The sequence below is a fragment of the Phenylobacterium sp. genome, from assembly GCF_041691455.1.
Taxonomy (GTDB): domain Bacteria; phylum Pseudomonadota; class Alphaproteobacteria; order Caulobacterales; family Caulobacteraceae; genus Phenylobacterium.
On sequence record NZ_JBEPUO010000001.1, the window covers coordinates 490,355 to 595,996 of the forward strand.

General features: G+C 69.8%; 121 protein-coding genes and 2 pseudogenes (1 of these 123 running past the window's edge). 61 read left to right on the top strand and 62 right to left on the bottom strand.

The annotated features are described in order from the left end of the window. On the bottom strand, window positions 1-92 hold the beginning of the coding sequence (locus ACESMY_RS02590; RefSeq protein WP_372781857.1) for an ActR/PrrA/RegA family redox response regulator transcription factor. 466 nt of this gene lie to the left of the window's left edge; 92 of the gene's 558 nt are visible here — the first part of the coding sequence; its start codon is at window positions 90-92; its stop codon lies beyond the left edge, outside the window. A gap of 81 nt (window positions 93-173) precedes the next feature. Next, entirely contained in the window at window positions 174-1,586 is a 1,413-nt protein-coding gene (locus ACESMY_RS02595) for an ActS/PrrB/RegB family redox-sensitive histidine kinase (protein ID WP_372781859.1), read from the bottom strand. A 62-nt stretch (window positions 1,587-1,648) separates the two neighbouring features. Here ACESMY_RS02595 and ACESMY_RS02600 point away from each other — a divergent pair, with 62 nt between their 5' ends. The 3 genes from ACESMY_RS02600 to ACESMY_RS02610 all read left to right on the top strand — a co-directional run bounded on the left by ACESMY_RS02600 (window position 1,649) and on the right by ACESMY_RS02610 (window position 4,411). Continuing rightward, window positions 1,649-2,260: an SCO family protein gene (locus ACESMY_RS02600; RefSeq protein WP_372781861.1), complete on the top strand. Its 612-nt coding sequence runs from the start codon at window positions 1,649-1,651 to the stop codon at window positions 2,258-2,260. Window positions 2,261-2,363: 103 nt separating this feature from the next. Continuing rightward, entirely contained in the window at window positions 2,364-3,662 is a 1,299-nt protein-coding gene (locus ACESMY_RS02605; RefSeq protein WP_372781863.1) for a polyhydroxyalkanoate depolymerase, read from the top strand. Between the two features lie 11 nt (window positions 3,663-3,673). After that, window positions 3,674-4,411 carry a M48 family metallopeptidase gene (locus tag ACESMY_RS02610; RefSeq protein WP_372781865.1) on the top strand — a complete coding sequence of 246 codons (738 nt, stop codon included), beginning with the start codon at window positions 3,674-3,676 and terminating at the stop codon, window positions 4,409-4,411. Between the two features lie 4 nt (window positions 4,412-4,415). Here the strand turns inward: ACESMY_RS02610 and ACESMY_RS02615 are convergent, their stop codons facing one another. Together ACESMY_RS02615 and ACESMY_RS02620 are read right to left on the bottom strand one after the other, a co-directional pair. Next, a complete protein-coding gene (locus ACESMY_RS02615; RefSeq protein ID WP_372781867.1) occupies window positions 4,416-4,814 on the bottom strand; it encodes a VOC family protein in 399 nt (132 codons plus the stop codon). A 2-nt stretch (window positions 4,815-4,816) separates the two neighbouring features. Next, entirely contained in the window at window positions 4,817-6,802 is a 1,986-nt protein-coding gene (locus tag ACESMY_RS02620; protein WP_372781869.1) for a transglycosylase domain-containing protein, read from the bottom strand. 216 nt (window positions 6,803-7,018) lie between these two features. Here ACESMY_RS02620 and ACESMY_RS02625 point away from each other — a divergent pair, with 216 nt between their 5' ends. Continuing rightward, window positions 7,019-7,636 (top strand): thioredoxin domain-containing protein, encoded by a 618-nt coding sequence (locus tag ACESMY_RS02625; RefSeq protein ID WP_372781871.1) that lies wholly within the window; start codon window positions 7,019-7,021, stop codon window positions 7,634-7,636. Here the strand turns inward: ACESMY_RS02625 and ACESMY_RS02630 are convergent. After that, window positions 7,617-9,695: an ATP-binding protein gene (locus tag ACESMY_RS02630; RefSeq protein ID WP_372781873.1), complete on the bottom strand. Its 2,079-nt coding sequence runs from the start codon at window positions 9,693-9,695 to the stop codon at window positions 7,617-7,619. The genes ACESMY_RS02625 and ACESMY_RS02630 overlap by 20 nt on opposite strands. Window positions 9,696-10,067: 372 nt before the next feature. Here ACESMY_RS02630 and ACESMY_RS02635 point away from each other — a divergent pair, with 372 nt between their 5' ends. The 8 genes from ACESMY_RS02635 to ACESMY_RS02670 all read left to right on the top strand — a co-directional run bounded on the left by ACESMY_RS02635 (window position 10,068) and on the right by ACESMY_RS02670 (window position 16,655). Next, on the top strand, window positions 10,068-10,412 hold the full coding sequence (locus tag ACESMY_RS02635) for a hypothetical protein (RefSeq protein WP_372781875.1): 345 nt from the start codon (window positions 10,068-10,070) through the stop codon (window positions 10,410-10,412). A 317-nt stretch (window positions 10,413-10,729) separates the two neighbouring features. Further along, window positions 10,730-11,284 carry a F0F1 ATP synthase subunit delta gene (locus ACESMY_RS02640; protein WP_372781877.1) on the top strand — a complete coding sequence of 185 codons (555 nt, stop codon included), beginning with the start codon at window positions 10,730-10,732 and terminating at the stop codon, window positions 11,282-11,284. Window positions 11,285-11,289: 5 nt separating this feature from the next. Beyond that, window positions 11,290-12,822 carry a F0F1 ATP synthase subunit alpha gene (gene atpA, locus ACESMY_RS02645; protein WP_372781879.1) on the top strand — a complete coding sequence of 511 codons (1,533 nt, stop codon included), beginning with the start codon at window positions 11,290-11,292 and terminating at the stop codon, window positions 12,820-12,822. A gap of 29 nt (window positions 12,823-12,851) precedes the next feature. Next, window positions 12,852-13,718, top strand: a complete 867-nt coding sequence (locus tag ACESMY_RS02650) for a F0F1 ATP synthase subunit gamma (RefSeq protein ID WP_372781881.1) — start codon at window positions 12,852-12,854, stop codon at window positions 13,716-13,718. A gap of 19 nt (window positions 13,719-13,737) precedes the next feature. Further along, on the top strand, window positions 13,738-15,261 hold the full coding sequence (atpD, locus tag ACESMY_RS02655) for a F0F1 ATP synthase subunit beta (protein WP_372781883.1): 1,524 nt from the start codon (window positions 13,738-13,740) through the stop codon (window positions 15,259-15,261). Beyond that, complete coding sequence (locus ACESMY_RS02660; RefSeq protein ID WP_372781885.1) at window positions 15,261-15,524, top strand: ATP synthase F1 subunit epsilon; 264 nt, start codon at window positions 15,261-15,263, stop codon at window positions 15,522-15,524. The genes atpD and ACESMY_RS02660 overlap by 1 nt, the downstream gene beginning before the upstream one ends. Before the next feature lie 88 nt (window positions 15,525-15,612). After that, a complete protein-coding gene (locus tag ACESMY_RS02665) occupies window positions 15,613-16,410 on the top strand; it encodes a hypothetical protein (RefSeq protein WP_372781887.1) in 798 nt (265 codons plus the stop codon). Beyond that, window positions 16,407-16,655 (top strand): hypothetical protein, encoded by a 249-nt coding sequence (locus ACESMY_RS02670; protein ID WP_372781889.1) that lies wholly within the window; start codon window positions 16,407-16,409, stop codon window positions 16,653-16,655. The genes ACESMY_RS02665 and ACESMY_RS02670 overlap by 4 nt, the downstream gene beginning before the upstream one ends. Here the strand turns inward: ACESMY_RS02670 and ACESMY_RS02675 are convergent. From ACESMY_RS02675 to ACESMY_RS02705, 7 genes are all read right to left on the bottom strand, one after another. Continuing rightward, the gene (locus ACESMY_RS02675; RefSeq protein WP_372781891.1) at window positions 16,639-17,400 is read right to left on the bottom strand and encodes an alpha/beta hydrolase; all 762 of its coding nucleotides are present in this window, start codon (window positions 17,398-17,400) and stop codon (window positions 16,639-16,641) included. The genes ACESMY_RS02670 and ACESMY_RS02675 overlap by 17 nt on opposite strands. Continuing rightward, complete coding sequence (locus ACESMY_RS02680) at window positions 17,401-17,904, bottom strand: RNA pyrophosphohydrolase (RefSeq protein ID WP_372781893.1); 504 nt, start codon at window positions 17,902-17,904, stop codon at window positions 17,401-17,403. A gap of 17 nt (window positions 17,905-17,921) precedes the next feature. Then, window positions 17,922-19,052, bottom strand: coding sequence for a divergent polysaccharide deacetylase family protein (locus ACESMY_RS02685; RefSeq protein ID WP_372781895.1), 1,131 nt, complete (start codon window positions 19,050-19,052; stop codon window positions 17,922-17,924). Window positions 19,053-19,188: 136 nt separating this feature from the next. After that, window positions 19,189-20,574 carry a S41 family peptidase gene (locus tag ACESMY_RS02690; RefSeq protein WP_372781897.1) on the bottom strand — a complete coding sequence of 462 codons (1,386 nt, stop codon included), beginning with the start codon at window positions 20,572-20,574 and terminating at the stop codon, window positions 19,189-19,191. A 71-nt stretch (window positions 20,575-20,645) separates the two neighbouring features. Further along, window positions 20,646-21,536: a murein hydrolase activator EnvC gene (locus ACESMY_RS02695; protein ID WP_372781899.1), complete on the bottom strand. Its 891-nt coding sequence runs from the start codon at window positions 21,534-21,536 to the stop codon at window positions 20,646-20,648. Continuing rightward, window positions 21,536-22,000, bottom strand: a complete 465-nt coding sequence (rlmH, locus tag ACESMY_RS02700; RefSeq protein ID WP_372781901.1) for a 23S rRNA (pseudouridine(1915)-N(3))-methyltransferase RlmH — start codon at window positions 21,998-22,000, stop codon at window positions 21,536-21,538. Before rlmH ends, ACESMY_RS02695 begins: the two co-directional genes overlap by 1 nt. 34 nt (window positions 22,001-22,034) lie before the next feature. Continuing rightward, window positions 22,035-22,589 carry a surface-adhesin E family protein gene (locus ACESMY_RS02705; protein ID WP_372781903.1) on the bottom strand — a complete coding sequence of 185 codons (555 nt, stop codon included), beginning with the start codon at window positions 22,587-22,589 and terminating at the stop codon, window positions 22,035-22,037. Window positions 22,590-22,762: 173 nt separating this feature from the next. Between ACESMY_RS02705 and ACESMY_RS02710 the strand changes: the two genes are divergently transcribed. Next, a complete protein-coding gene (locus tag ACESMY_RS02710; RefSeq protein WP_372781905.1) occupies window positions 22,763-22,906 on the top strand; it encodes a hypothetical protein in 144 nt (47 codons plus the stop codon). A gap of 51 nt (window positions 22,907-22,957) precedes the next feature. On the opposite strand, the gene ACESMY_RS02715 is transcribed toward ACESMY_RS02710, so the two are convergent. Together ACESMY_RS02715 and ACESMY_RS02720 are read right to left on the bottom strand one after the other, a co-directional pair. After that, window positions 22,958-23,263: a putative quinol monooxygenase gene (locus ACESMY_RS02715; RefSeq protein ID WP_372781907.1), complete on the bottom strand. Its 306-nt coding sequence runs from the start codon at window positions 23,261-23,263 to the stop codon at window positions 22,958-22,960. A gap of 5 nt (window positions 23,264-23,268) precedes the next feature. Next, window positions 23,269-24,672 (bottom strand): M20/M25/M40 family metallo-hydrolase, encoded by a 1,404-nt coding sequence (locus tag ACESMY_RS02720; protein ID WP_372781909.1) that lies wholly within the window; start codon window positions 24,670-24,672, stop codon window positions 23,269-23,271. Window positions 24,673-24,848: 176 nt separating this feature from the next. On the opposite strand from ACESMY_RS02720, the gene ACESMY_RS02725 reads away from it, so the two are divergent. After that, window positions 24,849-25,319: a hypothetical protein gene (locus ACESMY_RS02725; protein WP_372781911.1), complete on the top strand. Its 471-nt coding sequence runs from the start codon at window positions 24,849-24,851 to the stop codon at window positions 25,317-25,319. Window positions 25,320-25,323: 4 nt separating this feature from the next. On the opposite strand, the gene ACESMY_RS02730 is transcribed toward ACESMY_RS02725, so the two are convergent. Continuing rightward, entirely contained in the window at window positions 25,324-26,139 is an 816-nt protein-coding gene (locus tag ACESMY_RS02730) for a hypothetical protein (RefSeq protein ID WP_372781912.1), read from the bottom strand. Window positions 26,140-26,318: 179 nt separating this feature from the next. Between ACESMY_RS02730 and ACESMY_RS02735 the strand changes: the two genes are divergently transcribed. Continuing rightward, window positions 26,319-28,523 (top strand): ATP-binding protein, encoded by a 2,205-nt coding sequence (locus tag ACESMY_RS02735; RefSeq protein ID WP_372781914.1) that lies wholly within the window; start codon window positions 26,319-26,321, stop codon window positions 28,521-28,523. A 4-nt stretch (window positions 28,524-28,527) separates the two neighbouring features. On the opposite strand, the gene ACESMY_RS02740 is transcribed toward ACESMY_RS02735, so the two are convergent. From ACESMY_RS02740 to ACESMY_RS02750, 3 genes are all read right to left on the bottom strand, one after another. Then, window positions 28,528-29,736, bottom strand: coding sequence for a DUF2252 family protein (locus tag ACESMY_RS02740; RefSeq protein WP_372781916.1), 1,209 nt, complete (start codon window positions 29,734-29,736; stop codon window positions 28,528-28,530). Window positions 29,737-29,780: 44 nt separating this feature from the next. Next, complete coding sequence (locus ACESMY_RS02745) at window positions 29,781-30,902, bottom strand: hypothetical protein (RefSeq protein WP_372781918.1); 1,122 nt, start codon at window positions 30,900-30,902, stop codon at window positions 29,781-29,783. A gap of 133 nt (window positions 30,903-31,035) precedes the next feature. Beyond that, a complete protein-coding gene (locus ACESMY_RS02750; RefSeq protein WP_372781920.1) occupies window positions 31,036-31,698 on the bottom strand; it encodes a hypothetical protein in 663 nt (220 codons plus the stop codon). A gap of 158 nt (window positions 31,699-31,856) precedes the next feature. Here ACESMY_RS02750 and ACESMY_RS02755 point away from each other — a divergent pair, with 158 nt between their 5' ends. Beyond that, window positions 31,857-32,894 carry an HWE histidine kinase domain-containing protein gene (locus tag ACESMY_RS02755; RefSeq protein ID WP_372781922.1) on the top strand — a complete coding sequence of 346 codons (1,038 nt, stop codon included), beginning with the start codon at window positions 31,857-31,859 and terminating at the stop codon, window positions 32,892-32,894. Window positions 32,895-32,905: 11 nt separating this feature from the next. Here the strand turns inward: ACESMY_RS02755 and ACESMY_RS02760 are convergent, their stop codons facing one another. Both ACESMY_RS02760 and ACESMY_RS02765 read right to left on the bottom strand, forming a co-directional pair. After that, entirely contained in the window at window positions 32,906-33,145 is a 240-nt protein-coding gene (locus tag ACESMY_RS02760) for a hypothetical protein (protein WP_372781924.1), read from the bottom strand. Between the two features lie 72 nt (window positions 33,146-33,217). Then, window positions 33,218-33,598: a hypothetical protein gene (locus ACESMY_RS02765; RefSeq protein ID WP_372781925.1), complete on the bottom strand. Its 381-nt coding sequence runs from the start codon at window positions 33,596-33,598 to the stop codon at window positions 33,218-33,220. Between the two features lie 113 nt (window positions 33,599-33,711). On the opposite strand from ACESMY_RS02765, the gene ACESMY_RS02770 reads away from it, so the two are divergent. Next, a complete protein-coding gene (locus ACESMY_RS02770) occupies window positions 33,712-34,050 on the top strand; it encodes a hypothetical protein (RefSeq protein WP_372781927.1) in 339 nt (112 codons plus the stop codon). Here ACESMY_RS02770 and ACESMY_RS02775 read toward each other — a convergent pair. Beyond that, a complete protein-coding gene (locus ACESMY_RS02775) occupies window positions 34,047-34,799 on the bottom strand; it encodes a hypothetical protein (protein ID WP_372781929.1) in 753 nt (250 codons plus the stop codon). The two genes, ACESMY_RS02770 and ACESMY_RS02775, sit on opposite strands and share 4 nt — an antisense overlap. 179 nt (window positions 34,800-34,978) lie before the next feature. On the opposite strand from ACESMY_RS02775, the gene ACESMY_RS02780 reads away from it, so the two are divergent. The 6 genes and pseudogenes from ACESMY_RS02780 to proB all read left to right on the top strand — a co-directional run bounded on the left by ACESMY_RS02780 (window position 34,979) and on the right by proB (window position 39,667). Then, on the top strand, window positions 34,979-35,347 hold the full coding sequence (locus tag ACESMY_RS02780) for a YccF domain-containing protein (RefSeq protein WP_372781931.1): 369 nt from the start codon (window positions 34,979-34,981) through the stop codon (window positions 35,345-35,347). 182 nt (window positions 35,348-35,529) lie between these two features. Then, a pseudogene (rplU, locus tag ACESMY_RS02785) lies at window positions 35,530-36,087 on the top strand (50S ribosomal protein L21); the annotation flags it as partial. A gap of 254 nt (window positions 36,088-36,341) precedes the next feature. Beyond that, a complete protein-coding gene (rpmA, locus tag ACESMY_RS02790) occupies window positions 36,342-36,632 on the top strand; it encodes a 50S ribosomal protein L27 (RefSeq protein WP_372781933.1) in 291 nt (96 codons plus the stop codon). A 127-nt stretch (window positions 36,633-36,759) separates the two neighbouring features. Beyond that, entirely contained in the window at window positions 36,760-37,290 is a 531-nt protein-coding gene (locus tag ACESMY_RS02795) for a GNAT family N-acetyltransferase (protein WP_372781935.1), read from the top strand. 179 nt (window positions 37,291-37,469) lie between these two features. Continuing rightward, window positions 37,470-38,525, top strand: a complete 1,056-nt coding sequence (gene obgE / locus ACESMY_RS02800; protein WP_372781937.1) for a GTPase ObgE — start codon at window positions 37,470-37,472, stop codon at window positions 38,523-38,525. Further along, on the top strand, window positions 38,522-39,667 hold the full coding sequence (gene proB / locus ACESMY_RS02805; RefSeq protein WP_372781939.1) for a glutamate 5-kinase: 1,146 nt from the start codon (window positions 38,522-38,524) through the stop codon (window positions 39,665-39,667). Before obgE ends, proB begins: the two co-directional genes overlap by 4 nt. 7 nt (window positions 39,668-39,674) lie before the next feature. On the opposite strand, the gene ACESMY_RS02810 is transcribed toward proB, so the two are convergent. After that, window positions 39,675-40,274 carry an NTP transferase domain-containing protein gene (locus tag ACESMY_RS02810; protein ID WP_372781941.1) on the bottom strand — a complete coding sequence of 200 codons (600 nt, stop codon included), beginning with the start codon at window positions 40,272-40,274 and terminating at the stop codon, window positions 39,675-39,677. A gap of 29 nt (window positions 40,275-40,303) precedes the next feature. Here ACESMY_RS02810 and moaA point away from each other — a divergent pair, with 29 nt between their 5' ends. The 6 genes from moaA to glp are packed head-to-tail and all read left to right on the top strand — an operon-like array spanning window position 40,304 to window position 44,235. After that, window positions 40,304-41,344: a GTP 3',8-cyclase MoaA gene (gene moaA / locus ACESMY_RS02815; protein WP_372781943.1), complete on the top strand. Its 1,041-nt coding sequence runs from the start codon at window positions 40,304-40,306 to the stop codon at window positions 41,342-41,344. Window positions 41,345-41,347: 3 nt separating this feature from the next. Further along, window positions 41,348-41,587: a MoaD/ThiS family protein gene (locus ACESMY_RS02820; protein WP_372781945.1), complete on the top strand. Its 240-nt coding sequence runs from the start codon at window positions 41,348-41,350 to the stop codon at window positions 41,585-41,587. After that, the gene (locus tag ACESMY_RS02825; RefSeq protein WP_372781947.1) at window positions 41,584-42,039 is read left to right on the top strand and encodes a molybdenum cofactor biosynthesis protein MoaE; all 456 of its coding nucleotides are present in this window, start codon (window positions 41,584-41,586) and stop codon (window positions 42,037-42,039) included. Before ACESMY_RS02820 ends, ACESMY_RS02825 begins: the two co-directional genes overlap by 4 nt. Next, window positions 42,036-42,584, top strand: a complete 549-nt coding sequence (gene moaB / locus ACESMY_RS02830; protein WP_372781949.1) for a molybdenum cofactor biosynthesis protein B — start codon at window positions 42,036-42,038, stop codon at window positions 42,582-42,584. Before ACESMY_RS02825 ends, moaB begins: the two co-directional genes overlap by 4 nt. Further along, complete coding sequence (moaC, locus tag ACESMY_RS02835; protein ID WP_372781951.1) at window positions 42,581-43,048, top strand: cyclic pyranopterin monophosphate synthase MoaC; 468 nt, start codon at window positions 42,581-42,583, stop codon at window positions 43,046-43,048. The genes moaB and moaC overlap by 4 nt, the downstream gene beginning before the upstream one ends. Continuing rightward, window positions 43,045-44,235: a gephyrin-like molybdotransferase Glp gene (glp, locus tag ACESMY_RS02840; RefSeq protein WP_372781953.1), complete on the top strand. Its 1,191-nt coding sequence runs from the start codon at window positions 43,045-43,047 to the stop codon at window positions 44,233-44,235. The genes moaC and glp overlap by 4 nt, the downstream gene beginning before the upstream one ends. Before the next feature lie 23 nt (window positions 44,236-44,258). Here glp and ACESMY_RS02845 read toward each other — a convergent pair. Then, window positions 44,259-45,128 (bottom strand): annotated as a pseudogene (locus tag ACESMY_RS02845) (XdhC family protein); the annotation flags it as partial. Between the two features lie 138 nt (window positions 45,129-45,266). On the opposite strand from ACESMY_RS02845, the gene ACESMY_RS02850 reads away from it, so the two are divergent. Then, a complete protein-coding gene (locus tag ACESMY_RS02850; RefSeq protein ID WP_372781955.1) occupies window positions 45,267-46,142 on the top strand; it encodes a bifunctional regulator KidO in 876 nt (291 codons plus the stop codon). A 2-nt stretch (window positions 46,143-46,144) separates the two neighbouring features. Here ACESMY_RS02850 and ACESMY_RS02855 read toward each other — a convergent pair whose 3' ends face one another. Beyond that, window positions 46,145-47,356 carry a M24 family metallopeptidase gene (locus tag ACESMY_RS02855; RefSeq protein WP_372781957.1) on the bottom strand — a complete coding sequence of 404 codons (1,212 nt, stop codon included), beginning with the start codon at window positions 47,354-47,356 and terminating at the stop codon, window positions 46,145-46,147. A 54-nt stretch (window positions 47,357-47,410) separates the two neighbouring features. On the opposite strand from ACESMY_RS02855, the gene ACESMY_RS02860 reads away from it, so the two are divergent. Both ACESMY_RS02860 and ACESMY_RS02865 read left to right on the top strand, forming a co-directional pair. Beyond that, window positions 47,411-48,319, top strand: coding sequence for an aminotransferase class IV (locus ACESMY_RS02860; protein ID WP_372781959.1), 909 nt, complete (start codon window positions 47,411-47,413; stop codon window positions 48,317-48,319). After that, window positions 48,316-49,050, top strand: a complete 735-nt coding sequence (locus ACESMY_RS02865; RefSeq protein WP_372781961.1) for a hypothetical protein — start codon at window positions 48,316-48,318, stop codon at window positions 49,048-49,050. The genes ACESMY_RS02860 and ACESMY_RS02865 overlap by 4 nt, the downstream gene beginning before the upstream one ends. A 54-nt stretch (window positions 49,051-49,104) precedes the next feature. Here the strand turns inward: ACESMY_RS02865 and ACESMY_RS02870 are convergent, their stop codons facing one another. The 3 genes from ACESMY_RS02870 to ald form a co-directional block, all read right to left on the bottom strand. Next, window positions 49,105-49,800, bottom strand: coding sequence for a PEPxxWA-CTERM sorting domain-containing protein (locus ACESMY_RS02870; RefSeq protein ID WP_372781963.1), 696 nt, complete (start codon window positions 49,798-49,800; stop codon window positions 49,105-49,107). Window positions 49,801-50,005: 205 nt separating this feature from the next. Then, the gene (locus ACESMY_RS02875) at window positions 50,006-50,893 is read right to left on the bottom strand and encodes a dienelactone hydrolase family protein (RefSeq protein WP_372781965.1); all 888 of its coding nucleotides are present in this window, start codon (window positions 50,891-50,893) and stop codon (window positions 50,006-50,008) included. An 83-nt stretch (window positions 50,894-50,976) separates the two neighbouring features. Next, window positions 50,977-52,089 carry an alanine dehydrogenase gene (ald, locus tag ACESMY_RS02880; protein ID WP_372781967.1) on the bottom strand — a complete coding sequence of 371 codons (1,113 nt, stop codon included), beginning with the start codon at window positions 52,087-52,089 and terminating at the stop codon, window positions 50,977-50,979. 145 nt (window positions 52,090-52,234) lie between these two features. Between ald and ACESMY_RS02885 the strand changes: the two genes are divergently transcribed. Then, a complete protein-coding gene (locus tag ACESMY_RS02885; RefSeq protein WP_372781969.1) occupies window positions 52,235-52,891 on the top strand; it encodes a lysoplasmalogenase family protein in 657 nt (218 codons plus the stop codon). A 37-nt stretch (window positions 52,892-52,928) separates the two neighbouring features. Here ACESMY_RS02885 and ACESMY_RS02890 read toward each other — a convergent pair whose 3' ends face one another. Continuing rightward, window positions 52,929-53,084: a hypothetical protein gene (locus ACESMY_RS02890; protein ID WP_372781971.1), complete on the bottom strand. Its 156-nt coding sequence runs from the start codon at window positions 53,082-53,084 to the stop codon at window positions 52,929-52,931. 38 nt (window positions 53,085-53,122) lie between these two features. Between ACESMY_RS02890 and ACESMY_RS02895 the strand changes: the two genes are divergently transcribed. Then, window positions 53,123-53,782: a LytTR family DNA-binding domain-containing protein gene (locus ACESMY_RS02895; RefSeq protein ID WP_372781973.1), complete on the top strand. Its 660-nt coding sequence runs from the start codon at window positions 53,123-53,125 to the stop codon at window positions 53,780-53,782. Between the two features lie 453 nt (window positions 53,783-54,235). Here ACESMY_RS02895 and mtgA read toward each other — a convergent pair whose 3' ends face one another. Further along, entirely contained in the window at window positions 54,236-54,961 is a 726-nt protein-coding gene (gene mtgA / locus ACESMY_RS02900) for a monofunctional biosynthetic peptidoglycan transglycosylase (RefSeq protein ID WP_372781975.1), read from the bottom strand. An 80-nt stretch (window positions 54,962-55,041) separates the two neighbouring features. Between mtgA and ACESMY_RS02905 the strand changes: the two genes are divergently transcribed. The 5 genes from ACESMY_RS02905 (at window position 55,042) to ACESMY_RS02925 (ending at window position 60,980) form a co-directional block, all read left to right on the top strand. Next, window positions 55,042-55,704, top strand: a complete 663-nt coding sequence (locus tag ACESMY_RS02905; protein WP_372781977.1) for a nitroreductase — start codon at window positions 55,042-55,044, stop codon at window positions 55,702-55,704. A gap of 152 nt (window positions 55,705-55,856) precedes the next feature. Further along, on the top strand, window positions 55,857-57,533 hold the full coding sequence (locus ACESMY_RS02910; protein WP_372782296.1) for an ATP-binding protein: 1,677 nt from the start codon (window positions 55,857-55,859) through the stop codon (window positions 57,531-57,533). A gap of 177 nt (window positions 57,534-57,710) precedes the next feature. Next, window positions 57,711-58,787 (top strand): sensor histidine kinase, encoded by a 1,077-nt coding sequence (locus ACESMY_RS02915; protein ID WP_372781979.1) that lies wholly within the window; start codon window positions 57,711-57,713, stop codon window positions 58,785-58,787. Between the two features lie 230 nt (window positions 58,788-59,017). Further along, a complete protein-coding gene (locus tag ACESMY_RS02920) occupies window positions 59,018-59,896 on the top strand; it encodes a sulfotransferase domain-containing protein (RefSeq protein WP_372781981.1) in 879 nt (292 codons plus the stop codon). A 61-nt stretch (window positions 59,897-59,957) separates the two neighbouring features. Continuing rightward, window positions 59,958-60,980, top strand: a complete 1,023-nt coding sequence (locus tag ACESMY_RS02925; protein WP_372781983.1) for a hypothetical protein — start codon at window positions 59,958-59,960, stop codon at window positions 60,978-60,980. A gap of 138 nt (window positions 60,981-61,118) precedes the next feature. Here the strand turns inward: ACESMY_RS02925 and ACESMY_RS02930 are convergent, their stop codons facing one another. From ACESMY_RS02930 to ACESMY_RS02945, 4 genes are all read right to left on the bottom strand, one after another. Next, on the bottom strand, window positions 61,119-62,024 hold the full coding sequence (locus ACESMY_RS02930; RefSeq protein WP_372781985.1) for a hypothetical protein: 906 nt from the start codon (window positions 62,022-62,024) through the stop codon (window positions 61,119-61,121). Between the two features lie 115 nt (window positions 62,025-62,139). Then, window positions 62,140-62,970 (bottom strand): enoyl-CoA hydratase/isomerase family protein, encoded by an 831-nt coding sequence (locus tag ACESMY_RS02935; protein WP_372781987.1) that lies wholly within the window; start codon window positions 62,968-62,970, stop codon window positions 62,140-62,142. A gap of 77 nt (window positions 62,971-63,047) precedes the next feature. Next, complete coding sequence (locus ACESMY_RS02940) at window positions 63,048-63,485, bottom strand: DUF2214 family protein (protein WP_372781989.1); 438 nt, start codon at window positions 63,483-63,485, stop codon at window positions 63,048-63,050. Window positions 63,486-63,554: 69 nt separating this feature from the next. Further along, window positions 63,555-64,535, bottom strand: coding sequence for a WD40 repeat domain-containing protein (locus tag ACESMY_RS02945; RefSeq protein ID WP_372781991.1), 981 nt, complete (start codon window positions 64,533-64,535; stop codon window positions 63,555-63,557). A gap of 111 nt (window positions 64,536-64,646) precedes the next feature. On the opposite strand from ACESMY_RS02945, the gene ACESMY_RS02950 reads away from it, so the two are divergent. Beyond that, window positions 64,647-65,090 carry a biopolymer transporter ExbD gene (locus ACESMY_RS02950; RefSeq protein WP_372781993.1) on the top strand — a complete coding sequence of 148 codons (444 nt, stop codon included), beginning with the start codon at window positions 64,647-64,649 and terminating at the stop codon, window positions 65,088-65,090. Between the two features lie 107 nt (window positions 65,091-65,197). Continuing rightward, a complete protein-coding gene (locus tag ACESMY_RS02955; protein ID WP_372781995.1) occupies window positions 65,198-65,473 on the top strand; it encodes a hypothetical protein in 276 nt (91 codons plus the stop codon). Here the strand turns inward: ACESMY_RS02955 and ACESMY_RS02960 are convergent. Beyond that, window positions 65,470-66,546, bottom strand: coding sequence for a GTP-binding protein (locus ACESMY_RS02960; protein WP_372781997.1), 1,077 nt, complete (start codon window positions 66,544-66,546; stop codon window positions 65,470-65,472). The two genes, ACESMY_RS02955 and ACESMY_RS02960, sit on opposite strands and share 4 nt — an antisense overlap. Window positions 66,547-66,628: 82 nt before the next feature. Between ACESMY_RS02960 and ACESMY_RS02965 the strand changes: the two genes are divergently transcribed. After that, window positions 66,629-67,810: a serine hydrolase gene (locus ACESMY_RS02965; RefSeq protein ID WP_372781999.1), complete on the top strand. Its 1,182-nt coding sequence runs from the start codon at window positions 66,629-66,631 to the stop codon at window positions 67,808-67,810. Between the two features lie 96 nt (window positions 67,811-67,906). Continuing rightward, entirely contained in the window at window positions 67,907-68,362 is a 456-nt protein-coding gene (locus tag ACESMY_RS02970; RefSeq protein WP_372782001.1) for a nuclear transport factor 2 family protein, read from the top strand. On the opposite strand, the gene ACESMY_RS02975 is transcribed toward ACESMY_RS02970, so the two are convergent. Then, on the bottom strand, window positions 68,359-68,757 hold the full coding sequence (locus tag ACESMY_RS02975; protein ID WP_372782003.1) for a hypothetical protein: 399 nt from the start codon (window positions 68,755-68,757) through the stop codon (window positions 68,359-68,361). The two genes, ACESMY_RS02970 and ACESMY_RS02975, sit on opposite strands and share 4 nt — an antisense overlap. Window positions 68,758-68,886: 129 nt before the next feature. Here ACESMY_RS02975 and ACESMY_RS02980 point away from each other — a divergent pair, with 129 nt between their 5' ends. Beyond that, the gene (locus tag ACESMY_RS02980) at window positions 68,887-69,117 is read left to right on the top strand and encodes a hypothetical protein (RefSeq protein WP_372782005.1); all 231 of its coding nucleotides are present in this window, start codon (window positions 68,887-68,889) and stop codon (window positions 69,115-69,117) included. A gap of 2 nt (window positions 69,118-69,119) precedes the next feature. Here ACESMY_RS02980 and ACESMY_RS02985 read toward each other — a convergent pair whose 3' ends face one another. The 4 genes from ACESMY_RS02985 to ACESMY_RS03000 form a co-directional block, all read right to left on the bottom strand. Then, on the bottom strand, window positions 69,120-69,332 hold the full coding sequence (locus ACESMY_RS02985) for a hypothetical protein (protein WP_372782007.1): 213 nt from the start codon (window positions 69,330-69,332) through the stop codon (window positions 69,120-69,122). Between the two features lie 61 nt (window positions 69,333-69,393). Then, window positions 69,394-69,831 carry a ribosome silencing factor gene (gene rsfS, locus ACESMY_RS02990; RefSeq protein ID WP_372782298.1) on the bottom strand — a complete coding sequence of 146 codons (438 nt, stop codon included), beginning with the start codon at window positions 69,829-69,831 and terminating at the stop codon, window positions 69,394-69,396. 49 nt (window positions 69,832-69,880) lie between these two features. Continuing rightward, the gene (locus ACESMY_RS02995) at window positions 69,881-70,540 is read right to left on the bottom strand and encodes a nicotinate-nucleotide adenylyltransferase (protein ID WP_372782009.1); all 660 of its coding nucleotides are present in this window, start codon (window positions 70,538-70,540) and stop codon (window positions 69,881-69,883) included. After that, window positions 70,506-71,780 (bottom strand): glutamate-5-semialdehyde dehydrogenase, encoded by a 1,275-nt coding sequence (locus tag ACESMY_RS03000; RefSeq protein WP_372782011.1) that lies wholly within the window; start codon window positions 71,778-71,780, stop codon window positions 70,506-70,508. The genes ACESMY_RS02995 and ACESMY_RS03000 overlap by 35 nt, the downstream gene beginning before the upstream one ends. A 155-nt stretch (window positions 71,781-71,935) precedes the next feature. Between ACESMY_RS03000 and ACESMY_RS03005 the strand changes: the two genes are divergently transcribed. Both ACESMY_RS03005 and ACESMY_RS03010 read left to right on the top strand, forming a co-directional pair. Next, window positions 71,936-72,820, top strand: coding sequence for a bifunctional precorrin-2 dehydrogenase/sirohydrochlorin ferrochelatase (locus ACESMY_RS03005; protein ID WP_372782013.1), 885 nt, complete (start codon window positions 71,936-71,938; stop codon window positions 72,818-72,820). A gap of 52 nt (window positions 72,821-72,872) precedes the next feature. Then, window positions 72,873-73,883, top strand: a complete 1,011-nt coding sequence (locus ACESMY_RS03010) for a phosphotransferase (protein WP_372782015.1) — start codon at window positions 72,873-72,875, stop codon at window positions 73,881-73,883. On the opposite strand, the gene ACESMY_RS03015 is transcribed toward ACESMY_RS03010, so the two are convergent. The 7 genes from ACESMY_RS03015 to ACESMY_RS03045 form a co-directional block, all read right to left on the bottom strand. After that, window positions 73,880-75,556, bottom strand: coding sequence for an MFS transporter (locus ACESMY_RS03015; protein ID WP_372782017.1), 1,677 nt, complete (start codon window positions 75,554-75,556; stop codon window positions 73,880-73,882). The two genes, ACESMY_RS03010 and ACESMY_RS03015, sit on opposite strands and share 4 nt — an antisense overlap. Window positions 75,557-75,807: 251 nt before the next feature. Further along, complete coding sequence (locus ACESMY_RS03020) at window positions 75,808-76,734, bottom strand: cytochrome c (RefSeq protein ID WP_372782019.1); 927 nt, start codon at window positions 76,732-76,734, stop codon at window positions 75,808-75,810. Window positions 76,735-76,772: 38 nt separating this feature from the next. Next, window positions 76,773-77,228: a cytochrome c gene (locus tag ACESMY_RS03025; RefSeq protein WP_372782021.1), complete on the bottom strand. Its 456-nt coding sequence runs from the start codon at window positions 77,226-77,228 to the stop codon at window positions 76,773-76,775. A gap of 140 nt (window positions 77,229-77,368) precedes the next feature. After that, on the bottom strand, window positions 77,369-77,785 hold the full coding sequence (locus ACESMY_RS03030; protein WP_372782023.1) for a cytochrome c family protein: 417 nt from the start codon (window positions 77,783-77,785) through the stop codon (window positions 77,369-77,371). Window positions 77,786-77,874: 89 nt separating this feature from the next. Next, complete coding sequence (locus ACESMY_RS03035) at window positions 77,875-80,178, bottom strand: PAS domain S-box protein (protein WP_372782025.1); 2,304 nt, start codon at window positions 80,176-80,178, stop codon at window positions 77,875-77,877. A gap of 139 nt (window positions 80,179-80,317) precedes the next feature. Then, window positions 80,318-81,508 (bottom strand): acyl-CoA dehydrogenase, encoded by a 1,191-nt coding sequence (locus ACESMY_RS03040; protein ID WP_372782027.1) that lies wholly within the window; start codon window positions 81,506-81,508, stop codon window positions 80,318-80,320. A 61-nt stretch (window positions 81,509-81,569) separates the two neighbouring features. Continuing rightward, window positions 81,570-82,394, bottom strand: coding sequence for an enoyl-CoA hydratase/isomerase family protein (locus tag ACESMY_RS03045; RefSeq protein WP_372782029.1), 825 nt, complete (start codon window positions 82,392-82,394; stop codon window positions 81,570-81,572). Between the two features lie 229 nt (window positions 82,395-82,623). Here ACESMY_RS03045 and ACESMY_RS03050 point away from each other — a divergent pair, with 229 nt between their 5' ends. Next, on the top strand, window positions 82,624-85,104 hold the full coding sequence (locus ACESMY_RS03050; RefSeq protein WP_372782031.1) for a TonB-dependent receptor: 2,481 nt from the start codon (window positions 82,624-82,626) through the stop codon (window positions 85,102-85,104). A 32-nt stretch (window positions 85,105-85,136) separates the two neighbouring features. Further along, on the top strand, window positions 85,137-85,814 hold the full coding sequence (locus ACESMY_RS03055; RefSeq protein ID WP_372782033.1) for a Fe2+-dependent dioxygenase: 678 nt from the start codon (window positions 85,137-85,139) through the stop codon (window positions 85,812-85,814). Here ACESMY_RS03055 and ACESMY_RS03060 read toward each other — a convergent pair. Further along, window positions 85,792-86,295, bottom strand: coding sequence for a DoxX family membrane protein (locus ACESMY_RS03060; protein WP_372782035.1), 504 nt, complete (start codon window positions 86,293-86,295; stop codon window positions 85,792-85,794). The two genes, ACESMY_RS03055 and ACESMY_RS03060, sit on opposite strands and share 23 nt — an antisense overlap. A gap of 29 nt (window positions 86,296-86,324) precedes the next feature. Next, entirely contained in the window at window positions 86,325-87,491 is a 1,167-nt protein-coding gene (locus tag ACESMY_RS03065) for a PepSY-associated TM helix domain-containing protein (RefSeq protein ID WP_372782037.1), read from the bottom strand. Between the two features lie 98 nt (window positions 87,492-87,589). Here ACESMY_RS03065 and ACESMY_RS03070 point away from each other — a divergent pair, with 98 nt between their 5' ends. Together ACESMY_RS03070 and ACESMY_RS03075 are read left to right on the top strand one after the other, a co-directional pair. Continuing rightward, entirely contained in the window at window positions 87,590-87,778 is a 189-nt protein-coding gene (locus tag ACESMY_RS03070) for a hypothetical protein (RefSeq protein WP_372782039.1), read from the top strand. Window positions 87,779-87,898: 120 nt separating this feature from the next. Beyond that, the gene (locus tag ACESMY_RS03075) at window positions 87,899-88,912 is read left to right on the top strand and encodes an acyltransferase family protein (protein WP_372782041.1); all 1,014 of its coding nucleotides are present in this window, start codon (window positions 87,899-87,901) and stop codon (window positions 88,910-88,912) included. Window positions 88,913-88,934: 22 nt separating this feature from the next. On the opposite strand, the gene cysQ is transcribed toward ACESMY_RS03075, so the two are convergent. Then, window positions 88,935-89,693, bottom strand: coding sequence for a 3'(2'),5'-bisphosphate nucleotidase CysQ (gene cysQ, locus ACESMY_RS03080; protein ID WP_372782043.1), 759 nt, complete (start codon window positions 89,691-89,693; stop codon window positions 88,935-88,937). 81 nt (window positions 89,694-89,774) lie between these two features. On the opposite strand from cysQ, the gene chpT reads away from it, so the two are divergent. Then, window positions 89,775-90,443 (top strand): histidine phosphotransferase ChpT, encoded by a 669-nt coding sequence (gene chpT / locus ACESMY_RS03085; protein ID WP_372782045.1) that lies wholly within the window; start codon window positions 89,775-89,777, stop codon window positions 90,441-90,443. A 12-nt stretch (window positions 90,444-90,455) separates the two neighbouring features. Here the strand turns inward: chpT and ACESMY_RS03090 are convergent, their stop codons facing one another. After that, entirely contained in the window at window positions 90,456-90,950 is a 495-nt protein-coding gene (locus ACESMY_RS03090) for a hypothetical protein (RefSeq protein WP_372782047.1), read from the bottom strand. Window positions 90,951-91,075: 125 nt separating this feature from the next. Between ACESMY_RS03090 and ACESMY_RS03095 the strand changes: the two genes are divergently transcribed. Beyond that, on the top strand, window positions 91,076-91,441 hold the full coding sequence (locus ACESMY_RS03095; protein ID WP_372782300.1) for a PleD family two-component system response regulator: 366 nt from the start codon (window positions 91,076-91,078) through the stop codon (window positions 91,439-91,441). Beyond that, entirely contained in the window at window positions 91,438-92,241 is an 804-nt protein-coding gene (locus ACESMY_RS03100; protein WP_372782049.1) for a protein-glutamate O-methyltransferase CheR, read from the top strand. The genes ACESMY_RS03095 and ACESMY_RS03100 overlap by 4 nt, the downstream gene beginning before the upstream one ends. Window positions 92,242-92,304: 63 nt before the next feature. Here ACESMY_RS03100 and ACESMY_RS03105 read toward each other — a convergent pair whose 3' ends face one another. From ACESMY_RS03105 to ACESMY_RS03120, 4 genes are read right to left on the bottom strand one after another with little or no spacing between them, the layout of a single operon-like run. Further along, the gene (locus ACESMY_RS03105; RefSeq protein WP_372782051.1) at window positions 92,305-92,442 is read right to left on the bottom strand and encodes an entericidin A/B family lipoprotein; all 138 of its coding nucleotides are present in this window, start codon (window positions 92,440-92,442) and stop codon (window positions 92,305-92,307) included. Between the two features lie 41 nt (window positions 92,443-92,483). Further along, entirely contained in the window at window positions 92,484-94,211 is a 1,728-nt protein-coding gene (locus ACESMY_RS03110; RefSeq protein WP_372782053.1) for a sensor histidine kinase, read from the bottom strand. Window positions 94,212-94,247: 36 nt separating this feature from the next. After that, window positions 94,248-94,853 (bottom strand): sigma-70 family RNA polymerase sigma factor, encoded by a 606-nt coding sequence (locus ACESMY_RS03115; RefSeq protein WP_372782055.1) that lies wholly within the window; start codon window positions 94,851-94,853, stop codon window positions 94,248-94,250. Then, entirely contained in the window at window positions 94,853-95,044 is a 192-nt protein-coding gene (locus tag ACESMY_RS03120) for a NepR family anti-sigma factor (RefSeq protein WP_372782057.1), read from the bottom strand. Before ACESMY_RS03120 ends, ACESMY_RS03115 begins: the two co-directional genes overlap by 1 nt. A gap of 242 nt (window positions 95,045-95,286) precedes the next feature. Between ACESMY_RS03120 and ACESMY_RS03125 the strand changes: the two genes are divergently transcribed. Together ACESMY_RS03125 and ACESMY_RS03130 are read left to right on the top strand one after the other, a co-directional pair. Then, window positions 95,287-96,090: a response regulator gene (locus ACESMY_RS03125; protein WP_372782059.1), complete on the top strand. Its 804-nt coding sequence runs from the start codon at window positions 95,287-95,289 to the stop codon at window positions 96,088-96,090. Between the two features lie 82 nt (window positions 96,091-96,172). Then, window positions 96,173-96,346: a DUF1328 domain-containing protein gene (locus ACESMY_RS03130; protein WP_372782061.1), complete on the top strand. Its 174-nt coding sequence runs from the start codon at window positions 96,173-96,175 to the stop codon at window positions 96,344-96,346. 74 nt (window positions 96,347-96,420) lie between these two features. Here ACESMY_RS03130 and ACESMY_RS03135 read toward each other — a convergent pair whose 3' ends face one another. The 4 genes from ACESMY_RS03135 to ACESMY_RS03150 form a co-directional block, all read right to left on the bottom strand. Then, on the bottom strand, window positions 96,421-96,693 hold the full coding sequence (locus ACESMY_RS03135) for a hypothetical protein (RefSeq protein ID WP_372782063.1): 273 nt from the start codon (window positions 96,691-96,693) through the stop codon (window positions 96,421-96,423). A 9-nt stretch (window positions 96,694-96,702) separates the two neighbouring features. Then, window positions 96,703-96,912 carry a hypothetical protein gene (locus ACESMY_RS03140; RefSeq protein ID WP_372782065.1) on the bottom strand — a complete coding sequence of 70 codons (210 nt, stop codon included), beginning with the start codon at window positions 96,910-96,912 and terminating at the stop codon, window positions 96,703-96,705. A 413-nt stretch (window positions 96,913-97,325) separates the two neighbouring features. Next, window positions 97,326-97,775, bottom strand: coding sequence for an OmpA family protein (locus ACESMY_RS03145; protein WP_372782067.1), 450 nt, complete (start codon window positions 97,773-97,775; stop codon window positions 97,326-97,328). Window positions 97,776-97,859: 84 nt separating this feature from the next. Next, the gene (locus tag ACESMY_RS03150) at window positions 97,860-98,201 is read right to left on the bottom strand and encodes a YMGG-like glycine zipper-containing protein (protein ID WP_372782302.1); all 342 of its coding nucleotides are present in this window, start codon (window positions 98,199-98,201) and stop codon (window positions 97,860-97,862) included. Window positions 98,202-98,402: 201 nt separating this feature from the next. On the opposite strand from ACESMY_RS03150, the gene ACESMY_RS03155 reads away from it, so the two are divergent. From ACESMY_RS03155 to ACESMY_RS03165, 3 genes are read left to right on the top strand one after another with little or no spacing between them, the layout of a single operon-like run. Beyond that, window positions 98,403-98,735, top strand: coding sequence for a hypothetical protein (locus ACESMY_RS03155; protein WP_372782069.1), 333 nt, complete (start codon window positions 98,403-98,405; stop codon window positions 98,733-98,735). Between the two features lie 19 nt (window positions 98,736-98,754). After that, window positions 98,755-99,621 carry a diacylglycerol kinase family protein gene (locus tag ACESMY_RS03160; protein ID WP_372782304.1) on the top strand — a complete coding sequence of 289 codons (867 nt, stop codon included), beginning with the start codon at window positions 98,755-98,757 and terminating at the stop codon, window positions 99,619-99,621. Between the two features lie 3 nt (window positions 99,622-99,624). Beyond that, entirely contained in the window at window positions 99,625-100,407 is a 783-nt protein-coding gene (locus ACESMY_RS03165; protein ID WP_372782071.1) for a metallophosphoesterase, read from the top strand. Between the two features lie 3 nt (window positions 100,408-100,410). On the opposite strand, the gene ACESMY_RS03170 is transcribed toward ACESMY_RS03165, so the two are convergent. The 3 genes from ACESMY_RS03170 to ACESMY_RS03180 form a co-directional block, all read right to left on the bottom strand. Next, window positions 100,411-100,587 (bottom strand): DUF1328 domain-containing protein, encoded by a 177-nt coding sequence (locus ACESMY_RS03170; RefSeq protein ID WP_372782073.1) that lies wholly within the window; start codon window positions 100,585-100,587, stop codon window positions 100,411-100,413. A 75-nt stretch (window positions 100,588-100,662) separates the two neighbouring features. After that, the gene (locus tag ACESMY_RS03175; RefSeq protein WP_372782075.1) at window positions 100,663-101,055 is read right to left on the bottom strand and encodes a hypothetical protein; all 393 of its coding nucleotides are present in this window, start codon (window positions 101,053-101,055) and stop codon (window positions 100,663-100,665) included. Further along, window positions 101,052-101,378 (bottom strand): hypothetical protein, encoded by a 327-nt coding sequence (locus ACESMY_RS03180; protein WP_372782077.1) that lies wholly within the window; start codon window positions 101,376-101,378, stop codon window positions 101,052-101,054. The genes ACESMY_RS03175 and ACESMY_RS03180 overlap by 4 nt, the downstream gene beginning before the upstream one ends. Before the next feature lie 179 nt (window positions 101,379-101,557). On the opposite strand from ACESMY_RS03180, the gene ACESMY_RS03185 reads away from it, so the two are divergent. Then, a complete protein-coding gene (locus ACESMY_RS03185; RefSeq protein ID WP_372782079.1) occupies window positions 101,558-102,985 on the top strand; it encodes an HWE histidine kinase domain-containing protein in 1,428 nt (475 codons plus the stop codon). Between the two features lie 249 nt (window positions 102,986-103,234). Beyond that, the gene (locus ACESMY_RS03190; RefSeq protein WP_372782081.1) at window positions 103,235-104,221 is read left to right on the top strand and encodes a prolyl oligopeptidase family serine peptidase; all 987 of its coding nucleotides are present in this window, start codon (window positions 103,235-103,237) and stop codon (window positions 104,219-104,221) included. Between the two features lie 22 nt (window positions 104,222-104,243). Here ACESMY_RS03190 and ACESMY_RS03195 read toward each other — a convergent pair whose 3' ends face one another. Next, entirely contained in the window at window positions 104,244-104,552 is a 309-nt protein-coding gene (locus ACESMY_RS03195; RefSeq protein ID WP_372782083.1) for a hypothetical protein, read from the bottom strand. A 119-nt stretch (window positions 104,553-104,671) separates the two neighbouring features. Between ACESMY_RS03195 and ACESMY_RS03200 the strand changes: the two genes are divergently transcribed. Further along, window positions 104,672-105,319 carry a hypothetical protein gene (locus ACESMY_RS03200; RefSeq protein ID WP_372782085.1) on the top strand — a complete coding sequence of 216 codons (648 nt, stop codon included), beginning with the start codon at window positions 104,672-104,674 and terminating at the stop codon, window positions 105,317-105,319. Window positions 105,320-105,642 lie beyond the last annotated feature (323 nt).

The window sequence follows — 105,642 nt, forward strand, 5'->3', positions numbered from 1 at the left end:
CGCCCGAGGCGCGTGCGCAGCGGTGCGTCATCGTCGAGCACCAGCAACGATTTATCGGTCAGGGCGGCGACGTCGGCGGAAAGGTCGGTCATGCAGCGATCCCCGGAGGGCTCCCTAAACTCTGACGTGTGCGGCATCCTGTCGCACGTCCTCACAGGTCGGCAAGCTGGAACTCACAAAACCTTGGCCTCGATTTTCGCGCGCGGCCAGCGGGCCGCAACGACGGCGCCGCGCGGTCTGCCGTTCTGAAACGTCACGACCGCCCCTGTTCGTTCCAACAGCGTCTTGGCGATGAAGAACCCCAGGCCCATGCCGATGTGGCCGGTGCGCGAACCTTCAGCCCCCGGACGGGTGGTCACATAGGGCTCGCCGAGCTTGGCCAGCACCTCCGGCGCGAAGCCCTTGCCGTCGTCGCGGACCTCCATGGAAATCGTCTCGGCGTCAAAGCGCGCTGAGACCAGGATCTCGGAGGCCGCGAAGTCCACGGCGTTCTCCACGAACGACGAGAAGGCATGGGTGATTTCCGGCATCCGCCGGATGTACGGGGTCTTCATCCCCTTTGCGCCGGTGACGATCGCCTCGACGCGGACGCCCTTCACCGCGGCGTGCGGCTCGATCACCTCCTGCACCAGCTGGCGCAGGGACAGCCGCTCATGGACCTCGTCGGAGGCCGCGTCTGGGGTTTCGGTGAGCCGGCGCAGGATATCGCGGCAGCGCTCGGCCTGGGACACCAGGAGCTCGGCGTCCTCCTTCACCGCTGCGGTGGGCGCTTCGCGGGCGAGCTCCTTGGCGACGATAGAGATGGTGGCGAGCGGGGTGCCGAGCTCGTGGGCGGCGGCGGCGGCGAGCGCGCCCAGGGCCGAGAGCCGCTGTTCGCGCGCCAGCACCGCCTCGGTGACGTCCAGCGCCAGCGCCATGCGCGCCGACTCCACGGCGGCCTGCCGCACATAGCCGGCGGTGAGTGCGATGCCGGCGATATTGGCCAGCGCCGCGCCGATCCGGATGGTCGGCGGGACCGCGAAGATCGCGCCGGGCGGCTGCGGCAGAGGCAGGGCGACGAAGGCCAGCGCGACGGAGATCAGCGCCGCGATCGCGCACAGCACCACGACGGGGCGGAGCGGCAGGGTGGCCGCGGCGAGGGTCACCGGCGCGATCAGCATCAGGACGAAGGGGTTCGACGCCCCGCCGGTGAGGAACAGCAGCGCGCTCATCTGCAGGATGTCGATGGCGAGCTGGATCGTGGCCTCGCGATCGCCGAATATCCGCTGGCCGGGCGAGGCGACGCCGGTCAGGAGGTTCAGCCAGGCGCCGGCGCCGACCACCGCGAAGCACAGCGGGTAGGGCACGTCGAACCCCAGGCCCATGACCAGCAGCAGCAGGGCGACCTCGCCCACCACCACCAGCCAGCGCAGGGTGACCAGGGTCCGCACCCGCAGGCGCCCGCGGTGCACCGCGCCCTCGGACCAGTCGTCGCCGCCGCCGGCCTCGCCGCGCGCGGAGGGAGCCGCGCCTTGCGCGTCGGCGGCCCCAGTCCTATCGAGACGGGGCTGTGTCGCAGGCGCGGTGGGCGTCCTCAGTCTGGCCATGACGTTTGCAGGATCGCTCGCCTGCCGCGCCGTGACGAGCCCCAAAGCGAGAGGAACGCCTTATGAGCCGGACCGTATGGATCATCCTGGCTATCCTGGCCCTGGCCTTCGCCGCCGTCACCGGCCTGGCGGTCCGCCACGGCATACTGGGAACGCAGAGCCAGACCGCCGCCATCGGCGGGCCGTTCCAGCTGGTCGACCAGACCGGCCGCAAGGTCGACGCCGACCTGCTGAAGCGCAAATGGAGCGCGGTCTTTTTCGGCTTCACCTATTGCCCGGAGGCCTGCCCGACCACGCTCCTGGCGCTCGGCCAGGCCGAGAAGCTGCTGGGCCCCAAGGCCGACGACTTCCAGACAGTGTTCATCTCGGTCGATCCGGGGCGGGATACGCCCCAGGTGATGGCCAACTACCTGTCCAACAGCGCCTTTCCGCGCCGCAGCATCGGCCTGACCGGCACGCCGCAGCAGGTCGCCGGGGCCGCGGGGGCCTATCACGTCTTCTACCAGAAGGCCGGCGACGGCCCGGACTACCAGATCAACCACTCGACCATTACCTATCTGATGAGCCCCACAGGCAGTTTTGTCTGCGTCATCCCCTATGGCGACACCCCCAAGGCGATGACGGAGAAGATCGAGGCGGCCATGGCGCGCGGCCCGCACGCGCAGTCCTGCTGACAGCCGCCTCTCGCCTTCGCCTCGCGGGCGACAGGCGTTGAAAGAGGGCTATGGACCCGGTTAACGGTTCAGGTGTTATGTTGCGGCGCACAAAGGACGGGGCATGCTGTACTCCCTCTATGAAGCCGGTTTCTACGCCTCGACGCCCTTGCGGGCCGCCGCCAGGCTGACGCGCGACTTCTGGTCCTCGCCGCTCAATCCGGCGCGCGACAGCGACCTTGGGCGCAGGCTCTACGCCAACGCCGACCTGTTCGCGAACCTCACGCGCCGCTACGGCAAGCCGGCCTGGGGGATCGACACGGTCGAGATCGACGGCCAGGTGGTGCGGGTCCGCCTCGAAGAAGTCTGGTCGAGCCCCTGGTGCAAGCTCACCCACTTCGCCCGCGACATGGCCGACATGCGCCGCGCCGGGCGCCGCACCCGCGAACCGGCGGTGCTGATCGCCGCCCCGCTGTCCGGCCACTACGCCACCCTGCTGCGCGGCACGGTCGAGGCCTTCCTGCAGGACCACGAAGTCTACATCACCGAGTGGACCAACGCCCGCGACGTGCCGGTGATGGAGGGCCGCTTCGACTTCCACGACTACATCGACCACATCCGCCAGATGCTGCAGGTGCTGGGCCCCCGGCCGCACGTGGTGGCGGTCTGCCAGCCGGGTCCGCCGGTTCTGGCCGCCGCGGCGCTGATGGCCGAGGACGGCGACGAGAGCCGGCCGGGCTCCATGACCTTCATGGGCTCGCCGATCGACGCGCGGCTGTCGCCGACGGTCACCAACAAGCTGGCCGAGGAACGCCCCTTCACCTGGTTCCAGTCGCACATGATCGACACCGTGCCGCCGCCCTATCCGGGCATGGGCCGGCGCGTCTATCCGGGCTTCGTCCAGCTCGCGAGCTTCATGTCGATGAACGCCGAGAAGCACCAGGAGGCGCACCAGCGCTACCTGCGCCAGCTGATGGACGGCGATGGCGACGGCGCCGAGCGGCACCTGGAATTCTACGACGAGTACCTGTCCGTGCTCGACCTGACCGAGGAGTTCTATCTCCAGACGGTCGATGTGGTCTTCCAGCGCTACCTGCTGCCCAAGGGCGAGCTCGAGCACCGCGGCCGGCTGGTGCGGCCCGACCTGATCACCGACATCGCGCTGCTCACTGTCGAGGGCGAGAACGACGACATCTCCGGCATCGGCCAGACCCAGGCCGCGCACGCGCTCTGTTCGGGCCTGCCGGAGTCCCTGAAGCAGGACTACGTCCAGCCCCGCGTCGGCCACTACGGCGTCTTCAACGGCGCGCGGTTCCGCGACGAGATCTATCCGCGGGTGCGCAGCACGATCTGGGAGACCGAACTGGCGCTCGCGCGGACTGCGGCGAACAGCGCCCTCCCCAAGCGGACCAAAGCCGCTTAGCTTCACCGTTAATGAGTCTCTTCGGCCGCGTCCCTGCCGACGGCGACCGGCTGGAAGTCGCCGGTGCGGCCGTCACCCTGCGGGTCAATCGCCGCGCGCGCCGCGTATCGCTCCGCCTCGACCGCACCCGCCGCGAGATCGTCGCCACCGCGCCGACGCCGCGCCGCCTGTCCGAGGCCGCGGCCTTCGCCCGCGAGCGCGCCGTCTGGATCGCCGAGCGGATGGCCGAGCTGCCCGACGCGACCCCGGTGCATCCCGGCATGACCATTCAGGTGTTCGGCGAGCCGGTGCGCCTGGAGGCCGGCAGCGGCCGGGCCCGGTGGACCCCGGCCTCCGGCGGCGAACCGGCGCGCATCGCGGCCATGGGTGAAGGCGAGGGCTACGCCCGGGCCGTGATCCTGATGCTGAAGAAGCGGGCGCTGGCCGTGCTCACCGAACGCAGCGAGACCTACGCCGCCATGCTGGGCGTCGCCCCGCCGCAGGTGGCGGTGGCCGACGCCAAAGGGCGCTGGGGGTCCTGCCGGCCGGGCCTGCGCGGCGGGCCGGCCTCGATCCGCTATTCCTGGCGCCTGGCGCTCGCGCCCTTCGCGGTCGCCGACTATGTGGCGGCCCACGAGTGCGCCCACCTCCTGGAGCTCAACCACAGCCCACGGTTCTGGGCTCATGTCCGCGCCCTGGTGGGCGAGGCCAAGCCCCACCGCGCCTGGCTCCGCGCCGAGGGCGCAAGGCTCCACGCCTTCGGACGGTAGGGCGTCAGAGCGGCCAGGCGGCGTTCTGCAGGACGATGCGAAAGCCGTCCGGATCTTCGAAGGTCAGACCGGAGCTGTCCCAGTAAGGATTGTGCGACGCGACCGGCTTGCTCCCCAGGGCGCGCAATCTCTCCACCGCGGCCCGCCATTCGGCCCCGTCGGGCAGGTAGAAGACCAGCAGGGTTTCCGGATCGGGCGCCGCCCTCGAGGGACGACCTCGCCGGCGGGTGAATTCGAGATGGTAGGGCGCGTTGCGCGCGCCCAGCACGACGCCGTCGAAGCCGGCGTGATCCTCGAACGCGGCGAGCCTCTCCAGTGCAAGGCCGTCCACGTAGAAGGCCGTGACCTCATCCATTCTGCCGGTCGACCGCGCCACACGAAGCGTCGCGCCCGCCAGCGTCATGGCTAGTGCGGCGCTTCTTCCGGGTATCGCTGGGCCTGCGGCGGCGGCGGGGGCTCGGCCTCATGGTCGCCGTGCAGCAGGTCCTGGACGCCGTTGATGATCGCGCTCAGCGGGTCGGTGGTCGCTTCCGGCGCCGGGGCGAAGTCGGCGCCCGGGATCGGCTGGACGTTCAGGCGCGGCAGGGCCTGGGTCATGTAGTCATGCCAGATCGCGGCCGGCGGGCCGCCGCCGGTGACCTTCCGCATGGGGGTGTTGTCGTCCTTGCCGACCCAGACGGCGGTGACGAAGCCGCCGGTGTAGCCGATGAACCAGGCGTCTCGGTAATCGCTGGTGGTGCCGGTTTTGCCGGCCAGGTCGAAGCCCTTGACGCTGGCCCGCGTGCCGGTGCCCGAGACGATCACCTGACGCATCATGCGGATCATATAGGAGAGCGCCGGCTGGCCGATCACCGCGCGCCGCTGGCCGCCGCCGACCCCGTGGTCGTAGAGCACCCGGCCGGTGGCGGTGCGGATGCGCTCGATACCGTAGCCCTTGGCGAACACCCCGCCATTGGAGAACGGCGCATAGGCCTGGGCCATCTCCAGCGGGCTGACCTCGACGGCGCCGAGCGCCATGGAAGGGTCGAGCTGGATCGGCGAGGTGATGCCCAGGCGCCGCGCGGTCGCCGCCACGTTGGAGGTCCCGACCTCGTTGGCCAGCCGCGCGGCCACGGTGTTGATCGATTCCTTGAGGCCGATCTCGAGCGTGATCGGGCCCAGGTAGCGGCCGGTGTAGTTGCGCGGCGTCCAGTTGCCGATGGTGATCGGCTCGTCGACCACCGGGGTATCGGGGGTGCGGCCGGCCTCCATGGCCGTCAGGTAGACGAAGGGCTTGAACGAGGAGCCGGCCTGGCGCCTCGCCTGGGTGGCGCGGTCGAACTGGCTCTGCAGGTAGTTGATGCCGCCGACATAGGCGCGGATGCGACCCTCGCCGTCGAGCGAGATCAGCGCCGCCTGCTGCACGCCCTGGGCCTTGGCGGCCGCGACGCCAGTCTGCACCGCCTGCTCGGCCGAGGCCTGCAGCGGCAGGTCCAGCGTGGTCTCCACCACCAGGTCCTCGGTGGTTTCGCCGACCAGCTGGCGGACCTGGTCGTCGACCCAGTCGGTGAAGTACTGCGCCCGCTGGTTGGCCAGCACCGGATTGACCCTGACCTTGGTGGCGAAGGCCTCGTCGCGCTGCTGGGGGGTGATGGCGTGGATGCGGACCATCTCGTCGAGCACAATCGTGGCGCGGCGCGCGGCGCGGTCGGTGGCGGCCACCGGCGAATAGCGCGAGGGGCCCTTCATCAGCCCGGCCAGCAGCGCGCTCTCGCCCAGGCTCAGCTGGGCGGCGGGCTTGCCGAAATAGCGCTGCGAGGCGGCCTCGATGCCGTAGGCCCCGGCGCCGAAATAGACCCGGTTCAGATAGAGCTCGAGGATCTGCTTCTTGGAGAATTTGGCCTCCAGCCAGACGGCGAGGATCAGCTCCTGGGCCTTGCGCCGGTAGGTCTGGTTGGGCGTCAGGAAGAGGTTGCGCGCCAGCTGCTGGGTGATCGTCGAGCCGCCGCGCAAGGGGCCGCCGCCGCGGTGCGTCCAGTCGTAGATCTGGCTACGGGCGATGCCCCAGGGGTTGAAGCCGAAGTGCCAGTAGAACCAGCGGTCCTCGATGGCCACGAAGGCCTTGGGCACATAGGGCGGCAGCTTGTCGAGGTCGACCGGCGGGGCGTACTGGCTGCCGCGCACCGCCACCAGCCCGCCGGAGCGGTCGAGATAGGAGACCGAGGGCTGGCGCTTGACCTCATAGAGCTTGGAGGTGTCGGGCAGATCGACGGAGAACACCGCGAAGAAGGCGACCGTGAAGATCAACCCCCAGACGCCCAGCACCAGGGTCCAGTAGATCAGCGCCTGCAGGGGCGAGCGGCCCGGTCGGGGCTCGCCGGCTTCGTCGCGCGGCGGCGGCGCTTTAGCCATCTGATCGTGGTCCTACCGTCCTGGAGCCCCCCGACCCCGGGGCGACCCATAGCTCACAGCAGACAAGCACGCGACAAGATTGACGAGATATGAACGCCGGGGTTTACGGGCGCTCCAAAAGGCTTCCGCGAGGCTTCCTTACAGGCCAAGCTTCGGTCACATTCCCCGCTGAGCCTCAAGGCTTCGGGCCGGCGTTCCCTGGAGGGACAGTTCAAGATGTTGCGGATCAAGGTTGTGGCGCTCGTGGCGCTGATGGTGTTGGGCGCGGCGGCCTGTTCCCCGAAGGTCGGCGGCGGCGCGGGGGCGCTGCCCGACGACATGGGCCTGGGGAACGCCCAGGCCAAGACCACGGTGGTGGAATACGCCTCGGTCGGCTGCCCGGTCTGCGCCAAGTGGCAGAAGGAGGTCTATCCGGCCTTCAAGGCGAAATACATCGACACCGGCAAGATCCACTACGTCTTCCGCGAGATGCTGGTCGGGCAGGGCGCGGAGATTCAGGTCGCCGCCTCCGGCTTCCTGGTCGCCCGCTGCGCCGGCAAGGACAAGTATTTCGCGGTCAACGACGCGATCTTCAAGAACCAGGAGCAGGCCTTCCAGGCGCCGCGCGAAACCCTGCTCGACATCGCCAAGTCGGTCGGCATGACCGAGGACGGCTTCAAGGCATGCATCAACGACGAGAAGTCGCTGCAGGCGCTGAACGACCGCGTCGAGCGCCATAACCGCGACGACCACGTCAACTCCACGCCGACCTTCGTGATCAACGGCAAGGCGATGGAGCCTGGCTTCCATTCGCTGGAAGAGATCGACGCGGCGATCAAGGCCTCCGGGGGCTAGGCGACCGCTTCGCGACTGTCGCCGCCGTACTCGCGGTCATCTCGATCGCGGCCTGCAAGGCCTCGAACAGGCGTCGGGTTTCGATCGGCTTGGTGAGCACCAGGTCCATGCCCGCGCTCCGGTAGTCCGCCACCTGGTGAGCCATGGCGTTGGCGGTCAGGCCGATGATCGGCGTGCGGGCGCGGCCCGCGGCGGCCTCCAGGCTCCGGATGGTCCGGGTCGCCGTCGGCCCGTCCATCACCGGCATCTGGACGTCCATGAGGATCATGTCCCAGGGCTCCCTCTCCCAGGCGGCGACGGCCTCGGCGCCGTTGGCCACGATCACCGGCTCCAGGCCGACCTGCTGCAGCAGCGTCCTGAGGACCAGCTGATTGACGGCGTTGTCCTCGGCCGCGAGCACCCGGATCGCGTCAGTCCGCGCCCAGCTTGGCTGTTCCGTGGACGGCGCTGTCCCGGCCCGCGGCGCCGGGCCGACCCATTGCAGGGGCGTGACGACCGTGAAGGTCGATCCCGAGTCCAGGGTGCTGGTCGCCTCGATCGACCCGCCCATGAGCTCGGCCAGTTCGCGGCAGATCGCCAGGCCGAGGCCCGTGCCGCCGAAACGGCGGGTCGTCGAGGAGTCGGCCTGGGTGAATTTGTCGAACAGGGAAGACAGGCTGTCGGCCGACATGCCGACGCCGGTGTCGCTGACGACGATGCTCAGCCGCCCGTCGGCGTGGGCGACGCCGATCCGGATTTCGCCCACCTCGGTGAATTTCAGCGCGTTGGCGATCAGGTTGTTGAGAATCTGCCACAGCCGGGTCGGATCGCCCCGATAGATCCCCGGCGCGGCGTCGACGTCGAGGACGAACGACATGGCCTTCTCGCTGGCCAGGCTCGCGAAGTTGGAGTGGGCTCGGCGGGCGAGGTCGGCCAGATCGAACTCGATCACCTCCAGCTCCAGCATGCCGGCCTCGATCTTGGAGAGGTCGAGGACGTCGTTCAGGATACTCAGCAGGGCCTCGCCGGAGTGGCGGACCACGTCCAGCCGCTCGCGCTGGTGCGGCGCCAGATCGTCCGCCGCCATCGCCTGGGCCATGCCCAGCACGCCGTTGAGCGGCGTGCGGATCTCGTGACTCATGGTCGCCAGGAAGGCGCTCTTGGCCTGGTTGGCGGCCTCGGCCTCCGCCTTGGCCTGCAGCAGCGACAGCTCGGCGAGCTTGCGTTCGGTGATGTTCTGGAGCGCCCCGATCAGCCGCGCGGGCCGTCCCTGCTCGTCGGCGAACAGCTTGACCACCCCCTGCGCCCAGACTTCGCGACCGTCGGAACGGTTGATCCGGTACTCCGGCCGATAGGGCGCGCCGGTCTCGACATGGTCGTTCCAGGCGGCGGCCACGCGGTCGCGGTCCCGCGGATCGATGGTCACGGTGACGTCCCGGTGCACGCCCTCGAAGGTTTGCGGTTCGCTGAAGAAGGTGTCCTCCGCGCCGGCCTTGAACAGCTGCTGTTGCTGGTAGTCCAGCTCCCAGACGTGCAGGTCCGCGAGCGCCAGCGCCAGGTTCAGCCGCTCCTCGGAGCGCTCGCTTCGCCGGAACGCCGCGTCGCGTTCGCGCACCGACTGGGCCCTGGCCCATTCATCCGCGACGAAGTCGGCCAGGTCCCTGAGGCGCGCGGCCTTGCCCGCGTCGAACGCCTGCGGCTCCAGCCCCGAGATGCTCAGGACCCCCGGCCGGGCGCCGTCCGGCAGGCAGATGGGCACGACGGCGTTGAAACGCAGGAACGGCGGGCCGGTGACCAGGGGATTGTCCGAGACCCGCGGATCCAGCCTGCCGTCCTCGACCCAGAACAGCTCGCCGCCCGCCAGGATAGCCTCGGTCACCGGGTCCTCGGCCGGCAGGTCGTCGGCATATCGGCTGCGCCAGATCTCACCGTCGTGGACGAGGATGATCGAGGCGCCCGCCGAGGAGAACATGCTGGCCGCCAGGCGCGCGGCGCGGTCGAACACCGCCAGCGACAGGTCGAGGCCGAAAGGCGCGGCCTTCGGCGACGGACGGTCTTTGCGGCCCTTGGACTTTTTCATAGGTCGGATCTGGGCTTCTCGGCAAAGCGGCAGCGTGGGCTATGTGGGTTAAGGGCGAGGCTGGAAACGATCCGCGCGCGATATGTCGCAGGCTAATCCGTCGCATAGCGGCGGGCGTGGAACGGTTGTCCGAACGGCGCCGGATGACGGGTTCGCAGACGCCCGGCGGTGATCGCGACGGGTCCGCGACATTCCTGCATACCGGGTGTGCGAAAATAGCGGTTGCGATCGATCTTAACACTGTTATCTTAGCGTTGCTCAGTTGGCTGTGCGCTTCGGGTGGGGATACCCGGGACGATCCCACGCGGCAGGCCGGGCCGGTGTCTTGAGCAGGGACGCCGCCACTCCCCGAACTGTTTGGAGGGCCTCATCATGAAGCTCCTTACCCTTGCGGCCGCCTGCGCCGCTTTCGCCACCCTCTCCGTCGCCGCCCCGGCCTTCGCCGCTGAACCGGTGATCGCCAAGCTGCAACAACCCGTCTCGCAACCGGTGAAGTTCATCGCCGGCGGCGCGATCTTCAAATGCGAAGCGGACACCTGCGTCGCCAGCGCCGCCACCTCCGAGACCTTCTCGACCGGCGCCTGCAAAACCGTCGCCGCCAACGTCGGCGCGGTCACGGCCTTCACCAGCACCAAGACCATGGACGACACGCGTCTCGGCGCCTGCAACAGCGTCGCCGTCGCCCGCACGGCCAGCCCGCAGCTGGCCACGAAATAGCCTGGTCTCCGATCTCCCAGCAGCTCTGTTGTCGAGCTTCTGAACTTGGGCGCCGGCCTTCGGGTCGGCGCCCTTTTCTTTGCCTGGCGTCGGACTGCCGTGACGTAAGGCGCGGACCCCGTGACTATTCGTCGGGTCCCGAGGGGCGCCCGTTGTGTTGCGGCGCGGGAGGTCGCGTGCTATCAGGCGCGCGGCTTTGGGCCGGGGGTCTTTGAGGCCTTTGTGCTCGATGTGCTTTTTCCAAGCGCTTTCAAGCCTTTAAGGCTGTCGCGGAGATTACTGCGGCGGCTCCCTAGTCGCACCGGGCGGACACTTAAGTGGCGGACGATTCCAAGCTATCGAATGTGGGCTCCAGATACGCTCAGGCCCTGTTCGATCTGGCGAGCGAAGAGAAGCAGGTTTCAGCCATCGAGGCCGACCTGAAATCCCTGAAGAATGCGCTCAGGGACAGCCATGATCTGCGGGTCCTGGTGGGCTCGCCCGCCTTTGGCGCGGACGACAAGGGCAAGGGTCTGGCGGCCATCGCCGACAAGGCGAAGTTCAACGCCACCACCAAGAAGTTCCTGGGCCTCCTGGCCGCCAACGGCCGCGCCTCGCTGCTGGCTTCGGTGATCACCGGCTATGAGGCGCTGTCGGCCAAGGCCCGTGGCGCGGTCTCCGCCCAGGTCACCACGGCCCTGCCGCTCAACGCCGCCCAGGCCAAGGGCCTCGCCGCGGCGCTCCGTCAGGCGCTGGGCAAGGATCCCGAAATCGAGACCCGCGTCGACCCCGCCATCCTCGGCGGGATCAAGGTGCAGGTCGGCTCCCGTCTGTTCGACGCTTCGCTCAAGTCGAAGCTCGACTCCCTGAAATTCGCCCTCAAGAGAGCGTAAGATCCATGGATATCCGCGCCGCCGAGATTTCGGCCATCCTCAAGTCGCAGATCGCCAATTTCGGCGAAGACGCTGACGTCTCCGACGTCGGCAAGGTGCTGTCGGTCGGCGACGGCATCGCCCGCGTGTTCGGCCTCGACAGCGTCCAGGCCGGCGAGATGGTCGAGTTCCCCAAGGCCGGGGTGAAGGGCATGGCCCTCAACCTCGAGCGTGACAACGTCGGCGTCGTGATCTTCGGCGAAGACCGCTCGATCTCGGAGGGCGACGAAGTCCGCCGCCTGGGCGAGATCGTGGACGTGCCGGTCGGCAAGGGCCTGCTCGGCCGGGTGGTCAATCCGCTGGGCGAGCCGATCGACGGCAAGGGTCCGCTGACCAATGTCGCCGAGCGCCGCCGGGTGGACGTGAAGGCCCCGGGCATCATTCCGCGGAAGTCGGTGCATGAGCCGGTGCAGACCGGCCTGAAGGCCATCGACACCCTGATCCCGGTCGGCCGCGGCCAGCGCGAGCTGATCATCGGCGACCGCCAGACCGGCAAGACCGCCGTGGCGATCGACACCATCCTGAACCAGAAGTCGATCAACGCGGGGACGGACGAGAGCGCCAAGCTCTATTGCATCTACGTCGCCATCGGCCAAAAGCGCTCGACTGTCGCCCAGATCGTCAAGACGCTCGAGGAGCGCGGCGCGCTCGACTACACCATCGTGGTCTCCGCGACCGCCTCTGAACCGGCCCCGCTGCAATTCCTGGCGCCCTTCTCGGGCTGCGCCATGGGCGAGTGGTTCCGCGACAACGGCATGCACGCCGTGATCATCTATGACGACCTTTCCAAGCAGGCCGTCGCCTATCGCCAGATGTCGCTGCTGCTGCGCCGCCCGCCGGGCCGCGAAGCCTATCCCGGCGACGTCTTCTACCTGCACAGCCGCCTGCTGGAGCGGGCCGCCAAGCTCAACGAGGACAACGGCTCCGGCTCGCTGACCGCCCTGCCGCTGATCGAGACCCAGGCCAACGACGTCTCGGCCTATATCCCGACCAATGTGATCTCGATCACCGACGGCCAGATCTTCCTGGAAACCGACCTCTTCTTCCAGGGCATCCGCCCGGCGGTGAACGTCGGCATCTCGGTGAGCCGCGTGGGCTCCTCGGCCCAGATCAAGGCCATGAAGACCGCCGCCGGCCCGATCAAGGGCGAGCTCGCCCAGTACCGGGAAATGGCCGCCTTCGCGAAGTTCGGCTCCGACCTCGACATCACCACCCAGCGCCAGCTGGCGCGCGGCGAGCGCCTGACCGAACTCCTGAAGCAGCCGCAGTACTCGCCGCTGGCCGTGGAAGAACAGGTCGCCGTGGTCTACGCCGGCACCCGCGGCTATCTCGACCGCATCGCCACCAACCAGGTCCGCCGGTTCGAGAGCGAGCTGCTCGCCCACCTGCACGGCAAGCACCAGGCTCTGCTGGACAAGATCCGCATCGAAAAAGACCTCAAGAACGTCGAAGACGATCTGAAGTCGGTGCTGGCCGCCTTCGCCGAAACCTTCGCTTGAAACTGACCCAGAGGATCAGGATCTAGGCGATGGCCAGCCTCAAGGAGATGCGCAATCGGATCGGAAGCGTGAAAGCCACGCAGAAGATCACGAAGGCGTTGCAGATGGTGGCGGCGGCGAAGCTTCGCCGCAGCCAAGACGCTGCCCAGAACGCCCGGCCCTATGCCGAGCGCATGGCCGCGGTGATCGCCAACCTCGCCGCCGGGGTTTCGGGCGAGGGCGCGCCGCGGCTCCTGGTGGGCACCGGCTCCGACCAGCGCCACCTCGTCGTCGTGGCGACCTCGGACCGCGGGCTGGCCGGCGGGTTCAACACCTCGATCGTCCGCGCCGCGCGCGAGCGCATCAACCGCCTGCTGGCCGAGGGCAAGGACGTCCGCGTCCTGACCGTCGGCCGCAAGGCGCGCGACCAGCTGAAGCGTATCGACCGTTCGGTGGGTGCCTTCGAGGCCGGCGGCAATCCCTCGCTGGCGGTGGCCGAAGAGGTCTCGGCCAAGGTGCGCGAGCTGTTCGAGGCCGGCGACGTCGACGTGGTCACGCTGTTCTTCTCGAAGTTCAAATCGGTGGTCATCCAGACCGCGATGGGCGTCCAGTTGATCCCCGCCGAGATCCAGGCCGCCGCCCAGCCCATCGACCTGAAGGGCGCCGTCTACGAGTACGAGCCGGACGAGGAGACCATCCTCGAGGAGCTCCTGCCCCGCAACATCACCACCCAGATCTTCTCCGCCATGCTGGAGAACCAGGCCGGCTTCTTCGCGGCCCAGATGACCGCGATGGACAACGCCACCCGCAACGCCGGGGACATGATCTCGGCCCTCACCCTGCAGTACAACCGCTCACGCCAGGCGCAGATCACCAAGGAGCTGATCGAGATCATCTCCGGCGCCGAAGCGCTCTAGAAAGTCGAAAGAGACAGCCATGGCCACCACCACCGCCAAGAAGCCCGCCGCCGCGAAGAAGCCGGCGGCTCCGAAGGCCGCCGCCAAGCCCGCCGCGCCCGTCAAGGCCGTCGCCACCGGCAAGCTGGTGCAGATCATCGGCGCCGTCGTCGACGTGGAGTTCGAGGGCCACCTGCCGGCCATCCAGAGCGCGCTGGAAACCACCAACACCGACCAGCGGACCGGCCAGCCCTTCCGCCTGGTGTTCGAAGTCGCCCAGCACCTGGGCGAGAACACCGTGCGCGCCATCGCCATGGACACCACCGAGGGCCTGACCCGCGGCCAGCCGGTGTTCGACACCGGCCGTCCGATCACCGTGCCGGTGGGGCCCGCGACGCTGGGCCGGATCATGAACGTCATCGGCGACCCGATCGACGAAGCCGGCCCGATCGCCACCACCTTCACCTCCTCGATCCACCGCGAGGCGCCGTCCTTCGCCGAGCAGTCGACCTCGGCCGAAGTGCTGGTCACCGGCATCAAGGTGGTGGACCTGCTCTGCCCCTACACCAAGGGCGGCAAGATCGGCCTGTTCGGCGGCGCCGGCGTCGGCAAGACCGTGACCATGCAGGAGCTGATCAACAACATCGCCAAGGCCTACGGCGGCTATTCGGTGCTGGCCGGGGTCGGCGAACGCACCCGCGAGGGCAACGACCTCTATCACGAGATGATCGAGTCCAACGTGAACCTGCCGGGCGGCGGCGAGGGCTCCAAGTGCGCCCTGGTCTACGGCCAGATGAACGAGCCTCCGGGCGCCCGCGCGCGGGTCGCCCTGACGGGCCTCGCCCAAGCCGAATACTTCCGCGACGAAGAGGGCAAGGACGTGCTGCTCTTCATCGACAACATCTTCCGCTTCACCCAGGCCGGCGCGGAAGTGTCGGCGTTGCTGGGCCGGATCCCCTCGGCCGTGGGCTATCAGCCGACACTGGCCACCGAGATGGGCAACCTGCAGGAACGGATCGCGTCGACCAACAAGGGCTCGATCACCTCGGTGCAGGCGATCTACGTCCCCGCCGACGACATGACCGACCCGGCGCCGGCGACCTCCTTCGCCCACCTGGACGCGACCACGGTGCTCTCCCGCGACATCGCCGCCCAGGCGATCTTCCCGGCGGTGGACCCGCTGGACTCCACCTCGCGGATCATGGACCCGCTGGTGATTGGCGAAGAGCACTACAACGTCGCCCGCCGCGTGCAGGAGACCCTGCAGGCCTACAAGGCGCTGAAGGACATCATCGCCATCCTCGGGATGGACGAGCTGTCGGAAGAGGACAAGCTGACGGTCGCCCGCGCCCGGAAGATCTCCAAGTTCCTGTCCCAGCCCTTCCACGTGGCGGAGCAGTTCACCAACATGCCAGGCATCTTCGTCAGCCTGGAAGACACCATCCGCTCGTTTAAGGCGGTGGTGGACGGGGAATACGACCACCTGCCCGAGGCCGCCTTCTACAACGTCGGCACCATCGAGGACGCGGTGCGCAAGGCCGAGCAGCTGGCGGCGGAAGCCTGATGGCCGACAAGCTCCGCTTCTCGCTGGTCTCTCCGGAACGCGAGCTCTTCTCGGGGCTCGTCGACCAGGTGGACGCGCCGGGCTCCGAGGGCGACTTCGGCGTGCTGGCCGGCCACGCGCCGTTCATGACCGCGCTCAAGGAAGGTCCGGTGCGTGTGCACAACGACGGCAAGATCACCGTCTTCGAAGTGCGCGGCGGCTTCGCCGACGTCACGCCGGACGGCTTCACGGTGCTCGCCGAGCATGCAGTTGAAGCCAGCTGAATTATAGTTGTAAATTAGCCGTCGTTTGGCCTTGCCTCGGGCGCCGTGGTCCCGTTTTATGGCCCGCTGAAAAGTCAGGGGAACTTAGATGCGCACCGCCCTCGCCAGTCTGATACTCACCGCGGCCGTGGTTTCCGCGGCCCAGGCGCAGACACCTGCCGCGCCCGCTCCGGCGGCGGCGACGCAACCGGCTCCGGCCGCGCCCGCGACGCCGGCGCCGCCGACGACCGCCGCCCCGACCACGGCGGCTCCCGCAACCACAACCGCACCCCCGGCCGCCCCGACCACGGCTGCCCCGACCACGGCCGCCCCGACCACGGCCGCCCCGACCACGGCAGCCCCAACCACGGCCGCGCCAGACGCCGCCGCGGCGCCGGCCGCCGAGGCCCCGCCCACCCTGCCGACCACCGGCGACGGCGCGGTGTTGCTCAACATCGTCGAAAAGCTCTGCGTGCCCCTGGTGCGCGGCAGCAAGCTCGACGATCTGGCCAAGCCGCTCGGTCTGAAGCTGAACCGCCGTGACGGGACCTGGTCGATGCCGCTGGGTGGCGACCGGAACTACACGGTCACCATGTTCCCCTCGGGCGTGAACAAGGACGCCTGCCGCGGCGAGGTGCACTACGCCCTGGGCCAGGAGCAGCCGATCGTGAAGGCCTTCAACGTCTGGTCGTTCCTGCACCAGCCGGAGCTGATCCTGCAGGCCAACTATGTGAACACCGACGGCGACGGCGTGAAGCGCGTGCGGAAGTCGTGGGAGCACCTGGACTCCACCTCATCGACGGCGATCAACTTCTCGACGATGACCAAGCCGGACGACACCCCGCTCAACAAGAATTTCGCGACGGCCGAGTTCGTCTACCAAGAACGCAAAATCACGCCCCAATGAGCTGGACGGACGCCGCGGGCCTCGCCGGCGTCCTGATGATCCTGGTGGCCTATGCCGGCGCCGCCTTTGGCCGCCTCGACGCCAAGGGCGTCTGGTCGCTGCTGGCGAACTTCGTCGGCGCGGGCCTGATCCTGGTCTCGCTGCTGGTGGCGGACTTCAATCTGTCTTCGACCGTGATGGAAGGGTCCTGGGCGCTGGTCGCTCTGGCCGGGCTCGTCCGGCTGGGCCTCAAGCGGCGAGGCTGACCTCTTCTGAGAGCCAGCGCAGCACCGTCTCGGCGACGGCGTCCCAGCCGGGCTCTCCGACCAGCCAGTGGCTCATGCCGGGCATGGTCTTGAACGCGGCGCCAAGCCGCTCGGCGGTGGCCCGGGCTGTGCCCGGCGAATGCACGACATCGCCGGCGCCGGCGATCACCAGGCAAGGCGCCTCGATGGCGCCGGGACCGACGCTGGTGGTCATGAACGGATCCAGCCACCAGTTCAGCGTCTCGCGCACGGCGCGCGCGCTTTCCGGCCGCAGCCGCGCCACGGCGGCCTCGCGTTCGGCCTTGGGCATCCGGTCGAGGCTATAGGCGCGCATCAGGCCGTTGTCCGGCTGCAGGGCTCCCGAGGAGAAGGCGCCCATCATCTGCACGCCGAAGGCGGTCGCGGCCTCTTCCAGGCTCGAGCCGGCCACGCCCCAGGGCGGCGAGGGCGCCAGCAGGACCAGCGCCTTGAGCTTCGCCTTGCGGGCCGCCAGCTGGGCGACCAGGCCGCCCATGGAATGGCCAAGCAGCACGGGCGGCTCCGGAAGCTCGGCGCAGAGCTTGGCGATGTCGGCGGCATAGTCGGTCATCGAGACCCCGATCACCGCCTCCGACGGCTCGTCCGCGCCGTGGCCCCGCAGGTCGGGCGCGAGCACCTCGAAACCCGCCGCCTCGAAGGGCGCGCGGAAATGCTCGAAGGCCCAGCCGCCGCAAAAGGCGCCGTGCACCATGACGATGGCCGTCATTCAATCCTCTCGTTGCGGATGTGCGCGCTTGGCGGCGAAGGTCCCGAAGGCCTCGACCACCCGGTCATAGGCCGCTTTCTTGAACGGTACGATCAGTTCCGCGGCCTCTTCGAGAAACGCCCAGCGCCAGGCGTCGAACTCCGGCGGCGCGTGGGCCGCCAGATCGAAGTCGGCGTCACGGCCCTCGAAGCGGAAGGCGAACCACACCTGCTTTTGTCCCCGCCACCCGCGCAGCGCCTTGGCCCCGCCGTGGCCGGCGGGGAAATCATAGGCCACCCAACCCTCGGTGCGGCCGAGGAAGGTCGCGTTCGTCGCCCCGGTCTCCTCGGTGAGCTCGCGCCGCGCGGCCGCCTCGAGATCCTCGCCGGGATCGACCCCGCCCTGCGGGAACTGCCAGTTGTGCGGCCCGGGCGTGCCGACGCGCCGTCCCAGCCACACCCGGCCGTCCGGATGGAACAGGACGACGCCGACGTTGGGACGATAGAGGTCCAGGTCCTGGGTCATCAGCCCAGACTACTAGCCTATTGGTGGGTCAGAGCCGAGGCCGGCGCCAGCTGGAAGCCGCGCTGTTCCAGGGCGTGTGACCACTGGGCGACCTTTTCCAGGGTCACCGGATAGGCGAAGCCCGCGCCGAACGCCTGGCCGCGCTGCAGGGCGCCGGCTTCCAGCGCCAGCAGCTGCTGGTCGATGGCGGCCTGATTGAGCTGATCGTCGATCACCCGTTCGGCCGAGCCGCGGGCCACGCCGCCGCCGGCCCGGCGGGCCGCGGAGCCGTCGTCGATGAAGGCCAGGCCGCGCCCGCGAACCGTGCTGGTGAAGGTCTGGTAGGCGTCGTCCGAGGCCAGGAACCGCGAGCCCAGATAGTTGGTCAGGCCGAAATAGCCGGTGGCGCGCGAGAGGATCCACTCCAGCTTGCGGACGGTCTCCGGCCCCTGGGCGCCGGCCATCAGGGTGTAGGGGCCCGGATCGTTGTCCGGAAAGTCGATGGGCTCCATCGGCGTCTCGAGCAGGACCTCGTGGCCGTGGGCGCGGGCCATGTCGATCCAGCCCTGCAGGCCTTCGGCGTAGGGGGTGAAGGAGAGCGTGATCTCCGGCGGCAGGGTCTCGATGGCCGCCTGGGTGGCCCGCGCGTTCAGGCCGAGGCCGCCGATCACCAGGGCGATCTTCGGGCGTCCGTTGGAGATGAAGGGGCGGCGGTAGGCCTCGAACGGCGTGCGGCCGTCCTGGGCGATGATCGGCAGGGGGCCGGCGGGGCCCGGGGTGAAGAAGCCGGCGATGGGGGCGGCCGGCAGCGGCGCGCCGGGCGCCGGCGGCGGGATGGCCAGGCCGGGCCGGCGCGAGGCCGCGGCGATGGAGGGCAGCGGCCGCTCGGAGAGGCGGATGACGTCCTCGACGGTCTGCACGGGGCCGTGGAGGGGGCTGAGCGTCTGGCGCCAGCCCTGCGGGGCGTGTCCGAGCGCCGAGGACAGCGAGACGCGCACGGCGTTGGGATCGTGGGTGGCGGGCCCCAGCAGCTTAATAAGGATCGCCACCGACAGCACCAGCACCACGGCCGCGGCGCCCGCGCCGGCGTAGCGGCTTGAGGCCAGGGCCTTCAGGCGGCCGACGTCAAAGCTTGGGACGGACATGCGGGGCAGGGCGATCGTGGCCAAGGCTTTGGGTGCTCCTCGAAGCGGAGAGTCCCAAAACAGGGTTAACGGGGCCTTCCCATCGGCGCGACTAGGCTCCCTTTTTCAACCCCAGGACGCGGCTGCGCGGATTCGCCGCCGGTCGCGCGGGCGAAAAGGGCTATTTCGGCGTCGGCGCCTTGACCTCGGCGACCTTGGCCTTGCTCAGAACTTCGGCGAGCCGGGCCGTGGGCTTGGCCAGTTTCGGGGTCATGGCGACCGAGCCGTAGTGCAGGACGTCCTCGGCGCGGGCCAGCTGGAAGTCCTTCTTGGCGTCGAAGCTGTCCGGCGGCGCCTCGGCGGGGGCGTGCGGCGCCTTGCGGACCTTGCCCTCCTCGGCGTTGAGCGCGTTTTTGAACGAGGCTTCCGAGAACTGGTAGGCGTGGTTGGCGATGGTCTGGGCCTCATCCTTGGTGGAGGCGACCTCCAGGTCCGGCTCGATGCCGGTCTTCTGGATCGAGCGGCCGGAGGGGGTGTAGTAGCGCGCCGTGGTCAGCTTCAGCGCCCCGTCCATGCCGCCGCGCAGCGGGATCACGGTCTGCACCGAGCCCTTGCCGAAGCTGGTCAGGCCGACGATCTCGGCCCGCTTGCGGTCCTGCAGGGCGCCGGCGACGATCTCGGCGGCCGAGGCCGTGCCTGAGTCGATCAGCACCACCATCGGCAGGCCGCCGGTGATGTCGCCCGGCCGGGCGTTGTAGCGCTCGACGTCGCGCGGATCGCGGCCGCGCTGGCTGACGATCTCGCCGCCTTCCAGGAACAGGTCGGAGATGCCGACCGCCTGGTCGAGCAGGCCGCCGGGATTGCGGCGCAGGTCGAGGATCAGGCCCTTCATCTTCGGGTTCTTGGCGTGGATCTCGGCGAAGGCGGCCTGCGCCTCGTCGGTGGTCTTCTCGTCGAAGCCGGAGACCCGCAGCACGCCGTAGTCGCCTTCGAGGCGGGCGACGGCGGTCTTCTGTTTGATGATCTCGCGGACCACCTTCACGTCGAAGGGGTCGGATTTCTCCCGGGCGATGGTCAGGGTGACCGTCTCACCGGGCTTGCCGCGCATCTGCTTGACCGCGTCGCTGACCGAGAGGCCCAGGACGCTGTCGCCGTTGACGGCGGTGATGTAGTCGCCGGGCTTGAGGCCGGCCTTGGCGGCGGGGGTGTCGTCGATCGGCGAGATCACCTTGACCACGCCGTCCTCGCTGGTGACTTCCAGGCCGAGGCCGCCGTATTCGCCGCGCGTCTGGTCGCGCATGTCGTCGAAACCCTCGGGGTCGAGGTAGCCCGAATGGGGATCGAGCGAGGTCAGCATCCCGTCGAGGGCCGCGTGGATCAGCTTGGTGTCGTCCACCGGGGTGACGTACTGGCGCTCGACGGTGTCGAGCACGTCGCCGAACAGGCCCAGCATACGGTAGGTGTTGGCCTTGGGCGTCGCCGCGGCCATGGCGTGCTGGCTCACGTAAGCCATGGAGCCCGCGCCAAGCACGAAGGCGGAAACGCCGATCAGGAGGTACTTCTTCATCGCCTGCCGTAGGCTCCCTTGCGGCCGCAACCGCTTTTGATCCAGGCCCCTACGAACGCTTCTGAGGGCGCTCAGCCCGCTTTGTTCAACCAACGCCCCGGGTCCACCGGCGCGCCTTGTTCCCTGACTTCCAGGTAGAGTTCCCTGGTGGCCTTCTGGCCGCTGGCCTTCTCGTCGTCCGATTGTCGGCTATCGGGCATCCATCCGACAGCTTGTCCCGCCGCGACAGATTGCCCAACCGAGACCGACGTCTTGTCCAGGCCAGCAAGCACCAGATGGTATCCACCCGCCAGCCTTAATATCAAGATGACGCCCCATCCCTTTACGGGGCCCACATATTGGACGGACCCCGGTCCGGGACTGGCGACCTTGGCTCCGCCGGCGGCGGCGATGGTCAGGCCGTTCGAGTGACCGCCACTCGCCAGGGACTCGCCGAACCGCCGCACGATGGGGCCGGAGGTTGGCCTATCGAGCGTTTGCGGCGGCGTGATGGCCGTGTCGGCGAGCGCGGGGGCGGCGGGGCCGCGCAGGGCCGGCGGGCCGGCCGGTGGGGGATTGGCCTCGGCGATCTCGCTCTCGTTGGTGAACAGCGCCTCGCTCTCGACGGCGGCCAGGCGGCGCTGGCGCATCATCTCGCCGGCCTCCTGCGCATAGCCCATGGCGCGGCCCTGCAGGTCCGGCGTCATGGCCTTGACGAGGATCGCGGCGCGCACGGCGTTCTTGGCGTCCTTCGGCGAGACCAGGAGGGCCGGCGGCGGGTCGCGCTTCAGCTGCTCCAGAACCGTGAGCAGACGGGAAAGCTGGCTCATGTTGTGCGCCTGCTCGGCCGAGAGTTCGGTCTCCTCGACGTTCAGCCGCGCCAGCCGGTCGCCGGTCGCGGCGATCGCGACGGCGCCCACCGCGAGCGCCAGCAGCGTCGCCGGGAAGATCAGGCTGAACCGGTTGAGTCGGGCGGTCTTCATCAGTCCCGATGATAGGGTGAACCGGCCAGGATTGTGACTGCGCGATAAAGCTGCTCGGACAACATGACGCGGGCCAGCGCGTGCGGCCAGGTCTGCGGCCCGAACGCCAGCTTGCCGCTGGCGCGGGCGAGCAGGGCCGGATCGAGCCCGTCGGCCCCGCCGATCAGGAAGACCAGCCGGCGCACCCCGCGGTCGCGCAAGGTCGCGATCTCCTCGGCGAAGGCGCGCGAGGGCCGGGCCGGGCCATGCTCGTCGCAGGCGATCAGGTGGGCGTCGGTCAGATGCGGCAGCAGGGCCTCGGCTTCCGCCGCCTTGCCGGGTTTGCGGCTTTCCACCTCGACCACCTCGATGGGGCCCAGGCCCAGCGAACGGCCGGCGGCGGTCGCGCGGTCCGCATAGGTCTTCACCAGCTCGGTTTCCGGCGAGCGGGCCAGTCGTCCGATGGCCAGGATCGAGATTTTCAAGGCGCTGTCCTGTCCCAAAATGGGCAGGGCAGGTCTATCGCCGCGCCGCGACCTTGTCCCGGTGCGCGGACTTCTTCCTGGCGATCGGCTCCACGGGCTGCAGCGGCGGCAGGGGCGCCGCCGCGTCCCAGGCCTGCATCAGGCCGATCACCAGGTGGCTCACCGACGGGGCGGCGATCGCCGAACGGCCGGCCTCGGCGTCGCAGACCACGCGCAGGCCCGCCTCGCCCTCGCCGCCGTCCGTGGCCGGCGCCCAGCTGTCGTCGTCATTGTCCTTGTGCATCACCGGCGCGCCGAACCGCGAGTAGACGTCGAAGCTCCGCCAGCGGATTTTCCGCTGGGCGCAGTCGTATTCGTTGAGCATGCGCACATAGCCCGGCTGCTGCGGGCCGCCCGAGACCAGGGTGCGTTTCACGCTGACCGCCCAGGTCCGCCGCACGCCGGGGCCGCCCACCATCTCCGACGCCCGGGGATCGACCACCGTCACCACGTCCGGCGTCGAACTGATCACCGCATAGACCGACGCCTGGGCGGCGGACGCCGTCAGGAGGCCGAGGGCGGCCGCGAGCAGGAGGGGTCGAAGGCGCATAGGAGAGCTCATGACAAAGGCGCGTCCCGTTCCGCGCCGCGACTGGCAACCCAACTCTCCAAGCGTCAGTATGGCGCCCCGGAGCCCTTGCCGTCGCGGCAATTGTGTGGACGCCATGCAAGCCGTGTGCCCCGCTACTGATTCGGGGGACCTAAGAACTGGGAGGAATGATCTTGAAACTCGTTACCCTGGCGCTCGCGGCGACTGTCGCACTCGCTCTGTCGGCCGGCGTCGCCTCGGCGCACCCGATGCACCATCATCATCACATGGCGCACCACCATCACATGATGCACCACCACCACCATATGCATCGCTAGCCGATACTCCGGCGGCCCCGGTCCCCTCGCGGGCGCCGGGGCTTGCCGTCCTCAGCCCGCCCTTTCCGTCCGGTCCTCGACAGGCAGGATGCGGACCCGCGTGCCGGCGGCCGCAAGCTCGCGAACCGCGCGCATGAAGGCCCCCGATCCTGGCTGGGCGAAATGGGTGTCGAGCGCCGCCCGGTCGGCCCATTCCTCATAGAAGAACAGCTTGAGCGGCTCTTCGCAGTCGACGTGTACGCTGTGCGTCAGGCAGCCCGGCTCGGTGCGCGAGCGCGCCACATGGTCGAGCGCCGCGCGGCGCAGGGCCTCGAAGGTCTCGGGCCGGGCGGTGACGGAGCCGGTGACGATCAGCATGGGGTCTACGGCTTGGCGCCCGGGGTCCCCGGCGCGGCGGGGGCGGGCGGCGGCTCCTCGTGCGTCCAGCTCCCCGGGGAGCCCGGGAACACCACGGGGCTCTGATAGCCGTCAGCGCCCACGGCGCTGACCCCGAAGAACCAGTCGTCGATGTTGACGTCCTTGAGCACCGCCTGGCCGCTGGGCGCGGCCTCTCGGCTGTGGCGCCACTGCGGGTCGGTCGTGGAACGCCACCACAGCCGATAGCTCTTCGCATCGAGCGCCGGCGACCACTTGACCGTGGTGTCGGCCGACACCGCCCCGGAGATGTCGACGTGGGTGGGCGGCGCGGGCGCCGAGGCGAGCGCGGCCATGGAGATCACGTTGAGGCGCGTGACGTTGGCCAGGTAGGCGAAGTCGACGCCTTCGATCAGGTCGCCGTACTTGATCCCGCCCTCGGTGCGGAGGTCCTGGTGCTGGCGGGTGTAGTTCTCGTTGGCCTCGGTGACCCGCACGGAGGGGAAGCCGGCCTTCAGCATCTCCACCTGGTCGCCGCCCCGGCTGAAACGGTCGGTCCGGTAGACCATGGTGACCTTGAAATTGCCGAGATAGCGGTCGGCGAGGCCGTCCATGAAGCGGGCGAGCTGGCGCGAGGGACTGTCGACCTCGCCGCCGTTGTAGCGGCGCTTGTCGGCCTCGGCGGCGGTCTCGACCGTCTTGGTCCCTTCGGAGAACACCCGCACGCGGGTGGTTTCGCGCACGCCGTTGATGCCCTCGGAATTGCCGACGATATCGTTGTTGAGGTCGGCCTCGACGCGCCAGCCCTTGGCCTTGGCGGTGTCGGCGAGCACCTTGCCGCCCAGCAAGCCCTGCTCCTCGCCGGAGAGCACCGCGAAGACCAGGGTGGCCGGGAATTTGTGCTTCGACAGCACGCGCGCGGCTTCCATGACCGCGGCCACGCCCGAGGCGTCGTCATTGGCGCCGGGCGCATCGGCGGTGAAGTTCATGACGTCGGTGACGCGGCTGTCGATGTGGCCGGAGATGACGATCACCCGGTCCGGGTCCGTGGTCCCGGGCTGGATGGCCAGCACGTCCATCACTTCGGTCGGATTGGGCACGCGGCGGCCGGTGACCGTCTGGGCCGGGGTCTCGATCGTCAGGCAGCCGCCGCAGTCCTTCGACATGGCCGCGAACTCGGCGGCGACCCAGCGCCGGGCGGCGCCGATGCCGCGGGCGCCGGACTTGGTGTCGGACAGGGTGTGGCGGGTGCCGAAGGCGACCAGCCGGGCGATGACAGCATGCTGCCGCTCGGCCGAGACCTGACCCGCCAGCTCATGCAGCAGCGGGTGCTCGGTCGGCAGGGGCTGGGCGGACGCGGCGGTCGCGGCGGCGGCGAGGACGAAGGCGGCGGCGAGGAGAGGCAGACGCAAGGGCGGGCTCCGGAACTGAGGGCGCGCGACCTTCGCCGTACGGTCGGGCCGACGCAAGGGAAGAGCCCTTAAAGTCCCTGGCGGCGAGCTGCGATCGGGCCATGGGCCTCAAGGCGGCTTGTGTTCCGCGGAACACGGAATGACTGTCGCTGGACACGCAACGCCGGGGGAAACAGATGCGCCTGAGACTTCTCCCGTTCGGCCTCGCCGCCGCCCTGCTCGCCTGCGCCGGTGCGGCCTCGGCCGCCCCGGGTTGCGCGCCGGCCAAGGACGCGGCGCGGGACGCCGAGGCCGTCGTGCGCGGCTGGTTCGCGGCCGGCGCGCGGGATGACGTGGCCGCCGAGGCGGACCTCCAGGCGCCGGGCTTCTACGCCTTCGACGCAGGCAAGCGGTTCGACGGGACGGCGCTCGGCGAACTGGTGAAGTCCGCCCACGCTTCCGGCGTGAAGATCGAGTGGAACCTGCAGGACATGGACGTCCACGCGGCTTGCGACCAGGCTTGGGCCGCCTGGGTCAACAGGGGGGCGTCCGGCAAGGCCGGCGCCATGCAGCCGGTGACCTGGCTGGAGTCCGCCGTGCTCGGCTACCACGACGGCCGCTGGCGGCTCGAGTTCCTGCATTCCGCCCGCGTTCCGCCGCCGCCCTGAGGGCTCAGCGCGGGTAGTAGGGCCGGTAGTAGCCCCAGGGCGCGGGCGGCGGCTGGGCCGGCGGTCCGCGGTCCGAATAGTAGTACTGCTGCTGGGCGGCGATCGCGCGCTGGCGGTCCTGCTCGGCGAGCAGGCGCTGGCGCTCTCCGTCAGCCATGGCGCGCTGCTGCTCGGCCTGGGCGGCGAGCTGCTCGGTTTCCGCCGCGGCGCGCTGGCGCACGGCCTCGGCCGCGGCGGTCTGGGCCCGGGCGGTCGCCAGCTGCTCGTCGGCCACCGCCTGGGCGCGGGCCTCGGCGTGGGCGCGGCTGCGCTGGACGTCGAGCTCGGCCTCGCGGGCCCGGTGCTGGCTGGCCACCTCGGCGCCGCAGGTCTTGAGGTCGGCGATGCCCTGTCCGGCGCCGGCCAGGGAGGCGCTGACCGCCTCGTCCGACAGCCAGGCGATCTGCAGGGTCTTGCCGTGGCGCAGCGCCGCCAGGGTCTCGTCGCTCAGGCCCATGACCGCCAGGCCCTCATCCCCCGTGCGCCGCACGAGGTTGGCGAAGGGCCGGCCGTCGACGCGGATCGGCAGGAAGGCCTGGCTGGGCACGCTCTCGCGGGTGAAGCGCAGCATGACGCGGTCTCCATCGGAGACCAGCGAGATGGGCGCGACCGCGCCGGAGCGGGCGACCAGCTCAAGATCGGTGTGGCACAGGGCCTCTTCGGGCGTGATCGCCCAGGCCGACGGCTCCAGGCCAGCCGCAGCCGCTGTGTTCGTGGAGAGCGGTCCCGCAACCGCCGCCCCGACCAGGGTGAGTAGAGCTCCAGCCCCCAGAAGTCGCATTGTGACAGCTCCATGAGCCGTCCCTCACGACCAAGTTACGCTCAGCGGGGCCGTTCGCCTAGGGGGTGGTTGGCCGCGGGGCCCGCGCAGCCAATTGAAATCAAGCCATTTTGTCGCAGACATCTTGTCGGTTTCCTCACCAACCGGCTGCAAAGGTTGAGGGTGCCAAGGACTTCATCTTGACCGCCCCAAACCACGATCCGCGTCGCGCTGAGGTCGCCGCCAGCTCGACCCTGCGGCCGGTCGAGGCGATGCCCTGGGACGCCAAAGGCCGACGACCGAGCCTCGCCCGGCTGATGGACGAAATAGCCGTGGCCATCCACGGCGTGACTGTCCCTCGGGTGTCGGTGACCGTCCTGGCCACCCTGATGGCCATGCTGGTCCTTCCCTGGCGGCTCTGCGCGGGCTGGACCGCGGGCGGGATGGCCCTGGAGGTCTGGTGCTGGTTCGCCTCGCGCCGGCAGGCGAAGGGCCAGGCCCCCGGCTGGTGGGCGCGGGGCAATTTCGCCGTCAGCTACGTCGGGATCAGCCTCTGGTGGCTGCTGCTGGGCGTGTTGCTGTGGCGCTCCGGGACGACCGAGGGTCACGCCACCGCAGCTTCGCTGTTCATGGCGGTCGGCTCGCTGGCGCTCATGCTGGTCTACAGCACGCCGGTGGCCTTCTTCGCCGCCGGCATGGCCCCGGCGGTCGCCGCCCTCATCGTGGTCTCCCTGGCCGGCGGGCTCGAGTGGCGCCAGATGCTGCCGATCTGGATCGTCCTGGGCCTGAGCACCGTCTTCAGTCTGGGCCGGGCCATCGACACGCCCTCGATGCAGCAGTCGCAGCGGCGCATCAATGAAAGCCTGCACAATTTCGAAGTCCTGGCCGAGAACGTCACCGACGTCATCACCCGCACCAACATCCACGGGATCCGTGAGTACGTTTCCCCCGGCAGCCTGGCGATGCTCGGCTACCGGCCCGAGGAGCTCGTCGGGACGTCGCAGGGCGACTACCACCACCCCGAGGACGCGCCGCTGATCACCGCCTCGATGCGCCGGCTGATGGCCAATCCCGGCCGGTCGGAATCGGTGACCGTCCGCGTGCGCCACAAGGACGGCCGGTGGCTCTGGCTGCAGGCGAGCGGCAAGGTGTTCTACGAGGACGGCGTTCCGGCCGGCCTGATCGGCGTCAGCCGCGACGTCACCCATCAGGTGGCCGCCGAAGCGGCCCTGGTCGAGGCCAAGGCCGAGGCGGAAGCGGCCAATCAGGCGAAGGCCGAGTTCCTGGCCAATGTCAGCCACGAGATTCGCACCCCGATGAACGGCGTCCTGGGCGCCCTGCACCTGATGGACCGCGAGCCGATCTCGTCCGAGGGCCGTGAGCTGATCCGCCAGGCCAACGACTGCGGCCGGATGCTGTCGCAGCTGCTCAACGACGTGCTCGACTTCTCGAAGATCGACGCCGGCCAGCTGGAAATGGCCCCTGAGGCGATGCGGGCCGACGAGGCCCTGCAGGCGGTGGTCACCCTGGTCGGGGGCCAGGCCCGCGCCAAGGGCATCGACCTGAGGAGCGAGATCGTCGGCGGCGACCTGTGGATCGAGGCCGATCCGGTCCGCGTGCGCCAGGCGATGTTCAACCTCCTGGGCAATGCGGTGAAGTTCACCGCCAAGGGCTGCGTCACGGCCCGCCTGGCGGTGACCCCCGCCGGCGAAGACCGCCGCCACGTCACCCTGGAGGTCGAGGACACCGGTATCGGCATGAGCCCCGAGGCCCAGGGCCACCTTTTCGAGCGCTTCCGGCAGGCCGAAGGCAATACGGCGCGCCGGTTCGGCGGCACCGGCCTTGGCCTGTCCATCACCCAGGCGCTGGCCCGCATGATGGGCGGCGACATCACCTTCTTCAGCGTCGAGGGCGAAGGGTCGACCTTCTGCATGGCCTTCGATGCGCCCGCCGCCGCGCCGGCCAGCCTGGAGCCGGTCGAGGAAGGCCTGCTTGGGGGCGTCAACATCCTGCTGGTCGAGGACAATCCGACCAACCGGCTGGTGGCGCGCACCATGCTGACCCGCCTGGGCGCTACGATCGAGGAGGCCGAGGACGGGGTCCTGGGCCTGCAGGCGGCTCGCCGCGGCGGCCACGACCTGATCCTGATGGACGTCCAGATGCCGCATATGGACGGCGTCGAGACCACCCGCGCGATCCGCGGCCTCGCCGACGCCGTCGCCCACGTGCCGATCATCGGCCTGACCGCCAACGTCATGGTCCATCAGCGGGCGGAGTATCTCGCGGCCGGGATGAACGGGGTGGTCGCCAAGCCGATCTCGCCCACGGCGCTGATGGCGGAAATCGCCCGGGTGATCGCGGCGGACGAGGCGGAGGATTCGCCGGCGGCGGCCGACGCGGCCTGATCGCCTAGGCGGCCCGGTCCTGCAGGGCGTAGCGGCGGCAATGGTCTAGATAGGCCGCCTCGTGGCTCTGGATCAGCTCGACGATCGCCGACCAGAGCCAGAACGGCGCATCCAGGGTCGTCGAGCGGTTGCGCGCCAGCTCGGCTCGCCAGGCGGCCTTGGCGCCCGCGTCCAGCTGACGGGCGTGGGCCCGCCCCACCACCAGCGCCAGATAGTGCGCCGCGCGCACCGCCTCCTCGCGGCTCAGGCTGTCGATGTCGAGCTTCAGGTCCTGCGGGGTGAGTTCGCGGATCACCACCGAGCGGCGAAGCAGCTTCCCGGCCATCATCCGCCGGCCCAGGAACGGCGACAGCGCCCGGGCGCCGGCGACCACCCGCCTGGCATTGTCGCTCGGCATCTTCGCGCCCGGCGCGCGGGGCGCGGCGGCCGGCACGGCCTCCTTGATGTCGATCAGCAGGGTCTCCTGCTTGCCGTCCTCGCCGGCCACGCCCACCAGCATGGCGTAGCGCAGCCTGCCCAGAGAGCTGCAGCCCTTCATCCAGTAGGCGCCGTCGAGGATCTCGATCGGCGCGTCGTCGGGGCGGTGCTGCAGGCCGGTCACCAGCTTGCGCAGGTCTTCGTCGTCGGCGAGCGCGGTCAGGGCCGCGCGCTCGGGCTCCGACAGCGGCCAGAACCGCTTGCCGAGCGGGATCGCCGGCCGGACATCCTCGATCCGCTCGCGGGCCAGGTGCTTCCAGCGCCGCCGGAGCGCCTGGCGCAGTACGCGGCGGACCTCCTTGGGCGTGGTCTCCTCGTCGGGCGCCAGGGTCTCGCCCTGCAGTCCGGCCTCGTAGCCTTCGATCATGTGCTCCAGCATGAGCGCGGTGGTGACGCCCGGCAGGTTCGAGCCGCGAGCGGCGGTGGCCAGCGACAGCCCCAGCCGGATCAGGTCGTGCGCCGGGTTGCCGATCACCGTCTGGTCGAGGTCGCGGATCTGCACGGCGACCTGCCCGCGGGCGCTCGAGACGGGCCCGAGGTTGCCCGAGTGGCAGTCGCCGCAGATCCACACCGCCGGGCCCTCGGGGACCTTGCCGGCGCTGGCTTCCAGCCATTCGTAGAACTTCAGCGTCGAGCCGCGCACATAAGCATGGGCCGAGCGGGTCATCTTCAGCCGCTGGGCGTCGCGCAGCAGGGCGGCGCGGTCGTCGGGATCGGGATAAGCAGGCTTGGCCATGGCCTGGAGTGAAGCCCGCCGTGTCCGGAAGGTTCCGCCGGTGGTCAGGCCGCGTAGCTCAGCGGGTGCGGCTCGGCGCCGAGGCCGGCCTCGAAGTCCTGCAGAATCTCCAGGAGTTCGGCCATCGGCGCGGTCAGCTGTTTGCCCACCGGGAAGCGGAAGCGCCAGAAGCTCGCCACGTGGCTGACGGTGCCGGCGCCTTCGCCCAGCGACATGAACATCTCGGGCGATTTCAGGAGGAAGTCGCGGAAGGCGATGGCGTTGCCGTCGGTGAGCTGCTGGAAGACCTGATCATAGGCCTTGAGGTAACCCATCACCGCCTTGACCTGGGTCTCCATGGCGTTGCGCAGGCGCACCTTGGTTTCCTCGATCACGATCATCACGTCGCGTTCGCGCGGCCCCTCGACCCGGACCCTGGTGACTTCGACCAGGACTTCCTTCAGACGCGGCCAAAGGGTGTTCAGGACCCACTTGTAGTAGAGGAAGCCCTTCCAGCAGAAGATGCCCTCGCGGTAGCTCTCGCCTTCGAGCTGCAGGGTCAGGCGAAGCGGTTCGAGCCGCTCGTCGGTCTTGGAGGACAGCAGCGCCTCGACCAGGCGCCCGGTGGCCCCACCGCTGCCGGCGCCGCCGTAGGCGAGTTCGATCAGGCGAGCGATCTCGCCCCCCACGAAGCGCTGCATACGGTCGACGTCGGCCGGCGAGATGTCGAAATAGGTGGGGCTGACCTCATAGCCGCGGCGCTTGATGTGCTCGCGCAGCAGGAAAGGGTCGAGCGACGGCAGTTGGTCGATGGATTCGAGGATCTCGACGTCGCGGGTGATGTCGTCGGCGCCGCCGCGCAGCTCGGTGAGCATGGGCAGCCAGCCCCGCTCGCCGACGAACACGGCGCGCCCGCCGAGCGCCAGGTCGGAACGGTCGAAGGGCACGATGATCTTGGTCGCGGTGCGGGAGCCGCTCTCGAAGAGGTCGGCCTCGTCAGCGCGCAGCCGGTGCTTGAGGATGACCGCGCCGTTCAGGACCGGGCTTTTGAACAGCGGCTTGGCCAAGTGTTCGGGGTTGCCGGCGTTGCGCCCCGACACCACGGCGAGGTTCAGGACGCGGCTGGTGGAGGCCGTCTTCTCGAGGCCCCGGAGGCTTCGGTAGATGCGTTCGTTGGAACCCGCCACGCCCGACCGCCCGAATGCTGATGCGAGCCGCGACCGCGGCCCTAGAGCGCCATGCTTCTCATGCAATCGCCAAAGGACTGTTAAGGGCGCCGGTTAACGGTGAAGCTTCGGCGCGGAGCCCGCCGCGGGCGGTCTAGGGCGGGCCGTTCCACAGCGCGGCGAACTTGCGGGCGGGCGTGACGACGGCTTTCCAGGTCACCGCGCCGTTCTGGTAGATGACATTGTATTGATCGACCTCGCCCTGCGGGGTCATGGCCTTGCCGGCGTAGCTCACCCCGCGGATCGGCCCGGCCGAGGCGAACATCTGCTGCATCGCCGGCGCGTTGCGCTCGCAGTTCACCAGCAGGGCCGGTTCGAGGCTCTCCGGCGGGCAATAGCCCAGGGCTCCCTTGGCGAGCGTGTCCTGCAGCAGGGCGGCGACCTCATCGTGGCTCATGCCGGCGGGCCTCGGGGTTTCGACCGGCTGGACCGGCGGCGAGAAGGTCGGCGCGGCGGCGGCCGGCGCCTGGCCGGCCTGGCCCGACGGCGCGGCCGGAGCATTGGCCGGGGCGGGGCCGGAGGCGAGGGTCGCGGTCGGGGCGTCCGAACGGGTCTTTTCGACGCTGACGGCCACCACCACCAGGATCAGGCCAAGGACCGAGAACACCAGGCCGGGGCCCAGCTTCGAGGCGTGGAACTCGACCCCGAACATCTTGACGGTGGCCTCGGAGTCCGACGCGCCGATCCCCCGGACGACGGTGAAGAAGCCCAGGAGCATGCAGAGCGCGCCGAGCGCGAACACGCCGTAGATCAGCACAGGCGTTCCCCCGAACGTTGATCTCCGAGGCGACTACGCCATGAGCCGCCCCGTCGCGCAACTTTGGCGAGGGACGGCAGGCGCCGAACACTGCCTGAAGTTGACAGCCCAGGCCGGATCGGCGGCTTGTGGCGATTCTGCGGGCCAGGAGCGTGGATGTGTCGGACGAGCCTACCGCGCCCGAGGCGGCGCAGACACTGCGTCTCCAGGCGGCGGTGGATTTCCGGGCGGTGTTCGACGCCTCGCCGCGTCCGCTGCTGCTGATCGCCGCCGACCCGCCCAAATACACCATGCTGGCGGTGAACGCGGCGCACGCCGCGGCCTTCGGGACGACGCCCGAGGCGCTGGAGGGCTGGGGCGTGCTCGAGGTCTTCCCGGCCGACGCGCCGCCGGCCGTCGCCGAGTTCGTCGAGGCGGTCCGCACCTCGCTGGGGGCGGTGATGGCGACCAAGGCTTCCGACAACATGGCGGTCCGCGCCTATCCGGTGCAGACCGAAGGCGGCGAGCCCGACGAGCGCTACTGGTCGGCGACCAACTCGCCGGTGATCGGCCCGGACGGCCAGGTGACCCACATCGTCAGCGCCGTGCAGGACGTGACCGGCGAGGTGCTGGAGCGCCGCAGCGAAGAGGCCCGCTCTCTGCTGATGCGCGAGGTCGACCACCGCGCCCGCAATGCGCTCACCGTCGTGCAGTCCTTCGTGCGCCTCACCACGGCGGCGAACCTCGAGGATTTCCGGCGGGTGGTGGACGGCCGCGTCGAGGCCCTGGCCCGCGCCCAGACCTCGCTCGCCGCGCGGCGGTGGGAAGGCGCCTCGTTGCGCGACGTGATCGAGGGCGCGCTCGCCTCCCTGTCGCAGCCGGGGAAGTACAGCCTCGCCGGGCCCCAGGTCCTGCTGCAGGCCGAGCATGTGCAGGCGATGAGCATGATCATCCACGAGCTGGCCACCAACGCCAGCAAGTACGGCGCGCTCTCCACCGATACCGGGGCTCTGACCATCGCCTGGGAGAAGACGCCGGCCGGCGGCCTCACCCTGAGCTGGTCGGAAGACGGCGGTCCCGCGGCGGCGGCGCCGGACCGCGAGGGCTTCGGCTCGCGGCTCATCTCGCAGCTGACCCGGCAGGTGGGCGGCGAGGTGGCCTACGACTGGCGGCCCGAGGGCCTGCGCGCCGAACTGACCCTGTCGCTGGAACTCTGACCGGGCGAGGCCTAGCCGCCCGCCAGGCGCGCCCGTATGCGCTGAAGCTGGGGCGGGTCGGCCCGGAACTGGCCGGCGCGTCCAAGCGCGGCGTTGCACGACGGGCAGCGCACCTCGTCCTCGTCCGCGAGCGCCGGGGCCACCTCGACGGCGGCGCCGCAGGGCTTGCACCGCCAGGCGAGCGGCGCGGCGGCCTTGGGGGCGAGCGCGGTCTTCAGGCGCAAGATGGGTCGGCGGGGCGGCTCGGTCATGGGTCCTGGGCGGTCATCGGCGACCGTGTGTTGACGGGGAGAGACGTCCTCGAGGACGCGCCTTCTTCTACATCACCCTTGTGGCGTCTTGCGCAAGGCCGCGCCGAGCGCGGTGAGCGCCAGCGCGGCGACGCCGAGGCCCAGAAGCACCGGTGTGGCGCGGACACGGCGGTCCCCGGCCACCTGGAACCGGTGGAAGAGTTCGCCGTCCGCGGCCCACCAGGCCCCGCTCGGCTTGTGGAAGCCGTGGCTGCGGAAGGCGCTGGCGGCGTCGCGGGCGAGGTCGGCGGCGTCCGATGCTGTGCGGTGGGTGGCGAGCGCCTGTTCCCTGGGCTTGGTCTTCTTGGGATCGTCGGTGACCAACCAGGTCTGGCGGATCACGCTGAAGACGCGGCCCAGCGGCGAGCCGTTGCGCGTCCGGGAGCGCGAACTGAGGAAGCGGTCGTGCAGCAAGGGGGTCGCCTGACGTTTCTGTGAAGCGGATTTTTGACGCGAGCCACAGTCTCGACGCACGAAGGGGCGATATTGGGGCCACGTGCGTTGGGGTCTGGTTGGGAGTTGTTGTCGTGAAGGCTTTCGTGGATCTGCAGGGCGCGTCCGGCGCCGTCTATCGGTTCCGGCTGGCCCCGGGCGGCGTGGTGAGCACGCCGATCGCCGGGAACTACGCCTATGTGCGGGAGGCCGCGGACGGCGTGGCGATCCTGTCGGTGGCCGCCACCAACGACCTGTCCAGCGCCATGACCGACTGGAAGCGCGCCGTCGCGAAGTACGGCGAGATGCACCTCTATACCCGCCTCAATGTCTCGGCCGCGGTCCGCGAAGCCGAGCAGCGCGACATCGCCGCCCACTATAAGCCGCGCCTGACCCAGCAGCGGTCGCCGGAGCGGGCGCCGCCTCGGCTCTAGCGGGCGGTCCCGACCCAGAGCTCCACATATTTGTGCGGGGAACTCGCCGACCCAGGATCGTCGGTGATGAGCATAAGGTTGAAGTCGGGCACCTTCAGGCCGCATCCCGCCACCAGGTTCCCGACGGTGCGGGCCATCGCTTCGTCGCCGGGCCAGAAGTACTTCACCTCGTCGTTCCGCGGACCGTGCGAGACCTGCTCCACGCCGCCCACGGACAGGCCGTTCCGGCTCAGGAGGTCCGCGCAGGCCGATCCGGCGGACGCCCCCTGCCTCAGGAATATCTGCACCACGCCGCGCGTCGCCGAGGGCGCGCCGGCGGCGTGACCGGCCAGGGCCTGCTTTTGCCCGACGCTCTTGGCGAGCGCGCTCCGGTAGGCCGACTCCGCGTCGTTGGCCTCGCGCTTCTTTTCGACGGCGTCGGAGAGCTGGGCGGCCACGACCTGGAATTTCTGCTGCTCCGCGGCCAGGGTCGCTCGCGCGGCCGTCTCGTCGCTCCGCGCGCGGTCCGCCGCCGCCCGGGCGTCGATCGTCTGGTTTTCGATCTCGAAGCGCTTTTGGAGCTGATCGTAGGTCAGGGTCCGCAGCTGCAGTCCAACCTGCAGGATGGCGGCGACCCCGCTCAAGGCGCCGACTACTGCCGCGTAGACGATATACTTCTGCAACGGCGGCGGGCGCCGAAGACTCTCGGTCTCGGCCTTCAGCTTGTCGATCTCGGCTGCGAGGCGTTGGGCTTCCAGGTCCTCGTTCATGCGCAGGATCCGCAGGCGTTTCGGGGGGACGCGAGTACCGCCCTGCGCGAGGCAGAGGCCCGGACTATGCCTCAAGTTGCGCGCGCCCGCGCCGCCTTTCCCAGGGCGGCTGTGGCCCGGGCGGCTAGGGACGCGCCTGCGCTGTGATAAAGACGTCTTTCCCCGGTTGGAGCGGCCCCATGCGACTGTTGCTGAACGTTCTGTGGTTTATCTTCGGCGGCTGGATTTCCGGCTCGCTGTGGCTGCTGGCAGGCGCGATCCTGGCGATCACTGTCGTGGGTCTGCCCTGGACGCCGGCCGCCTTCCGCATCGCCGGTTTCAGCTACTGGCCGTTCGGCAAGATCGTCGTCGACCGCGACGTCGGCGCGGCGAGCCTGGTGCTCAATATCCTGTGGCTGCTGCTCGCCGGCTGGTGGCTGGCGCTGCACCACATCGTGCTGGCCTGTGCGCTGGCGGTCACCATCATCGGACTGCCGTTCGCCTGGCAGCACGTGAAGCTGGCGATCCTCTCCCTGACCCCGGTCGGCAAGGCGGTGGTGGAGGTCTGAGGCGCGGCGGGTCCGCATGGCGGCCTTCGCGCCGAAGATTATGGGGCGGCTCGGCGGTCCGACGCCCCCTCTCGCGTTGACACTCCCGCTCGCGTGCGTATAAGTCCGCCGCTCTCGCCCGCGGGCCATCTCGCGGGCGCATTCCGTTTTGCACATACACTCTGAATTCGAAGGCTAGACCGATGTACGCGGTGATCAAAACCGGCGGCAAGCAGTACCGGGTTTCCCCCGGCGATCTGATGGTTGTCGAAAAGCTCGCGGGCGAGCCCGGCGCGAACGTCTCGTTCGGCGACGTGCTCATGGTGGGCGAAGGCGACGCCGTGGTGATCGGCGCCCCGACCGTGAAGGGCGCGTCCGTCTCGGCGACCCTGGTCGAAACCCGCAAGGGCGAGAAGGTCAAGATCTTCAAGAAGATCCGCCGCCAGGGCTATCGCCGCACCCGCGGCCACCGTCAGCACGAGACCGCGCTGCGCGTGGTCGGCATCACCGGCGCCGACGGCAAGGAAGTGAAGTGGGACGGCAAGGTCGACCTGACCACCAAGGGCGAGCTCGACGCGCGGGCCCGCGGCCTGGTGTTCGTGAGCCCGGAGGCCCAGCGTGAGGCCGCCGCGGCCGCCAAGGTGCAGACCTCCAAGGTCACGGCCGTGAAGCCGGCCAAGGCCGCCAAGCCCGCCGCCGCCAAGCCCGCCCCGAAGGCCGCTGAACCGGCCGCCAAGGCTGCTCCGGCGCCGAAGACGGAAGCCAAGCCGGCTCCGGCCGCCAAGGTTGTCGCGAAGGCCGCCCCCAAGGCTGGTGCGAAGCCGGCCGCCACGGCTGAGGCCAAGCCGGCCGCCAAGGCGAAGCCCGCCGCGAAGGCCGAGGCGGCTCCGAAGAAGGCGGCGCCTGCGAAGGCCACCGCCACCGAGAAGAAGGCTGCTGCGCCGAAGAAGGCCGCCGCCGCCCCGAAGAAGGACAAGTCGGCCAAGTAAGGCCGGCTCAGGTTTAGGAGAGCGCAATGGCTCACAAGAAATCAGGCGGCTCCTCGCGCAACGGGCGCGATTCCGCCGGTCAGCGCCTCGGCGTGAAGAAGTTCGGTGGCGAAGCGGTGCTCGCCGGCAACATCCTCGTGCGTCAGCGCGGCACCAAGTTCTGGCCGGGCGACAACGTGGGCCTTGGCCGGGACCACACCCTTTTCGCCACGGCGACTGGCGCCGTGAAGTTCATCACCAAGCGTGACGACCGAACCTACGTGAACGTCGTGCCGGCCCCGGCCGCCGCTGACCAGATGAACACCAAGACCAAGTAGCGAAACCGCCTTTCTCCGGTTTCGCCTACGGGCTGAACCGGACAGACGAACCCAAGCGGGGAGTCCGGACAGCCGGGCTCCCCGCTTTTCGTTTTGGGCCCCGACTCAGAGGGCCGGGAGGTAGAAAATGTGCGCGATTGAAGTGACACCCGTGGTCTCCACGGAACGGCTGGTCCTTCGGGGCCCGGTGGTGACCGACGCTCCGGCGATCGTCGCCCTGGCCTCCGACCTCAATGTGGCCGGGATGACCGGGCGCATCCCGCACCCCTATGACTCGGCCGACGCCGAGGCCTTCATCGCGCGCGCCCAGAAAACCGACTGGGACCGCGAGGCCTCGTGGGTGATCGAGCACCACGTCTTCGGCGTGGTGGGCGGGATCGGCCTGGTGGCCGGCGAGCGGCCGGAGCTGGGCTTCTGGCTCGGCCGGCCGTTCTGGAACCGGGGCTACGCCACCGAGGCGGTGCGCGGCGCCCTGAAGTGGGTGAAGCGCGACTGGCGCAAGCACGTCGTGGTCGCCGGCCACTTCGCCGACAACCCGGCGTCCGGCCAGGTGCTCTGCAAGGCCGGCTTCCTCTACACCGGCGATGTGGAGATCCGCCCCTCGGTCGCCCGCGCCCGGGACGACGTGCCCACGCGGATGATGGTGTGGCTGGCCTAGACTGAACGGGGCCCCGCGTGAGCGGGGTCTCTATCTTTTTGAACCACGGAAAACACGGAAATGGCACGGAAGGCAGCCTCACCAGCCCCCAGCGCGAAGCGCATTCTTTTCCGTGTTTTCCGTGTCTTCCGTGGTTCCCAAAGCCGCTTCGCGGCGATCTGTGCTAAGGCCCGCGCGTCATGAAGTTCCTCGACGAGTGCAAGATCTACATCCGCTCCGGCAACGGGGGCGGCGGGGCCGTGTCGTTCCGGCGGGAGAAGTACATCGAGTACGGCGGCCCGGACGGCGGCAACGGCGGCCGGGGCGGCGACGTCTGGATTGAGGCCGTCGAGGGCCTGAACACCCTGATCGACTTCCGCTACCACCAGCACTTCAAGGCCGAGACCGGCATCCACGGCATGGGCCGCAACCGTCACGGCGCGAACGGCGAGGACTCGGTGCTGCGCGTGCCGGTCGGCACCCAGGTGTTCGCCGAGGACAAGGAGACCTTGCTGCTCGACATGGACACCGCCGGCCAGCGAGTGCGTCTCTTGAAGGGCGGCAACGGCGGTTTCGGCAACACCCACTTCAAGGGCCCGGTGAACCAGGCGCCGCACTACGCCAACCCCGGCCAGGACGGCGAGGAGCAGTGGATCTGGCTGCGCCTGAAGCTGATCGCCGACGTGGGGCTGGTGGGCCTGCCCAACGCCGGCAAGTCGACCTTCCTGGCCGCCGCCAGCGCCGCCAAGCCGAAGATCGCCGACTATCCGTTCACGACGCTGGCCCCCAACCTCGGCATGGTCGACCTGTCGGTGGGCGAGCGGTTCATCCTGGCCGACATCCCGGGCCTGATCGAGGGCGCCTCCGAGGGCGCGGGCCTGGGCGTCCGGTTCCTGGGTCACGTCGAGCGCACGGCGACCCTGATCCACCTGGTCGACGGCACCCAGGACGACGTGGTGGAGGCCTGGCGCACGGTCCGCCACGAGCTGGAGAACTATGGCGAGGAGCTGGGCGACAAGACCGAGTTCCTGGTGCTCTCCAAGGTCGATGCGCTGGACAAGGAAACCCGCAAGGCCAAGGCCAAGGCGCTGGCCAAGGCCTCGGGCGCCAAGGTGCGCCAGGTCTCCGGCGTATCCGGCGAGGGCGTGACCGAGCTCCTGCGCGAGGCCTATGCGCTGGTCCGCGCCCGCAAGGGCGAGGAAGCCGCCGACGCGCTGGAGGCGAGCGGCCAGGCGCCAGAGGACTGGGCGCCGTGACCGAGCCCTCCTCGGCAAACTTGGCGGCGGCCAAGCGGATCGTCGTCAAGGTCGGCTCCGCCCTGCTGGTCGGTGCGGAGGGGGCGGATCGCCATTGGCTGGGGGCCTTCGCCGCCGATGTGGCCCGGCTGCGGGCGCGCGGCCAGCAGGTGCTGGTGGTCTCCTCCGGCGCCGTTGCGCTCGGCCGCCGGCGCCTCTCGCTGCCGAAGCGCGCGCTCACCTTGCCGGAGAAACAGGCCGCCGCCGCCGCCGGCCAGTCGGCCCTGATGCGCGCCTGGGAGGAGGCCCTGGAGCCGCACGGCATCCACGCCGCCCAGGTGCTGCTCACCCGCGACGACACCGAGGTCCGCCGCCGCTGGCTGAACGCCCGGGCGACCGTCGAGACCCTGCTGGCCCTGGGCGTCGTGCCGGTGGTCAACGAGAACGATACGGTGGTCACCGAAGAGATCCGGTACGGCGACAACGACCGACTGGCCGCCCGCGTGGCCCAGATGATCGGCGCCGACTTCCTGGTCCTGCTCTCCGACGTGGACGGGCTCTACACCGCCGACCCACGCCGCAATCCGGCCGCCGAACACCTGCCGCGGGTGGCGCGCCTGACGCCGCAGATCGAGGCCATGGCCGGCGGGGCCGACGCCTCCGCGGGCATGGGCACCGGCGGCATGGCCACCAAGCTCGCCGCCGCCCGGATCGCCAGCGCCGCGGGCTGCGCCACGGTCATCACGCTCGGCCATCGTCCCTCGCCGCTGCAGGCGGTGGAGGACGGTGAACGTTCGACGATCATCGAACCTTCCACGACGCCGGCCGCCGCCTACAAGGCCTGGATCGCGGGCTCGCTCGCGCCCGCCGGCGCCCTGGTGGTCGACGACGGCGCGGCCGAGGCCGTGCGGCGCGGCAAGAGCCTCTTGGCCGCCGGCGTCCGCCGCACCGAGGGCCGCTTCGACAAGGGCGATGCGGTGGTGATCCGCAACGAAGCCGGCCACGAGATCGCCCGCGGCCTGGTCCGCTACGAGGCCGAGGACGCGGAACGTATCTGTGGCCTGAAGAGCGAGGCGATAGAGGCGGCGCTCGGCTATACAAGCGGGCCATTGGTCCACGCCGACGACCTGGCGCTGGCCGCCCACGCCGGGGCCCAGGCCTGACTCCGAGCTATTTTCTCAGGTCCTCGATCCGATCCACGTCGAAAAGCACGCCGTCGTCGGGGCTCTCCACCAGGGCCAGGCGGTCGCCGAGCGCCTGCAGGACGCCGCGGGCGCCGGCGTCGCCGGTGAGCGACAGGAGTTGCGGGAAGAGCTCTCGGCTGAGCAGCACCGGGTTGCCGCGGCGGCCCTGGAACACCGGGGCGGCGGCGAGCGCGCCGGCGTTGACGGCGTCGGCCATGGGCTGCAGCACGGCGTGCGGCGCGCGCGGCATGTCACCCAGGAAGACGAAGGCGCCGGCGGCGTCGGCGGGCAGGCTGGCGATACCGGTGCGGAGCGAGGCCCCCATGCCCTCGGCGTGGTCGGCGGCGTGGACGATGACCGCACGCGCGTCGAAGTCGCGGGCGGCGGCCGCCACGGCCTTGGCGTCCGCGCCGATCACCACGGTCACGCTGCGTACGGGCGCGGCGAAGGCCGCGGCGAGCGCGCCCTCCAGCAGGACGCCCGCGTCCCAGGCGGCTGTCAGCTTGCCGCCGCCGAACCGCGAGCCCGAACCCGCGGCCAGCACGACGGCTTCGAAGGCCTGGATCGGGTTCCCCCCTGTCGCCAAGGCCGCTTCCTCTCTATGTTTGCAGGCCTATGACGCCCTATGACGCCTCTTCGCCGCAAGGCCAAAGCACGCCCGCAGGCGCGTTGACCGACAGCTTCGGGCGCACGGTGACCTATCTGCGCGTCTCGGTCACCGACCGCTGCGACCTGCGCTGCGTCTATTGCATGAGCGAGCACATGGTCTTCCTGCCGAAGGCTGAGGTGCTGACGCTGGAGGAGCTCGACCGCGTCGCCAGCGCCTTCGTGGGCCTGGGGACCCGCAAGCTGCGGATCACCGGCGGCGAGCCCCTGGTGCGCAAGGGCGTGATGGGTCTCTTCCGGAGCCTGGGCCGGCACCTGAAATCGGGCGCGCTCGACGAGATCACCCTGACCACCAACGGCACCCAGCTCGCCCAGTTCGCCGGCGAGCTCGCCGAAGCCGGCGTGCGGCGGATCAACGTCTCGCTCGACACCCTGAAGCCGGACCTCTTCCGGACCCTGACCCGCGGCGGCGACCTCGCCAAGGTGGTGGCTGGGATCGACGCGGCCCAGGCGGCCGGCTTGAAGGTCAAGATCAACGCCGTGGCGCTGAAGGATGACAACGCCGCCGAGCTGCCCGACCTGATCCGTTGGGCGCATGGGCGGGGCGCGGACGTGACCCTGATCGAGACCATGCCGATGGGCGAGGTCGAGGCCGACCGCACCGACCAATACCTCTCGCTGACCGCGCTCCGGTCCGAGCTGGAAAGCTTCTGGACGCTCAGCGACCTGGCCGTCACCACCGGCGGCCCGGCCCGCTATGTCGAGGTGGCCGAGACCGGCGGGCGGCTCGGCTTCATCACCCCGCTCAGCCACAATTTCTGCGAGGCCTGCAACCGGGTGCGGCTGACCTGCACCGGCACCCTGCATACCTGCCTGGGCCAGGAGGACGCGGCCGACCTGCGCGCGGTGATCCGCGGCGGCGCCTCGGACGCCGGCCTGGTGGAGGCCATCCGCAACGCCGTCGACGCCAAGCCCAAGGGCCACGACTTCCACATCGCCCGCGCCTCGCCCCCGGCCGTGGCCCGGCACATGTCGACCACGGGAGGCTAGGCCGTGGCCCGCGTCCTGCTGTTCGGGCGCCTGAGCGACGTGGCCGGCTGGCGCGACCGGCAGGTCGAAAGCCCGTTCCTGTCCGCCCTGCGCGCCAAGCTGGCCGCCGAGGACGCAGGGCTCGGCGAGGCCCTGGCCGGGCCCGGCGTGCAGGTGGCGCTGGACCAGGTCATCGTCCGGGGCGACGCGCCCCTCAACGCGGCGACCGAGGTCGCCTTCCTGCCTCCGATGAGCGGCGGATGATCCGGCTGACCTTCGACCCCTTCGATCCAGGCGCGCTGCTGAGCGCGTTCAGCAAAGGGCGCGGCGAGGTGGGGGCGATCGCCAGCTTCACCGGCCTCGCCCGCGCCGACGCCGGCGCGACGACCTTGCTGGAGCTCGAGGCCTATCCCGGCTTCACCGAGGCGCGGATCGAGGAGATCGCCGCCCGCGCCCGCGTGCGTTTCGAGCTCATCGACCTGATGGTCCTGCACCGGGTCGGCCAGATCCCGGCCGGCGATCCGATCGTCTTCGTCGCCACCGCCGCGCGCCATCGTCGGGCGGCCTTCGAGGCCTGCGACTTCCTGATGGACTACTTGAAGTCCAAGGCGCCCTTCTGGAAGAAGGAGCACGGCCCGGACGGCGCCCGCTGGGTCGAGCCCCGGCCTGAGGACCACGCCGACCTGGCGCGCTGGGAAAAGGAGACCTCCGCATGAACCCCCTGACCCCCGGCGGCCGCGTCGACGAGAAACAGGCCCTCAAGCCGGTCCGCATCGCGGTCCTGACCATTTCCGACACCCGCGACGAGGAGAGCGACACCTCCGGCCATGTGCTGGCCGAGCGGGTGAAGGCCGCGGGCCACGAACTCGCCGACAAGGCCATCGTCAAGGACTCGGTCGTGGAGATCCGCGAGAAGATCGAGGCCTGGGTGGCCTCGGGGTTCGTCGAGGCGATCATCACCACCGGCGGCACCGGCATCACCGGCCGCGACGTGACGCCGGAAGCGGTCGAGCCGTTGTTCGACAAGAAGATCGACGGCTTCTCGGTGATCTTCCATCTGGTCAGCTATCAGACGGTGGGGCTGTCGACCCTGCAGAGCCGCGCGACGGCCGGGATCGTCAAGGGCGTCTTCGTCTTCTGCCTGCCGGGCTCCAACGGGGCGGTGAAGGACGGCTGGGACAAGGTGATCGCCGCCCAGCTCGACAGCCGCCACGGCCCCTGCAACATGGTCGAGCTGATGCCGAGGCTCCTGGAGACGTGAGCAAGCTCACCCACCTCGACGAGACCGGCCGCGCGCGGATGGTCGACGTCTCGGACAAGGCCGCCACCGCCCGCGAGGCCGTGGCCGAGGGCTTCCTGCGAATGTCGCCGGCGACGCTCGCTTTGGCGCTCTCCGGCGAGGGCCAGAAGGGCGACGTCCGCGCGGTGGCCGAAATCGCCGGCGTCATGGCCGCGAAGCAAACTTCCAGCCTGATCCCGATGTGCCATCCCCTGGCGCTGTCGAAGGTCGAGGTGCGGGTCGAACCGGGCGACGGGGGTCTCGCCGTCACCGCGCGGGTCAAGACCACGGGTCCGACCGGCGTCGAGATGGAGGCCCTGACCGCGGTGTCGGTCGCCTGTCTGACCCTCTACGACATGCTGAAGGCCGCCGAGAAGGGCATGGTCATCGAGGCCGTGCGGCTAGTCTCCAAGACCGGCGGCAAGAGCGGAGACTGGGCGGCGTGAAGCTGCTGGCGGTTGACGACGCCCGCGCGCGCATGCTGGCGGAGATCGCCGCCCTGCCGGTTGAGCAGGCGCCGCTCGGCCAATCCATCGGGCGGGTGCTGGCCGAGGACGTCGCCGCCGTCCGCGACCAGCCGCCGTTCGCGGCCTCGGCCATGGACGGCTGGGCGGTGCGGGCCGCCGACGGGCCGGGCGCGCTGAAGATCGTCGGCGAGAGCGCGGCGGGCCACGGCTATGAGGGGCGGGTGGGTGCGGGCGAGGCGGTGCGCATCTTCACCGGCGCCGCCGTGCCGGAAGGCTGCGACGCCATCGTCATCCAGGAGGACGCCGAGCGGCAGGGCGACGCCGTGCGGGTCCCGGCGGTCGAGGCGGGCCATTTCGTGCGGCCGGCGGGCGGCGACTTCAAGGCCGGCGCGGTTCTGCTGGAGCGGGGCGTCCGGATCGATCCCTGGCGGCTGTCGCTGGCCGCGTCGGCCGGCCGCGCCACGGTCGCCGTCCATGCCCGCCCGCGCGTGGCCCTGCTCTCCACCGGCGAGGAAATCGTCGAGGCCCCGGCCACGCCCGGACCCTTCCAGATCTACGATTCGGGCGTCCCGGCGCTCGCTGCGATGATCGAGGGCTGGGGCGCGACGGTGATCCGCGCCAAGCCGGTGCGCGACGAGCTGGAGGCGGTGATCGCCGCGCTCACGGACGCCGACGCCGATCTGGTGGTGACGGTGGGCGGGGCGTCGGTGGGCGATCACGACCTGGTGCGCGCCGCCGCCCAGGCGCTCGGCCTTTCGCTGCGGGTGGAGAGCGTCAATGTGCGGCCGGGCAAACCGACCTTCTTCGGGGTGCTGGGCGACGGGCGGCGGCTGTTGGGCCTGCCGGGCAACCCGGCCTCGGCCTTCGTCTGCGCCGAGATGTTCCTGAAGCCCATCCTCAGCGCCTACCAGGGCGCGGCGACCGATCCTGTGACGATCACCGCGCGCCTGGCCCACGACCTGCCGGCCAACGGTTCCCGCGAGCACTGGATGCGGGCGAAGCTGGCCTATGCTGACGGCGGGGTGACCGTGACGCCCTACCGCGATCAGGACTCCTCGCTGGTCAGCGTCTTTGCGGCCTCCGACGCGCTGCTGCGAAGGCTGGCGGGGGCCGAGGCCGCGCCGGCGGGGACCGTGGTCGAGGCGCTGCCGCTGTCGCGCGCATAGCGCAGGGCCATGATCTCGCCGATCACCGACACGGCGACCTCCCAGGGGGCCTTTCCGCCGATGTCGAGCCCGATGGGGGCGCGGAGCTTGCCGAAGGCCGCCTCCGGCGCGCCCTCGGCGCGGAGCGGCGCCAGGCGGTCGGCGATCCGGCGGCGCGCGCCCAGGAGGCCCACATAGCCCGCCCTCGACGGCAAGGCGGCGCGCAACGCTGTGCGGTCGGTCTCCAGGTCGTGCGTGGCGATGGCGATGGCGGTCCATTCGTCGACGCCGATCGCGGCGAAGGCGGCCTCCGGCTCGGCGCGGCTGTAGCCGACGCCCGCGATCGGCGGCCCGGCGATCGGGCCCTTGGGCCGCACCAGCGTGGTCTCGAACTCCGACAGGGCGCCCAGTTGGGCGATGGCCAGCGCCGTGGGGTCGCCGCCCACCACGATCAGCCGCGGCGCCGGCTGGTGATGGCGCAGAACCTGGACCTCCATCCAGGGCGAGACGTCGGCGGCGCATTCCCGCGCCCGGCCGTCGCTGACCCAGACGACGGGGCGGCGCTCGGCCTGGGCGGAGAGCAGCTCGGCCAGGGCCGGGTCGTCCGGCGCGACCCGTTCGAGGAAGATCTCGATCCGGGCCCCGCAGAGCAGCTGGATGTCCGGCCAGGGACTGCCTTCGCCATAGACCAGCGTCCGCGGCTCGCCGTCGGCCAGGCAGGCGAAGGCGTGGTCCGCGACGTCGGACTCCACGCAGCCGCCGGAGAAGTAGCCGGCGGTGACGCCGGGGGCGAAGACCATCTGGGTTCCGACCGGCCGCGGACCGCCGCCTTCCACCGCGATCAGGGTCGCCAGCGTGCAGGCTTCCCCCGCCTGGCTGACCTGTCGCAGGGTGGGCCGGACGTCGCCCGTCATGCCGAACAGAGGCCACTCGGGGAGGGGGTCGCGGACGCTCAAGTTTTAACCCCCTGGAAAGGTCCTGGATACGGCTTCTTAGGCATCATAGGCCCAAGATGGCGTCTCGTAGGAACTGCTCAAGTCGCCACCGCAGACATGACGTCACCGATCAACAAGCTGGGCCTCGGGTCCGGGCAGTTCGGCCTCGATCAGCAGGCCGGGGCCCGCGGCCGTCCGCGCGACGCCGAAGCCCGCGAGATACTGGCGATCGCGGCGCGCTCCGGCCTGACGTTCCTGGAAGTCGGCCGTCATCCGAGTTCCGCCGAGATCACCCTGGGCCAGGTGCTGCCCAAGCCGCAGCCCTTCCGCCTGACCGTCACCACCGTGCGCCCCGACCGGGGCCCAGACCTGGTGGAGACCGAAATCCGTGCGCAGCTCGCCCGCCTCGGGGTCTCCCAGGTCGACGCGATCCTGGCGCCCTCCGCCACCGACCTCTTCAGCGCCCAGGGCCCCGAGATGTGGGAACGCCTGCGCAAGCTGAAGGACGAGGGGCTCTGCAAGAAGATCGGCGTCTCGGTCTACGCCTCCGACGACCCGGTGGGCCTGGCGCGCCGGTTCAAGCCGGACGTGGTGCAGGCCCCGGCCTCGCTGCTCGACCAGCGGATGCTGATCGACGGCACCCTGGCCGAGCTTGCCGGCATGGATATCGAGGTGCACCTGCGCTCGATCTTCCTGAACGGCCTGCTGTTCCTGCCGCCCGACCGGGCGCCGAACCATCTGAAGGCCGCCGCCGGCCGCATCAGCCGCGCTCGCAGGTTGATCGCCGAGGGCCGGTCTGACCCGCTGCAGGCCGCGCTGGGCTTCGCGCTGTCGCGCCCGGAGGCCTCCGCCGTTCTGGTGGGCGTGGCCTCGGCCGCCGAGATGTCCGCCGTTATCGCCGCCGGCATGAGCCCGCCGCCGGACCTCGACTGGGACGAGATGGCGCTCGACGATCCCGTGGCGCTCGATCCCCGCGCCTGGGCCGCGGCTTAAGCTCAGTTCTTCGCCCTGAACGGCTCGTCGAGGCTGGGCTGCGGCTCGGTGAACCAGGCGGCGCCGGTTTCCGTCACATAGAAATGATCCTCCAGCCGCACGCCGAAGGCGTCGGGCAGGACGATCATCGGCTCGTTGGAAAAGCACATGCCGGGCTGCAGCGGGGTCTTGTCGCCGCGCACCAGATAGGGCGCCTCGTGGATCGAGAGCCCGATGCCGTGGCCGGTGCGGTGCGGCAGGCCGGGCAGGGCGTAGTCGGGGCCGAAGCCGGCCGACTCCAGGACCCGCCGGGCGACGGCGTCGATCTCCTCGCAGGGCACGCCCGGCTTCACAGCCGCGAAAGCCGCGGCCTGGGCGCGCTTCTCGACGTCCCAGACGCGGCGCTGCTCGGCGCTCGGCTCGCCGAAGACATAGGTCCGCGTGATGTCGGAGTTGTAGCCCTGCACCCGGCAGCCGGTGTCGATCAGCACGATGTCGCCCCTGGCCAGCTTCTGCTCGCCGGGCAGGCCGTGCGGATAGGCGCTGGCGAGCCCGAACTGCACCGCGCAGAAGGATGAGCCGTCGTCGGCGCCCAGCGCCCGGTGCGCCTGGTCGATGAAGCGGCGCACGGCCGTGGTGGTGATCCCGGCCGCCAGCATCCGCGCGGCCCGGCGGTGGACCTCCAGCGTCATGGCCTTGGCCTGGCTCATCAGGGCGAGCTCGGCCGGCGACTTGATCATCCGGCAGCCATCGACGATCGGCGCGCCGTCGAGGGGAGCCACGCCGGGGGCGGCCTTGCGCAGGCCATGGAAGGCGAAGAAGGGCAGGGCCGGGTCGACGGCGAGTGTCTTGGCGCCCGCGGCCTCCAGGACGCCGGCGACGAGGGCGTAAGGATTCTCGTGTTCTTCCCAGAGCGCGATCGGGGCGTCGACACCCAGCGAGGCCTCCAGCGACCCCAGTTCGAACCGGGGGCAGATCATCGTCGGGCCGCCCTCGCGGGGCAGGACCATCGCCACCAGCCGCTCGGTGGCGTTCCAGCCGACGCCGGTGAAGTAGCGCAGCGACGCCCCCGCCCCAATGATCAGGGCCTCGGCGCCGAGCTCGGCCATCAGGGCCTGGGCGTGGCGGAGCCGGTCGCCGCGCTCGGCGGCGGTGATCGCCGGCGCCGGATCGGGCCAGGGCTTGAGCGCCGCCAGTTCCGTCTCCGCCGTCGATCCGCCGATGCCGCTGCTCATACGTCTGTTCCTCTGCTCTGGCCTCACTCTATGCCGCCCCTTAGAACGGCGGCCATGGCTGGAAGTCAGGATTTCGCCGCCGATCCGCGCAACGCGGACCTGCTGATCTATGTGAACGGGGCGCTCGTGCCCCGCGCCGAGGCCAAGGTCTCGGTGTTCGACGCCGGCTTCGTGCTGGGCGACGGGGTCTGGGAGGGCCTGCGGCTGCACAAGGGCGCGCTGCTGTTCCTCGACGCCCACCTCGACCGGCTGTTCTGGGGGCTCGACAAGATCGCGCTCGACATCGGCATGACGCCGGAGCGGCTGACCCTGGAAATCCGGCGGACGCTGGCGGCCAACCGCATGGAGCACGGCGCGCACCTGCGGCTGATGGTGACGCGCGGCGAGAAGGCCGCCGCCAACCAGGACCCGCGCAACTGGCTGGGCAAGCCGACCATCGTCATCACCGCGGAGTACAAGGAGCCCTCGCCCGCGGTGGTCACGCGCGGCCTGTCGCTCGCCACCAGCACGATCCGTTGCACGCCGGCCGAAATGTTCGACATGCGGATCAATTCCCACTCGCGCCTGTCTCTGATCACCGCGCTTCTGGAGGCGATCGAGGCGGGGGCGGACGAGGCGCTGATGCTCGACCCCCATGGCCATGTCTCGAGCTGCAACGCCACCAACCTCTTCTGGGTGAAGGACGGACGGGTGCGGACCTCCACCGGCGACTACTGCTTCAACGGGGTGACCCGATCCAACGCGATCGCGCTCTGCCGCGAGAACGGCGTGCCGATCACGCTCGGCGACTTCGAGCTCGACGACGTCCACGCCGCGGACGAGGCCTTCGTGACCGGCACCTTCGGCGGACTGACGCCGGTGCGGGAGATCGACGGCCATGTGTTGCCGGACGCCCCGCCGGGGCCGGTGACCGCGCGGCTTCGGGCGCTCTACGAGGCGCTCAAGGACGCCCAGGCCGCATGACCCGCCGCATCGCCATGTGGTCGGGGCCGCGCAACATCTCGACGGCGATGATGCGCAGCTTCGAGAACCGTCCCGACTGCGCGGTGGTCGACGAGCCGTTCTACGCCGCCTACCTGGCCGGGACCGGGCTCGATCATCCGATGCGGGACGAGGTGCTGGCCTCGCAGGCGCAGGACTGGCGGGTGGTGGCCGAGCGCCTGGTCAGCGACGCGCCGGCGGCGGTCTTCTACCAGAAGCAGATGGCCCACCACATGCTGCCGGGCTTCGGGGTGGAATGGACAGCGGCCTGCCGCAACGCCTTCCTGATCCGCGATCCGGCGGGCGTGCTGGCGTCTTACGTGAAGAAGCGGGCGGAGGTGTCGCTGGAGGACATCGGCGTCGTGCGGCAGCGCGAGCTTTTCGATCGCGAGGCCGATCGGCTGGGCCGCGCGCCGCCGGTGGTCGAGGGCGCCGACGTGCTGGCGGACCCACCGGGCATGCTCGCCGCGCTGTGCGACGCGGTCGATATTCCGTATACGGATGAGATGCTGAGCTGGCGCGCCGGACGGCGCGACAGCGACGGGGTCTGGGCGCCGGCCTGGTACGAGGCGGTGGAGCGCTCGACGGGCTTCGAGGCGTCCGAGCGGGCTCCGGCGCCGCCGCTGACCGACGCGCTGAAGCGGATCGCCGACCAGGCCCGGCCGCACTACGAGGCGCTGGCCCGCTATCGGATCAGAGGGTCCGGCGGCTGACAAAAAAGAGACCGCCCGGAGGCGGTCTCTTGGTCGATGGCCGTGCGAATGCGGTCAGGCGGTCGCGGAGACCGGGCCCTTGCGCGCGCGGCGCAGGCCCGCGCCGATCCCGGCGAAGCCCACGATCATCATCGCCCAGGTCGCCGGCTCCGGCACGGCGAGGCCGGTTCCGACCTGCACGATGTTGGTCACCGAGGCGGTGTCGCCGTTCGGCAGGCCGGTGAGGCTGAGCGTGATGTTGAAGGTGTCGTTCAGGTTCGGGTCGTAGCCCATGCCCAGGAAGTTGAAGCTGATCTTCTCGCTGTTCTGGATCGCGCCCGGCGCCGAAAGGCTCGTGGCGTTGCCGAACACCGGGTTGAACGGGTCGTAGCTGAAGGTGTGGCCGTTCGCGAGGTTGGTGACGGTGAGCAGCGCCGTCACCGAAGCCAGGGAGACCTGCGAGCCGCCGACGTCGGGATTGATCGAATAGTCGAAGTTGAAGGTGTCGCCGATCGGGATGACGTAGAGGTTGGCGACCGGCACGACCTGCGGCGCCACGCCCGAGATCTTCGCGCGAAGGCCGATCTCGACTCCGTCGACTGTGTCGACGGCGAAGGCGCCGTTGGGATTGCCTGACCCGAAGTAGACGCCCGGCGCGGCGAGGTCCGCATTGTACACGACCTGCGCCTGGGCGGATGTCGACATCACCAGCGCTGCGGCCGCCGCGGCGACCGCTGAAAGCGCGCCGAGGCCTATTGATCTCTTATTCACTGGAAGCTCCCCATTACTCAACAAGACCAATGTCAACTTTCGACATTAAGTCGATCCGGGATCTATGATAGCCTTAACAGATAGTTAATCAACCACTTGAGAGCGGCTAGACTGAATTCCCCTCTCGGGCGAGTAGCATCGCGGGCCCGATCCGGCCGGTATCGGGCCCGCGGCGTTCATTTCCCTGCGAAGAGGGCGAAGGCGCCTAGGCCAGCGCCTTCTTGTAGAGCGCCGTGAGTTCGCTCCAAGCCCGCTCGGCTCCGGCCTCGTTGTAGACGGCGCTGCCCTTGACGCACCAGCCGTGGGCGCAGCCGTCGTAGACCTCGACCCGGGCCGGAATCTTGGCCGCCGCGAAGGAGGCCTTCAGCACGTCCTTCGCGTCCGGCTGCGACTTGTCGTCGTTGTCGGCGACGGCGGAATAGACGGTGGCCTTCATCTGCGGGATCAGGTTGTGCGGGCTCAAGGGGTCGGCGTGGTCCTTGGAGACCAGGCCGCCGCCGTGGAAGGTGGCCGCCGCCCCGATGCGGTCATGCACGGTCGCGGCGGTGCGGTAGGTCAGCGGGCCGCCCATGCAATAGCCCTGGACGCCGGCCTTCTTCTTCTTGTTGGTCTGGGCTTGCGCGTCGAGGAAAGCGATGTAGGCCTTTGCGTCGCGGTCGATACCGGGCGCGTCCATGCCCTTGCGGTTGGCCGGATCCAGGATCTTCGCCCGGTCCTCGGGCTTGTTGAAGTCGAGCGAGGGATCGACGATCGGCGCGTGCTTCACCCGGTAGAAGGGGTTTGGCACCAGCACGACATAGCCCTGGGCGGCGAGACGCCGGCCCATGTCGCGGAACACCGGGCGAAGGCCAAGGATGTCGGTCCAGATCAGCACCGCGGGCCAACTGCCCTTGCCGGCCGGATAGAACAGCGCCGCGTCGGCCGTGCCGTCGGCGGTCTTGATGTCGACGTCCTTCTCGGTGACGTCGGGCGAGGCGTGGGCGGCGCTGGCCAGACCCGTCGCGGCCACGGCCAGGCCGAAGCCCCTGCGCGAAACGCCGGGATCGTAGGTCAGGCCCTGGGCCCCGCCCTGATGGATTTCGTCGTCACACATGGTGGTCTCCTCCCGATTTTCGCCGCGTAGGGGTGGCCGCCAATGTTACGGCGTTATTGCGGGAAGGCGAGAGGGACCGCGCGCTACTTCCAGGCGCCGTAGGGGTCGGTGAACGGCTTGCCCAGCGCCTCGGCCACCGCCGGGTGGGTTACCTGGCCCTTGAGCACGTTGAGGCCCTTGGCCAGGTGCTTGTTCTTCTTGAGCGCATCGAGGCCCTTGTCGGCAAGTTCCAGGCCGAAGGAGAGCGTGGCGTGGACCAGCGCCTCCGAGGAGGTCCGCGGCGCCGCCCCCGGCATGTTGGCCACGCAGTAGTGGACCACGCCGTCGACCGTGTAGGTGGGGTCGGCGTGGGTGGTGGGCCGGCTCGTCTCGAAGCAGCCGCCCTGGTCGATGGAGACGTCCACCAGGACCGAGCCCGGCTTCATCTTCTTCAGGTCGGCCTTGCGGATCATCTTGGGCGCCGAGGCGCCGGCGGTCAGCACCGCGCCGATCACCACGTCGGCCTTGAGGATCTCCTCGTCGACCGCGTCCTGGGTGGAATAGCGGGTGAGGATGCGGCCCTGGAACATGTTGTCGAGCTCGCGCATCCGCGGGATCGAGCGTTCGACGATCACCACCTCGGCGCCGAGGCCGGCGGCCATGCGCGCGGCGTTCATGCCGACCACGCCGCCGCCCAGGACGACGATGCGGGCCGGCGGCACGCCGGGAACGCCGGAGAGCAGCAGGCCCATGCCGCCGTTATGCTTCAGGAGCGTCTCGCCGGCCGAGAAGACCGCGATGCGGCCGGCCACTTCCGACATCGGCGCCAGCAGCGGCAGGCCGCCATTGGCGTCGGTCACGGTCTCATAGGCGATGGCCGCGCAGCCTGAGGCCAGGAGGCCGTCGGCCTGGGCCGGATCGGGGGCCAGGTGCAGGTAGGTGAAGAGGATGTGCTTGTCGGTCAGGCGGGCCCATTCGACGGCCTGCGGCTCCTTGACCTTCACGATCAGCTCGGCGGCTTCGAACACCGCGGCGGCGTCGGGGACGATCTTCGCGCCGGCCCGGACATAGGCCTCGTCCGGGTAGCCCGCGCCCTGGCCGGCGGTGGTCTCGACGACGACCTCATGGCCGTGGCTCACATATTCACGCACCGCGGTGGGGGTGAGGCCGACACGGTATTCGTCCGGCTTGATCTCGCGGGGCACACCGACGCGCATGAAGGCCTCCGGTAGGGTGGGTTTTTGCTTGTGGAGCGCGGTTTGAGGGGAAGAGCTTCTTTCGTCAACCCGAGTCTGCGCGGCGTGGGTGACGGATGTCCGCCCGCCGCCCTAGTCTGGCCGCTGGGGAATCGGGAGCGGTCGCATGGCGGGACGTGAGGCGGCCGCGAGGCTGGCGCTGGCGGCGGCGATCGCCGCGGGCGTGAGCTACCTGGCGGCGGACCATCTGCCGCTCACCCAGGCGGCGAGCCTGACGTGGAAGGGTGCGGGCGTCGGCCTCCTGACCGTCTATGCGGCCTTGCGGGCGCGAAGCCTCGACGGCTGGCTGCTCTGCGCGGTGATGGGGTTCGGGGCGGCGGGCGACGTGCTGCTCGGCGCGGTGAGCCTGACGGTCGGTGGCGTGGCGTTCTTCGCAGGCCACCTGATCGCCATCGCACTCTACCTGAAGAACGGGCGGCCGGGGCGCTCGTGGGGGCGCTGGGTGCTGGGCGCGCTGTTCGTGCTGGAGGCGGCGAACCTGGCCTACCTCCTGCCCACCGACCGGTCGGGGACGGCGGGGATCGCGCTCTATGCCGGCGTCGGCGCGGCCGCCGCGGTATGCGCCTGGCTGAGCCGCTTCCCGCGGATGTGGGTGGGCCTGGGGGCGATGATGTTCCTGGTCTCCGACGAGCTGATCTTCGCGCGGATGGGGACGCTGGCGGGCGCGCCGTGGGTCGGGTTCGCTATCTGGGCGCTCTATTTCGGCGGCCAGGCGCTGGTCTGCGTGGGGGTGACGCGGAGCCTGGCCGAGACGCCGATCTAGGCGGCCCCAGCGCGCCTTTCGCGGGGGGCGGGGATCGTCAGCGCCCGGCCTTGGGCGGCGGGCCGAGTTCGAGGCAGTTGGCGCTCGGCCGCTTGAGCATGGCCGCCGGCACGGTCAGGCGCCGGCCCTGCTTCACCCTGAGCACGATCGAACGGAGATTGTCGAGGTTGGCGATCGGATCGCGCTCGAGCACCAGGAAGTCGGCCTCATAGCCCTCAGCCAGCCGGCGATGTGCCCCCCGTCGCGCGGACGGTCTATTGGTGCGGCCTGCTGCTGGCCGGCACGCTGTGGGCGCAGGTCGCGCTCGGTCTGATCAAGCGCGCGCTGTGGCTGGCGCAGCGCCCATGGCTCAGCGCCGCGATCCTGGTCGGCCTGCTCACCCTGCCGGGTATGCTGCTGGTCTGGACGGTGACCGCCGCGGCCTTCGGACACCCCCTCAGGCTCCGGTCGCTCGAGGGCCTCGCCGGGTCGGTCTTCGCCCTTTCCGTGGTCATGACCGCCATCAACGCCCTGGCCGATCGGCGGACCGGCGCCGGCCGCCGGCGGGTGCGGCGCGCGGCGGTCCAGAGCGCCGCGCCGCCAAAATTCCTCGACCGCCTGCCGCCCCGGCTACGGGGCGCCGAACTCCTCGCCCTCGAGGCCGACGACCACTTCCTGCGCATCCATACCGACCGCGGGTCCGGCTTGATCCTGATGCGCCTCTGCGACGCGGTGGCCGAACTGGACGGCGCCGAGGGGACCCAAACCCACCGCTCGTGGTGGGTGGCGCGGCGCGCGGTGGTCGGGGTGACGCGAGGCGGCGGCCGCGCGTGCTTCACACTCAAGGACGGCGTCAAGGCCCCGGTCAGCCGAACCTACGCCCCGGCGCTCCGGCGCGAAGGTTGGTACTGACGCGCGAGGCTCCCGGAGTCGGGACGTCGACATAGGAACAACAGCGTTATCTGATGCTTTCGGTGTGCGCGTGTCGCCGAACCCTCTCTACATCTCCAGGGCTCCGGTGTCGCGTAGGGGCGGCTGCTTGCCCAGTGGCCGCCCCGCCCTGGGCCGGCCGCAAAAGGGAACGCCGCCGGGCGGGGACCCGGCGGCGCTTACGCTACTCTACCACACAGAGCTGGAGGGCTCCTTCGATCAGGCGGTTTTGGAGGGCCACCCGCCTGTGTTGGGCGCGGCGAACCGCACCAGGACCGCCGAGGCCCGAGGGCTTTGGCGACCGCTCGCCGGCTCGGGAAACCCGGGCCTGCGAGAGTGTTCAAGAACCGGCCTGTCCCGTTTAGGGCCAGACCGACACAGTTGGTCAGACCCGCTGCAACGCGGGCGCCAGGACGGGCGGGGCTCTGGAGCGCCCTAGAGGACGCAGTCGGCCAGGCCGTCGCGGCGGACGGTCCCGGCGGCGGCGGCGATATGGCCGCCGCGCTTCTGGATGTAGGGGCCGGGCCGGGCGGCCTTCCAGGCGAGCGGCTTGGGGATGATGGCGGCCAGGCGCGCGGCCTGGGCCGGGGCGAGCTGGGCGGCGCTCATGTGGAAATTGCGCTGGGCGGCGGCCTCGGCGCCATAGACGCCCGGGCCCCACTCGATGGAGTTCAGATAGACCTCCATGATCCGCGGCTTGCCCCAGATCCCCTCGATCAGGACGGTGAACCAGGTCTCCAGCCCCTTGCGGACCCAGTCGCGCTGCGGCCAGAGGAAGACATTCTTGGCGGTCTGCTGGCTGATGGTCGAGCCGCCGCGGATTTTCTTGCCGGCTTCGTTGTGCGCCATGGCCTTCTGGATGGCGTTGAAATCGAAGCCGTGGTGCTCGCAGAACCGGGCGTCCTCAGCGCCGATGACGCTGCGCACCAACTGCGGTGAGATGCGGTTCAGCGGGACCCAGCGCCGGTCGAAGCCGTGGCCCTCGACCATCCGCTCGACCATCAGGAAGGTCATCGGCGGGGGCACGAAGCGGTAGACCGCGACGACCGCCACGGGACCGATCAGGCCGAAGACCAGGACCAGGACCAGCGCCCAGCGGAACAGCCGGCCGAACAGGCCGCGGCGCGGGGGCGTGCGATGGGATGGCGGGCGGCTGGCCAAGCGGGCGTCCTTGCCTTGACCTTAGGGCGTGGTGGATAGCTGGGCTGCGCCGCGTCAGGCCGTCAAGCTGGAGCCAGTCCATGGACGTCTCGGAAGCCGTCGCCCGGCGCATTTCCATCCGCGCCTTCCGGGATGAGCCGGTGGCCGGTGAGGTGGTGGCCGAGATCCTGGTGCGGGCCGCCCAGGCCCCCTCGGGCGGAAACCTGCAGCCCTGGCGGGTCTATGGCCTGGCCGGCGAGCCGCTGGCGGAGTTCAAGGCGCTGGCGGCGGCCAACCCGTTCGGCGAGGCGCCGGAATACGAGGTCTATCCGCCGAACCTCTGGGAGCCGTTCCGTACACGGCGCTTCCAGAACGGCGAGGACCTCTATGCGACCATCGGCATCCCGCGGGAGGACAAGCCCGCGCGCCTGAGGCAGCTCGCCAAGAACGGGGAATTCTTCGGGGCGCCGGTGGGCCTGTTCTTCTGCCTCGACCGCAAGCTTGGGCCGCCGCAATGGGCGGACCTGGGCATGTACATGCAAAACGTCATGCTGCTGGCCGTCGAGCGCGGGCTGGACACCTGTCCCCAGGAATACTGGGCGCGCTATCCGAAGACGGTGGCGGGATTCCTGGGCCTGCCGGACGACCACATGGTGTTCGCCGGCATGGCGCTGGGCTACCGCGATCCCGAGCACGCCATCAACACGCTGAAAGCCAGCCGCGACGGGTTCGAGCTGTGGGGCGAACTGCGCGGTTTCGAATAGCGGCGGTTACGTCGGCTAGCGACTTGTCAGGCGGCGGATTTCGAAGCATCACCGGCCCATGCCCGTCGTGAAGTCGGATCGTCCGCTGATCGCCCTGGTCGTCGGTTTCGCCCTGCTGGCGCTCACCGTGCTCGCCGCCATCGTGCTCGCGGATCAGCAGCAGCTGGCCTACGGACTACCTCGAACCCTACGACGCGGCCATCGCCCGGCTGACCGGCGACTTCGATACCCTCGACGCCATGCTCGCCGACAATCCGGGCGAGCTCGCGGCCGCGCGGCGGTTGCGCGCGCTTTCAGGCGAGCGCGAAACGTCCATCCGCCAGGTTCTGGAAACCTACGAGCGCGGCGACACGGCTGACGCCGTCTCGGTGATCCGTGAGGGCCGTGGCAAGGCGCTGATGGATCAGATCCGCGTCCTGGTGCGGGCCATGCGGGGCGAGGAAGAGCGGCTCTTGGCCGGCCAGACCGCCAAGGTGCGGATTCAGGCCAGGCTGGTCACCGCCGCCCTGGCGCTCAGCACCCTGGTGATCCTCATCCTGGGGATCGTCGCCTTCCGCGATGGCCGCAGACGCCTGGCCGAGGCGCTGAGCGCCCACACCGCTCTGGAGCAAGCTCATCGCGATCTGACGGCGGAAACCGCCAGCCGCGCGGCGGCCGAGTCGCAGGTGCGCCAGATGCAGAAGATGGAGGCGGTCGGCCAGCTCACCGGCGGGATCGCCCACGATTTCAACAATATGCTGGCGGTGGTCATCGGCTCGCTGGACATGGCGCGCCGCCGGATGCCCGATGACCCGGCGCGGGCCGAGGCCTGCATCGACACCGCGATGGACGGGGCGCAACGCGCGGCCCAGCTCACCGGCCGCCTGCTGGCCTTCTCGCGGCAGCAGTCGCTGGCGCCCCGGGTGCTCGACGCCAACAAGCTGGTGGGCGGCATGTCGGAGTTGCTGCGCCGCTCGGTTGGCGAGCACCTGAAGGTCGAGACCGTGCTGGCGGGCGGATTGTGGAACACCTTCGCCGACCCGGGCCAGCTGGAGAACGCCATCGTCAACCTGTGCGTCAACGCCCGCGACGCGATGCCGGACGGCGGCAAGCTGACCTTGGAAACCGGCAACACGCACCTGGACGACGTCTACGCCTCGCAGCACGACGAGGTCACCGCCGGGCAGTACGTCATGGTCTCGGTGAGCGACACCGGCGCGGGCATGCCGGCCGAGGTCGTCGAGCGGGCCTTCGACCCCTTCTACACCACCAAGGGCGTCGGCCGCGGAACCGGCTTGGGGCTCAGCCAGGTGCACGGCTTCGTCAAGCAGTCCGGCGGCCATGTGAAGATCTATTCCGAGCCGGGTGTCGGCACGACGGTGAAGCTCTACCTGCCCCGCAGCAAGGCCGCGGAACAGGCGGGCCCGGCGTCCCAGGCCTTCGCGGAAACGCCCCGCGCGGTGGGCGAGGAGATCGTCCTGGTGGTCGAGGACGAGGAGCGCGTACGCCACCTCTCGGTCGACGCCCTGCGCGACCTTGGCTACACGGTGGTCCAGGCCTCGGACGCCAGCCAGGCCCTGGCGGTGCTGGAGATGCAGCCGCGCGTGGACTTGCTGTTCACCGACATCATCATGCCCGACATGAACGGCCGAAAGTTGGCCGACGAGGCCTTGAAGCGCCGGCCCGACCTCAAGGTGCTCTACACCACCGGCTATACGCGCAACGCCATCGTCCACAACGGAATCCTCGACGCCGATGTGGCGTTCCTGCCTAAGCCGTTCACCTTCGAGCAGTTGGCGCTGAAGGTCCGGCAAGTTCTCGATGGGGCTGGCGCGAACCGGACAGGGTGAGGCGCGAGCGGCTCGAAGACTACGACCCGACAAACAAAATATTGTGCAATGCAACGAATTACCGCGAGTTGTGTTATATAGTCGGGCAGCGGTCTTTGTTGGTCGCCCAGTACTCCCAAAATATTGCTGGGTACGGCTTTCGCTTCGCGAGCCTCCAGTCGTTCCGAAGGGTCAGCCGTGGCTGCCCAGACCCCAACCTACTCCGAAGAAGCCGCGCTGAGCCTGACCCTGGCGATCGTGGTGTCGTCGCCCGGGCCCCTTTTGCTGCTCGACGGCGATCTCAATGTGCTCGCCGCCAGCGCCTCGTTCTCGGAGGCCTTCGGGATCGATGCGGAGAACGCCCCCGGCCGCCAGCTGTCCCACCTAGGCGTCGGCGAATGGGACACGCCGCAGCTTCGATCGCTTCTGGACGCAACCCGATCGGGCTCAGCGAAGATCGCAGCCTATGAGATGGACCTCGGTCGCCCGGGACAGGGCGCCCGTCGTCTGATCATCAACGCCCAGCGGCTGGTCTATCTCGACGAGGAAAACCTGCGCCTCCTGATCGCGGTCACCGACGTGACCGAGGCCCGCGCCGACGCCCAGCTGAAGGACGACGCCCTTCGGCAGAACCTGATCCTGCTGCGCGAAGTCCGTCACCGCGTCGCCAACAGCCTGCAAATCATCGCCAGCGTCCTCCTGCAGAACGCCAAGAAGACCCAATCGGACGAAACACGGAGCCATCTGAAGGACGCTCATCACCGGGTGATGTCCATCGCGGCCCTCGAGCGCCAACTCGCCGGGTCGGGCGACCGGGCGGTGGAGTTGCACACCTATTTCACGAACCTCTGCGAGAGCATCGCGGCCTCGATGATCGGCGACGCCGAACAGATTTCCCTGGTCGTCACGGGGTCGGGGGGCGTGGTGGACGACCGGGTGTCGGTGAGCCTGGGCCTGATCGTCACCGAACTGGTGATCAACGCCCTGAAGCATGCCTTCCCGCACGGCCGGCATGGCAAGGTGACGGTGGACTGCCAGTTCCACGGGCCGAACTGGGTGCTGTCGGTGTCCGACGACGGCGTGGGCATGCCGACGAACCCCGCCGATATCCACGTGGGCCTCGGCACCAGCATCGTCCAAGCCCTGGCCGCGCAACTACAGGCCACCGTCGTGAACGAGCCGGCATACCCCGGAACCCGGGTCGCCATCGCCCACACCCAGATCGCCCTCGTGGACGACGCCGACGCCGAGGCGGTCGAACGCCCCGCGGCCTAGGGGTGTGGCGGAAAGAATCCGGCGACCGATCTCGAACAACAGTGATATGTATCCGGCCGGCGCGCGGTGACTGGATAGCGTGAATTTTTCCGGCCCGAAGCATTCGAAACGCCTGGGACCAATTTCCCGGTCGTTTGTGCGGGCGCGATATATTTCCACACAGGCGCGATATAATAACGGCATAAAAATCAGCTCCAGTCGTCCCGTGACCGGGTTCGGGGGGAGCTGCCATGCGAGAGTTCGGCCTGCCGTTGTTTGCGGCCGACGTCCGAGACGATCTCTCGCGTTTCCACCTGTTGCATTACGGCGGCAAGGTCGACGGGTTCCTGATCAGCGGACATAACTCCGGCACCCACTGGCTGCGGTTCATGCTGAGTTCGGCGATCGCCCACCGCCTGGCGCTGCCGCGGCCGACCTATTCGAGCGGCCCGCAGAGCGACGTCTACATCGGCCACGCCCGGCATCCGCGGAAACACCCCCAGGCGCCGCGGATCGGCAGCGCCCACCACATGCCCTCGCGGCTGATCGCCCTGCTGGGCGCGCTGCGCCTCGCGCGCCTGCCGCCGGTGGTCCTGCTGGTTCGCGACATCCCCGACTCGCTGATCTCCTATTTCTTCAAGTGGCGGGAGATCAAACAGCTCGGCGCGCTCGACGCCTATGTCGCCCGCCCGCCCTCGGCCCAGGGCGTGGACCTCTGGTGGTTCATCCGGTTCTTCAACCGCTGGGGCGTGCTGCGCAGGGTCTTTCCGCAGACGGTGATGGTCGTCCGCTACGAGGATGTGGAGCACGACCCCGAGCTTTGGGTGCGCCGCATCTGGGCGCACTGGGGAGTCGAGCTGAGCGACGCCGACGTGGCGGCGGGCCTGGCGGTCTCCTCCCGCGAGGCGGTGGCCGCACATCTCGATCCCGACTATGGCGAGGACATCGCGCCCGACCGGGCCGCGCGGGGGGCCGTGCGGTACGCCGCCGGCGACGCCAAGGTCCTGGCCGAACGGCTGACGCGTTACCTGCGCCATGACTTCGGCTATGCGGGCGTCGAAGAGGCGGCGGAACCCTCGTGGATTCCGGTCGCCGCGCCGGCCCGGGAGGGCGCGCAACAGGTCGCCTGACGCGCACGGCAGACTCCCGCCGTCGCTCGGCTAGGATGGGGGTCAGGTTCGGAGCCAGGCGATGCGCACCGCGGTAAAATTCGTCCTCGCGGTCGCGCTGCTGGCCCTGGGTGGCGCCGCGCGGGCCGCGCCTGTGGGGTTACGGGCCGACGTGGTCTTCAGCGAACCCTCGCCGCTCGCCAGCGGGCCGGAGATCGCGCGGCGACTGCTGAGCCCGCTGGCGGCGGCGCAGATCGAGGAGGGCCTGGCCCGCTCCGGCCGCGCGCTGAGCGACCAGTCGATCGACCTCGCCGACGAACGGTTCACGCTCTACGTCCCGGCCCAGGCGCCGCCGGGCGGCTATGGGCTGCTGGTGTTCGTGCCGCCCTGGCCCGACGCCAGGCTGCCGCAGGGCTGGGCCTCGGTGCTCGATCGGGCCGGCGTGATCTTCGTCAGCGCCGCCAGGTCCGGCAACGACGCCAATGTCGTGGGCCGGCGCGAACCCCTGGCGCTGCTCGGGCTGCAGAACGTCCTGGCGCGCTATCCGGTGGATCGGGCGCGGGTCTGGGTCGGCGGGTTTTCCGGCGGCTCGCGCATCGCGCTGCGCCTGGCTCTGGCCTATCCGGACGTGTTCAAGGGCGCGCTCTTGAACGCCGGCAGCGATCCGCTGGGCGAGGGCGCGCCGCCGATCCCGCCCAAGGACCTCTTCGCCCAGTTCCAGGCCGGATCGCGGCTGGTCTATCTCACCGGCCGCCAGGATGAGGCGGCGATCTCGGCGGACGCGGCGAGCCTGAGGTCCCTGCAGGACTGGTGCGTGACGGGCGCGGTCCGGCAGATCAGCGCCTTCGCCGGCCACGAGCCGGCCGACCCGGCGAGCCTTGCCCGCGCGCTCGCGGCCCTCGACACGCCGCCGGCGGCAAATCCCCAGCAGCTCGCCGTCTGCCGCGCGGATTTGGAGCGCCGGGTGCAAGACGCGCTGGCGCGGGTTGAGGCCTTGGGACGCAGGGGCGATCGCGATGCGGCGAAGGCGCGGCTCCTGGAGGTCGACAGGCGCTTTGGCGGCCTGGCGGCGCCGCGCAGCGTTGAGCTCTGGCGAGGCGGGTGATCCCGCCCCTCCCGCGCGTCGCGCAGGGAGAGGCGGGGCGCGCGCCCCCCCAGCGCTGTCTGATGGCGCAGAGCCGGCGGACGCTATCAGCGGCGGCGCCGGTCACAACTGCACATTTTTGATCGGCCCACGGAGGGCTCAGGCGGCCCGCACAATCCCGTCGGCCTCGTCCAGAACGGCGGCGGCGGCGCTGATCATCTGCGCCATCTGGTTGGCGTAGAAGAACCGGAGCGCCTCGCCGACGCCCGGCTCGAAGACCACATATCCGTCCGGTCCCAGCCTCGCCAGGCCCTGCCGCTCGGCCTCGTCGAAGAGGCGCTTGAGGTGGATGCGCGAGACCGCGAACCGCCGCGCCAGGGCCGCCAGCGAGACGGGCCCGGCCCGGCGGGGCGGGAACGCCTCATCCTCCGAGCAGGTCAGCAAGACAAAAAGGACGAGGAGGCCCGCGTGCGGGTGCATGAAGACCCGCACGAACGGCGGCGTCAGCGGGATCGGCCGCTGTGCGGCGGAGGCCAGCAGGCCGCCGGCGTGGACTCGCTCGAAGGCCTTGAGGATGGCGGGTTCGTGAAGACGGTCGAGCAGCAGGCCCACCGCCGGCTCCAGGCGCCGTGCCCCCTCCAACGCGGCGCGCAATTGCGCCTGCCAGGCGGACCGGAAGGCGGGCGTCAGATCATAGGCGGTGGCCGCGCCGCTGGGGCCGCGGCTTTGCGGCGTGACATAGCCCAGATGTTCGAGGAACTGCAGCAGGGCCCGCGCCCGGCCGGGGCTGAGCAGGCCGGACTGGGCGCAGACGGCCTTCAGACGAGGCAGCGTCAGGCCTTCTCCCGCGTCGAGATAGAAGGCCCACATGGCGACGACGTAGCGGCCCGCGTCCTTGAACACGCTGGCGAGCGCGCGGTCCTGCTGCGCCAGGGCCAGGGAGTTGGCCGCCAGGGTGCGGGTCGCCAGGCCGAGGTCCGGGTGCCGCCGGACAAGGCTCATGACCTCAGCCGGGCCGCAGGCCTTCCAGCGGCCGAGCGCGGCGAGATGGCGATCGTGGCTCACGCCGGCTCCGATGCTCCAGGGATTCCGGTCGCCAACATGCGCGGAAGCTCCGCCGTGTCCAGGCAAAGCGTCGGCGCAGGCGGGCGCCGGTCAACCGTGTGCGGTTCGAAGGCGTTCAGCGCCCCTGGAAGTCCGCCGGCCGCTTTTCCAGGAAGGAGGTCATGCCTTCGCGGAAGTCCTGGGTGCGGACCAGCTGCAGGAACTGCAGATAGACGTGGTGCACGTGGTCGTTGAACGTCTCTTCCATCCCCATGCGCATCAGCCGCTTGGCCGACTGCACCGCCAGCGGGGCGTTGGCGGCGATCTCGGCGGCGACGGCGCGGGCGCGCGGCATCAGCTCGGCGTCGGGGACGACCACGCTGGCGAGCCCAAGCGCCAGGCTATCGGCGGCCGAGAGCGTGCGGCCGGTGAAGATGATCTCGGCGGCCTTCGACCAGCCCAGCAGGCGCGGCAGGATCCACGTGCCGCCGCTCTCCGGCACCACCCCGCGCTTGACGAAGGCGGCGGCCAGCTTGGCGCTCTCGCCCATGATGCGGATATCGCAGCCGAGCGCGGTGTCCATGCCGTAGCCGGCCGCGGCGCCGTTCAGCGCGCAGATGGTCGGCTTGTCCATGGCGAAGAGCACCGTCGGCGGGGCGTTCCGGAGGTCGAGGTTCACGCTGGGCGCCTGGGCCTGCTTGTCCGAGCCGATGCCGGAGCCTTGCGTCGCGTCCACCAGGTCCAGCCCGGCGCAGAAGGCGCGGCCGGTGCCGGTCAGGATCACCACGCGGACCTTGGGGTCGGCGTTGGCTTTCAGCAGCAGCTGGCTGAGGCTCGCCAGCATCGGCCCGGAGATGGTGTTCATCCGCTCGGGGCGGTTGAGCGTGATGGTGGCGATCCCGTCGGCCGCCTCGTAGAGCACCTCGGCCGCCTGGTCGGCGGCCGGCTTGGCCAGGGTCTCGCTCATCTCGCCCATCCGTCTTCGCGTGTCGGGAGACGAAGCCTAAGACCCGTGGCCCTACGGCAGGCAAGGATTTTGGAACGCTAGAACTCGCCGTAGCCGCGCGCCATGGCCGCCGCGAAGGCCGGCAGGAGCGCGAAGAGCACGATCTCCAGCCAGAGATAGCGCCGCACCGCCGCCACCTGGACCTCCGTGGGCGCGCCGCCCGTCCGCTTCCAGCGCACGTAGGCGATGGTCGGCGGCGCCGACAGGATGCCGATCACCGCGAAGACGCCGATCTTCGCCCAGAAGAAACCGTTGTGCGAATAGTAGGCCCAGCCCTTGGCGGCGTAGACCGCGCGGCCGAAGCCCACCACGATGATCAGTCCGGCCAGGACGCCGTACCAGAGGTCGACCGCGGCGACCTTGACGACGGTCGGGTGATCGAGGCCCCGCCTGACCGCGATCAGTTCGGCGCAGAGCACGCCGAACAGGCCGAAGACCAGAAAGTGGTGCGCGATCGCCAGGGCCAAGTCGAGCATGGCTCGGTTATCTTGCCGCGCAGAGCCTCCCGTCAACCGAGTCGCCTCTCCCCCGACACGCAGCGCGCGTTAGCTCTCGACTTCCGCCACCCCGGCCTCGCCGTCCTCGCAGCCCCAGGCGACGCGTTTGGCGTCCGGGGTGATGGCCAGCGCCGTGACCGGGCTGCCCTTTTCGGCCTTGAGCGGGGTGATCTTCTGGCCGGTCAGGTCGCAGGCCCAGACGCGGCCATCGTCGAGGCCGGCGGCGACCCAGCTCAGCGCCGGGGCGCCGGCGACGCGGAGCACCATGGCGGCCTCGTCATAGCCGATCTCGGCGGCCTGCTTGCCCATCGGCCCCGTGGCGCCGGCGAACGGCCAGACCACCACGCCGTTGGCGCCGGAGGTGGCCAGCAGGTTCCCCTTGCTCAGGAACGCGAGGCTCCTGGGCTTGGCCGGATAGCCGCCCATGCGCATGTTCTTCTCGTCGGCGACACGCCAGCCGTGCAGTTGGTTCTCCTGCATGGCGCTGATCAGGAACTTGCCGTCCGGGCTCCAGGCGCAGGCCACGTGGCTGCCGGCCCAGGCGAGCTTGCCGGGCTTCTGGGCCTCGATGCGGGCGTACCAGAGCCAGACCCCGCCATAGGTGGCCGCGGCGAGCCGGCGGCCCTTGGGCTCGAAAGCCAGGTCCGCAACGGATCTCTCATGGGCGAAGGTGCGCGAAAACGCCGCGTCGGCGACATCGCGGACATGCACGTCGCGCCCGGCGGCGAAGGCGATCAGGCCGGAGGCGGCGCTCGCCGTCACCGCATCGATCCAACGGCCCGGCAGGCTGGCGATTTCCTCGGCGCCGGAGGGGCGGGACCAGACCACGCGGCCATCGTCGCCGCCGGTGATCATCCCCCCGCCCGAGGGATGCGCGCAGGCCGCCAGCACCGCGCCGTCATGCGCTTCGACCTGTTCGCCGCCTTCGAACCGCACCGTCCCGTCGCCCAGCGCGAAGACCGCCCGCCCGGCGGCGTCGAAGGAGACCGCTGTTACATAGGCGTCGAAGGCGGGGAGGGCTTGGGACATGCCTCCCCCTAGATCGCCGCTTCGGGCTTTACAACGCCGTGGCGGCTTGCCAATGGTCAGCGGACTTTTAACGACCGGGCGGACCTACCGCCCCAGGGAAGGGAATTTCGCATGGGCGCAAAGCTGGGCGGCGGGGGCGGCGGACGTTTCGACCTCGGCCAGAACAGCGACATCAACGTCACGCCCTTCGTGGACGTGATGCTGGTGCTCCTCATTATCTTCATGGTGGCGATCCCCGCCGCGACGGTGTCGATCAAGCTCGACCTGCCGCCGGCCATCCCGCCGCCCCCGGGCACGAAGGTGAAAGAGCCGATCCTGATCAATATCCAGGCCGGCGGCGGCATCTTCATCGGCGAGAGGCCGACCAGCCTCGACACCCTGCCCGCGGACCTGTCGCGTACGCTCGCGGCGGACGATCCGACCCTGCCGCCGACCCAGCAGCGGGTCTACATCCGCGCCGACAAGCAGGTGCGCTACGGCGATTTCATGTCGGTGATGAACAACCTGCAGGGCAACGGCTTCTACCAGGTGGCCCTGATCAACGAAGAGATCTGATCGATCCGTTCGATCGGCGAGAACGAGCCCGCCCGGGAGACCTGGCGGGCTTTTCTTATGAAGTCTTGATTAATCGGGCGGCAACCGTGTTCGCCTAGCGTGTGCGGATGGTCTGGAGACCTCGCAAACGCCGGCGCCCGCCGCCCAAATGGAACCCGGTCGAGATCGCCGTCGGGGAAGACATGCACCGCGGCCGCTTCCGCATGGAAGGCGAGGAAGTCGTCCTCGAATGGCGCGACGGCCGGGTCAGCGAGCCGTGCGGCCTTGTCCGCGCCGACGTCCTGGCCGCCTACCGCCTTCGTCTGCTGGTCTCCGGCATCCCGTTCCCCGGCCAGTCGAAAACGGTCGAGCGCCGCAGCGGACGGCGCCGGCCGATCGCCTAGGCGATCGAGGCCTCGAAGCCTTCGCGCAGCTTCGCTTCGTCGAGGTTGCGGCCGATGAACACCAGGCGCGAGTAGCGGTCGGCCCCGTCACGCCAGGGGCCCTGGAAGTCGCCCTCCAGGATCATGTGCACCGCCTGGAACACCAGGCGCCGGTCCTCGCCGGCCACGTCGAGGATGCCCTTGGCGCGCAGGATGTCGGGGCCCTGGCTCTGCAGCACCTCGTTCAGCCACGCGGTGACCTTATTGGCGTTGAGCGGCTTGTGGGCGGTCAGCGAGATCCCGCGGATGCCGCTCGCCTCGATGTCGTGCCCGTGGTCGTGGGGCCCATGGTCGTGGTGAGCGTGATCGTGGCCGTGGTGATCGTGCCCATGGTCGTGACCGCAGTCCTCATCGTGGACGTGGCCCGCCTCGCCGTGCGCGGGGTTCAGGAAGTCGGGCTCGATCTGCTCGATCCGCGCCAGATCGAAGGACCCGCGGCCCAGCACCAGGTCGAGCGGCACGTTGGAACGCTGGGCGCGGTGGATCGGGGCCAGCGGGTTCAGCCGGCGGATCATGCGTTCGACCTCGACCAGCTCCGCTTCGGTGACGAGGTCGGTCTTGTTGAGGATGATCTGGTCGGCGAAGGCGATCTGCTCGGCGGCCTCTTTCGAATCCGCCAGCCGCAGCGGCAGGTGCTTGGCGTCGACGACGGTGGTCACGCTGTCGAGCTGGGTCTTGGCGCGGACGTCCTCGTCGACGAAGAAGGTCTGGGCCACCGGGCCGGGGTCGGCGAGGCCGGTGGTCTCGACGATGATCGCGTCGAAGCCGCCTTTGCGCTTCATCAGGCCCGAGACCACGCGGATCAGGTCGCCGCGCACGGTGCAGCAGACGCAACCGTTGTTCATCTCGAACACTTCTTCATCGGCGCCGACGATCAGATCGTTGTCGATGCCGACCTCACCGAACTCGTTAACGATGACAGCGTAGCGCTTGCCGTGGTCCTCGGAGAGGATCCGGTTGAGCAGCGTGGTCTTACCGGCGCCCAGATAGCCGGTCAGAACGGTGACGGGAGTCTTGTCGGTCATGGGCTGCATGTAGTCGTCGGACGTCGAATTCCAAAGTGGCGATCTGCGTCCCGAGCGTTATGGAATAACAGCAGATGTGCGTTCGATTCTCATGAAGCGTTTGGTAGCCCGTCGGTGGCGGCGCGCGCGGGCGCGTCCGAGAACCGTCGTCGGCGTCGTCGTCGCGCTGCTGGCTCTGGGAGTCGCGGGCGGCTGGGCCGCGGCGACCCATGTGATGGCGCCGAAGGTCGCCTACACCAGGAGCCCGCAAGTCCCGATCATCCAAAAACCCGCCCCGCCGGCCCCGGCGGAGTTTCGCGCCTCCCTCGAACATATCGCCAAGGCCTATGGCGAGCCGGTGGGCATCTCGGTGAGCGACGTCGACGAAGGCTGGACGGCCGCGGTGGCCGGCGACGAGACCTTCCCGCAGCAGAGCGTCTCGAAGCTCTGGGTCGCGCTGGCGGTGATGCAGGCGGTGGACGAGGGGCGGCTCAAGCTCGACCAGCCGGTGGTCATGCTGCCGGAGGACCGCAGCGTCTTCTACCAACCCCTGGCCTCTCGCATCCGTGGGCCCGCGGGCCTGACCGTCAGCCTCGCCGACCTCCTGCGCCACGCGCTCATCGAGAGCGACAATGCGGCCAACGACCGGTTGATCCGCGAGCTGGGCGGCGCGGCCGTGGTGACCCGGACCATCGCCCAGAAGCGGCTCCAAGGCGTCGCGGTGGGCGGCACCGAGCGCGACGTGCAGACCCGGACGGCGGGCCTCACCTGGCGGCCGGAGTACGGGCAGACCTGGATCTTCAAACAGGCCCGCGCCGAACTGCCGGACGCGGTTCGCGACCAGGCGCTGGCGACCTACCTGGCCGATCCGCCGGACGGGGCGACGCCCAACGGGATCGTCACGGCGCTTTCCGAGCTGCGGCGCGGCGAGCTGCTCTCAAGCGCCTCCACCGACTTCATGCTGGGCCTGATGGGTGAGGCGCGCACCGGCCAGATGCGGCTGCGGGCCGGGCTCGCGCCCGGTTGGGCGCTGGCCCACAAGACCGGCACCGGCCCGGACTGGCGCGGAGCCTCGGTCGGGATCAATGACGTGGGCCTGCTCACCGCGCCTGACGGCCGCACCTACGCCGTGGCGGTGATGGTCCGCCAGACCCGCCAGGGCCCCTCGGCCCGCCATAAGCTGATGCAGACCGTGGCCCACGCGGTCGAGGCGCAGTGGCAGGCCGGCGAGCGGACCGGCGAGGCGCCGCCGGCGTTCGGGGCCGCCCCGGTGGTCGCGGGCGGCGGCCTCTAGGACCGTTCGTCAGAGCCCACGGGCCGTCCGTCGAGGGCCGGCTTGCGAACGGCTCGCCCTTGAGGACCACTGCCAGGGTTGAACAAGGACTGGCCCATGCTCCTCGCCCGCCGCCTGACGATCGCCGCCGGCCTCGCGGCCCTCCTGCTCGGCTCGGCGGCGCGGGCCGCGCCGGCCGCGTCGCTCGAAGACACCCTGGTCGCGCTTGAGAAGCAGTCCTGGGTCGCCTGGCAGGGTCACGATGGGGCCTTCTTCGACCGCTTCCTGTCGGACGACCATGTGGAGATGCAGGGCGACGGGCCGAGCGGCAAGGCGCCGGTGGTGGCCGGGGTGAAGGCCGGCTGCGTGGTGAAGAGCTACGCCGTCGACCAGTTCAAGCTGACCCGATTCAGCCTCGATGCAGCGCTGTTGACCTACCGCGCCGAGCAGGACACCAGCTGCGGCGGGTTCAAGGTCCCGAGCCCCGTCTGGGCGACGTCGCTGTTCGTCAGGCGGGGCGGGCGCTGGCAGAACGCGCTCTACGTCCACAGCCCCGCCGCGAAGGCCAACTAGCTGTCGGTCTTGCCAACGTGGCCCTTGACCAGCTTCAGGTGGATCGGCGTGCCGGTCAGGTCCTTGGCGTCGATGCCCTTCTCGGGATCTGACGGGAAGTTCTGGCAGAAGCTGATCGGCAGGGTCGGCGGCCTGGACTGCCGCATGCAGACCTTTTCGCCCTTCAGGCTCCACTTGCCGGCAAGCGGGTTGCCGCGACGGCTGAGGCCCGTCCAGCTCCCGTCCGGCTGCAGCCAGATCTTCTGCGAACGGCCATCGGGATAGACGGACATCACGGTGTTGCCGAACGCGGTGGCGACGCGGCCCGTGGGATCGGCCGCCGACGCCTCGGGCGCCGCGGACAGCGCCGCGACGGCGAGCGCCAGGGCGGGGATGAGAAGGGTGGTCTTGTTCATGACAGCCTCAACGCGCGAACGCCCGAATGGCGCCGCCCTGTCACGCCGCGTCTGAACCTGAGCTGTCATCTTCCGTTCATCGGCGGGCCGATAGACGCCCCGGTCCCCCGTCGCCGGATCGCCACCGACATGCCGATGTACATCTTCTATCCCTGTCTGGAGGACGGCTCGCCGACCAGCTTCGAGGCCTTCGAGCTCGGCGACGATGCGGCGGCTCTAGAGCAGGGCGAAGCGGTGCTGGCGGGGCACACGAGCGCAACCCATGTGATGGTCTGGCGCGACGGCGTGGCGCTCGATCCGATCCGGCGCGCCCGGCTGGACGTAAGACAGAGACCTGAGGGCCCTTCGCCGGACGACTGAGCCTAGGTGGGCAGGGCCGCCGTCAGCGCGGCCGCGGCCGGCGGCAGGCCGCCTTCGATGCGGGCGTCCTCGCCGCGCCAGGCATGCACCTGCTGGCAGACCGGGCAGCGGAACGACCTCGGCTCGAGGATCGCCGCCAGATCGAAATCCTGGGTGCGGTGTCCGGTGGGGACGTCCGCACCGGTGGTCGGGCAGCTGATGATGATCCTGGGCATGCAACCGTAACGGATTCAGAGGGATAAGGTTGCTTCCCCCGGCTTCGATCCCGGCGCGGGCCTAGACGACCTGGCCGCCGGCCTGGGTGCGGTGCGGGCTGTCGACCGCCCAGATCTTCTCGATGTTGTAGAAGCTGCGCACCTCGGGCCGGAACAGGTGGATGATCACGTCCCCGGTGTCGATCAGCACCCAGTCGCAGTGCGGCAGGCCTTCCACGCGGGCGCGGCCGTAGCCTTCGTCCTTCAGCGCGCGCAGCAGGTGGTCGGCCATGGCGCCGACATGGCGGTGCGAACGCCCGGAGGCGACCACCAGACCGTCGGCGACGGCGGATTTGCCCTTGAGGTCGATGAACACGACGTCCTGCGCCTTGTCGTCGTCGAGACGGGCCAGGATCATGTCTTCCAGGGCGCTGATGCGGGCCTGGACGTCTTTGGAAGACTTGTCGCCTTCCTGCGCACGGGGCGCAGCTTCACGGTTCAGCGGGGTGCTCCTTTGAATCCTCGCAAGAGCGACCCTAGCACGCCGATGGGCTCCGGTCAGCCGCCGTTCAAGGCCGCAGCCGTTTCATGCGCTCGCGAAGCGCTGTCGAGCTCTGGAAATTGAAGCGGCCGAACAGGAACGCCCAGGCCGGCGGCTTGGAGTCGGCCAGCGTCACCGCGGCGGTGGAGCGGCGGCGGAAGCGGGCGAACCTGAGCGCGGCGGGCGAGAAACGGCTCTTCAGCGAAATCCACGGGCGGGAGACCACGGCCACCGGGACTTCGCGCATGATCTGCGTCCAGCCGCGCCAGCGGTGGAAGCTCGCCAGGCTGTCGGCGCCCATGATCCAGACGAATTTCACGCCCGGGAACCGCCGCTTGAGCGCGCGGACGGTGTCGATGGTGTAGGCGCTGCCGAGCCGGGTCTCCGCGTCCGAAACGATCATCCCTGGACCCTTGGCGAGCGCCCGCGCGCCGGCCATGCGCTCGGCGAGGTCGGCGGTCTCGTGGTTGGTCTTCAAGGGGTTCTGCGGCGAGACCAGCCAGATCACCCGGTCGAGGCCCAGCCGCCGCCGCGCGGTCTCGGCCACGTGGGCGTGGCCCTCGTGGGCCGGGTTGAACGAGCCGCCGTAGAGGCCCACGCGCATGCCGGGCGCAAGATGGAATCCGAGCCGGAGCGCGGCTGGGCGTCCCCCGTCAGGGACGCGTCTGGCCGGTCCCGCGGACCACATATTTGTAGGTTGTGAGCTGTTCCGCGCCGACCGGGCCGCGGGCGTGCAGGCGGTCGGTGGCGATGCCGATCTCCGCGCCGAACCCGAACTCCGCCCCGTCGGCATATTGGGTGGAGGCGTTGATCAGCACGATGGCGCTGTCGACCAGGGCCGCGAACCGTTCGGCGGCGATTCCGTCCTCGGCGACGATGGCGTCGGTGTGGGCCGAGCCATGGGCGGCGATGTGGGCCGCCGCGCCCTCGACGCCGTCGACCACGGCCACGCTCATGATCGGGGCGAGGTACTCGGTCCCCCAGTCCTCCTGCGTCGCCTCGGCCATCCCGGGGACGAGGGCGCGGGCGCGGGCGTCGCCGCGCAGCTCGCAGCCGGCCTCGGCCAGGGCCGCGGCGACCGGCGGCAGCAGGCGCTGGGCGTCGGCGGAATCGACCAGCAGGGTCTCGGCCGCCCCACAGACCGAGACACGCCGCATCTTGGCGTTGACGGCGATGGCGATGGCCTTTTCCAAGTCGGCGCTCGCATGCAGGAAGACGTGGTTGATGCCCTCCAGGTGGCCCAGCACCGGGGCGCGGGCCTCGGCCTGCACCCGGGCGACCAGGCTCTTGCCGCCGCGCGGGATGATCAGGTCGACCGTCCCCTCAAGGCCGCCGAGGATCAGGCCGACGGCGGCGCGATCGGCGGTGCGCACGACCTGGACGCAGGCCTCCGGCAGGCCCGCGGCGGCGAGCCCCTTGGCCACGGCGGCGTGGATGGCGAGATTGGAGGCCAGGCACTCCGACCCGCCGCGCAGGATCGCTGCGTTGCCGGACCGCACGCAAAGCGCCGCGGCGTCGGCGGTCACGTTGGGCCGGCTCTCGTAGATGATGGCGATCACCCCGATGGGGGTGCGCACGCGGGCGATGTCGAGGCCGTTTGGCCGGTCCCAGCGGTCGAGCTCCGCGCCCAGCGGGTCGGGGATCTTCGCCACGGTCTCCAGGCCCTTGGCCATGGCCTCCAGGCGCGTTTCGTCCAGCAGCAGGCGGTCGACCATGGCCGGGGCGAGGCCGGCGGCCTGCGCCTCGGCGACATCGCGGGCGTTGGCGGCGAGGATCGCGGCGGCGTCGGCGCGCACGGCGTCGGCCATGGCGGCGATGGCCCGGGTGCGGGTCGCGGCGTCGGCGAGGCGCAGGGCGGCGGCGGCCAGGCGGGCCTCGCGTCCCATCGCACTCATCTGCGCCTGCAAGCTCGCGCCCGCGTCGTCCATCCGCGCCCCATATGCTCAGACTGAGCCTTACCTAGCCGGTTTGACTCCTCTCCCCAAGCCTAGTTGGGGAGAGGAGGTTGACGTTCGTACGCGCCCCTCGCGCGCGACCTTCGCCTCGACTAGCCTCGGGCGCTGAATTAGCCCAAGGGTCCGCCATGGACGCCTTCCCCGCCTTCTTCCCGCTCTCCGGCAAGACCGTGGCCATCGCCGGCGCCGGCGAGGCGGCCGAGGCCAAGGTGCGGCTGTTCGCGGGCTCGCCGGCCACGCTGCGGCGGCTCGAGGGCGAGGCGGCGCTGTCGCCGGCCTCCTACGAGGGCGCGGCGCTGGCCTTCATCGCCTCGCCGGACGACGCCTTCGCCGCGGCCGCGGCCGGTGCGGCGCGCGCGGCACATGTGCCGGTGAACGTCGTCGACCGGCCGGCGCTCTGCGATTTCACGACGCCGGCGGTGATCGACCGCGGCGAGGTGGTGGCGGCCATCGGCACCGGCGGCGCCTCGCCGATGCTGGCGACCTTGCTGCGGCACGATATCGAGGCCCGGGTGCCGGAGGGCGCGGGGCGGGTCGCGGCCCTGTTCGCGACCCTGCAGGCCGAGGTCCGCCGGGCGCTGCCGGAGCCGCACCGCAGGCGGGCCTTCCTGCGGACCGCGCTCACCGGTCCGGCGGCCGAGGCGGCGATGCGCGGCGACACCGCCGTCGCGGTCAAGCTGCTGCGCGAAGCCCTGGCGCGGGATGAGCCCGGCGCCGGCGCGGTGCAGTTCATCGACGCCCGGGGCCCGGCCGACCTTCTGACCCTGAAGGCGGCCCGCGCGCTGGCCGCCGCGGACGTCCTGGTCTGCGATACGGACGCCCACGCCGAGGTCCTGGCGCTGGCCCGCCGCGACGCCGAACGCACCGGCCCGCAGACGCCCGCGCGCCTGGGCGAACTGGCCGGCCAGGGCCTTCGGGTCGCGCGCCTGATCACCGGGCCGGCCTGGCGCGGCGAGCAGGCGGCGCTCGAAGCGGCCGGCGTCGAGACCGAGGTGCTGCCGATCGCCGGCTAGATTATCACCCGGATATAATTGACTCTATATTCTATCCGGGTAAAAAGTGGGGATGACCATTCCCGAAGCCCTGCGCCCGGCCCTCGACCGCGCCCTGATGAAGACCTTCGGCACGATCGAATTCGACGCAGCCCCGACGCCGCTGACCGGCGGCCTCTCGGGCGCCCAGGTGCTGCGTATCCGGGTCGGCGGCATCGCCTATGCGCTACGCCTGACGCTCGCCCGCGACCCGCTGCGCGACCCCGAGCGCGGGTTCGCCTGCCTGCGCACGGCCGCCGAAGCCTGCCTTTCGCCCACGGTGCGCTACGCCGACGCCGCCGACGGCGTGGCGATCATGGACCTGGTGGCCGTCCAGCCGCTGGCCGCCTATCCGGGCGATGGCGCGCCGCTGCTGGTGGAGCTGGCCCAGGCCGTCCGCGTCCTGCACCGGACGCCGGCCTTTCCGCCGCTGGTCGACTACATGACCGGCGTCGGCGAGCTTATCGCCCAGCATCGCGCCGGCGGCCTCATCGACCCGGCGGCGACCGAGGAGCTGTCCGACCGCTTCGCCGGGCTGGCGCGGGCATACCGCACCGCGCCCGGCGACCTCGTCTCCAGCCACAACGACCTCAATCCCGGCAACATCCTCTACGACGGCCGCCGGTTGTGGATCGTCGACTGGGAGGCCGCCTTCCTGGCCGACCGCTACGTGGACCTGGCGACGCTCGCCAATTGGTTCGTGAAGGATCCGGGCGGCGAAGACCTGCTGCTACGCACCTATTTCGGGGCGCCGCCGACGCCGGAGCAACGCGCCAGGTTCGAGGTTATGCGGATCGTCAATCACCTCTTCCTGGGGACCGTCTTCCACAACGCGGCCGCGGCCGAGCGGCCGGGCCAGACGCCGGCCGACCGCACCCTGGCCGCGCCGTCACTCGCCGAGATGCACCGGGGCCTGGGGTCCGGGGCCGTCAGCTTCGCGTCGTGGGACGACCGGGTCGCCTACGGCAAGGCGCGCCTGACCGCGGCGCTGGACGGACTGCGCAGCCCGGCCCTCGCCGAGGCCCTGGAAACGCTCGCGGCCTAGCGGGTGAGCGAACGGTCCTTGGTCTCCGGCAACAGGAAGAGCGTCACCACCACCGACACCGCGGTGAAGGCGAACGGGTACCAGAGACCGGAATAGATGTTGCCGACCGCGGCCACGATGGCGAAGGCGGTGAAGGGCACGAAGCCGCCAACCCAGCCGGTGCCGATATGGTAGGGCAGCGACATGGCCGTGTAGCGGATCCGGGTGGGGAAGAGCTCCACCAGACAGGCGGCGATCGGCCCGAAGAGCGCGGTGGCGGCGATCACGAAGATCAGCATCACCCCGAAGGCGCCCGGCAGGTTCATCCGCCTGGGATCGGCCTTGGCGGGATAGCCGGCGCGGGCCAGGCCTTCCTTGATCTTGCCCTCGACGCTGGTCTTGATCGCCTTGGCCACGTCCTTGGGCAGGCCGCGCGCATCGAGCGAGGGGATGGTCGCCATCCCGACCCGCACCAGGGCCGGCTGGCCGGGCGCGGCGGCCTGGTTGACGTAGGAGACCCCGGCGTTGGCGAGCGCGCTCTTGGCGATGTCGCAGGATGAGGTGAAGGACGCCTTGCCCACGGGATCGAACTGCAGGGAGCAGTCGGCGGGATCGGCGATCACCGTGGCCGGGCTGCGGGCGGTCGCCTCGGCCAGGGCCGGGTTCAGGGTCTGGGTCAGCAGGTGGAAGCCCGGGAAATAGGCCAGCAGCATCAGGGTCATCCCGAACAGCATCACCGGCTTGCGGCCGATCTTGTCGGAGAGCCAGCCGAAGACCACGTAGCCCACCGCGCTGACCGCGGTCGCGGCCATCATCAGGCCGTTGATGGTCGCCGGGTCCACCTTCAGGAACTTCTCCATGAAGGTCTGGACGTAGAAGAAGGCCGTGTACCAGACGGCCCCTTGGGCAAACATCATCGAGGTGAGCGCGAGCAGCACCGTCTTGAGGTTCTTCCACTGGCCGAACGCCTCGGCGTAAGGGGCGGTCGAGCCCTTGCCCTCGGCCTTCATGGCCGCGAAGGCCGGGCTCTCGGAGAGCTTCAGCCGCATGTAGATCGAGACCGCGAGCAGGCCCGCGGAAAACAGGAACGGGATGCGCCAGCCCCAGGCGTCGAACGCCGTGGGTCCGAACAGCTTTCCGAGCGCCAGGCGGGTGAGCAGGATCACCAGCAGGGCCCCGAAGAGGCCGAAGGCCGCGGAGGTCTGGATCCAGCCGGTGGAGCGGCCCCGCGCGTTGGCGGGCGCGTGCTCGGCCACATAGATCGCCGCCCCGCCATATTCACCGCCGAGCGCGAAGCCCTGAACGATGCGCATCAGCAGCAGCAGGATCGGCGAAATCACCCCGACGGCGGCATAGCTCGGCAGCACGCCGATCAGCACGGTCGCGCCGCCCATCAGGACCACGGTCACCAGGAAGGCGCCCTTGCGTCCGACCCGGTCGCCGATCCGGCCGAACACCAGGGCGCCGATCGGCCGGAACGCGAACCCCGCGCCGAACAGGGCGAGGGCGGCGACATAGCCGGCGGTCTCGTTCAGGCCGGAGAAGAAGGTCTTCGAGATCACCTGGGTCAGGCTGCCGAAGACGAAGAAATCATACCATTCGAAGGTGGTGCCGGCCGCCGAGGCGGCGACGACCGTCCTCAGGCTCGCCCCCTCGGTCGGCGCCGGCGCGGCCTCCGCGGTGATCTCCGCCATAGATACTCTCCCCGAACTTTGAGGGGAGGATTAGCACCCGTTGGCGCGGCGGTGGAAGGGCGCCCCTCCTCTCCCCAAGCCTACTTGGGGAGAGGGTAGGGTGAGGGGCGGCTGGCCCCCTCAGTCTCTCCCGTTGGTCGGGCGAGGGCCCACCTCGGGGGTCATGGCTGGACCATCGGCGGATCACACTCTCACGAGCCGCCCCTCACCCTACCCTCTCCCCCCGCGCTACGCGTCGGAGGAGAGGAGGCTCAGCAGGTCTTGTGCTTGGGGTTGCCGGCGATCGGCGGTACCGCGTGGATGTAGGCGCCGAGCGCGGCGAGGTCGGTGTCGCTCAGCAGGCTCGTCGAGGCGACCACGTCCTTCATGCCGGTTGGCTCGTTGAAGCATTTGTCCGTGCCCGACTTCAGGAAGTCGGCGATGTCCTGCTCGCTCCAGTCGCGGAGCCCGTCCTTGTGCGGGGTGATGTTGCTGGCGAAGCGCCCGCCGGCCTCGAGGTTGGGCGCGCCCGCGTAGAGCTTGGCGAGTTCGGGGCCGCCCAGCGCATTGCGCGCCGTGTGGCACTCGGCGCAGTGCGCGGGGCCTTCGGCCAGGTAGGCGCCGCGGTTCCAGGCGGCGGAGCGCCTGGGATCGGCGGCGAACTCATGCGGCTTGAAGTAGAGCAGCTTCCAGACGCCGACGGCGCGGCGGATGCTGAAGGGGAACTTGAGCTCGTGCGGCGCGGACGGCTTGGCCACCGCCGGCAAGGTCTTGATGTAGGCGAAGAGGTCGCGCACGTCGGACGTCTTCATCAGGCTGTAGGCTGAGTAGGGGAAGGCCGGATAGAGGTGGTGGCCCTCGTCGTCGACGCCGCGCTTCATGGCGTTGGCGAAGGCCAGCTCGCTCCAGGCGCCGATGCCGAACTTCGGGTCGGGCGAGATGTTGGGCGTGACGAAGGTCCCGAAGGGCGACTTGAGCTTCAGGCCCCCGGCGAGCTGGGTGCGGTCGGCCTGGCCGGGCGTGGCGTGGCAGGCCGAGCAGTTGCCGGCGGTGAACATCACCTGGCCGTTGGCGAGGTCCGGGTGGTAGCCGGCCGCGAGCTCGGAGGCGGGAAGCCTGCGGGGCGCGGTCAGCAGCCAGAGCGCCACCGCGGCCACGAGGGCCAAGACGCCCAGTATGACGATACCGCGCCTGAACATCTCGTCCCCGCCTCTTCCTTGGCCCAGCCGCTAGAGCCCTAGGTCTTCTTCTTGCGATAGATGTCGTGGCAGGACTTGCAGGTCGCGCCGAGCGCCGCGAACGCCGGCTTGAAGGTGTCCGTGCTGGTCGTCTTGCCGGCCGCGGCCGCGAGCGTCCCCATCTCGGCCAGGCGCTTGTCGAAGTCGGCCTTGTTTTCCCAGACCTTCGGGTCGGCCGCCGATTTCGGATCCGCCCCGCTGCCGGCTGGATAGAGGCCGTGCAGCTTCTTGGCCGCGCCGGCGACCCCGTCCATCAGGGTCTTCACCTTGGCGGCGTCGAAGGGCGTCGCGGCGGAGGTGAAGGCGCTCGATTCCTTCATGGTCTGGCCGACCTGCTTCATGGTGGCCTGGCGGTCTTCCATCGGGCTGCCGGCCGCCACGGCGACGCAGCCGATCGCGAGGGCCAGGCCGACGCCGGCGATCGCGGCCCGGGCGACAGTTCGAGACGGCTTCATGCAAGGCTCCAATAGGCTTGTCCTGTTGTCCTCCGGACCTACCGCGCCGACACGGACGCGACAAGTGGCAAGACCTCGCAGCCCCGGACGTACCCAATCTTCGAAAAGACGACGCGCCGGGCGCGGCATCCTTCGCTCAGCTATTTCAGGGTCATGAGGTAGTCGGCGACGGCCTTTGCGGAGTCCGGGCTGGCGCCCGAATAGTCCATCTTGTTGCCGGGCACGGCCTTGTTGGGATCGAGCAGGAAGGCCTGCAGGGTGTCGGCGGTCCAGGTCGCGCCATAGGCCTTCATCGCCGGGGAATAGTCGTAGTCGTCGACGCTGCCGGCCTTGCGCCCGCCGACGCCGAACAGATTGGGGCCGAGCGAGGGCGAGGCCCCGGCCTTGGATTCATGGCAGGCGCTGCAGATCGCGAACTCCGTCGGCTGGGTCGCGGGCGCGGCGGCAGGGGCCTGGGCCGGAGCCGGCGGCTGCGCCAGGGCGGCCGACGCTGCGAGGCCCGCGGCGATCACGGCGAGGGCGAGGATGCGCTTGTGCGGCGAGGGGACGGCGATCATGTCGGCTCCTGGGAAACGGGGAGCGCAGAAGTAGCATCGGTTCGCGCGGCGGCGGAAGCCGCTCTCTCGCGCTTTCGCCTCCGAGGGCGTCAGGCCGCGGCGATCTCTTCGGCGTCCGGCGCGGGCGCGCTCAGGCGGGAAATCTCGCGCAGCAGCATCCCCGGCGAGATCGGCTTGCCGACCACGCCGTCCATGCCGGCGTCCAGATAGGCGCGGCGCTGGTGGGCCAGCACATTGGCGGTCAGGGCGACGATGGGCGTTTGCGCCGCCTCGCCGCCGAGCGCGCGGATGCGGCGGGCGGCCTCCAGGCCGTCGATGCCGGGCATCTGGACGTCCATCAGGATCAGGTGGAAGCCGCCCCGTGCGGCCGCCTCGACCCCCAGGTAGCCGTCTTCAGCCGTGGCGACATCGGCGCCCAGGCTCTCGAGCAGCTTGGTGGCGATCATCCGATTGGTCGCATTGTCCTCGACCACCAGCACGCGCAGGCCGTCGAGCACCGGGTCGAGCGTCTCCAGGGCCGCGACCTCGGCCTCGGTCGGCTCGGCCTCGATCTCCAGCCAGAAGGTCGAGCCGACGCCTTCTTCGGAGGTGAAGCCGACGGCGCCGGACATCATCTCGGCGAGCTTCTTGGTGATCGCCAGGCCAAGCCCGGAGCCGCCGAACTTGCGGGTGGTGGAGGCGTCGCCCTGGTCGAAGCGCTGGAAGACGCGATCCTGGGCCTCGGCGGGGATGCCGACGCCGGTGTCGATCACGTCGAAGCGCAGGAAGCCCGGACGCGGGCTGCGGCAGCGCACGGTGACCGAGCCGGCCTCGGTGAACTTCACCGCATTGCCCACCAGGTTGAACATCGCCTGGCGCAGCCGCACCGGGTCGGATTTTACCCAGCCCAGGCTGGGGTCGGCGTCGAGCCGCAGGATCAGGCCCTTGGCGTCCGCCTGTGGCCGCAGGAGGCGAACCACGCCCTCGACCAGGCTCTTGGGATCGACCGGATCGGTGGCGAGCTCCAGGTGTCCGGCCTCGATCTTCGAGAAGTCGATCACGTCGTTGAGCAGCTCGGCCAGCATCTGGCCACAGGACAGCGCCTCTTCTAGCATGTGCCGGCCGTCCTCGGTCAGCTTCTCGGCCTTCAGGAGGTGCAGCACGCCCAGCACGCCGTTCATCGGCGTGCGGATCTCGTGGCTCATATTGGCCAGGAAGGCCGACTTGGCCTCGCCGGCGGCCTCGGCGGCCTGCTGGGCCTCCAGGAGGGCGAGTTCCTGGCGCTTGCGGGCGTCGAAGTCCTGGATCAGGCCGACGGCCTTCAGCCAGCGGCCGTTGCGGCCGACCTTCAGGTGATGGGAGACGCGGATCCAGCGGGTCTCGCCGTCCGAGCGCACGATGCGCGCGTCGAAGGCGCCGGCGCGGCCCGCGCCGGTGTGCAGCGAGCGGAACGAGGCGCGCACATGCGGCAGGTCGTCGGGGTGGAAGCCCGGGAAGCGCAGCTCCGTCGCCTGGCGGTAGCTCGCATCGCCCTGGCCGGTGATTTTCACGAACTCCGGCGAGGCCCAGAAGCTCTTCGACACGTGGTCGATCTCGTAGACCCCGGCCTCGGCGGCCTCCAGGGCCACCGCCAGGCGCTGGGCGCTGGCCTGGGCCTCGCGCTGGGCCTTCTTCATCTTCAGCTCGCCGCGGCGCGCCACGTCGCGGGCCTTGGCGAGTTCGGTGATGTCCTCGGAGATGCCGCGCAGGGCGAACACCCCGCCGGCGCGCGGCTCGGTCCGGTAGGTCGCGCGCCAGGAGGTCCAGCGGCCGCCGACCTTCAGGCGATGCTCCAGCGTCGCGCCTTCCCCGGAGGTCACCGAGGCGCCCATGATCTCCGCGGTCCGCTTGCGGTCCGCCGGATGCACGACGGCGTAGAATTGCTCCGGGCCGCTGATCTCCTCGGCCTTGTAGCCCGTCAGGAACAGGAGATCGCGCGACCACTCGATGCGGCCTTCCAGGGGCTCGAAGACCCAGGCGCCGATGCCCGCGGCTTCGCTCAGCAGGCGGCGCGTGCGGCGGGTCTCTTCCAGCTCCTCGGCCCTGGCGCGCTCCTCGGTGGCGTCGCGCATGGTGACGATGAGTTCGCCGTTGGTCATCTTCTGGGTGCGCGAGGCGAACCAGGCCCAGGCGCCGTCCTTGCGCCGGACCCGCACATGGTGCTCGGAAACCTCACCCGAGGTGAGGCCGCGGACGTGAAGCCGGACCTGGTCGATGTCCTGCTCGTGGAAGAATTCCAGGGCGCGCTCGCCGACGAGTTCGCTCTCCTCCCAGCCGCAAAGCTGCTTCCAGGCTCCATTGACCAGCTTGAAGCGGCCATCGGCGCCGATGACCTGCATGAGATCGCGGCTGTTCTCGAACAGCCAACGAATCATCTCAGCCTTGTTGGCCGCGCCTAACGCGCTTTTCCTGGCCATCGGCATTCGATCCCCCGGGATAACCGCGAGAACCTAACCGCATCAAGTAAACGTAACGTTGGTCCGTCTTGCGGCCTTTGCGCGCCCCTGCCTGCTCCTAGAACGCGTTCTCGCCGGTGATCGCGCGGCCGAGGATCAGGGCGTGGACGTCGTGCGCCCCCTCGTAGGTGTTGACCGTCTCGAGGTTCGCGGCGTGGCGCATCACATGATACTCGCCCGAAATGCCGTTGCCGCCGTGGATGTCGCGGGCCTCGCGGGCGATGGCCAGCGCCTTGCCGCAATTGTTGCGCTTCATCAGGCTGATGGCTTCCGGAACCCAGGCGCCCTCGTCGATCAGCCGGCCGAGCGCCAGCGCGCCCTCGAAGCCGAGCGCGATCTCGGTCTGCATGTCGGCGAGCTTCTTCTGCACCAGCTGGCGCGCGGCGAGCGGCTTGCCGAACACCTTGCGGGTCTGGGTGTATTCGCGGGACGCATGCAGGCAGAATTCGGCGGCCCCCATGGCCCCCCAGGCGATGCCGTAGCGCGCCTTGTTCAGGCAGGAGAACGGTCCGCGCAGGCCCGAGACGTTCGGCAGCATCATGTCTTCCGGCACGAAGACGTCGGCGAGCGCGATCTCGCCGGTCACCGAGGCGCGCAAGGAGAGCTTGTTCATGATCTTCGGCGTCGCGAAGCCTTCGGAGCCGCGGTCGACCAGGAAGCCCCGGATCACCCCGTCGAGCTTGGCCCAGACCAGCGCCACGTCGCTGACCGGCGAGTTGGTGATCCACATCTTCGACCCGTTCAGGACGAAGCCGCCGTCGACCTTCCTGGCGACGGTGCGCATGGAGGCCGGGTCCGAGCCGCCGTCAGCCTCGGTCAGGCCGAAACAGCCGATGATCTCGCCCGTGGCCATGCCCGGCAGGTACTTCATTCGCTGCTCTTCGGAGCCGAAGGCGTAGATCGGGTACATGACCAGCGAGGACTGCACGCTCATCGCCGAGCGGTAGCCGCTGTCGATCGCCTCGATCTCGCGGGCGATCAAGCCGTAGGCGACGTGGTTAACCTCGGCGCAACCGTACTTTTCGGGAAGCGTCGGACCCAGGAAGCCGAGCGCGCCCATTTCGGTCATGATCTCGCGGTCGAAGCGCTCTTCCGCATAGGCCGAGACCACCCGGGGCAGCAGCTTCTCGCGGGCATAGGCGCGGGCGGCCTCCCAGACCATGCGCTCGTCCTCGGAGAGGCGCGAGGCCAGGTCCAGGGGATCGTCCCAGCGGAAGGTCTTCTGGTCGGCGGCCGTATCGAGCGGCATGGAAATGGCTCCTGAAAGAATAGTCGGCCCTGGGAAATGAGGGGGGCCTTATGACCGCAAATCAGGTCCCCGTGTAGACGCCTTTGCGTTTCTCGGCGAAGGCGGCGCGGGATTCCTTGGCGTCGTTGAGCGCCCGATGGGCGACGTCCAGGCCCTTCACCTCGTTGCGCAGCGCCGCCTCGAACTCGGCGTCGACGTTCTGCTGCAGCACCCGCTTAGAGGCCCGCAACGCCAAGGGCGGCCAGCCGGTCATCTCTTCCGCGTAGGCGATCGCCGCCTCGCCGAGTTCATCCTGCGACGTGAGGCGGTTCAGGAGGCCGAGCCGCAGCGCCTCGTCGGCGCCCACCGCGCGGCTGGTGAAGATGATGTCCGCCGCCTCCGCGTAGCCGACGATCCTCGGCAGGAGATAGCTCATCGCCGAGTCCGGCGAGATGGCGCGTTCGATGAAGACGCTCTTGAAACGCGCATGCTCCGAGCCGATCCGCACATCGCAGGCGAGGGCCGTGGAGAAGCCCGCGCCGGCGGCCACGCCGTTGATCGCGCCGATGATCGGCTTGTCGAAGTCGCGGAACATCAGGGCCCAGCGGCCCATCCACAAGAGGTCGTCGAGGCGCTCGGCCTGGGTGTTCCGGGGCGCCGGCTTGCCGGTCGCCACCGCGCCGTCGCCCATGAGATCGGCCCCGGCGCAGAAGCCTCGACCGGCGCCGGTCAGCACCATGGCGCGGACCTCGTCGTCGGCCTTCACCGCGGCGACCGCCTGGGCCACCTCGCCGCGCAGGGCCGCGGACAGCGCGTTCAGCCGTTCGGGGCGATTGAGCGTGAGGATCGCGACCGTCCCGCGGCGCTCAAGGGTGATGGTTTCGTAGTCGGCGCCTTCGTAGGCCATGACCGATCCTCCCATGTCTGCGCAGTCGGGGTTTCGCCAGCATCGCGCCGATCCGGGCGGGCGTCGAATCCTGAACGCCGTCCCGCGCGCGACGGCGAGAACGCCTTTCCCGACCGGCCGCGCCTGGGAGAGTTGCGAACGCTTCTGCAAATCATTCTCATTGCCAAGCCGCGACGCCCTAGTTAAGAACGCGTCGCAATAGCAATTCTGGATTCCGGGGACACTTCATATGCGTAACGGGTCGTTTGGCGTGGTGGGCTATCGCAAGTCGCGCCCGGCCCGGCTGGGGCTCGCCATGATGGCGGGCGCGGCCAGCCTCTATGGCGTGACGGCCCAGGCCGCGGAGACCAGCGATGCGGCGGACGCCGCGGCCACGGTTTCCGGCGTCACCGTCACCGGCGACCTCAAGCCGCTCGACCGCGACACCGGCCTGTCGGTCCTGCAGACCACCGTACAGGATACCCCCCAGGCGATCAGCGTGATCTCCAACGCACAGCTGAAGGTCCAGGGGATCAACACCCTGGAAGGCGCGCTACGCAACGTGCCTGGCATCACCATCGCCATCGGCGAGGGCGGAACGCTCTCGGGCGACCAGTTCAAGATCCGCGGCTTCGACGCCAAGGACGACGTCTATGTCGACGGTCTGCGCGACTTCGGCGCCTACACCCGCGACAGCTTCAACTACGAGGAAGTCCAGGTCCTGAAAGGCCCGTCCGGCGCCATGTTCGGCCGCGGCACGACCGGCGGGGCGATCAACACCATCTCCAAGCGGCCGAAGCTCGACAACTTCACCAGCGTCGACGCCTATGTGGGCAACGGCGACTACTATCGGGCCCTCGCTGACATCAACCACAAGCTCAGCGACACGAGCGCGGTGCGCCTGACCCTGATGGGGAACAACACCGGCGTCGTCGACCGCGACGATATCTATTCCAAGCGCTGGGGCGCGGCGGTGACGGGGGGCTTCGGCCTCGGTACGGACACCAAGCTGACGATCAGCGCCCTGCACCAGCACGATCATCAGCGTCCGGACTATGGGGTGATCATCGTCCAGAAGCCCGGCGACATCGTCGCGCTGCCGGTGACCGAGTACGGTGTGGGCGTCGAGCGCTCCAGCTTCCTCGGCTACAAGAACGATGTCGACCGGTCTGACACCGACATGCTGACGGTGCGCTTCTCGCACAAAGTCAACGACAAGGTCAGCGTGACGTCGGACACCCGCTACGCGGTCTACAGCCGCTACTTCCAGTACTCGACCCTGGATCAGTGTCTGGCGCCCTGCACCGCGGCCCTCTTCGACAACAATCCGGCCACCGAGGCCAACGGCGGCAACGGCGGCCAGGGCCCCTACGACATGGACGCCTGGGGCCTGCAGAACGTCTCGACGGCGCGGATCGACTACGACCTCGGGTCGCTGAAGAACCAGGCGATCTTCGGGATCGACCTGTCGCGCCAGGAAAACGACAAGCTGATCTACGCCTACGCCTTGCCGTTCGGCTTCTCGACCCGCCAGGCGATCCCGCGGCCGCTGGTCAATCCGAACCCCAATTTCCCGGCAGGCTACTTCGTGCTCCGCGCCTTCCCCGGCCAGAACGTCAACTGCGCCGGCGCCGGCAACTGCACCACGGTGGTCAACGGACAGACCGTGTTCACCAACACCGTGGGAACCGCGACGGAGAAGAGCAACGGCTCTTCCACCGACGCCGGCATCTTCCTGACCGACCGGCTGTGGCTAACCGACAGCCTGTCGGTGATCGGCAGCTATCGGTTCGACCGCTACACGGCCGACCTTCAATCCCTGTTCTTCAACAACACCTCCTCAGACCTGAAGGTGAAGCCGAACCTGAAGAGCCCGCGCGTCAGCGTCGTCTTCGAGCCGGACGCCGACCAGACCTACTATGTCTCCTGGGGCAAATCGCAGACCCCGCAGGGCGCCTCGATCGTGGGCGCCGCGGCGGCCATCGCCGTCACCACCAAGGACCTGGCCCCCGAGGACAGCGAGATCTACGAGGCCGGCGCGAAGTTCCTGATCCCGCATACCAAGCTGTCGGCCACCGCCTCGGTGTTCGACATCAAGAAGGACAACGCCCTGCAGACCGATCCGGCCACCGGCTTCCTGCAGGCCCAGTCGGGCGAGCGGCAGGAGGTCAAGGGGATCGAACTTGGCCTTTCGGGCCGGATCACCGAGGCCTGGACGATCAGCGCCGGCTACACCTACCTCGACGCCAAGATCAAAGAGTCCTTCTCCAACTGCGCCGTGCCGACCTCCGCGGCGGGCGTGCCGACCGGCGTGGTCTGCCCGGTGGGCGTGCCCGCGGCGATCCCGGTGATCAACACCGTGGCGGTGGGCCAGCAGGTGACCTTCGTGCCGAAGAACTCCGCGACCCTGTTCTCGATCTATGACCTGTCGAACTGGGTCGACGGCCTCTCGATCGGCGGCGACGTGACCTATCAGTCGAAACTCGCCCTCGGCTATACGCCCCGCAGCGTCAGCTTCACCGACCGCACGACCTTGACGGCGCTGAAGCTCGCCCAGGCGCCGGAGAACCTCACCTTCGACGCCTATGTCAGCTACAAGACCGGCCGCTACCGGTTCGCGGTCAATGGCTACAATCTGGCCGACCGGCTGAACTACACCCAGACCTTCGGCACCCGGGCCACGCCGGCGGCGGGACGGACGATCATCGTATCGGTGGGCGCGAGCTTCTAGCGTCCGCCGGGGCTGGGCGCTAAGGCAGAGCCATGCTGCTCCACGTCGAGGGCGTCCTCACGCCCGACCAGGTCGCCAAGTGCCGCGAGACGCTTCAGGCCCAGGATTGGGTCGACGGGCGGGTGACGGCGGGCGAACAGTCGGCGCGCGCCAAGAGCAACCTGCAGGTCCCCGAGGACGCGCCGGCCGCGCGCGAACTCGGCGAGATGATCCTGGCGGCGCTGGGCCGCAATCCGCAGTTCGTCTCCGCCGCCCTGCCGCTGCGCGTCTTCCCGCCGCTGTTCAACCGCTACGACGAGGGCATGGCCTTCGACACCCATGTCGACAACGCGATCCGCTTTGCCGGGCCCGTGCGGTTCCGCACGGACCTGTCGGCCACCCTCTTCCTGACCGATCCGGCCGACTACGACGGCGGCGAGCTGATCGTCGAGGACACTTACGGCGAGCACGCGGTGAAGCTGCCGGCGGGCGACATGATCGTCTATCCGGCCTCAAGCCTGCACCGGGTGGCGCCGATCACCCGCGGCTCGCGCTGGGCCTCGTTCTTCTGGGCCCAGTCGATGATCCGCGCCGACGCCCAGCGCAGTCTGCTCTACGACCTCGACAACGCCATCCAGGCGCTGAGCGTCCAGGTCGGGCAGGGCGATCCCGCGGTGGTGGGCCTCGCCGGGACCTACAACAACCTGCTCAGGATGTGGGCCGAGATCTAGGCGGCCTGCGGCGGAACAGCCGGTCGAAGGCCAGCGGGCCCGGGCCGCCGACGGCCAGGGCCGCCAACGCGGCCAGGTAGAGCAGGTCGGTTTCATAGCCGGGTTGCCCGAAGTGGGCTCCGCTCGCCGTCACCGACTGCAGCTTGATCGAGCTGAAACCGTTCGGCAGGTGCACGGTCACGATCGCCACGACGAGCACCACGGCCATCGGCACGCTGGCCAGCGGTATGAAGGCGCCCAGAAGCACGAGAAGGCCGCCGACCAGTTCGACGAGGATCGTCGTCCACGCCATCATCCAGGGCATCGGCGTGCCGATCGCATGGAGGATGCCGGCGAAATTCTCCGGCCCGCGCGCCAGCTTGGCGTAGCCGTGCGCCATGAAGCCGTAGCCGACGATCAGCCTCAGCGGCAGGGCGTACCAGCCGGCGGGAACAGGCAGACGGGAGGCGAGGTCGGCGGGGCGCGGCGCGGCAAGGGTCATGCCTGTCATTCGCCCGGCGGCGCAGTTCGTTACGCGTGCCTGAGCGCCAGTCTGCGGCCGCGGCGCCGCAGCCACATGACCAGGCCGCTCAGCGACAGGATCAGCGGCGCAACGCCGGCCGCCGTGATGACCAGCCTCCAGGCCAGGCCCATATCGGTCCCGTCGTGCAGGCGGCGGACCCAGCGCGAGAAGGGGTCCGGCCCGCCTTCCGACCGAGGCGGGCCGGCACCCTGGCCCCTATCGCGCCCGCCCTTCACCTCACCGCTCGCGTCGTCGATGCGGATCGTGCGGGAGGGATCTGCGCCCGGCGGTTGCACCTCCACGCGCCAGGCCGGGGCGTTGCCCTGCTGCGGCAGGTTCAGGCTGGCGAGCGATGCGCCCGGCGCATGGGCGATCGCGGCGGCCACGGCCTCATCGACCGACAGGTGTGGGGCGGCGAGCGGCGGGGCGAAGCGCGGATCGTTGCGAGCCGGGCGCGCGCCCATCCCAGGGCCGGGCGGCGGCGGCGCGCCGACCAGCGCGTGGGAGGTCTGCGGGAAGGCGATGTAGACGCCGGTGATCGACAAGGCGGCCAGCGGCAGGCAGATCCAGAAGCCCGCCATGTGGTGCAGGTTGAAGAGCGTGGACGGGCTGCGCCGCCAGCGCAGGCCTTTCAGCACATTGGCGTGCCGCGGCCACCAGAGCCACAGCCCCGTCGCCGATGAGACGAACATCGCCCAGCCCAGCCAGCCCACGATCTTGCGTCCGACAGTGGGGACCAGCAGCTGGCCGTGCAGGCGGTGGATGATCATGGTCGCGCTGCTCGCGATCTCGGCGGTGGCCAGCACCTTGCCGGTCGGGGGGTCGATCCAGGCGTTGAGCGTGCGCGGCCGGCCGTTGGCGCCGGGCGGTCCCACGATACGGCCCACCGCCACCACCGGGTCGCCGGCCTTTGACGGCAGGCGAAGCTGGGTGAGGTCGGCCTGACCCGCGAACGCGCTCTGGGTCGCCGCCGCGTAGATCGAGGCCGGCTGGCTGGCGGCCGGACCGCTGACCGCATAGCGCTGGGCGTAGACGCTGTGATCGAGGGCGTCGTGCCAGACCAGCAGCGAACCGGAGACGCTGAGCGGAACCAGCGCCACCATCAGGCCGACGCCCAGCCAGAGATGAAGGGTGAGCCAGACGCGGCGCAGGCGCGCCAGGATCGATTGAGTCATATGTCTTGCTAATGCGAGCTATTCGCAAAAACAAGTCCCGGCAACCAAGCGCCTCGAGCGGTGTTCCCTATTCGTAGAGTTCGCCGAGGAGCCAGCCGATGCCCTCCACCACTGTTTTCGAGATCGCCCGTCCCTTCGCATGGCTCGCGGCGGTGGCGTTCCTGGTGGGCTTCGTGAGCTACCTGGCGCTCGGCCGTCCCGCTTTCGCGGCCTCGCAGGACCACCTGCAGACGGTCTCCGCCTCCGGTCCCGCCTCGGCCGAGTGGAACCTCCCCCACAAGATCTGACGCGCCGCGCGAAGCCGGTGTCGTAAACACTCCTCAACGTCCGCCGCCTTAATCTGCGCCGGTGCGCGCCGCGGCCTTGGCATGATGACAGCCTGCGTCCCGCTCCGCCTGGGGAGCTGAATGCCCAACCGCACGGAGTCAGTGCAGGTCTTGCGCTTCCTCGCTGCGGCGTTGGTCGCCTGGACCCATATTTCGCAGGTCTATCGCCCGGCGGGGATCGTGTTCAGCGCCCTGCCCGTGCTCGAACGGGCGGTGGCAAACATCGGCTCCTTCGGGGTCGATGTGTTCTTCGTCATCTCCGGCTTCGTCATGGCGAAGACCGCGCCGGGCAAATCGCCCGCCGAGTTCATGCGGCTTCGCCTCGTCCGCATCGTGCCGATCTACTGGCTGGCGACGCTGGCCATGGCGCCTTTCGTGCTCAACGACGGCCAGTTCACCCTGGCCAAGCTTGTCTCGACCTTGACCTTCTTCCCGGCCCCCAACGGTCCGCTTCTCCAGGTCGGCTGGACGCTTTGCTTCGAGATGCTGTTCTACGTCGTCGTGGCGTTGACGCTGTTCCGCCCGCGGGTGCTCGTTCCCGCCGCACTCTTTGCCTTCGCCGCCTGTTCCCTTGCGCGCCAAGCCTGGGGTGGCGGGTTCAGCTTCTTTGGAAATCCCCTGATTCTGGAGTTCCTGGCCGGGGCAGCGATCTATCGGCTGGGCGCGCGCTCCAGATCGCTGGGCCTGCTCGCCGGGGCGGCCGCGCTGGGTATCGTCAGCGTCCTGGCGGTGAGCGACATCGTCCCGATCAATCTGCTCAGAAGCCTGATCAGCGGCGACGTGGGCGTTCAGAGGGTCATGCTCATGGGGACCCCGGCGGCGCTGCTGGTGTTCGCCGCCGTCCAGTTCCGGATCCCGCGCTCGCCCCTGTCCGATCTCGGCGACGCGTCCTACTCGCTCTACCTGTTCCACCCGCCGATCCTGGCGGCGGCCCTGCTCCTGGCGCCACCGGGAGGGCTTGGCCCGTACCTGCCGCTGGTGTTCGCCGTATCGGTCGCAGTCTCGCTGGCCGCCTACCGCTGGCTCGAACGCCCAATGATGGCGTTTGCCCGGCCGCGGCCGCCCAGGCCGGCGATCGTCCTGGCGGCCGAGTAGCGGCGCGGTCGTCGAAGAGGTCCTAGGCGCCGCGCGCCACGAACCAGCCGTTCCGGAAGCCCTCGTGCGCCTTGCCGTAGACGAACGGCTGGCCCTCGGGCGTGGTCAGGCGTCCGCCGGCCGCCTCCAGCACCGCCTGGCCCGCGGCGGTGTCCCACTCCATGGTCGGTCCATGGCGCGGGTAGATATCGGCCGCACCCTCGGCGATGCGGCAGAGCTTGATCGACGAGTCCATCGGTTCGCGCAGATGGAAGCCGTATTCCTCGGCGAGCTTGTCGGCGGTTTCGACCTTCATGGTGTGGCTGATGAGCGCCAGCGCCGCGCCCTCCGGCCACGGGCGGGCCCGCACCGGCCTGGCGGCGACGCCCTGCAGCCGCTTCATCGCCTGGCCGCCGGCGGTGTACCAGACCTCGCCCGAGGGCGGAGCGGCGACGGCGCCGGCGACCGGCCGGCCATATTCGATCAGGCCGATGTTGACCGTGAAGTGCGGGTCGCCGCGGACGAAGGCCTTGGTGCCGTCCAGCGGGTCGACCAGGAAGAAGCGCGGGCCGATGGCCTCCGGCGCGCCGAATTCGCTGGCGTCCTCCTCAGAAACCACGGGGATGTCCGGGAAGCGTTCGGCGAGCGCCTTGAGGATCAGGGCCTCGCCCGCCCGGTCGGCCTCGGTGACCGGGCTTTCATCGGCCTTGTGCGCCACGGCCAGGCCGGAGCGCCAGAGCGGCAGGATCAGGGCGGCCGCCGCGTCGCAGATCTCGGCCAGCTCGGCCCCGATGTCGTTCATGCGCACCTCGATCTCCAGGCCGGCTCTCTTATGGGCCGCGCGCGGTTTTCCAAAGGCTCAAATCACCGCAAGGTCGGGTTCATGACGCAAACCCCCGCCACCGCGGCCCACGAGAGCCCGCCCATTCGCCCTGCCGAGCTTGCTGCCTACCTGGCCGCGCGGATGTGCCACGACTTTATCAGCCCGGCGAGCGCCATCGTATCGGGGCTCGACCTCTTGGAAGACCCCACCGCCCAGGACATGCGCGAGGACGCCATGGGCCTGATCGCCGCCTCGGCCCGCAAGCTGGCGGACCTGCTGGCCTTCACCCGGGTGGCCTTCGGCGCCTCTGCCTCGGCGGAGACCTTCGACGCGCGCGAGCTGGAGAAGCTGGCCCAGGGCGTCTTCGCCCACATGCGCGCCGAACTCGACTGGCAGGTGACGACCCCGGCGGTGAACAAGCCGGCCGCGCGGACCCTGCTCAACCTTGCCCAGATGGCGGGCGCGGCCCTGCCGACCGGCGGGGCGGCCCGGGTGCGGGCCGTGGAAGAGGGCGGCGCGATGGCGATCACCGTGGAGGCCGCCGGCCCGCGCGCGCGGCTGCGGCCCGAAGTGCTGAGTGGGCTGCGCGGCGAAGGCCCGGGCGAGGGGCTGCACGGGCACTGGGTCCAGGCCCGCTATGTCCACCTGTTCGTCACTGACGCCGGCGGCCGGGTCCTGGTCGAGGTCGGCGACGAGAAGGTCACGCTCGGCGCGACGATCCCCGCCTGAGCGGCGTCGCGTTCAGCGCGGGCGAGCCTCGCGATCCTTGGCGGCCTGGAGCTGGCGCCCGACGGTGGGCCCATGAAAGCGGCCGGCCCCCATGATGGCGCAGGACACCTGGCCCTTTCGCACGGTCACCGTCGCCCCGTGGCCGATTCCGGGCTCGAAGATCGTCGTGCGGCCGCCCTTGGTGACCGCCACGGCGCCGGCCGCGTCGAACTGGCAGACCGTGTAGTTGGACGAGTCGAAGAGGTTCTTCTCCGGCGCCGCTACGCATTCCACGTCGCCGATCTGGTAGGCGAAGCGCGCGCCGCGATAGGTGAAGGGCGGTGGAGGCTTCGCGCCGAGCGCGGCCGGCGAAGGCGCGGCCACCACCGGACAGGCCGGTCCGATGGCGGTCCATTCCTTCCGCAGCGATTGGTGGTCCAGCCAGGTCGCGACGCCGACGCTGATCGGCATGCCGGCGACCGCCGCCAGGAGGAGGACGATGCCGAACGTCTTCAGGCGGGCGAGCATGCTTTTACATCCGTAGAAAACTACGTATGTAAATCGATCTGGCCAGCTTGGCTAGGGTCCTCACCTCCACCGGTCCTTAACCATCGCGGCGCGACAAGGTTGGCATGGTTAAGGACTCCGCCAGCCTGAAGCTCTGCCTGGTCGTCGACGACAGCCGGGTCGTGCGCAAGGTCGCGCGCCGGATCCTCGAGGATCTGGGGTTCGAGGTGGCGGAGGCCGGCGACGGGGTCGAGGCGCTCGCCTGGGTGCGCACGGCGGCGCCGGACGTCATCCTGCTCGACTGGAACATGCCGGTGATGAACGGGCTGGAATTCCTGAGGCGCTTGCGCCAGGAGCCCGGCGGCGACGCGCCCAAAGTGATCTTCTGCTCGGTGGAGAACGATCTCGACCGCATCCGCGAGGCGCTGACCACGGGGGCCGACGAATACATCATGAAGCCCTTCGACGGCGACATCGTCGCCTCGAAGCTAGGGCTGGTGGGTCTCCTATGACCCCGCAGGACCGCGAGCTCATCGCCCGCCTCTGCGCCGATCGCGCGGGCCTGAGGGTCGATCCGGACCGCGCCTATATGCTTGAGAACCGGCTGGGTCCGGTGGCCCGGCGCGAGGGTTTCGGCTCGGTGCATGAGTTCGTCGTGGCGGTGCGCGACCGCGACGAGGAACGGCTGATCTGGGCGGCGGTGGAAGCGATGTCACCGGCCGAAAGCGCCTTCTTCCGCGAGCCCGCCGCCTTCGAGCGGATCGTCGGCGAGGTGCTGCCGGCCCTGGCGCGCCAGCGCGAGGGTGCGGGGTTACGGCTCTGGGCCGCGGCCTGCGGCGGCGGACAGGAAGTCTATTCCCTGGCCATGGCGCTCGAGGAGCGCAGTCCGCCGGGCGTGAAGATCGAGGTCTTCGGGTCCGACCTCTGCGAGCGGCGCCTGGAGAAGGCGCAGGCGGGCGTCTACAGCCAGTTCGAGGTGCAGCGCGGCCTCTCGGCTCAGCGCCTCGTGCGGCATTTCGAAGGGGCCGAGGACAGCTTCGCCCTGTCGCCCAGGCTGCGCCAGATGGTGCGCTGGCGGCGGGTCAACTTGACGGAGGACCTGACGCGGCTCGGAAAGTTCGACCTGGTGCTCTGCCGCAATGTGCTGGGCTATCTGGGCGATGAGGCGCGCGGACGGGTACTGACCAATCTTGAGGGCGCGCTCGCTCCGGGTGGCTGGCTGGTGCTGGGCGAGACCGAGGCGGCGCCGGGGCTTCATGCAAGCGCCGGAGGGTTCCATCAGCGGACCGAGGCGGCGCGGGCCGTGGCCTGAGGCCAGGCAAAGAAAAACCCCGCCGCAAGCGGCGGGGCTCTCCCGAATTCCAGATGGGACGTCTTAGTGCTTGGCGTCGTTGGCGGTGTCGGTCACGGCGTGGCCGGTAGCCGAGACGTCCTTGCCGGCGCCGGCGACGGTGTTACAGGCGGCGACGGCCATGCTGGCGGCCAGGACGGCAAAGAGGACGATCTTACGCATTGAGAATTCTCCGGGGTTTGAAACTCGCCCAGCAACAACGGTCATGCTGCCGCTTGGTTCCCGCCCGCAGCCTCTTCGGGCCGCGGCGCGTCGGCCATCGGGGTCGGGAAGAGCAGCCGGGCCGTGACCCCGCCCTTTGCGTTGCGGACCAGTTCGGCGCGGCCGCGCAGCTGGCGGGCGAAGGCGGTCATCAGGGTGCGGCCGACGCCAGAGGATGAAAACGCGTCCTCGCCGGCCTGGCCGTCGTCGGAAATCTCCAGCTCGGCCTCCTCGCCGCGGACCCGGAAGGCCAGGGTCAAGCTGCCGCCGCGACCGGTGAAGGCGTGCTTCTGCGCGTTGGTGATCGCCTCGACGGCGAAGAGGGCCAGCGGGGCCAGGCGGTCCGGATCGATGACCAGGGCGTCCACCGAAAGCTCGGTGCGCACCGCCGGGCCGTGGGCGATCTCGCCGGCCAGCAGCTGGGCGGTCAGCTCCTCGAGGAAGGGCCGCAGGTCCACCCGCTTCAGGTCCGGTCCCTGGTAGAGGGCGCGGTAGATGAGCGCGAGGGCGGTGATCCGCTGGCGGGTGTCGGACATCGCCGCCCGCGCCGCGGGATCGGTCAGGGCGCGCTGCTGCATGTTGAGCAGCGAGGAGATGACCTGCAGGTTGTTCTTCACCCGGTGATGGATCTCGCGCATCAGCGCGTCCTTCTGGGCCAGCGAATCCCTGAGGGACGCGTCGCGCCCGACGATGGCGTCGGCCATGTCCTCAAGCGTCTCGGCGAGCTCGCGGATTTCCGGCGGCATCTGCTCGGCCTGCACCGGGCGCACGCTGAGCCGGCCGCGGGCATAGAGCGAGGCAATGCGCTGCAGATAGGTGATCCAGCGCACCACCACCCGGTCGGTCACCGCGCTCACCGCGGCGAGCGCCAGGGCGAATGTGAGGAGCGGGAAGAGGATACCCGAGAGCGGATTGAGCCAGGCCCAGGACAGGATCCCCGGCGAGCGCGCCGAGAGCACCACATAGACCTCGTCGCCAGCCACGGGGGCCGCGGAATAGACCCGCCGCCCGTCGATGGTGTCGGCCCCGTACCAGACGTGGGCGCCGTTCAGCCGGATCTGGTTGCGCCAGCCCTTCGGCAAGGCTGTCGGGAAGGCCTTGGGGTCGGTCGCGCTGATGTAGTGTCCCGCGCCGTCGACCAGGGCGACGTCGGAGTGGGCCGGCAGGGTCGGGTCGCTGACCGAGGGTTCGAGGCTGGCGAGCGTGATCGCCGCGGCGAAGGCGCCGTCGAACTCGCCCTGCGCGCCTTCGGCGGGCACCGCGGCGAGGATCGAGGGCTCCGTGGCGTAGGCCTGGCCGGGATCGCGGGTGATGACCAGCTTGTCGCCGCGCGCCAGGCGCTGGAACCAGGGCCGAAGCGCGCGCTGCGTATCGGCGGGCACGTTGCCGGCCGCGCAGTCCACCCGCCCGCGCCGGTCGAAGCGCACGAGGTTGGCGTAGCCGGGGATGCGCCGCACCACCTCGGCCAGGCGGTCGCCGCACTGGTATCCCACCGAGCCGGGCGCGAGGGTCTGCAGGAGGATGCCCGCGCCTTCCATGCGCGTCCGCGCGGTGGCGGCGCTGCGCTCGGCGGCGAAGCCCAGGTTCTGGCGAAGAGTGACCCGCTCGCGGTTGAAGGCGATGGCCGACTGGACCACCCCCAGGATCAGCACGGGCAACAGCGCCGCGGCGAGCGCGGCGATCAGGCGGACCCTGATTGTGCTCAGCGAACCCCAAGCTAGACCCGTCATGGGGGCAGGCCGCTCATGGAAGGGCTATTCCCGTCCTCAACGGACGGTGCTTAGCCGCTCCGCATCCGCCAGGATAGCCCGCATGGCGTCCCCAGCGGATCGGCCGTCGCGATCGTAGGCGCCATCTTCCAGGATCGCATGCAGTGCGCGCCGGGCCCGGCTGACACGGCTCTTCACGGTGCCCACGGCGCAGTCGCAGATCTCGGCCGCCTCCTCGTAGGCGAAGCCGCCGGCGCCGACCAGGATCAGCGCCTCGCGCTGTTCGGCCGGCAGCATGGCCAGGCCCTGCCGCAGTTCGTCGAGCGCCACCGGCGCCTCGGGATCGTCGACCGCCACCAGGGTCCGCTCGGCGGCCTCCTGGTCGAGCTGGCTCTGGCGCCAGGACCGGCGCTTCTCCGAATAGAACTGGTTGCGCAGGATCATGAAGGTCCAGGCCTTCATGTTGGTGCCCATCTGGAAGCTGGCGCGGGCGTCCCAGGCCTTCATCATGGCGTCCTGCGCCAGGTCGTCGGCCGCGGCGGGGTCGCCGCAGAGGGTGCGCGCGAACGCCCGAAGATGCGGGATGAGCTGGACCAGCTCGCGCTTGAAGCCTTCGTCGTCGGTCCCGGAGCGGGAGGGTCGGGTGGTGGGGGCTTCGGACATCAGCCCTTCTCTCCAGCCTTCTTTTCATCGTGGCGGCGCAGGATCTCAAGGAACTCGTCCGGGACATCCTCGTTGACGACTTCGTCGAACATCTGGCGCAGGCGAACGCCGATCGCCTGCTGGCGCAGGCGGGCTTCGTCGAGGGCGGCGGATGGCTTCCTCGGGTCCGGTGAAGGCATGTTTTCGATCATACTGTCGGCGTGCCGCTTTCGCGGAGGCCGCCCCCTCTTAGCATCCTCGTCGCCCATCAACGCCCAGCTCCGTTTCGAGTTCCCGTCCCGCGGAGCGCAAGATGCGGAAAACCCGCGGCTTTGGGAACAAGTTCCCCACAGTAGCGTTTTTGCATCATGATGGGCGCTCGTCGGGGACGCCTTGTGATGCCCGATCCTAAGACTGCGCCAACGCGTTCAATATCAATGGGAGGGGTCACCCCTTGAGTCTGCTAGCTCGTCTCGCGCCGCACCTGCCCTATGTCCGGCGTTACGCCCGCGCCCTCACCGGCGACCAGACCACCGGCGACCATTACGTCCGTGTCGCGCTTGAGGCCCTGGCGGCCGGGGAGCGCACCCTGGAGGCCAACCTGACGCCGCGGGTGGCGCTCTATCACGTGTTCCACGCCATCTGGTGCAGCTCCGGCGCCCAGCTGGAGAACCCGCAGGAAGACGACTATTCCGGCGCCGACGACACCACCCAGCGCCTGATGCGCATCGCCCCGCGCTCACGCCAGGCCTTCCTGCTCACCGCGCTCGAGGGGTTCACGCCCTCCGAGGCCGCCCAGATCCTCGACGCCAGCTTCCCCGAGGTCGAGCAGCTGATCTCCGAGGCCCAGGCCGAGATCGACGCGGAACTGGCCACCGACGTCCTGATCATCGAGGACGAGCCGGTGATCGCCGCCGACATCGAAGCCCTGGTCAAGGAGCTCGGCCACACCGTGGTCGATATCGCCGCCACCCGCACTGAGGCGGTCGACGCGGTCACCCGCAAGACCCCGGGCCTGGTCCTGGCCGATATCCAGCTGGCCGACGGCTCCTCCGGCATCGACGCGGTGAAGGACATCCTGGCGCGCTTCAACGTGCCGGTGATCTTCATCACCGCCTTCCCGGAACGCCTGCTGACCGGCGAGCGTCCGGAGCCGACCTTCCTGATCACCAAGCCCTTCCAGCCGGAGACGGTGAAGGCCGCCATCGGCCAGGCGCTGTTCTTCCACCCGCGCAAGGCTTCCAAGCAGGCGGCCTAGGCGGAACGGGCCAACAAGCTCCACGTTACGGAAGGGACGCCGCGGCGATCGCGGCGTCCTTTTTCGTTCGAGGAGAGATGCCATGCTCGGTTGGGCTCTGGTGTTCGCGGTCCTGGCGATCCTCGCCGGCGTCCTGGGCTTCGTCAGCCTGGCGGGCTTGGCGGCGACCATCGCCAAGGTGCTGTTCGTGGTCTTCCTGGTGCTGCTGGTCGCCAACTTCGCGATCCGCGCCTTCCGCGGGCAGTCGGTCGTCTAGGCGTCCGGGACACTGCTGGATGCGAAAAGGGCCGCCCCTGCCGGGGCGGCCCTCGTCGTTTCTAAGATCCAGCCTCAGGGTTTGGTCGGTGTCGGCAGAGGCGTGACGGGCGCCGGCGCCGGGGTGTTGAACGCCGGGGCCGAGGTGCTGACGCGGCCGTTGTCGGAATTGGTCGAGGCCAGGCTCGGCGCCTTGATCGTCCAGGCGACGAACAGGCCGATCGCGGCGAGCAGGGTCCCGAAGATCAGCACCCAGACCAGACCGGTTCCGACACGGCCCTGACGGGCGCGGGTCGCGTTGAGCACCGGGCTGGCGGGTTCGGCGACGGGTCTCGAGGACTCGGTCATGGAAGGCTCCTACTGGGAGGGGAAATAGCTGAACGGACCGGTCGCCGGCCGGCTTGAAAGGACATGGACGGGATGGATCAGCGAGCCGATCAGGCCGCTGGCGAGCGCCAGGGCCAGGATCGCGCAGACCGCGGCCAGCCTGCGGCGCACCGCCTGCTGGCGATGGCTGGGCGTCTTCGTGAGGATCGGACCGCGCCGCGCGGCGTAGCCAGACTGCATGACCCAAGACCTTCCCTGGCGCCGGCGGGGCGACGTCTCCCGCCATCAGGGAAACGTGGCCGGGTCCCGGCTGTTCCCGGCGCGGCGGCGGATAAAGGCCAAGCTGTCCGGGAAGCGTCGCAAAAACAATAGCTTGTGGGATCTTCGGCGGGGCTGTCGGCGGGCGATAAAAAAAGCCTAAAAAAGTTGACGACCCCCGGAACGCAATCGCGGCGTGTGAGTTTCCATCAGTGCGGAGACGGCGACGCCCCCCCCGACTTGAGACTGGCGAGCACGCCAGTCTGCCGTCTCCGCACCCCTTTTCTCGATGATGCACACTGGGCGGGTCCCCGGATCCGCCCTTTCTTTTGCTGCATACAGGGGGCGGATCCTCGGATCCGCCCTTTCTTTTGCGGCCGGCCGCTGGGCTGGCTTCAGGTCGGCGAGAGGTGCAGCACAACATCGACGCGGCGACGCAGCGGCTTGGCCTGCCCGCCGGCGGTGGTGGCGCCGGCCTGGCCCGCGGCCTGCACCTTGAATTCGCCGGCCGGCAATCCAGCGGCGGTGAGGGCCGCGGTCACCGACTGGGCGCGGCGCTTGGAGAGTTCGAGGTTGGCCTCCGGGCCGCCAACGCTGTCGGCGAGACCCAGGACGTCGACGCTGGCCACCTTGCAGGGCCGGCCCTGGGCGGCGGCCGCGGTGATGACCGCGCGCCCTTCCTTGGTGACCTCCGCCGATTCCGCCTCGAAGTAGATCTGCACCGTCTGGTCGACGCAGCTCGGGGCGGTCTTCACGATCCGGTCGCGCCCGGTCTTCAGGCCGGCGCATCCGCCCAGCCCCAGCACCAGGATCATCGCCATGCCGGCGGTACTGCGGAGGGTCATGTTCGAAGCCTTTTCTGTAGCGCACGACAAAGGGCGGCCGGACCATTCCGACCGCCCTTTCCGATCTAACCGGACAGCTCCGTCTTAGCGGGGGCTGCCGTCTTCCCAGAAATACCGGCCGGTGGCGGAGTCGTAGTAGTAATACCGCCCAGCGCGCTCATCATAGTACTGGCGGTGGCCGGGCGCGCGGGCGCCGCAGCCGCCCTGGTCGTTACAGCCCTTCGCGGCGCCGATGAGGCCGCCGGCGGCCGCGCCGATCAGCGCTCCGCTCGCGGCGTTGTGCGCGCCGGTGTTGTTGCCGATCACCGCGCCGGCGACAGCGCCAAGCGCGGCGCCGCCCAGGGCGGTGTTGGTGGTGTGGGGGTCGTCAGCGCAGGCGCAGAGCAGCGCTCCGGCGCCGGCGAGCGCGATGATGGGTTTGAGCAACATAGGCAAGGCTCTCCTTGTGTGTCCCCTGGCGGCCCAAACGCCGGGCCGGCAGGGCAGTTCCGCAGCACGCCCCCCGTGCGCCGCATACTGTGGCTTTCCGGAACCGGCGTCATCCCCCGTCGTTGGGTAAGCATAAGCATTCAACGGAGCCCTCCGATGGTTGGCGCACGCCTCGATCCAAATGACGGAACTGCAGCCTTGAGCCGCGCCGAGCAGCTCGATGTGAAGGAAACCCAGGCCGAGCTCCGCGAGGCCTATGAGCGCGGCCGCAAGGACGAGCGGGCAAGCCGCAAGCGCCACCCGATCTTCATGACCTTCACCTTCATCGCGGCCATCTGCGGCGTCGCCCTGCTGGCGCTGGCCGCGGCGAACGGCTCCTTCACGCGCGGCGGCGACGTGGCCGACCAGAGCCTGCAGGCCGCCGTCACCAAGGCTGAGCCGCAGGTGCGTGACGCCGCCGACAAGGCCGGGCAATCCTTGCGCGACGCCGGCCAGGCTGCGAAAGCCAAGGCGACCGGCGCGCCGAGCTAGGACTGACCAGTTGGGGGCGATGACAGGCGTCAGGACGGTCGAGGTGGTGGCCAATTGCGCCTCGGGCAGCGTCGGCGGCGGCGCGCCGGCCGAGATTGAGAAGATTCTTTCCGAGCAGGGGCTTACGGCGCACGTCTGGGCGCCGGAGCCGCCTGACCTGGAGACCTGCCTGCGTTCGGCGATCGACGCCGCGCCGGATCTGCTGATCGTACTGGCCGGGGACGGCACCGCGCGGCTGGCCGCTGAACTCGCCGGACCGGACGGGCCGATCATCGCCCCCCTGCCGGGCGGGACGATGAACATGCTGCCGCACGCCATCTATGGACAGCGGACCTGGCAGGCCGCGCTGGCCATCGCGCTGGAGCACGGCTATGCGCGGCCGATCGGCGGCGGCGAGGTCGACGGCCACAGCTTCCTGGTGGCCGCCATCCTGGGCTCGCCCGCGTTGTGGGCCCCGGCCCGCGAGGCCGCACGGTTCGGCAAGCACAGGCTGGCCTGGCTGCGCGCGCGACGGGCTCTTCGTCGCGCCTTCGCCGGGCGCATGCGCTACATCCTGGATGGCGGACAAAGGGAGAAGGCTGAGGCCCTGATCTTCATGTGCCCGCTCACCTCGCGGGCGATGGACAACGACGAGGCCGCGCTCGAAGTGGCCGCCTTGGACGTCCGGGATACGCTGGACGCCTTCCGCCTGGGCTTCCACGCCCTGACCGGAGACTGGCGCGACGCCCCGGGCGTGGAGATGGCGAAAAGCCAGATCGGCCGGGTCTGGTCGGCCCACGGCATCCCGGCGATCCTCGACGGCGAGTCCGTGCAACTGAAGACCCTCGCGGAAATCCGCTACACCCCCAATGTCGCCCGTATCCTGGCGATCCCGAAGGACGCCTGAGGAATGGCCATCCGTCTGGCGCACCTCTCAGACATCCATTTCGGCGGCGAGAACGCGCCCGCCGTCGCCGCGGCGACGGCCTTGCTGAACGAGGGCGGCTTCGACCTTGTCGTGGTGAGCGGCGACCTCACCCGTTACGCCGAGGTGGCGGAGTTCGAGGCCGCGGCCGCCTGGCTGGCGCAGATCGACGCGCCGAAGCTGGTGACGCCCGGCAACCACGACGCCCCCTACCTGGCCTGGGCCGAGCGGGTCTTCGCCCCGTTTCGCCGCTACGAGCATGCCATCGGGCCCGCGGCGTCGCAGGTCCACCTAGGCGGCGGTTTTGCGGTGCGCGGGCTCAATACGGCGCGCGGCGCACAGCCCCGCATCAACTGGTCGAAGGGTCAGATTTCCAAACGTCAGGTCGCCGCCGCGGTGAACTGGTTCGAGGACTCGCACGCCGAGTGCATCCGGGTCGTCGTCTGCCATCACCCTCTGACCGAGATGATCGGCGGTCCGATGACCGCTCGCGTCTGGGGCGGCGAGGCCGCGGCCCGCGACTTCGCCGAGGCCGGGGTGGACCTGGTGCTGTCGGGCCATATCCACGCGCCCTTCGCCTGGCCCTACCCGTTCGGAGACGGTCGAACCTACGCGGTGGGCGCGAGCACGCTCTCGCTGCGGGAACGCGGCGTCCCGGCGGGGTTCAATATCCTGGACATAGAAAGGGCGGCGATCCGTGTCGCCGCCCAGAGGTGGACAGGCTCGCATTTCGAGCCCTATCGCACTTGGTCTCTCGATCGGCGTTGACCCTTAGAGGTTTGCGCCGCGGCCTCGCACGAAGTTCATGATCAGCGAGACCACGAACAGCACCAAGAAGACGTAGAAGGCGATCTTGGCGATGCCGATCGCGGCGCCCGCGATGGTGGTGAAGCCAAGAACGCCGGCGATCAGCGCGACCACCAGGAAAGTCAGGGCCCAGCCTAGCATTTGGGTTTTCTCCATCCGCGCCGTCATGGCGCCATCGGAGGAGTTAACGCCGGCGGCGCGCCGCCGTTCCGCGACCTAGCGTTTGGGCGGCGGCGGCGGGCGGCTGGCGAAGACCCCGGCGATCACCGCGCTGAGGATCCTCGGGTTCTTGATGACGACCGCGGCGGCGGCCCCCACCACACCCACGGCCACCAGCGGGCGTTCGCGGGCGAGTTCGATCAGTTTGGCGGTCAGGTTCTGGCTGTCGCCCTTGACCGGCTTGGGCCGCGCCTTCCGGGTGACGGCGAAAGCCACGATCAGGGCGATGAGCGCCACGGCGCCGGCCACGCCGGCCGCCGCCCAGGCCGGCTCTAGGATGTCACACAGGGCGGCGTAGGCCGCGAAGGCGAGCGCGACAACGCAGACGGCCGCCGCCGCCGCGATGGCGGCGAAGGCGGCGACCAGTCCGACGAACTTCCTGAAGATCAACGGCGCGACGAGGCGGCGGAGAGCAGCAGGCCGATCAACACGCCGACGCCGAGCGCGGCGCCCGTGGCGGCCAGCGGCCGCTCCTTGACCCGCTCGGTCACATATTGCTGAGCCTGGTCGATCTGTTGGCCGGCGGTGTCGGAGTAGGCGCGCGTCTGGGCGCGGAGCTGCTCGATCCCTTCGGCGACGGCGCGTTCGATGCGCTTGGCGGCGTCAGCGAAGGAGCGTTGCGCCTCGGCGGACAGCTTGGTCGCGGAGTCGGAGGCGGCGTTGACCGCGCTCTTGGCTTCGTCGGCGGCATAGTCAACGGCGTTCGCGGGCATGGGAAGTCTCCGAAGGATGGCCCGGGCGGGCAGCGGGAAGTGTAGGCCAGAACGTCAGGCACCCTAGCCGGTTCCCGCCTCGGTCGCAAAGGCAGGGCTTGCCCGACCGGCCAGCGAAACGTCATCCTGAACGCACGGTTCCTGTCGCGAAGGCGCGCGCGCCACCCTATGTTCGGTACATGACGCAAGGTGACCGTGGTCATAGCGAGGAGCATCGTCGCCTCGAACGCGCCCTCGAAGTCGCGGGGCTGGGCGAATTCGAATGGGACATGACTGCAGGCCTGTTCGTGGTCAGCCCGCGGATGGCGGCGATTACCGGCCTTCCGGCCGGACCCATGCCCGCCAAGGGCACCCGCGCGCTGGAGCCCTTCATCCATCCTGACGACCTGGAGGCGTTCCGCGCCCAGAAGGACAGCCAGCGGCCCGCCGGCGGCCAGTACGAGTTCGAATTCCGCCACATCCGGCCCGACGACGGGCGCGTGGTCTGGGTGCGGGTGGCGAGCGTCCTGTCCCGGGATGCCGACGGACGGCCGCAGAGCGCCACCGGCATCGTCGAGGACATCACCCAGCGCAAGCTGGAGGAGGACCAGCGCCAGACGATGATGGCCGAGCTGGACCACCGGGTGAAGAACGTGCTGGCCACCGTCCAGTCGCTGGCCATCCAGACCGCCCGCCGGACCACCTCGCTTGAGGGCTTCCTGCAGGCGTTCGGGGGGCGGCTGAAGGCCATGGGCTCGGCCAATGAACTGCTGACCGCCGCCCGTTGGCGGGGCGCCGCGATCGATCATCTGGCGGCGGCCGAGCTGGGCGCCTTGGCGCCGGGGCAGACGGCCTGGGAGGGGCCCGAGCTCTTCCTGACGCCCAGGGCCGCCAATGCGCTGGCGCTGGGCCTGCATGAACTCGCGGCCAATGCGGTCAAGTTCGGCGCGCTGTCGGTCGAGACCGGGCGCGTGAACCTGAGCTGGACCCGGCGGCCGGACGGCGGCTTCGAGCTCATCTGGACCGAGAGCGGCGGCCCGACCGTGACGCCGCCCACCCGCCGCGGCTTCGGCTCGACCCTGCTGGAGCAGGTGACCGGCCGCGAGCTCAACGGCCAGACGACCATCGACTACCGGCCGTCGGGCGTGCAGGCGAGGCTGCGCGCCGGCGCCGCGGCGGTGGCCCCGCGCCCGGACACCCCCCCGGCCGCCCCCACCGTGCGGATCGCCGAGACGGTCGCCACCTCAAGCCGGCCCGCGAACCTGCGCGGCGCGCGGGTGCTGATCGTCGAGGACGCCGTCCTGCTGGCCATGGAGCTGGAGCTCGGCCTCTCCGACGCCGGCGCCAAGGTGATCGGCCCGGCCTATGAGCTCGAGGAGGCCATGGCGTTGCTCGATCAGCCGATCGACGCCGCCGTGCTCGACGCCAACCTCAACGGCCATTCGGTGATGCCGGTCGCCGAGGCGCTGGCCGCCCGCAAGGTGCCGTTCGTCTTCGCCACCGGCTATGGCGAGGCGGCCGGCGCGCCCGGCGGCTTCGACGCCCCGGTGATCCGCAAGCCCTATGACGTGACCCAGGTGGCCGCCGCCGTCGCCGAACTCCTGATGGTCAACACGCCGCACCCCTGAGACAAGGCGCCGCCTCGGCGGGCGCTCGCCTGGCCTGTAAACATGAGCGCAGGGAGGCCTGCGGACTTCGCAGGGGCCGGACCGGCGGCCCAGGGATCTCGCCCGCGTCAAGCGACCCGACTTCCACCTGAACGGGCGAATTTCCCGCTCGTCACGCCGTCCTGAAATCCGGAGACGATGGGCGCGACGGTGTTGGCGCTCGGCCTCCGTGTGGCTAGGCTCCAAAGAAAAACATCAGGGGAACCGTCCATGAACAGGCTCTGGAGCGCGGCGCTCGCCTGCCTTTTGGCCGTCGGCGCCGGGGCCGTCGCCGTGGCGCAGGTTCCGGCCCCGCCGCCCGCCGACCCCGGCGCGCCGCTCAGCGGCTATCCGCGCAACGCCCTTCGAGCGCCGACGCCCGCGGAACTGAAGACAGCCACCTATGTGCGCGATGTCATCTACGGCCACCGCGACGGCATGGCGCTCACCTACGACGTTTTCAAGCCGGTGAAGAAGGCCAATGGCGCGCTGGTGGTCAACATGGTGTCCGCGGGCTGGACATCGTCCTGGGGCCCGCCGGAAGAACGCCAGGCCCGCTATCAGGCGCTGATCGACAAGGGCTTCACCGTGGTCGCGCTCTACCACGCCTCGGCGCCACGCTTCAAAGTTCCGGACGCGGTCGCCGACGTCCGGCTCGGGATGCGCCACATCAAGCTGCACGCCGCCGACTACGGCGCCGATCCTAAGCGGATCGGGGTGTGGGGCGCGAGCGCCGGAGGCCATCTGGCGCTCGTCGCCGGCGTGATGGCCGATGATGGAAATCCGGCCGCCGCCAACCCGCTGGAGCGTTCAGGCAATCGCGTCGCGGCCGTCGTCGCCTACTTCCCGCCCACCGACCTGGTCGCCCTCCTGCAAGGCCGCCCCAAGGGCGGCGCCATCGATTTCGACGACAAGCTCCTTCCGGCGGTCTCCCCGATCCTCAGCGTCGATGCGCGCGATCCGCCGACGCTGATCCTGCAGGGCGACGCCGACAGAGGGGTGCCCCCTGCACAGGCCGAAGCCATGCATGCGGCCCTCGACAAGGTCGGGGTCGAAAACAGGCTGAAGATGTACGCGGGCGCCGACCACGACTTCTACGTCAAGGGCGACCCGGCCAGGACCGACGCCTACGCCACCGACGCCATGAATGCGATGGTCGGCTGGTTCGAAAGCCACCTGAAGAAGTCGTCCCGGAGCAGACTTTCCGAGGGGCGGTGATGGGTGGGGAGGAGACGTTTAGTTAGCGGGCGTGAGGGCTCCAGCCCCAGTCTTTCAGCAGTTCGACCACTCCCGGGTCGTCATCGTCGCCGTCTTCAAGCTCCACGGCGGAGTAGCCGAAGCCGTCAGCGCCGAGCCGATCGGCATGCGGTTCCAGAGTAGCCCACGCAGGATCGACGACGATGCCCTTTCCCGCCCCGACCTTAACCAGGGCAGTGGCGTCAATCCGCGACCCATCGCTCAGCGCGACCCTCCAGGGAGCGATCACCTCAATCCCGAGGCGCGAGCCGACGGCCCGCCAAATGCTGATCTGGTCTGCAGGTTCGCCCATCGCTGTCCGTCGCACGACGTCGGAACGTCCGCAACGGGTGGAAAGCTGACGTTGGGCGTGAACACCGCAGGCACGCGTGATGTCTTGCCATCGCGGCTACGGCTGCGCAGTTTGGACGTATGAAATGGCTAAGCTTCCTGGCCACGGTCGCGGTGCTGCTTGCCCCGGGCAATGACGTCCGCGCGCAACCCACCCGCGCGACGCCTAGGCGCGGCGACATCTACGAACTCACGCTTACTCGGGACATGGCGCAACGCGACAACCGCGGGGGCACGGCGAGTTCCCACGACCAGGACACGCTGATCGAACGTGTGGTTGAAGCGCGTGCCGACGGTCTGGAGTTGGAGTACGACGTTCCGAACGAGGTGACGGCGCAGCAGCGCGCGAGCGAGTGGCATTTTCCCGCTCGCGTCTTCAAGCCGACCCGCGGTCCGATACAGTTGCTCAATCGCTCGGAACTGGAGGCGCGTGTCGAGGGTTGGCTCAAGAGCGGCGGGATGACGCGCGCCAACTGCGGCCAACTGATCTTCACATGGAACGCCTTCCGGATCGATTGCGACCCGCAGTCCGTGACCAGGATGATCCAGAGGTTCGATCTCACATCGTTCGAAGTTCGCGAGGGGGCGTCATATCTGGATCCCAATGCAGAGGGACCCGCACGTCTGGTGAGAGGGTCATCGGGACCGACGCTCGTCGCCGAAATGGCTGTCGATCCAGACGCCGTGCGTCGAGCACGTGCGGAGACGATGTTAGCGTCGCCCAACTGATGCGGAAGTCGCTGACCCTTGAAGAAGCGCTACGCGAGCGGTCCAGGGACATCGTCTATGGAACGATCTCCGTCACGTTCGAGACGTCCCCCAACGGGGACCTGACGAAACGAATGACGGTGACCAAGGTCGAAACCAAGCGTCCGGATGGCCGCACGGAGATACAGACCATTACGGAGACGCTGGAGCGTCGCCTAGTCCCATCGGGCAACTCCTGAGGTAGCCAAAGGAAGGTCCGCAATGGGTCGAAGGGGGTCGTCGGCGTCCCGCCTGCAAGCCGACCTTCAGCCACACGGCCCGACACCGGACGCTGCGAACGTCAC

What these genes read in the sequence shown, in the direction of transcription:
- ACESMY_RS02595 (WP_372781859.1), bottom strand. Translation starts at nt 1,586, where the DNA reads ATGGCCAGACTGAGGACGCCCACCGCGCCTGCGACACAGCCCCGTCTC.
- ACESMY_RS02600 (WP_372781861.1), top strand. Translation starts at nt 1,649, where the DNA reads ATGAGCCGGACCGTATGGATCATCCTGGCTATCCTGGCCCTGGCCTTC.
- ACESMY_RS02605 (WP_372781863.1), top strand. Translation starts at nt 2,364, where the DNA reads ATGCTGTACTCCCTCTATGAAGCCGGTTTCTACGCCTCGACGCCCTTG.
- ACESMY_RS02610 (WP_372781865.1), top strand. Translation starts at nt 3,674, where the DNA reads ATGAGTCTCTTCGGCCGCGTCCCTGCCGACGGCGACCGGCTGGAAGTC.
- ACESMY_RS02615 (WP_372781867.1), bottom strand. Translation starts at nt 4,814, where the DNA reads ATGACGCTGGCGGGCGCGACGCTTCGTGTGGCGCGGTCGACCGGCAGA.
- ACESMY_RS02620 (WP_372781869.1), bottom strand. Translation starts at nt 6,802, where the DNA reads ATGGCTAAAGCGCCGCCGCCGCGCGACGAAGCCGGCGAGCCCCGACCG.
- ACESMY_RS02625 (WP_372781871.1), top strand. Translation starts at nt 7,019, where the DNA reads ATGTTGCGGATCAAGGTTGTGGCGCTCGTGGCGCTGATGGTGTTGGGC.
- ACESMY_RS02630 (WP_372781873.1), bottom strand. Translation starts at nt 9,695, where the DNA reads ATGAAAAAGTCCAAGGGCCGCAAAGACCGTCCGTCGCCGAAGGCCGCG.
- ACESMY_RS02635 (WP_372781875.1), top strand. Translation starts at nt 10,068, where the DNA reads ATGAAGCTCCTTACCCTTGCGGCCGCCTGCGCCGCTTTCGCCACCCTC.
- atpA (WP_372781879.1), top strand. Translation starts at nt 11,290, where the DNA reads ATGGATATCCGCGCCGCCGAGATTTCGGCCATCCTCAAGTCGCAGATC.
- ACESMY_RS02650 (WP_372781881.1), top strand. Translation starts at nt 12,852, where the DNA reads ATGGCCAGCCTCAAGGAGATGCGCAATCGGATCGGAAGCGTGAAAGCC.
- atpD (WP_372781883.1), top strand. Translation starts at nt 13,738, where the DNA reads ATGGCCACCACCACCGCCAAGAAGCCCGCCGCCGCGAAGAAGCCGGCG.
- ACESMY_RS02660 (WP_372781885.1), top strand. Translation starts at nt 15,261, where the DNA reads ATGGCCGACAAGCTCCGCTTCTCGCTGGTCTCTCCGGAACGCGAGCTC.
- ACESMY_RS02665 (WP_372781887.1), top strand. Translation starts at nt 15,613, where the DNA reads ATGCGCACCGCCCTCGCCAGTCTGATACTCACCGCGGCCGTGGTTTCC.
- ACESMY_RS02670 (WP_372781889.1), top strand. Translation starts at nt 16,407, where the DNA reads ATGAGCTGGACGGACGCCGCGGGCCTCGCCGGCGTCCTGATGATCCTG.
- ACESMY_RS02675 (WP_372781891.1), bottom strand. Translation starts at nt 17,400, where the DNA reads ATGACGGCCATCGTCATGGTGCACGGCGCCTTTTGCGGCGGCTGGGCC.
- ACESMY_RS02680 (WP_372781893.1), bottom strand. Translation starts at nt 17,904, where the DNA reads ATGACCCAGGACCTGGACCTCTATCGTCCCAACGTCGGCGTCGTCCTG.
- ACESMY_RS02690 (WP_372781897.1), bottom strand. Translation starts at nt 20,574, where the DNA reads ATGAAGAAGTACCTCCTGATCGGCGTTTCCGCCTTCGTGCTTGGCGCG.
- ACESMY_RS02695 (WP_372781899.1), bottom strand. Translation starts at nt 21,536, where the DNA reads ATGAAGACCGCCCGACTCAACCGGTTCAGCCTGATCTTCCCGGCGACG.
- ACESMY_RS02705 (WP_372781903.1), bottom strand. Translation starts at nt 22,589, where the DNA reads ATGCGCCTTCGACCCCTCCTGCTCGCGGCCGCCCTCGGCCTCCTGACG.
- ACESMY_RS02715 (WP_372781907.1), bottom strand. Translation starts at nt 23,263, where the DNA reads ATGCTGATCGTCACCGGCTCCGTCACCGCCCGGCCCGAGACCTTCGAG.
- ACESMY_RS02725 (WP_372781911.1), top strand. Translation starts at nt 24,849, where the DNA reads ATGCGCCTGAGACTTCTCCCGTTCGGCCTCGCCGCCGCCCTGCTCGCC.
- ACESMY_RS02730 (WP_372781912.1), bottom strand. Translation starts at nt 26,139, where the DNA reads ATGCGACTTCTGGGGGCTGGAGCTCTACTCACCCTGGTCGGGGCGGCG.
- ACESMY_RS02740 (WP_372781916.1), bottom strand. Translation starts at nt 29,736, where the DNA reads ATGGCCAAGCCTGCTTATCCCGATCCCGACGACCGCGCCGCCCTGCTG.
- ACESMY_RS02760 (WP_372781924.1), bottom strand. Translation starts at nt 33,145, where the DNA reads ATGACCGAGCCGCCCCGCCGACCCATCTTGCGCCTGAAGACCGCGCTC.
- ACESMY_RS02775 (WP_372781929.1), bottom strand. Translation starts at nt 34,799, where the DNA reads ATGAACGAGGACCTGGAAGCCCAACGCCTCGCAGCCGAGATCGACAAG.
- ACESMY_RS02780 (WP_372781931.1), top strand. Translation starts at nt 34,979, where the DNA reads ATGCGACTGTTGCTGAACGTTCTGTGGTTTATCTTCGGCGGCTGGATT.
- rpmA (WP_372781933.1), top strand. Translation starts at nt 36,342, where the DNA reads ATGGCTCACAAGAAATCAGGCGGCTCCTCGCGCAACGGGCGCGATTCC.
- ACESMY_RS02795 (WP_372781935.1), top strand. Translation starts at nt 36,760, where the DNA reads ATGTGCGCGATTGAAGTGACACCCGTGGTCTCCACGGAACGGCTGGTC.
- obgE (WP_372781937.1), top strand. Translation starts at nt 37,470, where the DNA reads ATGAAGTTCCTCGACGAGTGCAAGATCTACATCCGCTCCGGCAACGGG.
- moaA (WP_372781943.1), top strand. Translation starts at nt 40,304, where the DNA reads ATGACGCCCTATGACGCCTCTTCGCCGCAAGGCCAAAGCACGCCCGCA.
- ACESMY_RS02825 (WP_372781947.1), top strand. Translation starts at nt 41,584, where the DNA reads ATGATCCGGCTGACCTTCGACCCCTTCGATCCAGGCGCGCTGCTGAGC.
- moaB (WP_372781949.1), top strand. Translation starts at nt 42,036, where the DNA reads ATGAACCCCCTGACCCCCGGCGGCCGCGTCGACGAGAAACAGGCCCTC.
- ACESMY_RS02850 (WP_372781955.1), top strand. Translation starts at nt 45,267, where the DNA reads ATGACGTCACCGATCAACAAGCTGGGCCTCGGGTCCGGGCAGTTCGGC.
- ACESMY_RS02855 (WP_372781957.1), bottom strand. Translation starts at nt 47,356, where the DNA reads ATGAGCAGCGGCATCGGCGGATCGACGGCGGAGACGGAACTGGCGGCG.
- ACESMY_RS02860 (WP_372781959.1), top strand. Translation starts at nt 47,411, where the DNA reads ATGGCTGGAAGTCAGGATTTCGCCGCCGATCCGCGCAACGCGGACCTG.
- ACESMY_RS02865 (WP_372781961.1), top strand. Translation starts at nt 48,316, where the DNA reads ATGACCCGCCGCATCGCCATGTGGTCGGGGCCGCGCAACATCTCGACG.
- ACESMY_RS02875 (WP_372781965.1), bottom strand. Translation starts at nt 50,893, where the DNA reads ATGTGTGACGACGAAATCCATCAGGGCGGGGCCCAGGGCCTGACCTAC.
- ald (WP_372781967.1), bottom strand. Translation starts at nt 52,089, where the DNA reads ATGCGCGTCGGTGTGCCCCGCGAGATCAAGCCGGACGAATACCGTGTC.
- ACESMY_RS02885 (WP_372781969.1), top strand. Translation starts at nt 52,235, where the DNA reads ATGGCGGGACGTGAGGCGGCCGCGAGGCTGGCGCTGGCGGCGGCGATC.
- ACESMY_RS02905 (WP_372781977.1), top strand. Translation starts at nt 55,042, where the DNA reads ATGGACGTCTCGGAAGCCGTCGCCCGGCGCATTTCCATCCGCGCCTTC.
- ACESMY_RS02920 (WP_372781981.1), top strand. Translation starts at nt 59,018, where the DNA reads ATGCGAGAGTTCGGCCTGCCGTTGTTTGCGGCCGACGTCCGAGACGAT.
- ACESMY_RS02925 (WP_372781983.1), top strand. Translation starts at nt 59,958, where the DNA reads ATGCGCACCGCGGTAAAATTCGTCCTCGCGGTCGCGCTGCTGGCCCTG.
- ACESMY_RS02935 (WP_372781987.1), bottom strand. Translation starts at nt 62,970, where the DNA reads ATGAGCGAGACCCTGGCCAAGCCGGCCGCCGACCAGGCGGCCGAGGTG.
- ACESMY_RS02940 (WP_372781989.1), bottom strand. Translation starts at nt 63,485, where the DNA reads ATGCTCGACTTGGCCCTGGCGATCGCGCACCACTTTCTGGTCTTCGGC.
- ACESMY_RS02945 (WP_372781991.1), bottom strand. Translation starts at nt 64,535, where the DNA reads ATGTCCCAAGCCCTCCCCGCCTTCGACGCCTATGTAACAGCGGTCTCC.
- ACESMY_RS02950 (WP_372781993.1), top strand. Translation starts at nt 64,647, where the DNA reads ATGGGCGCAAAGCTGGGCGGCGGGGGCGGCGGACGTTTCGACCTCGGC.
- ACESMY_RS02955 (WP_372781995.1), top strand. Translation starts at nt 65,198, where the DNA reads ATGGTCTGGAGACCTCGCAAACGCCGGCGCCCGCCGCCCAAATGGAAC.
- ACESMY_RS02960 (WP_372781997.1), bottom strand. Translation starts at nt 66,546, where the DNA reads ATGCAGCCCATGACCGACAAGACTCCCGTCACCGTTCTGACCGGCTAT.
- ACESMY_RS02965 (WP_372781999.1), top strand. Translation starts at nt 66,629, where the DNA reads ATGAAGCGTTTGGTAGCCCGTCGGTGGCGGCGCGCGCGGGCGCGTCCG.
- ACESMY_RS02970 (WP_372782001.1), top strand. Translation starts at nt 67,907, where the DNA reads ATGCTCCTCGCCCGCCGCCTGACGATCGCCGCCGGCCTCGCGGCCCTC.
- ACESMY_RS02975 (WP_372782003.1), bottom strand. Translation starts at nt 68,757, where the DNA reads ATGAACAAGACCACCCTTCTCATCCCCGCCCTGGCGCTCGCCGTCGCG.
- ACESMY_RS02980 (WP_372782005.1), top strand. Translation starts at nt 68,887, where the DNA reads ATGCCGATGTACATCTTCTATCCCTGTCTGGAGGACGGCTCGCCGACC.
- ACESMY_RS02985 (WP_372782007.1), bottom strand. Translation starts at nt 69,332, where the DNA reads ATGCCCAGGATCATCATCAGCTGCCCGACCACCGGTGCGGACGTCCCC.
- ACESMY_RS02995 (WP_372782009.1), bottom strand. Translation starts at nt 70,540, where the DNA reads ATGTGGTCCGCGGGACCGGCCAGACGCGTCCCTGACGGGGGACGCCCA.
- ACESMY_RS03000 (WP_372782011.1), bottom strand. Translation starts at nt 71,780, where the DNA reads ATGGACGACGCGGGCGCGAGCTTGCAGGCGCAGATGAGTGCGATGGGA.
- ACESMY_RS03005 (WP_372782013.1), top strand. Translation starts at nt 71,936, where the DNA reads ATGGACGCCTTCCCCGCCTTCTTCCCGCTCTCCGGCAAGACCGTGGCC.
- ACESMY_RS03010 (WP_372782015.1), top strand. Translation starts at nt 72,873, where the DNA reads ATGACCATTCCCGAAGCCCTGCGCCCGGCCCTCGACCGCGCCCTGATG.
- ACESMY_RS03015 (WP_372782017.1), bottom strand. Translation starts at nt 75,556, where the DNA reads ATGGCGGAGATCACCGCGGAGGCCGCGCCGGCGCCGACCGAGGGGGCG.
- ACESMY_RS03020 (WP_372782019.1), bottom strand. Translation starts at nt 76,734, where the DNA reads ATGTTCAGGCGCGGTATCGTCATACTGGGCGTCTTGGCCCTCGTGGCC.
- ACESMY_RS03025 (WP_372782021.1), bottom strand. Translation starts at nt 77,228, where the DNA reads ATGAAGCCGTCTCGAACTGTCGCCCGGGCCGCGATCGCCGGCGTCGGC.
- ACESMY_RS03030 (WP_372782023.1), bottom strand. Translation starts at nt 77,785, where the DNA reads ATGATCGCCGTCCCCTCGCCGCACAAGCGCATCCTCGCCCTCGCCGTG.
- ACESMY_RS03035 (WP_372782025.1), bottom strand. Translation starts at nt 80,178, where the DNA reads ATGATTCGTTGGCTGTTCGAGAACAGCCGCGATCTCATGCAGGTCATC.
- ACESMY_RS03040 (WP_372782027.1), bottom strand. Translation starts at nt 81,508, where the DNA reads ATGCCGCTCGATACGGCCGCCGACCAGAAGACCTTCCGCTGGGACGAT.
- ACESMY_RS03045 (WP_372782029.1), bottom strand. Translation starts at nt 82,394, where the DNA reads ATGGCCTACGAAGGCGCCGACTACGAAACCATCACCCTTGAGCGCCGC.
- ACESMY_RS03050 (WP_372782031.1), top strand. Translation starts at nt 82,624, where the DNA reads ATGCGTAACGGGTCGTTTGGCGTGGTGGGCTATCGCAAGTCGCGCCCG.
- ACESMY_RS03055 (WP_372782033.1), top strand. Translation starts at nt 85,137, where the DNA reads ATGCTGCTCCACGTCGAGGGCGTCCTCACGCCCGACCAGGTCGCCAAG.
- ACESMY_RS03060 (WP_372782035.1), bottom strand. Translation starts at nt 86,295, where the DNA reads ATGACCCTTGCCGCGCCGCGCCCCGCCGACCTCGCCTCCCGTCTGCCT.
- ACESMY_RS03065 (WP_372782037.1), bottom strand. Translation starts at nt 87,491, where the DNA reads ATGACTCAATCGATCCTGGCGCGCCTGCGCCGCGTCTGGCTCACCCTT.
- ACESMY_RS03070 (WP_372782039.1), top strand. Translation starts at nt 87,590, where the DNA reads ATGCCCTCCACCACTGTTTTCGAGATCGCCCGTCCCTTCGCATGGCTC.
- ACESMY_RS03075 (WP_372782041.1), top strand. Translation starts at nt 87,899, where the DNA reads ATGCCCAACCGCACGGAGTCAGTGCAGGTCTTGCGCTTCCTCGCTGCG.
- cysQ (WP_372782043.1), bottom strand. Translation starts at nt 89,693, where the DNA reads ATGAACGACATCGGGGCCGAGCTGGCCGAGATCTGCGACGCGGCGGCC.
- chpT (WP_372782045.1), top strand. Translation starts at nt 89,775, where the DNA reads ATGACGCAAACCCCCGCCACCGCGGCCCACGAGAGCCCGCCCATTCGC.
- ACESMY_RS03090 (WP_372782047.1), bottom strand. Translation starts at nt 90,950, where the DNA reads ATGCTCGCCCGCCTGAAGACGTTCGGCATCGTCCTCCTCCTGGCGGCG.
- ACESMY_RS03100 (WP_372782049.1), top strand. Translation starts at nt 91,438, where the DNA reads ATGACCCCGCAGGACCGCGAGCTCATCGCCCGCCTCTGCGCCGATCGC.
- ACESMY_RS03105 (WP_372782051.1), bottom strand. Translation starts at nt 92,442, where the DNA reads ATGCGTAAGATCGTCCTCTTTGCCGTCCTGGCCGCCAGCATGGCCGTC.
- ACESMY_RS03110 (WP_372782053.1), bottom strand. Translation starts at nt 94,211, where the DNA reads ATGACGGGTCTAGCTTGGGGTTCGCTGAGCACAATCAGGGTCCGCCTG.
- ACESMY_RS03115 (WP_372782055.1), bottom strand. Translation starts at nt 94,853, where the DNA reads ATGTCCGAAGCCCCCACCACCCGACCCTCCCGCTCCGGGACCGACGAC.
- ACESMY_RS03120 (WP_372782057.1), bottom strand. Translation starts at nt 95,044, where the DNA reads ATGATCGAAAACATGCCTTCACCGGACCCGAGGAAGCCATCCGCCGCC.
- ACESMY_RS03130 (WP_372782061.1), top strand. Translation starts at nt 96,173, where the DNA reads ATGCTCGGTTGGGCTCTGGTGTTCGCGGTCCTGGCGATCCTCGCCGGC.
- ACESMY_RS03135 (WP_372782063.1), bottom strand. Translation starts at nt 96,693, where the DNA reads ATGACCGAGTCCTCGAGACCCGTCGCCGAACCCGCCAGCCCGGTGCTC.
- ACESMY_RS03140 (WP_372782065.1), bottom strand. Translation starts at nt 96,912, where the DNA reads ATGCAGTCTGGCTACGCCGCGCGGCGCGGTCCGATCCTCACGAAGACG.
- ACESMY_RS03145 (WP_372782067.1), bottom strand. Translation starts at nt 97,775, where the DNA reads ATGACCCTCCGCAGTACCGCCGGCATGGCGATGATCCTGGTGCTGGGG.
- ACESMY_RS03160 (WP_372782304.1), top strand. Translation starts at nt 98,755, where the DNA reads ATGACAGGCGTCAGGACGGTCGAGGTGGTGGCCAATTGCGCCTCGGGC.
- ACESMY_RS03165 (WP_372782071.1), top strand. Translation starts at nt 99,625, where the DNA reads ATGGCCATCCGTCTGGCGCACCTCTCAGACATCCATTTCGGCGGCGAG.
- ACESMY_RS03170 (WP_372782073.1), bottom strand. Translation starts at nt 100,587, where the DNA reads ATGCTAGGCTGGGCCCTGACTTTCCTGGTGGTCGCGCTGATCGCCGGC.
- ACESMY_RS03180 (WP_372782077.1), bottom strand. Translation starts at nt 101,378, where the DNA reads ATGCCCGCGAACGCCGTTGACTATGCCGCCGACGAAGCCAAGAGCGCG.
- ACESMY_RS03185 (WP_372782079.1), top strand. Translation starts at nt 101,558, where the DNA reads ATGACGCAAGGTGACCGTGGTCATAGCGAGGAGCATCGTCGCCTCGAA.
- ACESMY_RS03190 (WP_372782081.1), top strand. Translation starts at nt 103,235, where the DNA reads ATGAACAGGCTCTGGAGCGCGGCGCTCGCCTGCCTTTTGGCCGTCGGC.
- ACESMY_RS03195 (WP_372782083.1), bottom strand. Translation starts at nt 104,552, where the DNA reads ATGGGCGAACCTGCAGACCAGATCAGCATTTGGCGGGCCGTCGGCTCG.
- ACESMY_RS03200 (WP_372782085.1), top strand. Translation starts at nt 104,672, where the DNA reads ATGAAATGGCTAAGCTTCCTGGCCACGGTCGCGGTGCTGCTTGCCCCG.